The sequence below is a fragment of the Enterobacter sp. CPE_E890 genome (assembly GCF_046521475.1).
Taxonomy (GTDB): domain Bacteria; phylum Pseudomonadota; class Gammaproteobacteria; order Enterobacterales; family Enterobacteriaceae; genus Enterobacter; species Enterobacter adelaidei.
Window position 1 is genome coordinate 3,620,600 of record NZ_JBKFZW010000001.1, and the last position, 112,834, is coordinate 3,733,433.

General features: G+C 53.4%; 115 protein-coding genes and 1 pseudogene (2 of these 116 cut by a window edge). 38 read left to right on the forward strand and 78 right to left on the reverse strand.

Annotation, left to right across the window (positions count from 1 at the left end; genetic code table 11):
• The 4 genes from ACLHV9_RS17800 to ACLHV9_RS17815 form a co-directional block, all read right to left on the reverse strand.
• Positions 1-416, reverse strand: the beginning of a protein-coding gene (locus ACLHV9_RS17800) for a substrate-binding domain-containing protein (RefSeq protein WP_407220885.1). The gene continues 514 nt to the left of window position 1, outside the view; only the first 416 of its 930 coding nucleotides appear in the window; the start codon lies at positions 414-416; the stop codon falls past the left edge of the window.
• A gap of 31 nt (positions 417-447) precedes the next feature.
• On the reverse strand, positions 448-1,434 hold the full coding sequence (gene iolG, locus ACLHV9_RS17805) for an inositol 2-dehydrogenase (protein ID WP_108090888.1): 987 nt from the start codon (positions 1,432-1,434) through the stop codon (positions 448-450).
• Positions 1,435-1,723: 289 nt separating this feature from the next.
• Positions 1,724-3,649 carry a 3D-(3,5/4)-trihydroxycyclohexane-1,2-dione acylhydrolase (decyclizing) gene (gene iolD / locus ACLHV9_RS17810; protein WP_407220886.1) on the reverse strand — a complete coding sequence of 642 codons (1,926 nt, stop codon included), beginning with the start codon at positions 3,647-3,649 and terminating at the stop codon, positions 1,724-1,726.
• An 11-nt stretch (positions 3,650-3,660) separates the two neighbouring features.
• A complete protein-coding gene (locus ACLHV9_RS17815; protein WP_407220887.1) occupies positions 3,661-5,166 on the reverse strand; it encodes a CoA-acylating methylmalonate-semialdehyde dehydrogenase in 1,506 nt (501 codons plus the stop codon).
• Between the two features lie 292 nt (positions 5,167-5,458).
• Between ACLHV9_RS17815 and ACLHV9_RS17820 the strand changes: the two genes are divergently transcribed.
• On the forward strand, positions 5,459-6,292 hold the full coding sequence (locus ACLHV9_RS17820) for a MurR/RpiR family transcriptional regulator (RefSeq protein WP_028016107.1): 834 nt from the start codon (positions 5,459-5,461) through the stop codon (positions 6,290-6,292).
• Positions 6,293-6,347: 55 nt separating this feature from the next.
• Here the strand turns inward: ACLHV9_RS17820 and ACLHV9_RS17825 are convergent, their stop codons facing one another.
• From ACLHV9_RS17825 to ACLHV9_RS17835, 3 genes are all read right to left on the reverse strand, one after another.
• The gene (locus ACLHV9_RS17825) at positions 6,348-6,725 is read right to left on the reverse strand and encodes a DUF1641 domain-containing protein (protein WP_407220888.1); all 378 of its coding nucleotides are present in this window, start codon (positions 6,723-6,725) and stop codon (positions 6,348-6,350) included.
• Positions 6,725-7,921, reverse strand: coding sequence for an NAD(P)/FAD-dependent oxidoreductase (locus ACLHV9_RS17830; protein WP_114977523.1), 1,197 nt, complete (start codon positions 7,919-7,921; stop codon positions 6,725-6,727). The genes ACLHV9_RS17825 and ACLHV9_RS17830 overlap by 1 nt, the downstream gene beginning before the upstream one ends.
• Positions 7,922-8,139: 218 nt before the next feature.
• Complete coding sequence (locus ACLHV9_RS17835) at positions 8,140-8,502, reverse strand: YcgJ family protein (RefSeq protein ID WP_371128458.1); 363 nt, start codon at positions 8,500-8,502, stop codon at positions 8,140-8,142.
• A gap of 449 nt (positions 8,503-8,951) precedes the next feature.
• On the opposite strand from ACLHV9_RS17835, the gene ACLHV9_RS17840 reads away from it, so the two are divergent.
• From ACLHV9_RS17840 to ACLHV9_RS17855, 4 genes are all read left to right on the forward strand, one after another.
• Positions 8,952-9,500, forward strand: a complete 549-nt coding sequence (locus tag ACLHV9_RS17840) for a hypothetical protein (protein WP_108090894.1) — start codon at positions 8,952-8,954, stop codon at positions 9,498-9,500.
• A 460-nt stretch (positions 9,501-9,960) separates the two neighbouring features.
• Complete coding sequence (locus ACLHV9_RS17845) at positions 9,961-10,212, forward strand: hypothetical protein (protein WP_108090895.1); 252 nt, start codon at positions 9,961-9,963, stop codon at positions 10,210-10,212.
• Complete coding sequence (locus ACLHV9_RS17850; protein ID WP_108090896.1) at positions 10,184-10,531, forward strand: low molecular weight protein tyrosine phosphatase family protein; 348 nt, start codon at positions 10,184-10,186, stop codon at positions 10,529-10,531. Before ACLHV9_RS17845 ends, ACLHV9_RS17850 begins: the two co-directional genes overlap by 29 nt.
• 203 nt (positions 10,532-10,734) lie before the next feature.
• Positions 10,735-10,953 carry a hypothetical protein gene (locus ACLHV9_RS17855; protein ID WP_032648750.1) on the forward strand — a complete coding sequence of 73 codons (219 nt, stop codon included), beginning with the start codon at positions 10,735-10,737 and terminating at the stop codon, positions 10,951-10,953.
• A gap of 248 nt (positions 10,954-11,201) precedes the next feature.
• Here ACLHV9_RS17855 and ACLHV9_RS17860 read toward each other — a convergent pair whose 3' ends face one another.
• From ACLHV9_RS17860 to ACLHV9_RS17875, 4 genes are read right to left on the reverse strand one after another with little or no spacing between them, the layout of a single operon-like run.
• Complete coding sequence (locus ACLHV9_RS17860) at positions 11,202-11,690, reverse strand: DUF2514 family protein (RefSeq protein WP_407220889.1); 489 nt, start codon at positions 11,688-11,690, stop codon at positions 11,202-11,204.
• A complete protein-coding gene (locus tag ACLHV9_RS17865) occupies positions 11,687-12,316 on the reverse strand; it encodes a glycoside hydrolase family 19 protein (RefSeq protein WP_407220890.1) in 630 nt (209 codons plus the stop codon). The genes ACLHV9_RS17860 and ACLHV9_RS17865 overlap by 4 nt, the downstream gene beginning before the upstream one ends.
• Entirely contained in the window at positions 12,306-12,599 is a 294-nt protein-coding gene (locus ACLHV9_RS17870) for a phage holin family protein (protein ID WP_024203029.1), read from the reverse strand. The genes ACLHV9_RS17865 and ACLHV9_RS17870 overlap by 11 nt, the downstream gene beginning before the upstream one ends.
• On the reverse strand, positions 12,586-12,990 hold the full coding sequence (locus ACLHV9_RS17875; RefSeq protein WP_407220891.1) for a putative holin: 405 nt from the start codon (positions 12,988-12,990) through the stop codon (positions 12,586-12,588). The genes ACLHV9_RS17870 and ACLHV9_RS17875 overlap by 14 nt, the downstream gene beginning before the upstream one ends.
• Before the next feature lie 167 nt (positions 12,991-13,157).
• Here ACLHV9_RS17875 and ACLHV9_RS17880 point away from each other — a divergent pair, with 167 nt between their 5' ends.
• Positions 13,158-14,228, forward strand: a complete 1,071-nt coding sequence (locus ACLHV9_RS17880) for an acyltransferase family protein (RefSeq protein WP_407220892.1) — start codon at positions 13,158-13,160, stop codon at positions 14,226-14,228.
• A 29-nt stretch (positions 14,229-14,257) separates the two neighbouring features.
• On the opposite strand, the gene ACLHV9_RS17885 is transcribed toward ACLHV9_RS17880, so the two are convergent.
• Complete coding sequence (locus ACLHV9_RS17885; protein WP_407220893.1) at positions 14,258-16,975, reverse strand: tail fiber domain-containing protein; 2,718 nt, start codon at positions 16,973-16,975, stop codon at positions 14,258-14,260.
• 195 nt (positions 16,976-17,170) lie between these two features.
• On the opposite strand from ACLHV9_RS17885, the gene ACLHV9_RS17890 reads away from it, so the two are divergent.
• The 6 genes from ACLHV9_RS17890 to ACLHV9_RS17915 all read left to right on the forward strand — a co-directional run bounded on the left by ACLHV9_RS17890 (position 17,171) and on the right by ACLHV9_RS17915 (position 19,839).
• Positions 17,171-17,431, forward strand: coding sequence for a hypothetical protein (locus ACLHV9_RS17890; protein ID WP_063929279.1), 261 nt, complete (start codon positions 17,171-17,173; stop codon positions 17,429-17,431).
• Positions 17,432-17,614: 183 nt separating this feature from the next.
• Positions 17,615-17,725: an ash family protein gene (locus tag ACLHV9_RS17895; protein WP_248067198.1), complete on the forward strand. Its 111-nt coding sequence runs from the start codon at positions 17,615-17,617 to the stop codon at positions 17,723-17,725.
• A gap of 22 nt (positions 17,726-17,747) precedes the next feature.
• The gene (locus ACLHV9_RS17900) at positions 17,748-18,443 is read left to right on the forward strand and encodes a Bro-N domain-containing protein (protein ID WP_319853318.1); all 696 of its coding nucleotides are present in this window, start codon (positions 17,748-17,750) and stop codon (positions 18,441-18,443) included.
• 122 nt (positions 18,444-18,565) lie between these two features.
• Positions 18,566-18,823 carry a DUF1902 domain-containing protein gene (locus tag ACLHV9_RS17905; protein WP_274452793.1) on the forward strand — a complete coding sequence of 86 codons (258 nt, stop codon included), beginning with the start codon at positions 18,566-18,568 and terminating at the stop codon, positions 18,821-18,823.
• Between the two features lie 3 nt (positions 18,824-18,826).
• Positions 18,827-19,024, forward strand: a complete 198-nt coding sequence (locus ACLHV9_RS17910; RefSeq protein ID WP_274452792.1) for a type II toxin-antitoxin system HicA family toxin — start codon at positions 18,827-18,829, stop codon at positions 19,022-19,024.
• 116 nt (positions 19,025-19,140) lie between these two features.
• On the forward strand, positions 19,141-19,839 hold the full coding sequence (locus ACLHV9_RS17915; protein ID WP_407220894.1) for a hypothetical protein: 699 nt from the start codon (positions 19,141-19,143) through the stop codon (positions 19,837-19,839).
• Positions 19,840-19,869: 30 nt separating this feature from the next.
• Here ACLHV9_RS17915 and ACLHV9_RS17920 read toward each other — a convergent pair whose 3' ends face one another.
• The 14 genes from ACLHV9_RS17920 to ACLHV9_RS17985 are packed head-to-tail and all read right to left on the reverse strand — an operon-like array spanning position 19,870 to position 34,737.
• Positions 19,870-22,758, reverse strand: coding sequence for a hypothetical protein (locus ACLHV9_RS17920; protein WP_410376028.1), 2,889 nt, complete (start codon positions 22,756-22,758; stop codon positions 19,870-19,872).
• The gene (locus ACLHV9_RS17925; protein WP_407220896.1) at positions 22,758-25,451 is read right to left on the reverse strand and encodes a transglycosylase SLT domain-containing protein; all 2,694 of its coding nucleotides are present in this window, start codon (positions 25,449-25,451) and stop codon (positions 22,758-22,760) included. Before ACLHV9_RS17925 ends, ACLHV9_RS17920 begins: the two co-directional genes overlap by 1 nt.
• Positions 25,451-26,032: a hypothetical protein gene (locus tag ACLHV9_RS17930; protein ID WP_407220897.1), complete on the reverse strand. Its 582-nt coding sequence runs from the start codon at positions 26,030-26,032 to the stop codon at positions 25,451-25,453. The genes ACLHV9_RS17925 and ACLHV9_RS17930 overlap by 1 nt, the downstream gene beginning before the upstream one ends.
• The gene (locus tag ACLHV9_RS17935; RefSeq protein ID WP_407220898.1) at positions 26,032-26,496 is read right to left on the reverse strand and encodes a hypothetical protein; all 465 of its coding nucleotides are present in this window, start codon (positions 26,494-26,496) and stop codon (positions 26,032-26,034) included. The genes ACLHV9_RS17930 and ACLHV9_RS17935 overlap by 1 nt, the downstream gene beginning before the upstream one ends.
• Positions 26,496-28,967 carry a hypothetical protein gene (locus tag ACLHV9_RS17940; protein ID WP_407220899.1) on the reverse strand — a complete coding sequence of 824 codons (2,472 nt, stop codon included), beginning with the start codon at positions 28,965-28,967 and terminating at the stop codon, positions 26,496-26,498. Before ACLHV9_RS17940 ends, ACLHV9_RS17935 begins: the two co-directional genes overlap by 1 nt.
• On the reverse strand, positions 28,967-29,572 hold the full coding sequence (locus ACLHV9_RS17945; RefSeq protein WP_407220900.1) for a hypothetical protein: 606 nt from the start codon (positions 29,570-29,572) through the stop codon (positions 28,967-28,969). Before ACLHV9_RS17945 ends, ACLHV9_RS17940 begins: the two co-directional genes overlap by 1 nt.
• Positions 29,572-29,895, reverse strand: a complete 324-nt coding sequence (gene gp10, locus ACLHV9_RS17950; protein WP_407220901.1) for a capsid staple protein — start codon at positions 29,893-29,895, stop codon at positions 29,572-29,574. Before gp10 ends, ACLHV9_RS17945 begins: the two co-directional genes overlap by 1 nt.
• A gap of 51 nt (positions 29,896-29,946) precedes the next feature.
• Positions 29,947-30,327 (reverse strand): hypothetical protein, encoded by a 381-nt coding sequence (locus ACLHV9_RS17955; RefSeq protein WP_407220902.1) that lies wholly within the window; start codon positions 30,325-30,327, stop codon positions 29,947-29,949.
• Positions 30,328-30,337: 10 nt separating this feature from the next.
• Positions 30,338-30,778, reverse strand: a complete 441-nt coding sequence (locus tag ACLHV9_RS17960; RefSeq protein WP_407220903.1) for a Bbp16 family capsid cement protein — start codon at positions 30,776-30,778, stop codon at positions 30,338-30,340.
• 51 nt (positions 30,779-30,829) lie between these two features.
• Complete coding sequence (locus ACLHV9_RS17965; RefSeq protein ID WP_060572468.1) at positions 30,830-31,816, reverse strand: major capsid protein; 987 nt, start codon at positions 31,814-31,816, stop codon at positions 30,830-30,832.
• Between the two features lie 14 nt (positions 31,817-31,830).
• A complete protein-coding gene (locus ACLHV9_RS17970; RefSeq protein ID WP_407220904.1) occupies positions 31,831-32,550 on the reverse strand; it encodes a peptidase in 720 nt (239 codons plus the stop codon).
• A gap of 2 nt (positions 32,551-32,552) precedes the next feature.
• On the reverse strand, positions 32,553-32,849 hold the full coding sequence (locus ACLHV9_RS17975; RefSeq protein ID WP_407220905.1) for a hypothetical protein: 297 nt from the start codon (positions 32,847-32,849) through the stop codon (positions 32,553-32,555).
• Positions 32,846-34,516, reverse strand: coding sequence for a portal protein (locus ACLHV9_RS17980; RefSeq protein ID WP_407220906.1), 1,671 nt, complete (start codon positions 34,514-34,516; stop codon positions 32,846-32,848). The genes ACLHV9_RS17975 and ACLHV9_RS17980 overlap by 4 nt, the downstream gene beginning before the upstream one ends.
• 14 nt (positions 34,517-34,530) lie before the next feature.
• The gene (locus tag ACLHV9_RS17985) at positions 34,531-34,737 is read right to left on the reverse strand and encodes a hypothetical protein (RefSeq protein WP_032636549.1); all 207 of its coding nucleotides are present in this window, start codon (positions 34,735-34,737) and stop codon (positions 34,531-34,533) included.
• Between the two features lie 728 nt (positions 34,738-35,465).
• On the opposite strand from ACLHV9_RS17985, the gene ACLHV9_RS17990 reads away from it, so the two are divergent.
• On the forward strand, positions 35,466-35,723 hold the full coding sequence (locus tag ACLHV9_RS17990) for a hypothetical protein (RefSeq protein WP_407220907.1): 258 nt from the start codon (positions 35,466-35,468) through the stop codon (positions 35,721-35,723).
• Positions 35,724-35,766: 43 nt separating this feature from the next.
• Here the strand turns inward: ACLHV9_RS17990 and ACLHV9_RS17995 are convergent, their stop codons facing one another.
• The 15 genes and pseudogenes from ACLHV9_RS17995 to ACLHV9_RS18065 form a co-directional block, all read right to left on the reverse strand.
• Positions 35,767-37,242 carry a terminase gene (locus ACLHV9_RS17995; RefSeq protein WP_407220908.1) on the reverse strand — a complete coding sequence of 492 codons (1,476 nt, stop codon included), beginning with the start codon at positions 37,240-37,242 and terminating at the stop codon, positions 35,767-35,769.
• Positions 37,239-37,861 (reverse strand): annotated as a pseudogene (locus tag ACLHV9_RS18000) (terminase small subunit). The gene ACLHV9_RS17995 and the pseudogene ACLHV9_RS18000 overlap by 4 nt, the downstream one beginning before the upstream one ends.
• A 76-nt stretch (positions 37,862-37,937) precedes the next feature.
• Positions 37,938-38,276 carry a hypothetical protein gene (locus ACLHV9_RS18005; protein WP_407220909.1) on the reverse strand — a complete coding sequence of 113 codons (339 nt, stop codon included), beginning with the start codon at positions 38,274-38,276 and terminating at the stop codon, positions 37,938-37,940.
• Entirely contained in the window at positions 38,269-38,448 is a 180-nt protein-coding gene (locus tag ACLHV9_RS18010) for a hypothetical protein (RefSeq protein ID WP_407220910.1), read from the reverse strand. The genes ACLHV9_RS18005 and ACLHV9_RS18010 overlap by 8 nt, the downstream gene beginning before the upstream one ends.
• On the reverse strand, positions 38,448-38,654 hold the full coding sequence (locus ACLHV9_RS18015; RefSeq protein WP_407220911.1) for a hypothetical protein: 207 nt from the start codon (positions 38,652-38,654) through the stop codon (positions 38,448-38,450). Before ACLHV9_RS18015 ends, ACLHV9_RS18010 begins: the two co-directional genes overlap by 1 nt.
• Before the next feature lie 2 nt (positions 38,655-38,656).
• Positions 38,657-39,046 carry a chromosome partitioning protein ParB gene (locus ACLHV9_RS18020; protein ID WP_045399488.1) on the reverse strand — a complete coding sequence of 130 codons (390 nt, stop codon included), beginning with the start codon at positions 39,044-39,046 and terminating at the stop codon, positions 38,657-38,659.
• Positions 39,043-39,672 carry a DUF551 domain-containing protein gene (locus ACLHV9_RS18025; RefSeq protein ID WP_407220912.1) on the reverse strand — a complete coding sequence of 210 codons (630 nt, stop codon included), beginning with the start codon at positions 39,670-39,672 and terminating at the stop codon, positions 39,043-39,045. Before ACLHV9_RS18025 ends, ACLHV9_RS18020 begins: the two co-directional genes overlap by 4 nt.
• Positions 39,669-40,211, reverse strand: coding sequence for an ead/Ea22-like family protein (locus tag ACLHV9_RS18030; protein ID WP_407220913.1), 543 nt, complete (start codon positions 40,209-40,211; stop codon positions 39,669-39,671). Before ACLHV9_RS18030 ends, ACLHV9_RS18025 begins: the two co-directional genes overlap by 4 nt.
• Complete coding sequence (locus ACLHV9_RS18035) at positions 40,208-40,729, reverse strand: hypothetical protein (RefSeq protein WP_407220914.1); 522 nt, start codon at positions 40,727-40,729, stop codon at positions 40,208-40,210. Before ACLHV9_RS18035 ends, ACLHV9_RS18030 begins: the two co-directional genes overlap by 4 nt.
• Positions 40,726-41,124: a hypothetical protein gene (locus tag ACLHV9_RS18040; protein ID WP_407220915.1), complete on the reverse strand. Its 399-nt coding sequence runs from the start codon at positions 41,122-41,124 to the stop codon at positions 40,726-40,728. The genes ACLHV9_RS18035 and ACLHV9_RS18040 overlap by 4 nt, the downstream gene beginning before the upstream one ends.
• A gap of 61 nt (positions 41,125-41,185) precedes the next feature.
• Positions 41,186-41,527, reverse strand: coding sequence for a DUF1064 domain-containing protein (locus tag ACLHV9_RS18045; RefSeq protein ID WP_407220916.1), 342 nt, complete (start codon positions 41,525-41,527; stop codon positions 41,186-41,188).
• Between the two features lie 117 nt (positions 41,528-41,644).
• Positions 41,645-42,430 (reverse strand): replication protein P, encoded by a 786-nt coding sequence (locus ACLHV9_RS18050; RefSeq protein ID WP_407220917.1) that lies wholly within the window; start codon positions 42,428-42,430, stop codon positions 41,645-41,647.
• Positions 42,427-43,194: a DnaT-like ssDNA-binding domain-containing protein gene (locus tag ACLHV9_RS18055; protein ID WP_407220918.1), complete on the reverse strand. Its 768-nt coding sequence runs from the start codon at positions 43,192-43,194 to the stop codon at positions 42,427-42,429. The genes ACLHV9_RS18050 and ACLHV9_RS18055 overlap by 4 nt, the downstream gene beginning before the upstream one ends.
• Entirely contained in the window at positions 43,194-43,403 is a 210-nt protein-coding gene (locus ACLHV9_RS18060) for a hypothetical protein (protein ID WP_032634929.1), read from the reverse strand. Before ACLHV9_RS18060 ends, ACLHV9_RS18055 begins: the two co-directional genes overlap by 1 nt.
• Before the next feature lie 149 nt (positions 43,404-43,552).
• Positions 43,553-43,783, reverse strand: a complete 231-nt coding sequence (locus tag ACLHV9_RS18065) for a hypothetical protein (protein ID WP_032634928.1) — start codon at positions 43,781-43,783, stop codon at positions 43,553-43,555.
• A gap of 154 nt (positions 43,784-43,937) precedes the next feature.
• Here ACLHV9_RS18065 and ACLHV9_RS18070 point away from each other — a divergent pair, with 154 nt between their 5' ends.
• From ACLHV9_RS18070 to ACLHV9_RS18125, 12 genes are all read left to right on the forward strand, one after another.
• The gene (locus tag ACLHV9_RS18070; protein WP_407220919.1) at positions 43,938-44,528 is read left to right on the forward strand and encodes a helix-turn-helix domain-containing protein; all 591 of its coding nucleotides are present in this window, start codon (positions 43,938-43,940) and stop codon (positions 44,526-44,528) included.
• 151 nt (positions 44,529-44,679) lie between these two features.
• Complete coding sequence (locus ACLHV9_RS18075) at positions 44,680-44,829, forward strand: hypothetical protein (protein ID WP_172751432.1); 150 nt, start codon at positions 44,680-44,682, stop codon at positions 44,827-44,829.
• Positions 44,826-45,095 carry a hypothetical protein gene (locus ACLHV9_RS18080; protein ID WP_407220920.1) on the forward strand — a complete coding sequence of 90 codons (270 nt, stop codon included), beginning with the start codon at positions 44,826-44,828 and terminating at the stop codon, positions 45,093-45,095. The genes ACLHV9_RS18075 and ACLHV9_RS18080 overlap by 4 nt, the downstream gene beginning before the upstream one ends.
• Entirely contained in the window at positions 45,092-45,391 is a 300-nt protein-coding gene (locus ACLHV9_RS18085; protein ID WP_407220921.1) for a hypothetical protein, read from the forward strand. The genes ACLHV9_RS18080 and ACLHV9_RS18085 overlap by 4 nt, the downstream gene beginning before the upstream one ends.
• Entirely contained in the window at positions 45,388-46,287 is a 900-nt protein-coding gene (locus tag ACLHV9_RS18090; RefSeq protein ID WP_407220922.1) for a YqaJ viral recombinase family protein, read from the forward strand. Before ACLHV9_RS18085 ends, ACLHV9_RS18090 begins: the two co-directional genes overlap by 4 nt.
• A gap of 9 nt (positions 46,288-46,296) precedes the next feature.
• Positions 46,297-47,319, forward strand: coding sequence for a recombination protein RecT (gene recT, locus ACLHV9_RS18095; RefSeq protein ID WP_407220923.1), 1,023 nt, complete (start codon positions 46,297-46,299; stop codon positions 47,317-47,319).
• A 48-nt stretch (positions 47,320-47,367) separates the two neighbouring features.
• Entirely contained in the window at positions 47,368-47,616 is a 249-nt protein-coding gene (locus ACLHV9_RS18100) for a helix-turn-helix transcriptional regulator (RefSeq protein WP_032634922.1), read from the forward strand.
• Positions 47,617-47,725: 109 nt separating this feature from the next.
• A complete protein-coding gene (locus tag ACLHV9_RS18105) occupies positions 47,726-48,022 on the forward strand; it encodes a PerC family transcriptional regulator (protein WP_407220924.1) in 297 nt (98 codons plus the stop codon).
• On the forward strand, positions 48,015-48,173 hold the full coding sequence (locus tag ACLHV9_RS18110) for a DUF1317 family protein (protein ID WP_407220925.1): 159 nt from the start codon (positions 48,015-48,017) through the stop codon (positions 48,171-48,173). Before ACLHV9_RS18105 ends, ACLHV9_RS18110 begins: the two co-directional genes overlap by 8 nt.
• Positions 48,170-48,676, forward strand: a complete 507-nt coding sequence (locus ACLHV9_RS18115) for a hypothetical protein (protein ID WP_211447589.1) — start codon at positions 48,170-48,172, stop codon at positions 48,674-48,676. The genes ACLHV9_RS18110 and ACLHV9_RS18115 overlap by 4 nt, the downstream gene beginning before the upstream one ends.
• Positions 48,673-49,323, forward strand: a complete 651-nt coding sequence (locus ACLHV9_RS18120) for an MT-A70 family methyltransferase (RefSeq protein ID WP_407220926.1) — start codon at positions 48,673-48,675, stop codon at positions 49,321-49,323. The genes ACLHV9_RS18115 and ACLHV9_RS18120 overlap by 4 nt, the downstream gene beginning before the upstream one ends.
• Positions 49,320-49,916, forward strand: a complete 597-nt coding sequence (locus ACLHV9_RS18125) for a hypothetical protein (RefSeq protein WP_407220927.1) — start codon at positions 49,320-49,322, stop codon at positions 49,914-49,916. The genes ACLHV9_RS18120 and ACLHV9_RS18125 overlap by 4 nt, the downstream gene beginning before the upstream one ends.
• A gap of 4 nt (positions 49,917-49,920) precedes the next feature.
• Here ACLHV9_RS18125 and ACLHV9_RS18130 read toward each other — a convergent pair whose 3' ends face one another.
• The 3 genes from ACLHV9_RS18130 to guaB all read right to left on the reverse strand — a co-directional run bounded on the left by ACLHV9_RS18130 (position 49,921) and on the right by guaB (position 54,478).
• A complete protein-coding gene (locus ACLHV9_RS18130; RefSeq protein ID WP_407220928.1) occupies positions 49,921-51,174 on the reverse strand; it encodes a tyrosine-type recombinase/integrase in 1,254 nt (417 codons plus the stop codon).
• A 192-nt stretch (positions 51,175-51,366) separates the two neighbouring features.
• Entirely contained in the window at positions 51,367-52,944 is a 1,578-nt protein-coding gene (guaA, locus tag ACLHV9_RS18135) for a glutamine-hydrolyzing GMP synthase (protein WP_006811514.1), read from the reverse strand.
• 67 nt (positions 52,945-53,011) lie between these two features.
• A complete protein-coding gene (gene guaB, locus ACLHV9_RS18140; protein ID WP_028016101.1) occupies positions 53,012-54,478 on the reverse strand; it encodes an IMP dehydrogenase in 1,467 nt (488 codons plus the stop codon).
• Between the two features lie 159 nt (positions 54,479-54,637).
• On the opposite strand from guaB, the gene xseA reads away from it, so the two are divergent.
• From xseA to ACLHV9_RS18155, 3 genes are read left to right on the forward strand one after another with little or no spacing between them, the layout of a single operon-like run.
• Positions 54,638-56,011, forward strand: a complete 1,374-nt coding sequence (xseA, locus tag ACLHV9_RS18145) for an exodeoxyribonuclease VII large subunit (RefSeq protein ID WP_108090898.1) — start codon at positions 54,638-54,640, stop codon at positions 56,009-56,011.
• A 58-nt stretch (positions 56,012-56,069) separates the two neighbouring features.
• A complete protein-coding gene (locus ACLHV9_RS18150; protein WP_108090899.1) occupies positions 56,070-57,089 on the forward strand; it encodes a M4 family metallopeptidase in 1,020 nt (339 codons plus the stop codon).
• On the forward strand, positions 57,090-57,440 hold the full coding sequence (locus ACLHV9_RS18155) for a protealysin inhibitor emfourin (RefSeq protein ID WP_028016098.1): 351 nt from the start codon (positions 57,090-57,092) through the stop codon (positions 57,438-57,440).
• Here ACLHV9_RS18155 and ACLHV9_RS18160 read toward each other — a convergent pair.
• From ACLHV9_RS18160 to ACLHV9_RS18220, 13 genes are all read right to left on the reverse strand, one after another.
• Positions 57,437-57,658 carry a zinc ribbon domain-containing protein gene (locus ACLHV9_RS18160; protein WP_108090900.1) on the reverse strand — a complete coding sequence of 74 codons (222 nt, stop codon included), beginning with the start codon at positions 57,656-57,658 and terminating at the stop codon, positions 57,437-57,439. The two genes, ACLHV9_RS18155 and ACLHV9_RS18160, sit on opposite strands and share 4 nt — an antisense overlap.
• A gap of 50 nt (positions 57,659-57,708) precedes the next feature.
• The gene (locus ACLHV9_RS18165) at positions 57,709-58,743 is read right to left on the reverse strand and encodes a Gfo/Idh/MocA family oxidoreductase (protein WP_108090901.1); all 1,035 of its coding nucleotides are present in this window, start codon (positions 58,741-58,743) and stop codon (positions 57,709-57,711) included.
• Positions 58,744-58,804: 61 nt separating this feature from the next.
• The gene (locus tag ACLHV9_RS18170; RefSeq protein ID WP_028016095.1) at positions 58,805-60,346 is read right to left on the reverse strand and encodes a peptide MFS transporter; all 1,542 of its coding nucleotides are present in this window, start codon (positions 60,344-60,346) and stop codon (positions 58,805-58,807) included.
• A 302-nt stretch (positions 60,347-60,648) separates the two neighbouring features.
• Entirely contained in the window at positions 60,649-62,124 is a 1,476-nt protein-coding gene (gene der, locus ACLHV9_RS18175) for a ribosome biogenesis GTPase Der (protein WP_024908655.1), read from the reverse strand.
• Between the two features lie 112 nt (positions 62,125-62,236).
• A complete protein-coding gene (gene bamB, locus ACLHV9_RS18180) occupies positions 62,237-63,415 on the reverse strand; it encodes an outer membrane protein assembly factor BamB (protein ID WP_028016094.1) in 1,179 nt (392 codons plus the stop codon).
• A 10-nt stretch (positions 63,416-63,425) separates the two neighbouring features.
• Positions 63,426-64,046 (reverse strand): YfgM family protein, encoded by a 621-nt coding sequence (locus tag ACLHV9_RS18185; RefSeq protein WP_028016093.1) that lies wholly within the window; start codon positions 64,044-64,046, stop codon positions 63,426-63,428.
• Positions 64,047-64,059: 13 nt separating this feature from the next.
• On the reverse strand, positions 64,060-65,334 hold the full coding sequence (gene hisS / locus ACLHV9_RS18190; RefSeq protein WP_108090902.1) for a histidine--tRNA ligase: 1,275 nt from the start codon (positions 65,332-65,334) through the stop codon (positions 64,060-64,062).
• An 80-nt stretch (positions 65,335-65,414) separates the two neighbouring features.
• Positions 65,415-66,533, reverse strand: coding sequence for a flavodoxin-dependent (E)-4-hydroxy-3-methylbut-2-enyl-diphosphate synthase (ispG, locus tag ACLHV9_RS18195; protein WP_023308814.1), 1,119 nt, complete (start codon positions 66,531-66,533; stop codon positions 65,415-65,417).
• A 26-nt stretch (positions 66,534-66,559) separates the two neighbouring features.
• A complete protein-coding gene (gene rodZ / locus ACLHV9_RS18200) occupies positions 66,560-67,576 on the reverse strand; it encodes a cytoskeleton protein RodZ (RefSeq protein ID WP_028016091.1) in 1,017 nt (338 codons plus the stop codon).
• Positions 67,577-67,869: 293 nt separating this feature from the next.
• The gene (locus ACLHV9_RS18205; RefSeq protein ID WP_014832896.1) at positions 67,870-69,036 is read right to left on the reverse strand and encodes a bifunctional tRNA (adenosine(37)-C2)-methyltransferase TrmG/ribosomal RNA large subunit methyltransferase RlmN; all 1,167 of its coding nucleotides are present in this window, start codon (positions 69,034-69,036) and stop codon (positions 67,870-67,872) included.
• A 169-nt stretch (positions 69,037-69,205) separates the two neighbouring features.
• Positions 69,206-69,637: a nucleoside-diphosphate kinase gene (gene ndk, locus ACLHV9_RS18210; RefSeq protein ID WP_003860625.1), complete on the reverse strand. Its 432-nt coding sequence runs from the start codon at positions 69,635-69,637 to the stop codon at positions 69,206-69,208.
• A gap of 156 nt (positions 69,638-69,793) precedes the next feature.
• Positions 69,794-72,118 carry a peptidoglycan glycosyltransferase PbpC gene (gene pbpC, locus ACLHV9_RS18215; protein WP_407221190.1) on the reverse strand — a complete coding sequence of 775 codons (2,325 nt, stop codon included), beginning with the start codon at positions 72,116-72,118 and terminating at the stop codon, positions 69,794-69,796.
• Position 72,119: 1 nt separating this feature from the next.
• The gene (locus ACLHV9_RS18220; protein ID WP_407220929.1) at positions 72,120-77,072 is read right to left on the reverse strand and encodes an alpha-2-macroglobulin family protein; all 4,953 of its coding nucleotides are present in this window, start codon (positions 77,070-77,072) and stop codon (positions 72,120-72,122) included.
• Between the two features lie 193 nt (positions 77,073-77,265).
• Here ACLHV9_RS18220 and sseA point away from each other — a divergent pair, with 193 nt between their 5' ends.
• Positions 77,266-78,114, forward strand: a complete 849-nt coding sequence (sseA, locus tag ACLHV9_RS18225) for a 3-mercaptopyruvate sulfurtransferase (RefSeq protein ID WP_407220930.1) — start codon at positions 77,266-77,268, stop codon at positions 78,112-78,114.
• Between the two features lie 31 nt (positions 78,115-78,145).
• Here sseA and sseB read toward each other — a convergent pair whose 3' ends face one another.
• From sseB to trmJ, 11 genes are all read right to left on the reverse strand, one after another.
• A complete protein-coding gene (sseB, locus tag ACLHV9_RS18230; protein ID WP_407220931.1) occupies positions 78,146-78,922 on the reverse strand; it encodes an enhanced serine sensitivity protein SseB in 777 nt (258 codons plus the stop codon).
• A 5-nt stretch (positions 78,923-78,927) separates the two neighbouring features.
• Positions 78,928-80,214 carry an aminopeptidase PepB gene (gene pepB / locus ACLHV9_RS18235; protein WP_407220932.1) on the reverse strand — a complete coding sequence of 429 codons (1,287 nt, stop codon included), beginning with the start codon at positions 80,212-80,214 and terminating at the stop codon, positions 78,928-78,930.
• Between the two features lie 53 nt (positions 80,215-80,267).
• On the reverse strand, positions 80,268-80,468 hold the full coding sequence (gene iscX, locus ACLHV9_RS18240) for a Fe-S cluster assembly protein IscX (RefSeq protein WP_003860650.1): 201 nt from the start codon (positions 80,466-80,468) through the stop codon (positions 80,268-80,270).
• A 1-nt stretch (position 80,469) separates the two neighbouring features.
• Positions 80,470-80,805, reverse strand: coding sequence for an ISC system 2Fe-2S type ferredoxin (gene fdx, locus ACLHV9_RS18245; RefSeq protein ID WP_014071345.1), 336 nt, complete (start codon positions 80,803-80,805; stop codon positions 80,470-80,472).
• A 1-nt stretch (position 80,806) separates the two neighbouring features.
• Positions 80,807-82,657: a Fe-S protein assembly chaperone HscA gene (hscA, locus tag ACLHV9_RS18250; protein WP_407220933.1), complete on the reverse strand. Its 1,851-nt coding sequence runs from the start codon at positions 82,655-82,657 to the stop codon at positions 80,807-80,809.
• Positions 82,658-82,671: 14 nt separating this feature from the next.
• Complete coding sequence (gene hscB / locus ACLHV9_RS18255; protein WP_128348049.1) at positions 82,672-83,187, reverse strand: co-chaperone HscB; 516 nt, start codon at positions 83,185-83,187, stop codon at positions 82,672-82,674.
• Positions 83,188-83,267: 80 nt separating this feature from the next.
• Positions 83,268-83,591 (reverse strand): iron-sulfur cluster assembly protein IscA, encoded by a 324-nt coding sequence (iscA, locus tag ACLHV9_RS18260; RefSeq protein WP_003860659.1) that lies wholly within the window; start codon positions 83,589-83,591, stop codon positions 83,268-83,270.
• 13 nt (positions 83,592-83,604) lie between these two features.
• Positions 83,605-83,991 (reverse strand): Fe-S cluster assembly scaffold IscU, encoded by a 387-nt coding sequence (iscU, locus tag ACLHV9_RS18265; RefSeq protein ID WP_003860661.1) that lies wholly within the window; start codon positions 83,989-83,991, stop codon positions 83,605-83,607.
• Positions 83,992-84,015: 24 nt separating this feature from the next.
• Complete coding sequence (gene iscS / locus ACLHV9_RS18270; RefSeq protein ID WP_008502157.1) at positions 84,016-85,230, reverse strand: cysteine desulfurase; 1,215 nt, start codon at positions 85,228-85,230, stop codon at positions 84,016-84,018.
• A gap of 119 nt (positions 85,231-85,349) precedes the next feature.
• Positions 85,350-85,841, reverse strand: coding sequence for a Fe-S cluster assembly transcriptional regulator IscR (gene iscR, locus ACLHV9_RS18275; RefSeq protein WP_008502158.1), 492 nt, complete (start codon positions 85,839-85,841; stop codon positions 85,350-85,352).
• Positions 85,842-86,057: 216 nt separating this feature from the next.
• The gene (gene trmJ, locus ACLHV9_RS18280; RefSeq protein ID WP_028016083.1) at positions 86,058-86,786 is read right to left on the reverse strand and encodes a tRNA (cytosine(32)/uridine(32)-2'-O)-methyltransferase TrmJ; all 729 of its coding nucleotides are present in this window, start codon (positions 86,784-86,786) and stop codon (positions 86,058-86,060) included.
• Positions 86,787-86,917: 131 nt separating this feature from the next.
• Between trmJ and suhB the strand changes: the two genes are divergently transcribed.
• Positions 86,918-87,721, forward strand: coding sequence for an inositol-1-monophosphatase (suhB, locus tag ACLHV9_RS18285; protein WP_013098296.1), 804 nt, complete (start codon positions 86,918-86,920; stop codon positions 87,719-87,721).
• 40 nt (positions 87,722-87,761) lie between these two features.
• Here the strand turns inward: suhB and ACLHV9_RS18290 are convergent, their stop codons facing one another.
• Together ACLHV9_RS18290 and ACLHV9_RS18295 are read right to left on the reverse strand one after the other, a co-directional pair.
• Positions 87,762-88,742, reverse strand: coding sequence for a nickel/cobalt transporter (locus tag ACLHV9_RS18290; protein ID WP_108090913.1), 981 nt, complete (start codon positions 88,740-88,742; stop codon positions 87,762-87,764).
• Positions 88,733-89,371, reverse strand: coding sequence for a DUF1007 family protein (locus ACLHV9_RS18295; RefSeq protein WP_108090914.1), 639 nt, complete (start codon positions 89,369-89,371; stop codon positions 88,733-88,735). Before ACLHV9_RS18295 ends, ACLHV9_RS18290 begins: the two co-directional genes overlap by 10 nt.
• Positions 89,372-89,496: 125 nt before the next feature.
• Between ACLHV9_RS18295 and csiE the strand changes: the two genes are divergently transcribed.
• The gene (gene csiE / locus ACLHV9_RS18300) at positions 89,497-90,774 is read left to right on the forward strand and encodes a stationary phase inducible protein CsiE (RefSeq protein WP_108090915.1); all 1,278 of its coding nucleotides are present in this window, start codon (positions 89,497-89,499) and stop codon (positions 90,772-90,774) included.
• Here the strand turns inward: csiE and ACLHV9_RS18305 are convergent, their stop codons facing one another.
• A complete protein-coding gene (locus tag ACLHV9_RS18305) occupies positions 90,775-91,914 on the reverse strand; it encodes a 3-phenylpropionate MFS transporter (protein WP_108090916.1) in 1,140 nt (379 codons plus the stop codon).
• 172 nt (positions 91,915-92,086) lie between these two features.
• Between ACLHV9_RS18305 and ACLHV9_RS18310 the strand changes: the two genes are divergently transcribed.
• Positions 92,087-92,509: a DoxX family protein gene (locus ACLHV9_RS18310; protein WP_028016078.1), complete on the forward strand. Its 423-nt coding sequence runs from the start codon at positions 92,087-92,089 to the stop codon at positions 92,507-92,509.
• Between the two features lie 54 nt (positions 92,510-92,563).
• Here the strand turns inward: ACLHV9_RS18310 and glyA are convergent, their stop codons facing one another.
• The gene (gene glyA / locus ACLHV9_RS18315) at positions 92,564-93,817 is read right to left on the reverse strand and encodes a serine hydroxymethyltransferase (protein ID WP_028016077.1); all 1,254 of its coding nucleotides are present in this window, start codon (positions 93,815-93,817) and stop codon (positions 92,564-92,566) included.
• Positions 93,818-94,120: 303 nt separating this feature from the next.
• Here glyA and hmpA point away from each other — a divergent pair, with 303 nt between their 5' ends.
• The 5 genes from hmpA (at position 94,121) to ACLHV9_RS18340 (ending at position 102,414) form a co-directional block, all read left to right on the forward strand.
• Positions 94,121-95,311, forward strand: coding sequence for an NO-inducible flavohemoprotein (gene hmpA / locus ACLHV9_RS18320; protein WP_108090917.1), 1,191 nt, complete (start codon positions 94,121-94,123; stop codon positions 95,309-95,311).
• A gap of 147 nt (positions 95,312-95,458) precedes the next feature.
• Positions 95,459-97,000, forward strand: a complete 1,542-nt coding sequence (gene cadC, locus ACLHV9_RS18325) for a lysine decarboxylation/transport transcriptional activator CadC (protein WP_108090918.1) — start codon at positions 95,459-95,461, stop codon at positions 96,998-97,000.
• Between the two features lie 340 nt (positions 97,001-97,340).
• Positions 97,341-98,675, forward strand: a complete 1,335-nt coding sequence (gene cadB / locus ACLHV9_RS18330) for a cadaverine/lysine antiporter (RefSeq protein ID WP_028016074.1) — start codon at positions 97,341-97,343, stop codon at positions 98,673-98,675.
• Positions 98,676-98,751: 76 nt separating this feature from the next.
• Positions 98,752-100,893, forward strand: a complete 2,142-nt coding sequence (gene cadA / locus ACLHV9_RS18335) for a lysine decarboxylase CadA (protein ID WP_049005975.1) — start codon at positions 98,752-98,754, stop codon at positions 100,891-100,893.
• A 54-nt stretch (positions 100,894-100,947) separates the two neighbouring features.
• Positions 100,948-102,414 carry an oligopeptide:H+ symporter gene (locus tag ACLHV9_RS18340; RefSeq protein ID WP_407220934.1) on the forward strand — a complete coding sequence of 489 codons (1,467 nt, stop codon included), beginning with the start codon at positions 100,948-100,950 and terminating at the stop codon, positions 102,412-102,414.
• 41 nt (positions 102,415-102,455) lie between these two features.
• Here ACLHV9_RS18340 and glnB read toward each other — a convergent pair whose 3' ends face one another.
• The 5 genes from glnB to purL form a co-directional block, all read right to left on the reverse strand.
• On the reverse strand, positions 102,456-102,794 hold the full coding sequence (glnB, locus tag ACLHV9_RS18345) for a nitrogen regulatory protein P-II (RefSeq protein WP_003860685.1): 339 nt from the start codon (positions 102,792-102,794) through the stop codon (positions 102,456-102,458).
• A gap of 80 nt (positions 102,795-102,874) precedes the next feature.
• Positions 102,875-104,212 carry a two-component system response regulator GlrR gene (glrR, locus tag ACLHV9_RS18350; RefSeq protein ID WP_028016071.1) on the reverse strand — a complete coding sequence of 446 codons (1,338 nt, stop codon included), beginning with the start codon at positions 104,210-104,212 and terminating at the stop codon, positions 102,875-102,877.
• On the reverse strand, positions 104,209-104,937 hold the full coding sequence (gene qseG / locus ACLHV9_RS18355) for a two-component system QseEF-associated lipoprotein QseG (RefSeq protein WP_108090920.1): 729 nt from the start codon (positions 104,935-104,937) through the stop codon (positions 104,209-104,211). The genes glrR and qseG overlap by 4 nt, the downstream gene beginning before the upstream one ends.
• A 1-nt stretch (position 104,938) precedes the next feature.
• Entirely contained in the window at positions 104,939-106,366 is a 1,428-nt protein-coding gene (gene qseE / locus ACLHV9_RS18360; RefSeq protein ID WP_028016069.1) for a two component system sensor histidine kinase QseE/GlrK, read from the reverse strand.
• 528 nt (positions 106,367-106,894) lie between these two features.
• Complete coding sequence (gene purL, locus ACLHV9_RS18365; protein WP_108090921.1) at positions 106,895-110,782, reverse strand: phosphoribosylformylglycinamidine synthase; 3,888 nt, start codon at positions 110,780-110,782, stop codon at positions 106,895-106,897.
• A 267-nt stretch (positions 110,783-111,049) separates the two neighbouring features.
• Between purL and mltF the strand changes: the two genes are divergently transcribed.
• Entirely contained in the window at positions 111,050-112,600 is a 1,551-nt protein-coding gene (gene mltF / locus ACLHV9_RS18370; RefSeq protein ID WP_108090922.1) for a membrane-bound lytic murein transglycosylase MltF, read from the forward strand.
• Here the strand turns inward: mltF and tadA are convergent.
• Positions 112,488-112,834, reverse strand: the 3' portion of a protein-coding gene (gene tadA, locus ACLHV9_RS18375) for a tRNA adenosine(34) deaminase TadA (RefSeq protein ID WP_108090923.1). 193 nt of this gene lie beyond the right edge of the window; the window shows 347 of its 540 coding nt (coding positions 194-540); the start codon falls outside the window, past its right edge — the gene reads right to left on this strand; it ends in the stop codon at positions 112,488-112,490. The genes mltF and tadA overlap by 113 nt on opposite strands.

Below are 112,834 nucleotides of genomic sequence, written 5' to 3' on the forward strand. Positions count from 1 at the left end.
TTAGTTTTGACGAAGTCGCCAATCGCCTGGCCGCCCTTGTAGTTGTTGGCACCAAAGTGCGGCACTTTTTTCTGGCTATCGACGGAGCGATCAAGCGTCACAACCGGCAGCTTCGCATCCTGAATTTCATCTACCGCACTGGAGACCGCGTTCACATCGTTCGGGGAGACGATAAAGCCCTGCGCACCACGGGTGATGGCGTTTTCCAGGTCAGCCACCTGCTTTGGTGAGCTGCCCTGACCGTCCAGTACCTGAAGTTTCACGCCCATCTCTTTTGCGGCTTTCACCGCCGTGCGCTGCATGTGAACTTCAAACGGCATGGCCAGGTTTGGTGTACTGAAAACAAGTTGCTCGTTTTCGGCGAGGGCGGCCCCGGATGTCATGGCGATGAGGGCGGCTAAGATCAGTTTTTTCATTATTATGTCTCTCTGTGTAGGGTTGTTGTGTTTAGAGGACGATCTCGCGCTGGCAACGCAGTGATTCCAGCGCTTTATCCGCGAGGTACAGCGCACGTTCACCATCATCGCCGCTGCAGTCAGGTACCGCTTCGCCGCGCAGGACCGCAACAAAGTGTTCCCATTCCGCGGCGTAAGCGGATTTGTAGCGTTGCAGGAAGAAGTGTTCCGGCAGCGCGCTGGTGCAACCCTGTTTGCCGTAGTGCTGCACCTGGTTTTCAAGGATATTGCCCGCGCACAGCAGCCCTTCGGAGCCGTGCAGCTCCAGGCGCTGGTCGTAGCCGTATGAAGAGCGGCGACTGTTGACGATGGTCGCCATCGCGCCGGAGGCGTACTTCAGAACGATAAACGCGGTGTCGATATCTCCCGCTTCGCCAATCGCCGGATCCACCAGATTGCTGCCCTGGGCATACACCGACACCGGCTCTTCACCCATGATGAAGCGCGCCATGTCAAAGTCGTGAATGGTCATATCGCGGAACATGCCGCCGGAAACACGTACGTACTCCGCAGGCGGTGGAGACGGATCGCGGGAGATGATCAGCAGCGATTCCGGTTTGCCGATACGCCCGGCCTTAGCGTCGGTTTTCACGCGACGGAACTGTGGGTCAAAGCGGCGGTTAAAACCGATAAACAGCGGTACGTCATACTCCTTGACCACCTTCAGGCAGTCGCGTACGCGGGCAAGATCAAGGTGTACCGGTTTTTCACAGAAGATGGCTTTGCCGTGACGGGCGGCCATTTCAATCAGATCCGCGTGGGTGTCGGTCGCGGAGGCGATCAGTACGGCATGAACGTTCGGGTCGGTCATCGCCTCATCCAGGCTCTGCTGACGCGCCTGATATTGCGTGGCGAGACGCGTGGCGAATTCCTGATTCGGGTCAACCACGGACCAGAGCGTGGTCGCACTGTGGCTGGCGATGTTAGCTGCATGTACCTGGCCAATTCGGCCAGCGCCCAGTAAAGCAATGTTAAACATAACGGCTCCCGGTGTTGGTGAATGCTGTGAACTAACGACACTATAAATAAAACATTTATTTCATTTTTATAAATAGTGAAAATTATGTTTTTGAGTGCAGGTTAACACTTTTGAGATGTATGAGATAAATTTTGTTATCAATCTCACAACATGGAGGAAGGTATGCCGCTCCATTACAAAGGGGCGAGGGAGTAAAAGCCGCACCGTACCGTCCCCTCTCCCGTTGGGAGAGGGTCAGGGTGAGGGGAAAAAGAAAAATGAAATGAAAATTTCGTTACGGCAGGAAAATTCAATACTGACGGGCTTTTTTCACCTGAGCCTGTGTTTGCTCGGCGGCCTGGCGCACCGCTGGCGACTCAGCCACCTGCGCGTCGCCGGTTCGCCACCATGACGCGTAATCATGGGTCATTGTTTTCGGCAGCACTTTGATGTCGAGGAGCGTCGGCCCCGGGTGGGCGCGCGAGGCTTCCAGCGCCGTCAGCAGGCTTTGCTCGTCATGAACTCGCCATGCACGACAGCCGTAGCTTTCCGCGTTTTGCGCAAAATCGACCTTCACCAGTGGCCCGTCAAGCCGACCCGTTTTCGGGTTGCGGTAGCGGTTTTCCGTGCCAAAGCTGCCCATTCCGTGCCCCATCTGCAGGTTGTTAATGCAGCCGAAGCTCGCGTTATCAAACAGCAGAATGGTGACCTTAATGCCCTCCTGTACGGCGGTTTGCAGCTCTGAATGCAGCATCATGTACGAACCATCACCCACCATGGCGTACACCGGCTGCTGAGGTTTTGCCAGCTTCGCGCCGATGGCCGCTGCGACCTCGTACCCCATACAGGAGTAGCCGTACTCCAGGTGATAGCTGTCCGGCGTTTTGACCTGCCAGAGGCGCTGTAAATCTCCCGGCAGAGAACCGGCCGCGCCCACCACGATGGCGTTATCTTCAACATGCTGGTTGATCAGCCCAAGCACCTGAGTCTGGGTCAGGCGGGTATTGAGCGTTTCACCGTATTCCATGAGCTGCGCATCCAGGTGCCCTGCCACTTCAGGCGCGTCGTCCGGACGCCACTGGCGATCCCACAGGCGACGGCATTCGTCGCGCCAGGCGGACTTCGCCTCAGCGATCGCCTCTCCCCAGCCGCTGCGGTAATCTTTCAGCGCGTGGGTCAATGCCGTCAGCCCGGTTTGGGCATCGGCAATCAGCGCGGTGGCATCCAGCTTCAGGGCGTCAAACTCGGCCACGTTCAGCAGCAGGAACTCGACGTCCGGATGGGAAAAGAGCGCCTTGGAGCCGGTGGTAAAATCGGTCAGGCGCGTGCCGATACCAATCACCAGGTCAGCCTGCGGCGCAAGCTGGTTGGCGGCCATTCCGCCTGTCACGCCCACCCCGCCAAGGTTAAGTGGGTGATCGCTTACCAGCGCCCCCTTTCCGGCCTGGGTTTCGGCAAGCGGCAGTTGCAGTGTTTCAACAAATTCCCGTAACGCCTCATGCGCACCGGAGTAACGCACGCCGCCGCCGCATACCACCAGCGGACGGCGCTTGCGGGCAATCAATGCCTGAGCCTGCGCCAGCCGCTGAGGGTCAGGCGGACGGCGTTCAATATGATGCACACGACGCGCAAAGAAACTCAGGGGGTAATCCCAGGCTTCCCCCTGCACATCCTGAGGTAAGCAAATGGTCACCGCCCCTGTATTTGCGGGGTCAGTAAGCGTTCGCATCGCGCTTAACATCGCGCTCATGAGCTGTTCAGGACGGTTGATGCGGTCCCAGTAGCGGGAGACCGGGCGGAAGCAGTCGTTGGTACTGATGCTGAGATCGTGATACTGCTCGATCTGCTGCAACACGGGGTCAGGCTGGCGACTGGCGTAGATATCGCCCGGCAACAGCAGGAGCGGAATACGGTTCGCCGTGGCCGTCGCGGCCGCCGTCACCATATTGGCAGCACCAGGCCCAACGGATGAGGTGACGGCAAAAATACGCTGGCGGCGATGCTGTTTGGCGAATCCCGTCGCCATATGGGCAATCCCCTGCTCGTTACAGCCCTGCATCACCTGCAGATGGCCGGGATCCTGCTCCAGCGCCTGGCCGATACCGAGCACGTTACCGTGCCCAAAGATCGTTGCCACGCCCTCCACAAAGGGCGTTTCGTTACCATCAACGCTAACGTATTGTTGATTAAGGAATCTGACCAGCGCCTGGGCCATGGTCATACGTTCGGTTTGCATAAAACCCCCTGTCAGCCCAGCGTCGGCATGGAGAACGCAGCGCCTGTCTCCTGCTGCATTTCCGGCCAGCGTGCAGTGATGGTTTTCATTCGGGTGTAGAAGCGCACGCCATCGTTCCCGTGAACATTGAGCGCACCAAAGATGGAACGCTTCCAGCCGCCGAAACTGTGGAATGCCATTGGCACCGGGATCGGCACGTTGACCCCCACCATGCCCGCCTGCACCTCTTCACAGAAGCGGCGCGCGCAGCCACCGTCACGGGTGAAAATAGCCGAGCCATTACCATATTCGTGGCGGTTAATCAGATCCACCGCGCTGGCGTAATCTGCTACGCGCACCACAGAAAGCACCGGGCCGAAAATTTCTTCTTTATAGATGGTCATCTCCGGGGTGACGTTATCGAACAGCGTCGGCCCAACGAAATAGCCCTGTTCGTGACCTTTCACGCTGAAGCCACGCCCGTCCACGCGCAGGTTCGCCCCCTGCGCTTCGCCACTGTCGATGTAGCCCAGCACCTTGCTGCGGTGCGCGGCGGAGATCAGCGGTCCCATCTCGTTTTCTGGCTTCTGGTCCAGCCCCGGACCGACGCGCAGCGCGGCGATCTGTTTTTCCAGCCGGGCGCAGAGTTCATCGGCGGTTTTATCGCCAACGGCCAGCACCACGGAGAGCGCCATACAGCGCTCCCCCGCCGCCCCAAAAGCCGCGCCCATGATGGCGTTCGTCGCCATATCCATGTCGGCATCCGGCATTAAAATGCAGTGGTTTTTCGCGCCGCCGAGCGCCTGACAACGTTTACCGTGGGCGGATGCGGTCTGGTAAATGTATTCGGCAATCGGCGTTGAGCCGACAAAACTCACCGCCTGTACGCGCGGGTCGGTCAGGAGCACGTCAACGGACTCTTTATCGCCCTGCACCACGTTGAAGACGCCGTCCGGCAGGCCAGCCTCTTTCAGCAGTTTCGCCAGCGCGAGCGCCAGAGAGGGGTCTTTTTCTGATGGTTTCAGCACGAAGGTGTTGCCTGTCGCCAGCGCAATCGGGAACATCCACATGGGTACCATCGCCGGGAAGTTAAACGGCGTGATCCCGGCGCAGACCCCGAGCGGCTGCATCAGCGAGTGGCTGTCGACGCCGGTGCCGACGTTCGCAGAGTGTTCACCTTTTTGCAGATGCGGGATGCCGCAGGCGAATTCCACCACTTCCAGGCCACGGGTCAGTTCACCTACCGCGTCAGAGAAGACCTTACCGTGTTCTTCACTGATGATGCGGGCCAGACGCTCCATATTCTCTTCCAGCAACGCTTTGAAGCGGAACATTACACGCGCACGCTTGAGTGGAGCAAAACGCGCCCACGCGGGAAACGCTTGCTGTGCTGCGGCAATCGCCTGTTCAGTTTCCTGTGCCGTGCTCATCACCACCTGGCGGATTTGTTCACCAGTGGCCGGGTTGAAGATCGCCTGAACGCGCTGGCCTGAACCGGTGACACATTCGCCGTGAATAAAATTCGCTACCGTCTCCATCCTTAACCTCTCGCTGTTGATACGTGACTGTTACCTGAACGTTGTGTACTGAACACTATATATGAAACAAATATTCCATTTTAAGTTGAAATAAAATAAATGATGATTATTGTGATCAAGGATGGATTTTTATGTTAACAGCCAACATCACTGACTCAGCCTGAGCTATTAAGGGATTTCGGGCGAGGAAATGACTGAAGCTTCTGTTTCATTTTTGCTGCCAGATGGATGGCCGACATTTAAAAGACGCGGTTTTGCGTTTAGAATCATATGACTGTATTTGGGGGATAACATGACGACAGCAACCAGCCTGAACGAACTGCAGCAGCAAATCCGCGATCGCTACGATAGCCTGAGCAAGAGGCTGCAGCAGGTTTCCCGCTATGTGCTTGATAACACCAACAGCGTGGCCTTTGATACGGTTGCTGTCATTGCCGAGCGCGCCGACGTACCGCCGTCGACGCTCATCCGCTTCGCCAACGCCTTTGACTTCACCGGTTTCAACGAGATGAAACAGCTGTTTCGCATGAACCTGGTGGAGGAGACCGCCAGCTACAGCGACCGCGCCCGGCTATTCCGCGAAATGGAGAGCGAGGCCGTGCCGGAAACGCCGCTTGATATCCTGCAAGAATTCGCGCGTTCCAATGCGCAGGCGTTACAGCAGCTAGCCGCCCGCGCCGAACCCGAAATGCTGGAGCGCGCCGTGCAACTGCTGGCCGATGCCGACACCATCTACATCGCCGGATTACGCCGTTCCTTCAGCGTCGCGGCCTATCTGACCTATGCCCTGAGCCACCTGGAGTGCCGCCCTATTCTGCTCGACGGTATGGGGGGGATGCTGCGCGAGCAGATCAGCCGCATTAAGGCCCGAGACATTGTGGTGTCGATCAGCTTCTCGCCGTACGCGGAAGAGACGGTGATGGTCAGCGAAACCGCCGCCAGCGTCGGCGCGCGGCAGATTGTGATTACGGATAGCCAGATCAGCCCGCTGGCAACGTTCAGCGATCTCTGTTTTGTGGTGAAAGAGGCGCAGGTGGATGCGTTCCGCTCCCAGTCAGCAACGCTGTGCCTGGTGCAGTCGCTGGTGGTGGCGCTGGCGTACAGGTTGGGAAGTGGGGACAAATAGTCTGCATTGCCCTTTTGCCGGCCGGGAACGGCACAGCCGCCCCCCGGCATTTTGGTCAGTTCTTTATTTCAGTACACTCCGGATAGTCGACGGATGAGAGAACACTCAGGCGTTGCCCCGTAATCTGCAAAACGCGCAATAAAAGCATAATGCCGCGACGGGTATCTGGATCGTTCAGCATTGAGAACACCTGCCGAAGCGAAACATCCCCTTCCCGGTTAATTTGCTCTCCCCATGCCATGCGTAGCGCAGTTCCGCCTTCCCAGCCGACAGTCACAACATCTTCAAAAACGCCGGCCAGTTTTTCGACCATCGCGTTATCGGTCATTTCAAGCAGGTCCGCCACCAGGGCGAGCAAATCAACAAGATTATTCAGGCGATTGCCGGCCATAAGCGGAGCAAGATTTTTCAGCAATTGTTCCTGTTCGCTCATCAGAACATCCCCCTCACGACACCCCAATACAGTCCACGGTTAAAACCGTTTCGCAGCATGCCACCGAGTTTTGTCGCAGGCACCGGCGTCACATCATTGCGATAGTCATATACCAGCGGCATCCCCGCCCAGAGCCCCATCTGCGCGACGGCCTGAACCCGGCCATCGTAATGATTACCGCTTCCGGGTGGTCTGCCATACAGTTCCGCCACAATATTATCGACAATAATCGGGGCCTGGTTATGGCACGACCCGCCAGCTTTACTGATAGGGAGATCGACGGTATCGCCGATCACATAAACGCCTTCTAACCCGTAGACGCCCAGCGTTTGGTGATCCGTCGGCAACCAGCCTTCTCCATTCTGAATCTCACTGAGCCCCGTATTACGCACCGCTTCTACCGCCCTGATGGGAGGCGTGGCCATCAGGATGTCAAAGTTCTGCGAATCGCCCTCGGCGGAATACGCGATTTTGCTGTCAGGATCGACATGACTTAAGGTAAAACCGCGCTGGTGCTTTATACCTTTGGCAGCAAAAATATCCCCCAGCGCCTCCCCAACCGGACGTTGCAGGAACAGACAGTTTCGCAGTAATTGCGCTACGGTCGGATAGGTATAAACAATCTCAACCTGATTACGTACGCCACGCTGACGCAGATAGTCGTCAACCATCAGCGTGGTCTCGATGGGGGCGATCCCACACTGGTGGGGCACATTAGGGGTTTCCGGGAAAGAGACGGTGATAAAGATTCGTCCCTTTTTAATGGTGGCAAGTTTATGGGCTAATTGTCTGGCCGCCGCGTATTGGTAAAAATGATCGCCCACTTCAGCAAGGCCAGGGATTTTTTGAGGGAAAGGTGTGCAACCAGTAGCAATAACCAGCAGGTCCCAGTCGTAGTGTTTCTTACTGGCGCTGTATAAGCGGCGTTGTTTAAAATCGAAAGATTCTATTTTATCGGTAATAAATTGAATTTCCGGACTCAATAATTGCCGCTCAGGCCGGGCCAGCTCATGGTGATGAAAGAGGTTAAACGCGACGTACATAAACGCGGGTTTGTAGTAGTGCACCGGTGATTCGGATATCAGCATCAGTTCTACCTGACCGGCGGCAATTTCGCGTCGTAATTTCCTGGCCAGCAGGTTGGCGACAATCGTCCCTCCCGTGCCGCCACCGACAATCATTATGCGGTTTTTCATTCCGTTATTCGCTCATGGTAGTGAATGGGAATTCACGTAACCAGACCGCTTCACTGTTACGCTCAGCTAAAGCGTAGTAACAGAGCAATATTCCGCAATGCAATCCTTAATGAAATATTTAATTTCGGTAATCATGTCATCATTTAAAGTATACGCTGCAAAATATAATTTATATCCCTATAACGTAGCCTCTGACTGTGATCTCTTTTGCATCATTATTATTCACCAAAGAGCAGCTTTGTGTACTTTTTAGAGACCGCCCCGGAGCGCTGACCATTGGCGCCATAATAGCGATCTTCACGACACAGCCTTTCCTTCACATCGCAGAAAATGCCGTTAGCAAAGGTGAATTCGGTCAGATCGACATCGCTCGATGTGAACACCTCGTTTGCAGCAGCCTTCTTGCCGAGATACTTCTCGGTCAGCTCACGGGAAATTCCCTTGTCATTGGCGCATACATATCGGTCGCAGAGCACACCTGACACTGGCGAATGGAGTTTGGCCGGGGTCCTGGCCTGAGCGGACATGGCGGACACAGCCAGCAGCACGGCCATAGAGCATGAGAGTATTGTCTTGTTCAAGATGATAACCTCCGTTGGTTAATGAGTGTCGGATTTGTACTGGGCACGATGGAACCATCATGAGGGGCGAAAAAAACCTGGATGGTTCTGAGTTTCAACAGGAAATGCCCTGTTTAGCTTTTTGTTGACCTAACACTCGTCGAAAGTTCAGCCCGGAGGTAATTGTAAGGGCCCTATTCAGGTGAGTCATGCGATTTTAAAGAGCTGAACTACTATGCTGTAAACGGAGTGGGCTTGTGGGGCGGGGCCGCTCTGAGCGAAGAGCGGGCATTGCTAACAGCATTCTGAGCGAATCAACAGGGTGCAGGTCAATGCTTGTCTGTCTGAACCTGAACGAAGGGGCGCGCGTATAGATGACTGTCTATGACACTTCACCTAACTGCTGTTAAAATAACATTTCTACTCATTATGAGATGCTATGTGCCGCCTAACACTGATAAGGAGTTCAGATGTCTATCTGGCAGCCAAAGAGCCACGAAAATAGCCTTAAATTGCTACTGAGAGATATTCCTGATTGTAATTGGGTGCCTTGTATCAAGAGGGCTGTAGGTGGTTTAACCGAAGTCGCTTTTTCACGCAATTATAACCACTTGCTCCTTATCATTTCCTCTTCCGGAAGAGGGGTGCTTGATTGCCTGAGTGGAGAGATTATTGCCAGAGATTATGAAGAATATGGTAACTGGTACGACTCAATTGGCCTTGCATGTACAGGTATAGGACCGCTGAGCGGTGAGACTCTTTCCATCGCCGGTCTGTGTGGCGGTGGTTTACCAATGTATAACCGTTATGGAGAAGCACTCGAGCGAGTGTCGCCAGAGTGGCCTCTGGAAATGTTAATCTGGTGCCCGCCAGGTAAGAGTGCATTAATCGCCTCCCATAAAGAAGGGTGTCTCAGACTTGCAAATGATTACTTTCACTGTGTTGGTTTCTCATGGGATGGTGAGTTAATTATATCGGCAACAAGCAGTGACATTACTGTCTGGAAAAGACAGGACTGATTAATATGGCTGCTACGTGGTGTTAAAAATGAAGGAAATTGACGATGAGTTTTTAGAATATGATTTGGACTGGTTTTTATCCAGCCAGGAAGGGTACCTCGCACATTTTGCAACGCTTCTGGCCCATAATGCGGCTTTTGTTCCATGAAGGTATTGTCATGTTCAATCTCCATTGGGTTAGTAGATGTGATTATGGTTGTCCTATATGATCCAGGAGTGGAAGTGAGCTTTATGATTAACTCGACCATTTTCGGACAATTTTCTAAAAACGAATATTCTGTTTTGATGGGGTGTTTACCCTTCGTTTGAGCGGAGTATACCTATCGCCGAAGCCAGAAACTTGACTATGACTCACCATAAACGGGAGTATTAACTGTCCCCGTAAGATGCTAAGCTTCTACTGTTTGTTCTCACCGTATTATCGCGGCTGCTGACCCGATTAATCTGAGAGAGTCAAACAATGGAAACAAAACGTACTCGAGATTGGCGCAATGCACAGAAGCGACGTAATAAGTCTCGTGATGTCCGCAAGCCCTTATTAACCTTCCGTGGCGAAAAAAACTGGAAGATGCTTTACACGCGGTCAGATAAATTGTTGCGTGCCGCACAACTGGGGCTTGAGTATCCACGTATTACTAACCAACAGCTTGCCTTGAGGGGTCTGGAAGAGTACCACTATTCGGATGAACGTTCTTTTTATATGCAGTCGTAATCAATGGCGAAGCCCCACGGCGGAACAGGTGTTCCGCCGTCATCCCTCTCTTGCCGTACTTTCCGCTGGGACTAGCCGGAATGCAAAAAAAAGAGTCTCTGCCGAATTGCTTCAATGGGCTGATGTTGTCTTTGTGATGGAACAGAAGCACAAAAACCGCTTAGTGGCACAGTATGGTCGGATCATCGCATTCAAGCCCCTACATGTGCTCGATATCTCCGACGATTACCTTTTTATGAATCCTGAGTTGATAGCAATATTCAAAGATATCGTACCGGAAAAGCTGGGACTAACCGATCAAGAAACTGTGTGCCAATAAGCGTTTTATCTTCCAGCTATTTATTTCCGCACATCCTGCCTTGTTAACGTCTGCTCCTGGCACAGAGCAGATACAGAAGCATGATGTCCGCTGTGAGCGAGGTGCGAACGCTGACCTTTCATCTTTGTACGATTTACGCTCTGGCCTGATCTGACGTATATATCATAGATACAGGAACTCACTCGCATGATCGGAGATGGCATATGCTGATATATAACGTTTTTGGACGGCATATTGGCGTTCAACGTAAGCATGATCGGTGGCTGGTATTTCGTGCTGACCTGACGGAGAGAAAGTTTTCTCGACTCTATGACATCGCTATTCCTGACGATATGACTGAAGGTGAGATTGCCGGCTGGCTGGGTGACATTTTCCATGAAGCCGCAACCGATCGTCATCCAAATGTGGAACGCATCGAATAAGAATTTAATGGATAGCCTTACATTACGCCCGCTCCTGGCACTAACCTGGCATGATGTTGCCAGCCATGGCCCAAAAAAAAGCCCGCTATCCGCGGGCTTAGAGATATTTTATAGTCTGTTAGTGCCAGACGTTTAAGGTTGGAAAATCACTCCCACTCAATTGTTCACGGCATTCATAACCAATTGACTGGTAACAACTTTCCTTGAAATTATTTTCACCGTACCGTTTTATATACCGTCACCGGAAATCAGTGCCCCACATTCAGGGAGTCGTACTGTCGCTCGCATGTGAGTCCTGCAGACCGATATCGCTCAGCCTCTTCTGCTGCTGCGATATAAGATCGGTTGCTCTCTTCAAGCATGTCGGCGAGCACACCGATGACCTTGCTGGCTGGCGTGCCAGCGGGGAAAGATCCGGTATAGTGTTCGGCGAGTCGCTTGGTTTTGTCAAGCTCGGCGCGCAGGCCGTCAGCAGCGGTATTAGCATGCTCAGCATCAACACGCGCCACATCGATACGGGATTGTGCTTCACGTTCAATTTGTGTCTTCTCCTGATCACGTTGTGACCTGGCCTTATCATCAGCCTGTTTCTGGTCTGATTGTGCCTGCGCGTATCCTGCGACGTACTGCCGGTCACCGTGGACATTCCACGCAACCACTCCGCAGATGATCAGAGCAGCAAGCATCGCCACGATAAGCAACTGTTTCCAGTACGCTTTCACGAATGCCCAGATCATACCGCCAGCACCTTACTGGCTGTGATGTACCGCGCGCGCCGGTCGTCGATACCGTTCTGGCCTCCATTTATGATCTGCGTGACGCGCACCAGGTCGCCGGTGTACTTCATGCAGCCTTTGGTAGCAAAGAACCACGCCGCGCTGCGGGCCGCATATTCGTCCTGCGCCAGCAGCTCCGGCTGGCTAACCAGCTCAATTTTGAGCCCGTTGCCGCAGTCGCGATAGTTGTTCAGCCCGGTGATCTGGATAAGCCCGCGCCCGCGGTAGAACCAGCCGTCAGTCGGGCCGTTGTTCCCATTGCGTTTGCTGTACACCAGGTTGGCTATGGAACGCTGGCGCTCCAGCGGTAACGATGGTTCACCAGCACGGCGGCCCAGCGCGTTCGCCTGGCCCTGAGTTAGCCGACCAGCTCTGACGAATCCAGCCAGCCCTGCCACGCTGTAGTTGAAGTTCTCCTGCAGCCTGGTGAATCCAGTCGACTCATGCCCGACCTGCGCGATAAACATCGCCTGGTGCAGCGGTTGCTCGATGCCAAACTCTTTCATGGCTGCGGTGATATGCAGGTACCAGCGCGCGGCCAGCACCTCACTAATGCCGGCGGCGCGGCGGAATTGGTTAATGTCCATGCTGGGACCTCGTTATCTTGAAAATTTGTACCACGTTCCCTTTTGTCTTGATGAGCGCAGCCAGGAACACGGCTTTGATGATGACTTCTGACCAGTCGGCGCTGACGTAGTACCCGTAGAAAGTCCGGATAGGTACGCTGGCTGCCACGACGATCAGGAGATAGGCTAGCCATCCACCCCACCAGCGATGGCGTGACCCGTCACGACGGAACAGGAGGACTCGGATTGCAATGCCGCCGCAGATGGCGGCGTTAAGGATGAGAAGCAGCTCAGGACTGGTCATCGTCTTTTCTCCCCGGGATCAGGTCGCGCGGATTTTCAGAACGGTGATAAATATATTTGCCCAGCCCTACTGCAACGATAGCGGAAACGAACGCTCCGGCAGAATGAGCGATCCCTTTATCGAACATATCGGATGTTACTGATGGTAGAAGTGTTGCGAAGCCAATGAGGATGATTGCAGTGGGCTTATAGATTACCAGCCCGCAGAAGAAGCTGACAACTGCCAGTAACAACCGACGTTTTATTGGAAACTCTGTCGCGAAGGTAACAAAAATTACCGCTCCAGCCAGGCTTCCAATCACCACCTCAGGCGGAACCCCCACAAGCCAAGCGCTTATCGCACCTAGGCTAAGACCTTGATTGACATCTGACACCGTCATGGATGCAGACATAGTGACCACCGTTTAATGTGCATAAAGAACCCCCTTAGTTGGTGAGTTCATCATACACAATAAACCATATATGGATTAATTTTGATCGAATTCCTCTTAACAAAATTACCTTTTGGGTATATGCTTACAAAAAAAACTTGCCATCCAACAACAATAAGGATTATTTGATGATTTTCTTTGTGCATAATTTGCGAGGGATAGCTGCCTTAATCGTTGTTCTAACGCATTTACAAATCTGGATGGGTGATAATGAAAAAAATATTCAAATCAGCAAGTTACTATTTAGTAATGGATCTTTTGGTGTAGACCTTTTTTTTATAATAAGTGGGTTCATAATTTGCTCTGCGACTGAGCGACATGAAAATAATTTGTGTGCAAAATATATTGTAAGGAGAATTTTTAGAATTTATCCTGTTTACATAATAGCCCTAACATTCGTATATGTTGCTTATAGTTACCAAGAGCCTATACAAAACTACATTAATGCATTGTTAATGATGCAGCGCGATTATGGGCAATTAGCGCCTTTTTTTGGATATAATATGCTTTACCCTGCATGGACTCTTTCTTTCGAGTTAATGTTTTATACTATATTTTTGGTGTCAATGATAATTTCTCATTCGTACAGGTCATTGATATGCTCGCTATTTATTGTGTTTTCATTCTTCGTGCTCCAACTATCTCTGTCTGGCGGGGTTTCATTAAATGCAGAACTGACACCTGCATACAGCGGGGATTTTGCTATTCCTGTAATAAGAATGCTCAGCACTCCAATGCTTATAGAATTTGTAATTGGAATGGTTTTCTTTCATGTTTATAAGTGGATGCTAAATAACAGAGCTGATTTTTACAAGTACATAGCAGTTGCATGCATTGTTAGTTCATTGGTCTTGTATCTGTTTTATCGTACAAATAATCATGGGTTGTCACAAAGAGGCCTTATTGCAACGTTAATGTTTTTAGGCTTCCTCCTTGTTGATGTCAATGGTGTTAAGTTAAAGAGTAAGATACTTTCATTTTTTGGAGACATCTCATATTCATTGTATCTTTCTCATGTAATAACCATAAAGATAATAGTTGATTTATTAGATCGTCTATCTATGATTGAATTTAAGAGCGGCCCATTATATATGTTGTTTGTGTTAGTAATATGCATTCTTGTTGCTTATGTTTCCCATAGGTTGATAGAGATTCCTTTCATAAAAGTTGGGAAAAAATTAGTAAGCAAGCTAAATTAATAGAGACAGGCCGCGAAAGCGGCCTTATTTTAAATTGCACTTAAAATGAACACAACAAGTTCATCGTATCTTATTCCGTATCTACTCCCAGCTGGAACTAGTGGCGTTAGTAGGTTTCCTTCGCTGTCGTAACTTTCTTTTTGCTCTTCCCACTCATCATAGCAGACCAACCCATAGTTAAAAGCATCAAGGCCATTTGCGTTGAATGCCTCAATAACCTCTTGAGCGATAACACCAAAATGAATCCTTGCATCTGTACCCTTATTTTCAACTGCGTCGATAAACTTATATGCCTTAATCATATTCTTTAATGATTTTGCTGTGGCAATCTCCGCCTCACTTAAACTTCTTACATCGCATTTTAGTCTGCCATCCGACGTGACAATCGATCCATTTACGGCATAGACTGCTGTCCAGCGATTTGATGGAAGCCCAAGTCCGATGCTATTGTCAGCTGTTGGGTACAGACCCGATGTATTACCTAGTTCGATTTTGACTGCTTTTTCAGTAGCGAATAGCATTTTCTTGGTATTAAAGTCATATCTTATTCTTCCTGTTGGTGCTGTAGTTGCGGGGTCTTCGTTGCTTGGCTGAAAATCAAGGTTTGCTCCAGCAGCTACGTCACCACGTAACCTGGCTGAGCCCTCGTTAGATCTACCTAACAAATCAACACCGCCTCCAAGCTGTCTAACAATCAACTGCGCATCGTTTGTATTATTACGATTACCATAACCGAACATAACAGGGTATACATAAGATGGGATATTTTTAGAAACAAACATCCTTGATGTACCATGGTCACAATAGTTTCCAAAGTCATAACCTTCCTGCCCGCCATCAGGATCTACACCCAGGAACCCAGAATGAAGATAGTTATATTGTGATGGTGCATTAGGGTTAGAAATATTGTTGTTGCAACTAACACAGTTTTTACCTTGTACAACAATATCAAAAACCTGACTAAGTATAGTTAGATTTGTTGTCCCATTATTCCTTGCTGAGTTACCGACTGCTGTATTGTAATCACCAACAATACTGATTCCATGAGTACCATTCTCGTTTGCATGGTTACCATTGTATGTCATGTTAGAGGCATTTGTGACATAACCTGTATGGCGATTTCTCTGGCTGTTATTACCCTGAACTACGGTTCCGCCATATACATAGATAACGCTGGCAAGATTGAACAATGCAAGATCTATCCCATCGTAAAAGTTATCGCTAACTTTATTTGCGATTACTCGCCCTCGCGTGCTGAAAACATTTTGGTTCTCTGAAAGACCTGGAACACCATCGTACTGGTAGGTTTTAAGCCCACTTTCTCCATTAAATGATGATTCATTTCCAATCATTGAGTATTCATCATTTCCAAACCAGACAGCACCACATAACGTCGCATATTTTATCTTGTTGTTTATAATGCTGTTGTTTTTCCCTCGTGGAAGATTGTAACCTAAGTGAGATAAATCAAAATTACGCTCAACGGCGTTGACAAATACGATACCGCCGAAAGTTTTCTGGCCAGCCCCAAAGTCGCAGTCTCGCACTGTTGAGTCTGTATAACCCTGAATAACAATTGATACACATTTACCTGTAATGGAACTTACAACAACATCTTTTCCACCATTAGCATTACTAACATCAAAAACAAGGGCGAATTTAAACCTTGTATTATAGTCCTTGTATGGCTGAGGAATGCTAGCCCATATATCAGTATCCTGCACATTAGGAATATATCCTTCATATGACTGGACTACATCAGATGCCGTATTCACCCAAGTAGAAGAGTTCCTTTTAATGGTATAAGGCGTACCAATTGGCATGATGTTTAACGGCCCAACTCTTGACCCACTCCCATCGGTAATTGTAAGCAGACTATTTGACTTTAAAGTTGCTCCAGGCGTTCCCCAAAAGTTAACCTTTCCTGTGTGAGAAATGTCTCTTGATACAATCCATTCACCATCTGGGAAGAAGAAAGGCCAGTTTGATTGCAATGCTAATTCCAATGCATCAGAACAATCCTGACCTGACACTCCACCATACCAAGTAATTGGTTTGGCGATATCCGCGATGTAACCGGCACCGCCAGGTTGCCCGAGGGTTAGCAGAACATCGGCGGCTGAGCCTGATGTGGGAACGAGCATGATAGGGTTGCCGGAAGTGTCAAACCCGACAATTTTATTTTTCCGTTGTTCGATACCAGGAAGTTGCGGTATAGCCTCTGGTGTGCGTAATGTTCTGTTCAGATTTGTTGTTGAAACAATATCAACGTAGTTTTTGGTGGCAGCATCCTGCGGGTCGCGTGGATCCTTCACGTTTTGAATGTAATTGTTCAGCGCGTCATACCAGTTTGCGATACTTGACGGCTTACGTAGCGCCAGGCTGAATACACTGTACGCCTGCTGTATGAGCATTGTCAGTTTATCGAAAGCGTCTTCATGCACCTCCGCGAAAAACTTACCCTGATTGCGCAGGTCAGTTTCCTGCGTCGGCTCCAGTTCACGGGCAATTGAGATTTGCCAACCGTTCGCCAGAGGTGTGGTGAGCACCACGCTTCCGCCGTTATAGCCACCGGCGTTAGTAACGGTGTAATCGGTGTCAAGCACCAGCACCGTCAGGTTTCCGCTCAGATCCAGCACCGAAACAGCAAGATCAGCTTTCTTAAAAATTCGGAAGGTGTAAGGGAATGACGTTGTAACTCCGTTCCCGGTGTAATCGTTATGGTCAACTACGGTTGATACCGTCATGGCTTGTCTCCAGTAAAGCAGCGCCCGGCGCGCATGCATCATCTGGACAGTTTATTACCTGTCAAACCTTATATGAATTGAATGAATAACAAACATAAAAATTATTACCTTTAAGGTAAATAGCAAATCGTGCTGGATAGTCACCATGACTTTTGCTACTGTACATTCATACAGTAATTGCATGGAGAATATGAGATGCAACGTCAGTATCATCACCCGCTGGAAAAAGGATTTGCTGAACGCATACACACGCCGGGAGGCGTCCGCTCCCTTGTTGAAGAATCGCACCTGATGACGTTGCTGCGACAACTGAATGAGGACGGCTTTAATGTTGATGGCCCGATGGCAGAGCTTACTGCCCTGGTGAACTACGTCACCAGCTCGCAGATGTCCATGAAGGATCTGCAGATGCATCTCGATTACTGTGCTGAGCAACTGAAGAAACAAACCAGATAAGGTTTGTAATTACCTAAGTTTCATGCAATCATTACCTTTACGGTAAATTTACATTGCATAAATCTTGTGCCATAGTAATCAGGCACTGGCAAAATCCAGTGCCGGGATTGGTCTCCCGGAATTCACTATGACGCATACACCGCGTTAGCGGTTTTTTTATGCGCTAAATACACGCACATCTTTATGGTGGGGCGTGCAGGGGAGCCGCAAGGCTCACCGGGTTTCATAGTGACCGGCAAGACCAACCCTGTACGTCTCACCACCAAACTGATTGGTCTCAGTGGTGGTGATTAACCTAATAAAAAAGGTGATCACTATGTCAGCACAAACTGCACCAACCGTCTTTTCTTTCGAATCCACCGTCAGTATCCGTATGGTAATGATTGATCAGCGCCCTTATTTCGTTGCCCAAGATGTTTGTAATGCTCTTGGAATCCAGAGTGTAGATGTCGCTTTACGTAAAGTAGACAGCGATGAAAAGGGTACGTATTCAATACGGACCCGTGGAGGGTTCCAGTCGTTAAGCGTTGTGAACGAATCAGGACTCTATTGGCTTATGCTCCGATGCCGCAAGGCTGGGGTAGAAGGAACATCAGCTTACCGTTTCCGCAAATGGGTCACTGGCGAGGTGCTGCCTCAGATCCGTAAGACAGGCAGCTATATCAAAAATGCAATCCCTCAGGAAGACCGCATTAAGATGGTTGCTGATCAAGTGGCCACAGCTACTGCATCTGCTGTAATGCAGGCTATGCAGGTGGAGCAAAAGAGTTATGACGTACCACTGAAACCAGGCTACCGCGAGCACATCCATTCACCTGAAGGCGTTCTCGGCCTGGCGGAGCACTCACTGCTGATGAACCTGCTCAACCGTATGCAGGACGATGGCCACGATGTTTCAGGAGCGGCGGCGGAGTTCACTACCATGGTGAGCTACATCGTCGGCGTCAGCAAATGCCTGAACGACATCCGGACCCACGCGCAGTACATCACCAAAAACACAGCCGGGTTCTAATGCTCATGGCACAAGGATGTGCCTTTGTTTAAAGGGCAATGCGGCTATAAAATAATTCTGTACAGTTTGCAGGCAGGTCAGCAATAGCGTAATATTACCCCAAAGGTAAAGAGGAGGCTCTTATGAGAGAATCAACTGTAGTTATGTTTTCTCGGCCTTTCGACGTTAATGTATGCCATGACCATCAGGAAAATGTGTGGGTGGCTGAATGTGATGCTCTCGGTCTTGTTACTGAAGCAGCGACATACGAAGAACTGACCGAGCGAGTCTGGGAAGTAGCACCAGAGCTGTACGAATTGAACGGCTTCGGTGGCAATCCTTCGCGTATAAGTCTGTCTTTTAATCAGGAACAGTCCTACTCTGACAGGATCGCGCTCTGATAAATGGGAACAGGACTATATCCAAAGCTAACGGAATTGCTTATCGCAGCTGGTTGCTACTTTGACCGGCAGGGGAAAGGAAGCCATGAGATATGGTTCAGCCCCATAAGCCAAAAAAAGTTCAGCGTACCGTTTACCATCGTGTCTCCACATACTGCAAACGGGATCTTGAAACAGGCAGGATTGCCAAAGAACTTTTAACGAAGCCCGCAAAGCGGGCTTTTTTGTGGGCGCGGCGGCCTTTGTGACATGTCACAGCTTGACCTAACCTCAGTCAAACATTACCTTATGGGTAATGCGGAGAAGAGGTTTAAATAATGGAAGTCTTTTGGATTGTTGTTGGCGTGGTTGCCATTATTATTTTTATTATTAGCCAAAACAGGACAAAGACTTCTGACCGGATTGTCATTAGGCAAGAGAAGACGATCAAAACTGAAGATGGCGAAATAAAAATACAGCGTACTCAGGTTGTTGATAGCGCAACCACGCAATACCACCGAGCTGATAACGCCCCTCATATATCTGCCAATCCAAAGTACGAACAATCTGTAATTGAAGCCTACAACAGAAAACCGATTGAAGCGATAAAGCAAATCTCACCATCCCAGCCAAAACCTTTTACGGCTGAGCTTCCAACAGGTGTTTCACAGCGCCCTGCTTACCATGGTAATTTCCCAGGTGACGTCAAACCAGCACCAGCACCAGCACCAGCACCAGCACCAGCACCAGCACCAGCACCACAGAATGATTTAGCACCTAATGGCAAAAAACAATGCACAAGGTGTAGGGTAAATCTGACGTATGACAAGTTCAGGAAATCTTCGAAGCACCCTGATGGACTTACAATCTGGTGTGCGAGCTGTCTTGATGGCCCAAAGAATACCCGTCACACGAAATGGTGCCCGATCTGCAATGTCAGAAGAAAGAGAACTAGCTTTTACTCCAATGCTCAGAATGCTGATGGCTTAATGGCATGGTGCAAAACATGCTGGGATAAGCACAAAGGTAAAAGATAGGCCGCTTCAGCGGCCTTTAAACTTTTCAAATCAGCGCATACCGGGATCCACTTGGTTTATCAATGGCGCAATCCAGAAGAGATTATTACCCGGCAGCAGCGTACGCACGTTATGCAGAACCCGGTCACCGGCGTCACCATTCAATACCCCGGCAGTCACATCAGTAATGGTGTCCAGCAGACCGAACGTTGGCCCAAGGGCAGAGCCAATAAATCCACGGCTGGCATATCTCGACTGCGTGCCGGTGCCGAGTAGTGCCCCAAGGCCAACCATGCCCCCGGTAGCCTTCTCAGCCATATTATTGTATTCCATCAGAGGACCAAGGATACCGGATCGGTCAATCCCCTCAATAGCAAGTTTCTGCGGCGACCAGTCTACCTCTTTGCCATTTGCAGACTGTTTAAGCGCGTACGTCAGCGCACCGAGTCCAATCTGAAAAGCAGCACCGTAATAAAACTGTGCCGTACCTTCTGATAAACCACCAATGGTTGCCCGGTTGTATGAGGCAGTAGTGAAGGAACGGAACTGGAAAATCGACCGTCCAATTGGAGTGCTGGCCCACAATGGCGTATCGCCAACACCAGGCGTAATAATGATATTATTGGTATCTTTCAGGACAGCAGATTGAAAAATACCAGCGACATGCTGATCATCCCATTTTTCAAAATTACCGATATGCCAGCCATCGATAACTTCGCCGTGTTTTTCAAACTCACTTCGAATACGTGCTGCCATATTGTCGTTGATGCCGAGTTTAGTCAGACGGAGGCCTGGGAAAGCACCAGCCAATATGCCATCTGATGTAATCATCCCGTTAATCGCTTTGTTCACATCGTTAAACTGCCCCATCAGCGTGAGCTTTCCAAAAACATCAGTTACGCGATCAAGGCCAGCTTCAACAGCGTTTGTACGCGTCGAGCTGTCAACCAGATCAGCCTTCAGACGCGATCGGGTGTTAAGCACCGTCTCAAGCCCTACGGCCATTTTATCCATCTCGGCTTTGCTGGCGTTTAGCGCGGGAGAACGGCTAATAAGGGCACCATAGCCTTTCATCGTTCTACTGAACCCCTGAACCATCACCCCACGGGCAAGATCGGGAATAGCGGATACGGTCATACCGCCAAGCTTCGTTACAAAATTGACATTACGCAGTGCTCTGCCAGCTCGAACGAAGAAAGATCCTGGGTCATCTGGCATTTTGTACGTGCCAACAAGGCGATCACGCATTGCAGTGATATCCCGGATATCACTTTCTCTGGCCTTTGCCAGCTTCGCCTGGTCTGCCGGGGTTGCACGCATCAGTTCATCATATTCGTCCTGAATATTTTTTAACTGCTTTTCCATTGTTCTTTCACCGAACGTCCTGGTGAGTTCGATATCCGGGGCGCTCTCGCGGATATGCCGTTGAAGTACGTAATTAGAATCGCTCTCAAGATATTCACGCATCATACTATCGGGTAAATTCAGGGTTCTGGATTTTGAACTACCAGGCACTTTGACAGTAAAGACGTTAACAAAATCCTGAGGGATTCGTGCGCCAACAATTTTGTTAATTGTGGCATCAGCAGCTATCTCAGCATCCTCTTTAGACATTCCCTGTGCTCCGCGCGCCCACCAGCTAACTAGAATGTCTCGGAATTTATCTCGCTCGTTAACGATTTTTCCTACACGATATACCCGAGGAAAATAACTGGTTTGCCCCAACGCTTTCAGCTCGTCATCTGGCGGAAGAAGTCCTAACTTTTGCTGGGCTATCTTTACACGGTCAACAACCATTCTGAGTGCTTTTGCTGCGTCTTGCACAACCGGATTTGCATGAATATCACCGTTTCTCATAGCGTCGCCAACCTCTTCACGGAACGCCGTGTAGTTAAGGTCTCCGCCATCAGATTTATATTTCGTATACGCCTGTTTATTAGTTACGACAACCGCCGCCTCTTCCCGACGCCAGCTTCGAACTCTGGTTTCTGCTGCAACAGGTGTCGCATAACCCCGTTCATTACCCCGCAGTGTGAAATTATTTTCGGCCAATTCCAGAGCAGCAAGTCGTGTACTGCGTGATGGCGACGTCATTGCGCGAGTCAGTGGCGTCATGTAACCGCCAGCCTTAATGGCCGTATCAGCCACCAGGCCGCCTGCCAGCGTAAGATCGTCAAGGCTGGCATCATTAATGCGCATAGCGCCAACACTTCCGCCATCATGAGGTGCATCAATACCGCGAGCGATATCGTTATTAATACCAGCGTTATCCAGCGCATCAGCCACTTCGCGCGTGGCCGCAGTACGGACAGATGGTGATAACGCAGCACCGGCGGCGGCAAATACACCGCTCATCAACGCACCGGCTGCGACGTGGGAAGCACTTTCTCCCCAGGTGCGGGTGATCTGTTGGTTATTCAGCGCAACCTCGCTCGCTGCTGTTGCAACTGCACCGATGGCGGCCTGTGATGCAATGCGGGCCACTGCCCCACCCTGAGCCCCGGGGATAAACATTGAAGCTACGGTGACCGGGTCAACAACCCCGGCAGCAATACTGGCAAGAACCCCCTCCCCGCCCGCCTCGGAAAGAACCCGACGGTCCTCGTTTTCGTCGTCAATCTGCTGTTTCAGCCAGGCAGTTTCTTCCGGCGAACGGGAATCAGCAAAAGCAGATCCCCATTTTTCATATCCATGAATCTCGCTTTTGTCTGTGTAGGGGTTATATCCCTCGACTGGCTCAAACTGTTTCGCAGGACGGAACATCTCGGCCAGCAAGTTATTTTGTCGGAATGCCGCGCCCCATACCGATGGTTCTGGTTGCTGCGGCTCCGGGTTGGTTCCTTCAGGCAAAGGCACATCAAACCCTGTCGGCTCTGGCAGAACATTGCCAGCAGGAGTAAATCCGTTGCTCAGTTCTTCTGGCGAGGAATACACAGGCATTATTCATTACTCCATGAGAAATAGTTTTTGAAGCGATTAACACGATCATCGTGGAACCTGCGATACTGTTCATCAATTGCACGGTGTTTATCTTTAAAGCCGCGAATTTCCTGACCCTTGATGATTTCTTCCTGATCTTTTTGCTCTCTTTCCTGTATAGATTTTTTATATGGTTCCCATTCATCCAAAGAGGGTTTCCACCTCATAGGCCTGCCGTAAGAATCGTAGAATGGCTGTACCGCCTCAATACTATCCTTATCTTTGGTTCGCACCATAATGGCGTAATCGCCATTGCGGGCCGTCAGCACATCAGGGGTAATCTCCAGTTCGCCGCCAATTCGCGACTCCGGCGTTTTACTGGTAACAGGTGCTGAGTTGCCGGAGGTGATCCCGAGTTGTGTCGGGCTTGTAGTGATGTCTACCTTACGGTCGCCATACATCAGTTGCTCTTTATCTGCCTTCCACTGCTCTGCCTGCCATCCAGAAGGCCCATAGTTATAAAGCGCCTCTGGTGCATATTTCATCAACTTAGCGCTGCCATTAACTTCGCTGATGCTCCATGTTCGGGCGATCTGCTGGTTGGTCATTTTTTGGGCCGCATCCGCATTACCGCCGGTGGTGCGGTAATTGATGTCGTACAGCGCCTGATAATCATTTCTGAATCTTGCAGCATCTGGAGTGGAGTCATCTGCCGATGGTCCGCCAAAGCTATACCAGGGAGACATATTGCTTACGGCTGAATCCATTGCCTTAACCCGGTCTTTTTTATATTCCTTTGTGCTCTGGGTTGATGCCAGTTGCGCTTTGAGCGCATCGGTCTGGTTGTATGACAGGTTATGAGCCTGTTCTATAGCTGATTCAGGTGCCATGCCAGAATCAGTTAGCTGCTTAACGGTGAGATAAAATCCCTGCATATCCTTGGGCATATCGCCGACAGATGCTGGGTCTGCGTCATAGAGACGATTAAATAACTCAGCCCCCTGACGGACCGCCTCAGGACTGCGCGCGCGGGATATCGCCGATAACTGGGTGGTTACCTGCGAAGGAATGATCCCGGTCTGGGCCACCTGCTGCACAATCCCGTCATGGGTGGTGGCGTCGTTAATCCGGAAGTTTTGCGCCGTTGGCGTGGCGTCGGCGGCTTTTTGCATGGATTTATTGGTAGGGTCGAGTTTCTCGCCCATAGACAGCGCTTCGTTAAAACGACGGGCATCACGCTGCGCCTGTATCGCTTCATTACTTTTCTGCACCAGCGCGCCGAGCTTGCCATACGCATCGAGTTTGAGCGCATATTCAGGGTCATTTACCTCTGGTTTCTTTTTGAGTAATTCCTGCTGCTGCTGTTCTGGAGAAAGGTACTGAATTGCCTGGAAAGTTTTTGCATTGTCCATAGCGATATCGAGCTTCGATACCATTTTTTTCCCTTGCTCACCGTAGCCAAACATAATGGCCGGGATAGAAGGAACGGCATCAGGGACTTCGCCATTATTGAGTTGAGCCATTGTATTGTTGAGCAGAGGTTCAAGCTCATTAAGTACCAGTTTTCTCTGCTTCTCAATCTGAGCGTTTGCAAGATTATCAATCTGATTAACGGTAACGGGGTCCATACCGGTTTTATTTTTACGGTACCGTGAAATCCACCCCTGCGTTTCAGATGGTAGTTGTTTTATGAACTCGGCTTGAGATATCTCTCCTTTTCTTGGATCGCCAATCTTCTCAAGAAGCTTGTCAACATTGCCCTGTCCCCAGTTATATGCCGCTCCAGCGAGTAATTCAGAGCCATACTTGTTTGACAGTTCCTGCGCGTAATCCGATGCCAGCATGGTGTGCTGCTCTTCGTCTGCCGGGTTGTATTGAACCCCTCGCCGTGCGGCCAGTTCTCTCCCTGTTTCTGGCATCAACTGGAAGCGACCTTGAGCACCGGCAGAAGACGTGATAATTGACCCGTCTGAATTAAGATGCTTACCGCCTGACTCGACGATACCTACAGATCGCATATCCAGGCCGCCAGTATCATCTGCTGAAAACTCACCGTTCATCCACCCAAGCGGGTTATCAACTGCATAGTTTTTAGCTCTCATCTCAGTGGCGGCAAGGTTATCTTTTTCAATGGCAGCCAGAATCTGCTCCTGTGACCAACCTCTTGAGGCACCGAATCTCGCTGTTGCTACTGTGCGAATATTCTTTGCGAGAATAGCTTCCTGGGGATTATTCCACGAATCAGCCTCTTTCTGGATCTGCAACTGTCTGGTGGCATCGTATTGATTGCCTTCAAACTCGCTGACCTGCCCCTGCTCATAGCGGCCAACGTTTCCCTGAAACTGGATGCGCTGCTGCTGCGCCTGCTGCATGAACATCTGGCGCGATGCGTCATCAGGTAGCGACGAGGCCAGGGATTGGATCTGCTCATCATATTGCTGCGTGAACTCCTGCCCCTTACCGATGGCGTTCTGACCCTTCAGGCTGTAAAGCTGGGTCTTTAAATCCTCTTCGGCCTGACTGAGCTTTAAGCTGGCCTCCTGTGAAAGAGCGACGTTTGCCCGCTGTTTAGCCTCACCAAATACGCTGATGGCTTTGCTTCCGGCGTCAACGAGTGCATCACCAATATTGGGTTGTTCAAAGGCTTGAAATCCAGGAGAGGAAAATCCCTGAGACTGTACCTCTCTTCCTGTAACTGTAGGCACGACTGGCATCAGTAGCCCCCTAATTTAAATTGCGAGTTGCTATTAACGAAACCTTTATTGGAGAGCATTGGGGTACTTCCTCCCCCTGAGGAAACCGACGTTTTAAACGGAGACCATGTTCCGCCACCCATCTGATAAGCTCCGTATGCCTTTAATGGAGTTGTCAGCAGCGTCTGGGTCATTGCGGCACTATTTGCGCTGCGGGTTGCATCAGCCTGAGACTGGAAATTATTGCCCTGCACCTGATAGCCATATGCCTCGCGCTGGGCGTTGTTAACGGTAGTCAGAGCATCCAGCGCGCCGAATTGAGCTGTATCGCCGAAGATATCCAGAGCGTTACCCGTGGAGAGTTCTGCGCCTGTCGCGCCCATCGTAGCTGCCTGGGTACCTGCTGCCTGACGGTTACGGCGGCGAATCTCATCAGCCTGAGCGTTACCTCTGTTGATTGAGTCCTGCGCCTGAGCTTCAGCAATATCTGCGTTCTTCTCTGCTACAGCAGAAGTATATTTTGCCTGCTGGTTCTGGCTGTATGCGCTGGCGGCAGCTGATGCTACCGTCACAGCAACCAGTGCGATCGCTGGGCTACACATTATTTTCTCTCCATGTGGAAACGGTGGAACGGGAGATTGTTGATGCCATAAGGCTTAGGATCTTCGATGGTGAAACCAAGCCAGTGCAGCCATACGCGCGCGACGTGGTTGCGGGCATCAACGTAATTTTCAAGATACGGGTAAACGGACAGCATTGCATTGACCACTTTCCCGCACCGGCGCAGGAAGGTGCGCTGGTATTTCTCCAGCGCGTCAGTGCCGACAAGCCAGGGGATGCCGCTGCCGCCGATCATGGATGCCGGGGCTACGCCGAAGATGGTTACCACCTCACCGTTGACCAGACCGGCGCAGCAAAATGTTGACGTTCTCAGCCCGGTTTCAAGCACGCGTCGCGGGCTCCAGCCGTTTGTAGCCAGGAACTCTTCAACGTCTGCCTGCCTGACATGCGGCAGCATGGCTTTGATGTGATCTGCAGTGGCAGGTACGATCTGCGCGTTAAGCATCAGAATCCCCCTACGGTAAGACGCGGGATTACTGCCAGAACGGAAAGCGGCAGAGGGTCGGTCTGCCTGACCTTAACGCGCCCGTTTTTATCCCAGTCGCTGTCGAGCTTCACTTCCACTTTCCCGGTGGCATCATCAACCGGATCGTCGTAAAACTCGAACTCACGCTGTGGATATTCGTACCACGTTCCACCAGGCGTTGTTGCCCAGATACCGCGGCTGGAGTTGACCACCAGAGTGACAGACGGGATAAGCTGTTTTTTATCCAGAAGCGTTTCCTGTCCGTTGATATTGATGTCCAGAGTCTCGAATTCAGCAGTGATCGGCAGCCCGATATGCACCACTGCGCCCGGTGACTCCAGTGTGACAGCGCCACCAGTTACGATTTTCTGCGGCTCAACGTTGGCGTCTGAGAGGATGTTTACGGTCTGGCCTTCGAGGTGAGACAACCCAGAGAACTTCTGACGGGCCATTTGCCAGTTTGTCGTTGCCGAGTTCCGCAGAACAGCAGGTACATCACGGTTGAAACGCACAACCACCGCCGTGCTGCTGGTTACTGAGATGATGTCTCCCCGTAACTCTTTCGCTACCAGATTTCCGGTATCAGGATCCGCTTCTGAGTACGGGAACTGGATCTGTGCACCGACGTCAGTGTTTACGAAATAAGCCCCTCCAGTAATCGTTACCGGGTAGTCGACCTGATAACTCCAGTTTCCGGTTCCGCCACTAATGGTCATCGTGCGCGCTGAAGTGTTTCGCCCGTCATAGCTCAGGCCACAGTCGACAAAGAAAGCGTCTTCATCACTGGTAAACAGGCGGCTGGAAAGGCGCTCAATGTAACGCTTCGTCTGGCCGTTGATGGTGCGGTTCACCACGAAATACACAGCATCCTCGCTGCCTTCGCTTATTGAACAGGTGCTTTCGTATTTTCCGGAGCTGGACTGCGGAGCCCAGGCGAATACCTGCTGATCACGCAGATAGGTCAGCACCAACAGTTTTCCGTCATCGCGGATGCAGAACGCGCTGCTGTACGGCACGATACAGAATGACCAGTCGACAATACTGCGCTTCTGGAAAAGGTGGTTTGCCAGGATAGTCAGGTCAGTGCCCTGGTATCCGTCGACATCGAACGAGTAAGCCAGATCGCGCACCACGCTACCCTTCTCCTGGATGAACAGCGCGATGTTTGCCACAGCGATCGGAGGAACATTGCTGGAGCCGTTGTTGCCCTGAGAGCTGAATGCAAAAGCTGATGGCGTCAGAACCTTATTCTGGTCTCCGGATATCGCATATTCCCCGCCAGATGTCAGGGCGACCAGGGTTCCGACGTCGATAAGATGGCGAATCTCATTTACCTGCCGCCCGGCGTAGGTGTAGATGATGCGATCGTCATCCTGAATCGGGTTGTTCTTTCCGAAGTCTTTGTAGTCGCCGGTCCTGCTCGCCCAGATGGTTTGTGGGTACGCGGTAGATGCGGCGAAATACAGGCGCTGCTGATAATAGACGACAGTGCTCGGGTAGCCGTTAACGCTGTTCCAGGCGTAGCGCGCCCACTTATAGCTTCCATTAGCCGATCCAACGACCTGAGAAGGTATATAGCTGATCACCGTGGCTGTGGCGGTTGTTCCTGCCGCCGCGGTGATGCGCACAATGCCGAAGCCACTGTGCAGGTATTCCCACTGGATTCCGGTATCAGTTGACCCCGTTCCGCCCCAACCATCCCACGACATACCTTCAGTATGAGAAGGCCTGAGAGTGCCTGTCTTTCCTGCAGTATTTGCCCGGTAGTAGTTGCTTTCAGCACGGCGAATATCATTGATAACTGTCGTCTTGCCGGTTTCCCATACTGGAACAGAATCAACGGCAGGCTGCTCAAGATAAAAAAGCTTGCCAACTTGCTCAGCACCAAAGATAGAGGCGTTTGCCGTCAGCGTGACGGTACCTGTGCTGGCGCTGGCATACACTTTTATGGACTGATCAACGTTGATATCTTCGAACGGGCCGTTTTTGGTGGTGACATCTACGATTTGCCAGTTGTCGTGTGCGTAGCGGCGCAACTCTTTCGGTGGGTATGCCGGGTGTACCAGCGTAAGCACGTCGGCACTCTGCGTGAATTTGATGCGGAAAAGATCAGCTTCAGCATATGGCATTGCCAGTTCATAAATCACATTGCTGCTGTTGAGCACATAAGCGCCGTCTTTGATGACGCGCATATAGCCATGTCCGAACTCCAGCGCATAGGTCTGGACTGTAGAAAACTGGAAAGGTATAAGACGGCATTTGCGATCAGAATATTTTGCTTCGCCGACGAAGCGAGTTCCAGGGCGATTCTCCACCCCGCCATATTGCCGAACAATGAAGTTGTCGCACTTGCGCAGCGCAACCTGATACTTCGACATATCAATGCGCCCGTACAGCGATGGGCCAATCTCACCGCCGGCAAAGCTCGGCTGTATCCAGCTGATAGTCATTATGACAACCTCGCTGCAGTAAACTCATCCACAGGTGGCTGCGGCTCCTGCGATTCGTTCTGGCTGTGCGAGCCAGCACTCAGGATGACCTTTTGGTACATGTTCAGTGCGTTGTTGCCGAGATCAGCGCTGCCGGTAAGCGGCATGTTGATGGCGGCGGCAAGGCGCCAGGAAAGTGCCTCCATGAAGATTGGATCGAACATGTTAACGTCGGTAACGCGTGTGATGTACTTCAACCACGCCTGCGGCTGGTCTGTGTAGATCAGCTTTCCGGTGCCATCACCGTTTGATCCAACCTCATAGTTGACGCGCATTGCAGCCGTAGGATTACGAATTCCGGGAACCATAATTTCGGTGATGCGCAGGCAGTCAGTCGGGTACTGGTAAGCGTATTGCCAGTCCGGCGGCGGATTGTTGGTGTCAGCCAGAGCCAGGCGTTTGGTGGCAAAGTTCCAGTCGAAGTCCGCCAGCGCAGCATCGCGGCAAGCATCGAAATGCAGGGAGCACTGCCCGGCTTCTTTGCTGGCCTCGGTCAGGGTGTTAATGCTGCGGCTGTTGCCGATATTGCTCAGCGCACGGTTGCAGATCTCGATAACGGAGGCCATTAATCATCCTCCCCGCCATAGAGAGTTTGCGCAGCAGTTTTTGGCGGTTCGCTGGAATCAGGCACCATTGCCATATCGGTGATCTGCAGTTCTGCCCGGCGGCACACTCCGTCTTCATCCTGGCGCTCAGAGGTTGATTTAACGAGTGCTTTAGCGGTGATCATCACCATGCCACCAACTGGTGGAGTGGTAATTCCGAGTCTGTTCAACGTGTCATTGTCCAGGCTAATGCACAGGCCCCACGGATAATCATCACGAGTCTGGGTTTTCCCGTCCTCATCCTGATAGGTATCGGTGCCAGTTTTGAGGTTTACCAGTTCCATAACGGACTCCTGCAAGAAGGGGGCCGAAGCCCCCTGTTTTATTAGCGAGGCTTACACGCCCAGTTTCTGCCGTTCTTCAGCAATACGCTCTTTGATCGTTTCAACATTCATGTTGCCAGGCTTCTTGTTGAAAAGTTCTTCGTACTGCTGCCGGAGTGAGGCTTCATCTTCGCTGAAGGTATTGGCATCGTTACCGCCAGTCTCTTCCTTGTCCTCATCTTCAACTTGAGGTTCAGGCTGAGGTTCAGGCTGAGAATCAACAGTCAAGATGCCGCGCTTCTGGTCTGCCTTTTTCTTTGCTGCCTTCGCTGCTGCGTTGATCGGCTCCAGAGCCGATCCTGGCTCACCGTCATATTCAATCTCAGAGCCTTCAGGCCAGAGGTTGTTGTGAATATGGGATAAGCGCAGGACGCGGTATTTTGCTTTTTCCATCGCTGTCACCTTAGCCAGTCACTTTGGAGCGGATTGGGTAGTATGGAGTGTTGTTGTCAACATCCAGGTTAATACCCGAGGTGAACGCACCAGCAGTCAGTGGGCCGGTACCGACCACGTAGTTGACACGCAGATAGCGCTGAACACCAGCCGGAACCTTGGCAGAGAACAGGCGCTTACCAGCGGTCAGCGCTGCCAGTGCCAGCGTGCCGCTGTCGTACAGCGTGGTCCAGGTGGAGTTATCCGTGCTGGTCTGCAGCTGGACGTTAAGGGTAGCGGCACCAGCTGCTGTTGCAGTGGTATTCACGTTTGCCCAGAACTCCAGCGGGTAGCCAACACCGATATCGCGGCGCGTGCCGTCGATAGGGCCAAGGTCGATAACGTCAGTTGAAGCAGCAGAAGCCGTAACCGCCTGCGCTTCGGAGAACATCAACAGTTTGTCGAGGATCATTTTCTTTCTCCATTCATGGGCCGGTTAAGGCCCATCAGTTAATGACAGGCGTTAAACAACGCGCGCTTCTGTTTCCAGAATCGCATCTGTTTCACGGATTGGGATGCCACGGAACGCGGTCCACCATTCGCCTTCAGTTTCTTTAACGGTCAGAGCCAGAGAGGCTTTGTCCAGTGACTGAAGATCGAGAGCCTGGGCAACGGTGCGGTTCATGTAGAACACCGGCTTGCCCATGCCACGGTTTGGAATGCGGTGCAGCGCTTTTACCATCAGGCTTACGATGTTTGCTGCTGAGCCTGGCACTGACAGATCGCTCACATCGATGTTGGCGATGCGCACAACATAGCGCCAGTCACGCAGGGAAAGCCCGTTATCCCACTTGTAGTGGGTGCGGTAGCCTTCATAGCGCCCGCCATTGGCATCAAACAGCGTTTCCTGGCCTTTATCTTCCATCTGCAGGCCTGCCTTCTGGCCTTTAGGGAAGATGCCATGAACAGTATTTTCACCCCACACCACCAGCCAGATGGAGGTGTTGTCAGTACCGGTACCGCCAGCATCGATAATGTTCTGACCGTTACCAGCTGACTTGCTGGAGTAACGGGAGGACAGGCCCATGAACTGCTGCGGGTTCACGCTGGTATCGCCGTAGAACAGCGTCTGCGCCATCTGCTGGTTCATGCCTTCGATAAATGCACGGTCTTCAGAAAGACGGAATTCAGCAGTGTTGCCGTTCAGATCGGCCAGAGACTTATCGACTTCGGCATAGGTTTCCAGCATGCCGACTGAGTCGGTTACCTGGACTGTGGTTGATTTGCTTGGCTGGACACCGTAGTTCAGCAAACGCCAGGTAGCCTGCGGCAAACCTGAGCGAATGGTGGTGCGGTGACCGGTTGGCAGGTTGCCTTCAACAAAAGGCATATCCTGAAGGATCGGGTTAGTTTGCCCGAGAAGCTCGATAATTTTATCGACTTTCCCGTTTGGGTCGATGCGCTTACCCCAGTCTGCCAGCGTCAGCGCAGTTAAGCCTTTAACAGCCATGGTTATATCCTCTCTTATTTGCCATAAAGCACTTCGGCCGCACTACGCTGGCCTTGATTACTGCCATCGACCATGCCGTCTTCAGACATGGCTTTACCGATTTTCACGAACGTCTTAACCAGGTCAGGATGGTTACCCAGCCCGGTTGTGTTCAGGTATTCCTTAAGCTCTGGTGTGCCGAACAGGTCCAGAGCGCGCTGCGCAGCGCTGAGGTTTGCGGTCAGCTTGTCTCCGCCGATCTCTTTGTCAGCCTTAACATCAGCAGCCCATTGCTCTGTTTGCGCCTGCCAGGACTCAGCCTGACGCTGCTGCACACCGGCCAGAATTTTCGGATACGCGTCAACCAGCTTCTGTGCCTGCTCATTGGTCAGGTTCAGATCGCGGGCAACGGGCTCGAAGTCCTTAAGCGCTTCGGTGTCCAGCTCAACGCCTTCTCCAGCCTTGAATTCGTATTTCTCCGGCGCACCTTCTGGCTTCTTATTCTTTTCTGCTTCTTCGGCTTTAGCTTTTTCAGCAGCAAGTTCTTCCTCGGTTTTCTGAGTTTCTGAACCTTTGTCAGAATCAGTACCCGTCGCGTTATCCTGCGTCTGGGTTTGCTCCTGAGTTTGTTGCTGCGTTTCGTCAACGCCTTGAGTTGTTTCAGCGGCACCAGTTGAAGCTGTATCAGCCTGACCACCTTCAGTGGATTGCTCATTGCAAAGACGGCGATGCAGCAAACTTTCAAATAAATTCATGGTTACTCCTGTTCACTGGCCTCTGCGGCCATCTTCAGATACTGATCCGGGCAGTGCGCCATGACGCGCTGAAACAGAACCAGCGCCAGGTTGCGCTGCCCTTCGTTGAATGCTGTGATGTGCGGCTCTACGTTGAAGCAAGTGCCGAACACCTGACCTTTCTCCAGCAGTGACCAGACAACCCGGCGGCCCTGCTCGCTGCCCATAACAAACTGGATATCGTCGATATCGCGCTGAGCAAGGAGCTGCTGCTTGGCATCCAACTCTGCTTTGCGTTCTTCATCGTCGATATGCGTCATTGCTGCGCCGCCCCCACTGCGTTAGTGATTGCTGTCAGCGCGCTGGGGTCAGTGGTCTGCGTCTCGCTGAGCGTCTTGGCTCCCTGCGTAACTGCCTGTCCCATTGCCAGTGCCTGGGCTGCCTGCTGCTGTTTGGCGCGGTCTTCGCGAATCTGCTGCACCTGCTCCTGCGGAATGATGACGGTTGGGGATACGCCGGACATTTCAGAGAACGCGTCGATAGCCTGATCCACGTCGAGCTTGTCGAGTGCTTCAGGTTTGAACTGTGCGAGTTGCCCGATAAAGCCAACGGTCTGCGACAGGCTGGTGAGACCGATAGATTTCTGCGCCTGCGCCATAACGGAGATGTACTCGATGCGCAGCGGCATGCCCTGCATAACTTCCGGCGGAGGCGGAAGCATGTTCTTGCGCGCCATGATGGAGAACACGCGATCGATAAGCGGGTTAAGCGCTTCGTCGTTCAGACGCTCCAGCACCGGTCCGAGCATCAGCAACTTCTCTTCCTTCATCTCGATCACTGCTTCCACCGGCATGGAGCGGGTGTTGATGTTCTGCAGCATCATGAATAGGTCGACAAAGTAGGCGCTGTTGATGGTCTGGCGGGTGTCCTGAATGTCAGCCAGCAGGTCGGCTGTATTTGGGTTGACAAGGTAAGCAGGCTTGAAGCCGTCCTGCCCGCTAAGCACGTCGAGATAGGTCACGTCACCAGGCAGCAGGGAAACGCGCTGATTTTTCAGCGACGTAGGCGCAACCATCGGAGGGTTAGTGGCTTTGTCGATCAGCTGAGCTTTACGTTTCTGCTCAACCTGAAGGGCTTTAACCTGGCCCAGCGCCAGCATGCCAGGGCAGGAGGACGCATAAACGTCTTCGCCGTTAACTTCCCAGCGCGGAGCCAGGATCGGGAATTCGTCGAAACCAGATTCACGCAGCAGCTTGTCTGCGTCTCCGCCAGTCTCGAAATAAACAGAGCGGAACGGTTTGTTCTTGCTGTCCATCTTGCCGCTGTCGCGGTTGATGTTTGGCGTGATGCAGTGGTTTACCTCAATCCACGTCTCATACGTGCCGTTATCCCACATGCCCTTAACTGACGAACTGACGTTGTCCAGACCAAACTCCTGCACCAACTGGCGCACGGTCATCGAGAACTGGCGGAATGAGGTGTCAACGCTGCCGCGCGGGCTGTTAGCCAGGTAGTAGCTGCCAATCGGGAAAGGCATTGTGCGGATCACGTCCTGGTCATCTTCGAGCACAGCCATGGCAGCGGTGCCGAAAGTACCCAGGCTGGCGTACATGACAGGCAGTGACTGGTACAGATTCGACTTGTTGAACACTTCGTTCATGCGGCGCTGCACGACTTCAAGCCAGACTTTCACCGGTCCGTAATCCATCATGTCAGGGTCAGGCGTTGCCAACTTGAACCACGGACGGGCCGGGCTGGTTATGCCTGACATCATGCCACTGGAAAGGATGCGCTGAGCCATTGATCCGGTCGGGTCAACAATTCTGGTGTTGCGGCGATCGTCACGGTTAACGTCAGACGTCAGGAAGCGGGAACCACGCGGATTGATAAAGTCGCTCAGGTCGCGCCAGTGCGGCTCGAACGATGTGCGCTCATTCTTCAGCTGTGCGAGCTGCTTCAACAGCCGCTCTTTTTCGGTTTCCGCCATCTCTGAGCGCTCCGTTACTGACCGAGCAGCGTTTTACCGCTGGTGTTGGCTGCGGATGTGTCACCCTGGGCACCGGTCAGCATTGTCGAGTTACGACCAGCTGCTGCACGGCGGCGGCGCTCTTCGTCATCGCGGGCACTGACCACAGCGGCGTCCTGCTCCTGAGGTGCGGCCTGAACTTCTGGAGCTGCTGGCACTGATGGCTTGCTGCCGATACACATAGCGATAACCTCACACACGATTAAATTATTACCAATTTAACCATATACGGATTATTTTACGTAGTGTATTGACAGAATGGCGTGTAATTATTACCCTTCAGGTAACACAACATGAAAGCGCGCTTCAATATCGGTTCTGTGAGGTCTTGTCGCTAAATCAAAACTGGTGAGTGCGCTTCCAGGTGTGAGCAGTACGGTATATGGCACATGTGCCGCAGCGGTCCGATGGCTCCCTTGCTGTTTACGGCCAAGCGGGTAGACGGAATGTGCAAGTCAGTGTTTTCGGTATGCACGACATGACGACTCACCATCGTGGCGATACGGTGTGACACCTCGGAAGAGACGAGGATGCAACGATGAGAGCATTGGGGTGACCGGTTAAACCCGTGACGCTAACCGATACAGGCGCAGTGCTCTCAATGTTGTGGTGAATAAGGCATTAAACCGGCTACCACCGGCGATTGTTAGAAGCATCTGCGCAGAGTTGCTATGCCGAATAGACTGGTACCACAACCCCATCACGCCTTAGGACCGTGATACACGTAGTGCCAGTACCATTGCTGTGTAGTCTTGGCGGTACCAGAATCATCCCATGAAGTCGCTGGTACCGCCCTTTTTACAGCAGAACGCCATTCCGATGACGTTGCGCTGTAAACCCGTAACTGCCAAGGAAGGCACTCCGTTGATCATTCGCCCGGTTCGTCCGGGCATTTTTTTAAGGTGATAATATGAGCGATTGTTTACTAGAAATGCCAAAGTACCAGTGCCACAAAAAAGTGTGGGCCCTGAAAATTCAGCAAGTCTACTCCGTGGGAAGTAAAAACTTCATCGTTCCAGCTGATGACGGATATGATGATTTCCCTGTATCACAGGAATACATTGATAAGCACCATCCGCAGGAAGGTGGCTATTACGTTCAATACGAAGGTGGCTATGAATCTTATAGCCCTGCAGAAGCGTTTGAATCTGGCTATACGCGTATTTAACGCCGTGACATGTCACAACCAGCCCGCCGATGCGCGGGCTTTGTTATTTCCACGGGTCGTAATCTGTAACCGCTTTCCCCTGCTGGCTCTCCTGCCCAGGAATACGAATCCGTTTCGTGACCGGGAAAGCAAACGTCAGCAGTAGCGCGTCACCCTTGCCCGGCGAGCGGCCTAACCGCTCTTTGATATCTTCCTTCGGCTCAATGACGATCTTGCCATCTACCCTGACTTTGTACTCTGCCGCCGACAGGTCATCAGCCGTCTCCTGATCGTCCAGCGCGCCGCCCAGCTTAAGCCACGTCTTGCAGCTGTTGAACATCTCGCCGCGCTTGTTGAGCATCTGTGGGTCAGTAGAGCCGCCGCCGAACGGGATTAACTGCCACGTCCTGCCCCAGCCGTCACCGATGGACTTAAGCCCGGTGCCGTAGCCAAAGTCGATAAACACCGCGTCAGCCTGGTACTGATCCTCAAAGTCAGCGATGCGCTTCGCCATAATCAGATCGTCGGTGGTCTTGTTGCCGGTCCATAGCACCTTGCTGTGCAGACCCTGCCGCAGGTATATCACCGCGTCATCCACGCCGGAATACGCCGGGTCGACGCCGATAATCACCGGTGCGTGCGCCACCTGCGCAGCTGTCACTACGCGCTTCATAGCCTCGTCGGTAAGGCCGGTCGGGATAAACTGCAGTTCTGACGCGTCAGGGAAAATCCCCCGCACGCGGACCTTCACGAAGTCGCTGTCCTCTCCGTAGTCATCCACCCATTTCTGGAGCTGCTGCTTGTTGGTGCCTTCCACGGTGCGGCTGTCAATCTGCGCACACTTCCAGCGGTGCTTGTACTTGCGGAAGCATTCGCGGAAGCGCCCGGTGTTACGCGTCGGGTTCCCGAACGCCACCCAGATGATTTCGGTGTCTTCGTCCGTCAGCGCACCCTCGGCAACCTCCCACACCAGATCGGCAATGTTGGATGCTTCGTCGAATACCACGATGATGCGCTTACGCTCGTTGTGCAGCCCGGCGAACGCCTCTGTGTTGTGCTCAGACCATGGGATAGCATCAGCGCGCCAGCGCTTATCGTGGCCTGTGTCGTTGCTGTACATCGCGGTAGCAGTGCAGGTGAACCACTCTTTCGTGATAGCCAGGTTCGACCATTTGATGATTTCAGGCCAGGTCTTGGTGCGCAGCTGGTTGTCGGTGTTGGCGGTCACCACCACCTTGCAGTCCTCGCAGGTGGACATGCCCCAGTTAATCAGCATCGAGATGAATGCGGACTTGCCGATGCCGTGCCCGGATGCGCGGGCCAGCATCAGCGGCTGGTGACGCGTCGCGGGATTCTGAAGGTGATCGCGTATCTCGAGGAATGCGTCAGCCTGCCACTTTCTGGGACCGCTGGCGTGCGCCAGCTCTGTGCCTTCCTCGCCCCACGGGAACGCATACAGCGCATAGCCCAGCGGGTCATACGTGAACGAGGCGATATCCTCGACGAGCTGTTCTTCCGGCGACATGGCTGCTGCTGTCATTCTTCACCACCAGCCTGCTTCTTAACACGAGCACGAGCCTTGGCCATCTTGTCTGCTATGGTCATTCTTACGTCGATTTCCAGGCGCTCTTTGAACGCGTTGACGTCGACATGCTTACCAATCAACTCGAGGTTCTTCACCTTGTCAGGCCATTTTATTTTTTTGAGGATGGTCTCTATCGAATCCTCGTTCATGTTCATGATGGTTGAGGACAGGTCAAACCCGCTGAGTGTGGTGCGCCATATTTTAGGCCACTCGCGGATAGGTTTCAGGCTTCCGTCGTCGTTCAGAATATCCAGCACATCCATCTGGTCGATCTCCACCAGGCGCATGAGGACGTAATCAGCGCTGACGCGGTTTCGCTTGTTGCGTCCCTCCATCAGCTCGGCGATTCGTTTCTGGACGCGATCATCGCGCATATTCTGGCTGGCGAACTTAGCCGCAGTATTGGGAGAGTACCCGGCATTAATCGCCGCCTGAGTCTGATTCTCCGGGCATTTGATGTATTCCTGGCAATAGGCTTCCTTCAGAACGCTGAGAGGCTCAAATTGCGTCGATTTGCGCTTATGCGGCTTTGGTGTCGCGGGCATCATTACCACCTGAGTAATTTTATTACCATGCAGGTAATAGTACCACGCAAAACAAAGCCGCCATAGTCGGCGGCTATTGCAACTACGTAGCGATATCGTGACGTGTCACACCACAATCTTCGTTTCGTGCCACCCCTGCGTTACCCAGCACGCCGAATCACCGGCACACGGACAGGACTTCACCGGCAGCGCGTCGCCACACTTTCCGCACCGGTTGGCGCTGATAGCTTTGATGCGGCCACGCACCCGCGCATCATCCTGGCGGATCAGCAGAGCTATGTACTCGCTCAGTTCGTATGGCTCACGGCCCGGGCGTCGCCAGGCGCAGTTCCGCGCCAGCATTTCCATTTCCTGCTCGTCGAGCACCAACTCCAGCTTACGTTCACCAGCTTCCGCCTGGCGGGCACGCTGCGCTGCTTTGCGTTCTGCTGCGGTCTTAGCCATTGCCATTCTCCCTGTTCGCGTCAGCATGGCCTGCCAGATACTTGAGGAGCATGCGGTACGCTGCAAGCTGATATTCCTCGTTAATGGTTAACCCTAATGCGCATTCAGCATTTTCTCGCGATTCAAGACGCTTAATCTTTTCGGCCAGCGATTCCTTGGTTACGTCAACCATCACCCCACCTCTCTCAGTTTCAATTCATCGGCCACGGACTCTGGAACCACCACCGGCATCGGCACACGGATAACGAGCTTCTTGAGCCTGTCTACTTCCCCGGCCAGATCCAGCATGCGTGAGCGGCAATACTCTGCCTCCTCGCGCCACCAGTCGACATCCGCTTTAAGGCGGCGCATGCGCCGCTGTTTTAGTTTGCTCACCATGTTTATTTACCGAATATCCATTGATTGCCAGCATGTGCTTGAAACTTAACTGAGGTATCTGGCAGCAGCAGTTCCTGCACTACCTCGCCGGTTTCGACATAGTAATAATTGCTGTCAGTGACATTGTTAATAAATAAACCCTGTCGTTCCGCCTCACTGAGGCCGCCAATTATCTTCATGACTTTTTTACCAATAGGCCTATAGTCAGGCTCTACCCCGGCCAACTTTGCAGCTGCATAGTTATGGTGGCCATCCATTAAAATGGTGTATTGCTGACCACGCAGAACTATTGGGTACACAGAAACGATGAAGCGTTTAAATCTCAATGCACGATCAGCAACTTTTGCATTATCAAGGTATCGCTGGCTGCTAATAAGCTTTCCTTTGATCACGACTTCACCTCCTGCTGCGGTGCTGCTGGCAGTGGTTGCCAGTGGGTGACTTTAGCTCGGCTAAACCCATACTTGTCGAAAGTGGTGATGGCATAGTCGGTGGCTGAGTGCTGAGGTTTATCCATGAACACCATTATTGTGCTACCAACTTCCGGCATCCGCTCACTGCAAGCCACCCACCCATCGTGAACCACCGGAGAGTTGAGAGCATCTCGCTCTGCAAGGATTTTCTCGGCGTCGATTGCTATGTCAGAGTTGCGAATTACTTCCACCGCATCGCGCAACTTGTAAGCCGTACTTACAGGTTCGGTACCCTGAAGCATGGCTGCGCGATAGGCGTTCCAGCCGACAGCTTTTCCGTGTTCAAACGAGCTGTCAAAGTCATCATCCATTTCCATCGCAGCGGGCACAGATATCGGCGCTGGCGGGGCGGTGTAGAGCGGCACGGCATCTTCATGAAAAGATGGGGAGTACCCACACGGCCCATTCCGGAACGTACCAACAGGCTCCGCTTCGAGCGATGCCAGCGCGATACGCGCCAGCTCTGCAATTTCTTCGCCGAGAATAGCCCCGACATTTTCACGTCTGGATAATTCCGTCAGTCTCTCTTTGGTAATTGTGCTCATGATGCCTCTCCTTTACCGGCTGCGGCGGCGCGTTCCGCGTCCCACTTCTGCATGTATTCTTCGATATCACTCCATTCCTCACCTGAACTAGCCAACGCATCAATTACTGACTGGCGGTCACTGTGCTGTTCTTTACGCTCCAGCTCAGCAATCCGTTTGCATGCCGCTGTGAGTTCTGCCATGTGCTCACGGAGGCTGTCAGTTGCTGCTTCCAGCTTGTCCCAATCAGGATTGAAGTTTGCCAGCTGCGCTAGCTGGTCTTTCAAAAAGCTGATGCTCTTGTCTTTGGCTTCCAGCTCATCCAGCAGCGCCAGCACGGTGGCGGGGTCACACAACCTGAAGAACAACTCATCAGCTTCACTGTTTCCACCAATGAAACCGTACTCCATATTTTTATGGTCGGTTTGCAGAACCAAAGAGCCGTCGTTACCGAAGCACTGATATTTGATACTGCCACTGCCATCAATTCTGTCTCCGATGCGTCCAGGCGTAGCCTTCTCAGCCGCTTCACGTAATGCGCGTTTATCGATGTTGCTCATTGGGCGGCCTCCCGAGCCAACTTCTTCACTTCGCGTACAAGAGATCTCACACGCTTTTGTTCGTGAAAAAGTCTGCGGTAAAGGTCTTTGCGCATATCGTCGTACTTGATCAGCTTTTCGTAATCCCAGTACGGGTAAACGCATCCAGTGTAGGAATCACGCAAGATCTGATAATCTTCAGGAGTGATAGCCATGCCTCCGAAAAATACGTAACAGCGCTTCAGTGACTCCAAATCGCAGGAGGTTACGTCTTGATGCCCAGGCAGGAAACCAGACCACCAGTGGTCTTTAACTTTCCGCTGGCTTCCATCCCGCATATTTAGCGTCATCTCACTCCCGGCAAAAGCTTTGAAGGCTGCACTTGCTGGCGAATACAGAAGCGGGCGTTTAAATGGACCGTCACTGCCGATTAAATCTCTTCCAATCTCGTCATAGACAAAATTTAGCGGACGATTCAACACCAGCGCCTCTCTGTTATTAATCTGAACCACTGCGATAACTTTCAATTCTTCGCTCATGACTGCACTCCTTTTCGAAGCTGGGCGGCGAACTGTGCTGCAACCGCTCCAGCATCCATGAAGAAGTCATAGGATTTTTCCAGCGCTTTCTGCTCGCAGTGCTTAACTAGCATCTCCACACCCTGCGCCCGCACTTCAGCCATGAAAGCTTCGGTGGCTGGGGTTTCAATTATTCTCCTAACCACAGCAGACAATTCGACTCTGTCGCTCCAGTAATCAAATTTTGATGACATAATCACTTTTTCAGCTTTTACCGCATTTTGCTTCAGCCCCGCATTCTCCGCAGCCAGCTTCTCAGCCTGCATCTGCAGATTCTCGATAGTCGCATCAGCAGCACGGAACTCGCGCTGAGACTCTGCAAGCTTTTGCTCTAACTCTTCATAACTCGGTTTCATCTTTACCCCCGCTTACCCGTATAAGTTATTGATTACGTTGATATCAAAAAGGATCGTCGATTCAAAACGTTTCGCAGTTCCAGCCACCACCTTTGCTTTTTGGTATTGGCTTAAGCGCTCTGAACGTGAACGGGTACATGTCGGCGGCGACCTTGATTTTCACCCTGGCGTCGTCGGTCCAGAACCCTTTCACTTCATGTAACTCCATCTCACCGGTGGTGAGCATCACTGCAAAGTCCGGCGTGTAGAACGTGTTGTCAGCCAGCCGCAGCTTGATTCCTTCGAACTTGTACCAGGCGATGACAGTGCCGGTGATACGCTTCAGGTGCTCGGCATAAGCCTCTTCCGTCTTGTTCATCTGGCCTGTCTTGAGTCGACCAAGAGCCTGTAACTGCTTTTTCATGCCTTACCTCTCAGGTAATTTAAATCCACATTAGAGTTAAAATCAATAGCTATGCGCATATTTTGTTACCTGCAAGGTAACTGTACAGGCGTAAAAAAATGCGCTGCCGCGCTGGTGCTACCTGATGAGTCCTGCCGCCTTCCCTCGCCGGTATTCCTCCATTAGCCACTGGGCCGGTGTCATTCCTCCCAGGGTTGCGGCATTCGGCATGCATCCGAAGCTTTTTCCAGGAGGGTGGTAAGCACTCCCCCCTGTATCATCCGGTGTTTGTATCGGCTCTGGCTTCGCCTGGATGCTGAGAACCGGATCCGGAATCTGGTGACCGGCCGCCACTTTCGCAGCCCATTCTTCAAGCAGTTTGCGCGCATGCTTCTCAACTTCCACCTCACTCAGCTGGCGCTGGTACATTGCACGGCGGGTGTCGCACACAATCCAGTACATGACCGGGTGGCGCCACGGGAACCGCTCGGGGCCGCCGGGCTGGAGGCTTTTCTCTTTGGCGTAACGGTGAAACTCCCCCATCACGTCCTCGATGCTCACGCCAAGCACCATTTTGCTGTCCTTGCACCACTTGATGAACTGCCCGGGCGAAGGCCAGAACGGTGATTCACTGGCGCGGGCATGACGCATACCTGCCGATACCTGCTCGCGGGTACGGATCCCACCTTCTGCAAATGCGGCGATCCACTGACGCTTCGCGTCTGTTTCCTGCTGCACGGTCTTCAGGTTGGTCTGCTCAGCCGCCGGGAAGAGTTGCTTAAGCTGTTTGAACAGAGCATCGACGATACGCTCCGCGCTCATGTTTACAACGTTGTCCTGCTGGTCATGGTAATTATCCGGGCCCATCATGCGAGCCATGGCTCCAGCATCACGATTCTGAATTGCTGCGAAAACGTTATTCATAAGAAATCCTTCCAGCCCTCAGGGCTGTTCCAGTGTGGTACGTCATCTTCAGAGCTGTCACCTCGCTTTCCTGCCGCTCTTTTTTTCCTGTTCATCAGCAGCCGGGCAAACTTCTGCTCCCACTGCACGTGTTGCATCACATTGCCTTCCGCCATCCAGTAGGTAATGAATTCAAGCAGGTCTGATTTTTTGTACCCGTCAGCAGGTAGTGCATGACCCCACATCCTGGCGCGCATGACAAAGTCATCTGACGGCTGCCAGTTTTCATGCATGGTGAATTTGCCGATCGGTTCTCCGATACCCGGAACGACAACGGGAGAGATTTGAATTTCTTCGCGCGCAGAGAGAGGGGTTTTACTTTCCCTGATCCCTGTTCCCTGATCCATTCCTAATGGTACTTGTCCGGTATCAGTACCGTACTCATACGGTATTAGAGGTAAGCATCTGATTTTGCTTTCTTTTGGCTTGTTTACGACCTGATGTTTGAGGAAGTTTGTAATTGCCCCAAATTGCTTGCCATCTGAGGTGGAAAACATGGACAAATAACCACAGTTGGAAAGCTCCTGTATCAGTACCGGAATAGGAACGGACGGTTCACGGATTGGAAACACAGCCGCTTTTATCAGTTTAGGGTTGGCGTTGAAGTACCCTTCATCGTCGGCATAATTCAGCAAGCCAATCGCTAAAAGGCATGCCGGTTCTGAAAGCTCAGCCATATCTTCGTCTGTCCAGAACTCAGGCTTAATTGTGCGAATGCGCGCCATCAGATCACCTCCGGCACGTTGCCTTTCGCAGCTTCATCCATAATCCGTTTAATCTCTGCCTGCCGCCTGCGGTTTGACTCCATGGTGCATTCCACACAATGACCGTTGTAAACCCAGCGCTCGCTGTCATGGCCTCGCTTACACTGCTTCCCGGTGTAATAACGCTTCAGTCCAGCCTTTGCAGCTGACATACGAGTGATAATCTCCACACTTCACCTCAGATTCTGGTTATGGTTACGATGATTTTGTGCGATGGACGAAAAAAGATCAACCATATTCGGATCATTATTACCTGAGAGGACTGAATAGATATGAAAAGACCGCCAGAAGGCGGCCTGATGGGGGGTTGAATGAGGTTTTATTCGTAAAAGAAGATAGCCAGTTCCGGCTTTGTTCTGACCCATCCGCGTTGTTTGCATGCCTTAAACAGCCCATTCATCAATGTCTTACCGGGCATTTTCCGGCGGCCTGTCAGATGCGTCTGGATGTAATGGCTGGTCGTCCCGGCCTCGTCAGCAAAGGCATTTCGCTCATCAGGAGTGAGTTGCAACCAGTGTTTTTTGAAGTCGAATTTTTCGTTCTCGCTCATAGCTATTGCCTGATATTAATTTCAGATAACAAATACTCACCCAGAAGGTAATAAAAATCAAGGTTTGTTACCTGTGAGGTGCATTTACCTGTGGGGTAAATTCGCTTTTAATTGAACCACTAACTAATTCATATATGAGGCGAATCACCAGAGCATGAAAAGTATTCAGGATATCCGCAGGCAGAATATTAACGATATCATCGACCGTGACTTTAACGGGGTGCAGACTCGTCTGGCGGAAAGACTGGGAACTCAGGCAAACCTGGTGAACCGCTGGGCCCGCGGGCAGAAGGTTGTCGGCGACACAGTAGCGCGCAAGATTGAGAAGGCAGCAAACAAGCCGTCGAACTGGCTGGACGTCGACCACTCTATATCTGCTGTTGCCATCCCCCAGGAGGAGATCACCGCTTCCGATATCGGCCAGCTGGCGGCGCATAATCTCGAAGCGTGGATGCAGAACAACCGCGATCTGTCATCTCAGGGCAAGCTGTCGAAAGCGTCCGGCGTTGCCCAGGCGACAATCAACCGCATGCTCAACAATGAGGTTAGCGTTTCCATTTCCACCCTGGAGGCGATCGCCAGCGCGTTCGGGCGTCGCGGCTATGAGCTTCTCATCCATCCCCGCGACCCGGCTACCATCCATTACGACCGGGCCCGCTACGCATTGTTACCTGAGAGCGAGAAAAGCAAGATCGAGAGCTACGTCGATTTCGTGATTGTTCAGAACGGTAAAACTCAAGAGTAAACCAATACATTTCAGATACTAAGCCGCAATTGAGCGGCTTTTTTATTGCCCATAGCATTACCCCATGGGTAATTTTTTATAATCATACCTATTGACTTCAAACCACATAAGGATAATTATTACCTCAACGGTAACACTGAGGTAACGAATTATGCAGTGGAAAATCATCAACGGTTGGTACTGCGTTACGGCGTGCGGGCTGATGAGCACCAAGTGCCGCACTCTGCATGAAGCCATCAACTGGGCTTTTGTCACCAAGATGGCAGTCAAAACTGAAATGGATATGGGGATGAGCAAGTGAATATAGATATCGAAATTACTGCTTCTGGCATTGAAGTTGAGGCTGGCAAATATCGCGATGAAGTTAGTGTTTCTCTTTCAAATGTTGACGTTGGTTCATTGCTTGAGGAAGTCGGGCAAGAAAACGTATTTGAACACGTCGAGCTTAGTGATTACGTCGACTGGGCCGAAGCAAAAGATAAGGTTTCTGAAATTCTTGAACGCCTTTCACCTGATGAAGTTATCAGCTGGCTGCGCGACAACGGGCATATGGAAGACGAAGCATGAACATCCAGCAGATTAACAACCTGAAAAAAATCATGACCAGCATCGACAGCGACTACCAGCTGAGCCAGATGCACTACGAACGCCAGGTAGAGCTGATCGACGCAATTAAGCATCACCAGCTGCAGAGACCTTTCTACGAGCTTGAGCGCAAAGGCGTTCGCACGGAGATTCTGGAAGAGCTGATGATGAGCCCGGAGTTTGAAGAAGCTCTCGCAGCGTACCAGGCCGCGCTGACCAGCATCATCGCGAAATGGGATCTGGCTGACAAGTTGGACACAGCGAGGAACGCGGCATGATGCATAACGTCGGCAGCATGGACAGGACCAAATACCTCGGCGGCAGTGATGTCGCCGGTATTCTCGGGATTAGCCCTTGGCGTACTCCGCTTGAGGTGTATCTGGATAAGGTTCAGCCACGCATCAAGCCAGTAGATCCTTCAAAGCAGAAAGTTTTCACGCGTGGGCAGCGCATGGAGCCATACGTAATTGACCTGCTTTCTGAAGAGACAGGCCTGGAAATTATTCATCGCGGCAACCGGTATATCCACCGAGATTACGGCTTTATCGCAGCTGAGATCGATGCAGAAGCGGCTACCGGCGAGAACATCGAGATCAAAACAGTTAGCCCGTTCAAGGCCAGGGAATGGGGAGAGGTTCAGACCGATGCGATCCCTGTTCATTACACGGCGCAGGCCATGCATGGACTGATGGTTACAGGAAAGCAGGTATGCGTATTCGGCGTCCTGATCGGCGGGGACGATTTCCGTATTTATCGCGTTGATCGCGATGAGGAAACAATTCAGGCGATCCTGGAGAAAGAGGTCGCCTTCTGGGACAGGGTGATAAACCTGAACCCACCGGAGGCCACAACCGTCAGCGATATTTCTCTGATGTTTGAGAAGGATGCTGGTTCAAGCATCGAGGCAGACGGTAAGGCCCTGGCACTTTTCAACGACCTGCGCGACATGAAATCACGCTGCAAGTCGCTGGAAGCAGAAATCGCCGTATCGGAAGAGAAGCTGAAGCTGTACATGCAGGAGCATTCAATACTGACGCTCGACGGGAAACCGATTTGCACATGGAAATCTCAGGTAAGCAACCGTTTCGATCAGAAATTATTCCAGGTTGAGCACCCTGACCTGTACGAAAAATTCAAAACAGCAACGACATCACGCGTTTTCAGAATGAAGTAAGGAGAAAAAATGTCTACCACCGCACTTAAGGCAGCAGCGACCGGCAACCAGGTTGCGCAGCATAACGAGAAACCTACCACCCTGGCCGGGCTTCTCGCTGATCCAAAAATTAAGGCTCAGATGGCTCTGGCTCTTCCAAAGCACATGACAGCTGACCGACTGGCACGCATCGCCACTACTGAGATCCGCAAGGTTCCAAAACTGGCCGCATGCGACCAGGCCAGTTTCCTAGGGGCAATTATGCAATGCGCTCAACTCGGGCTGGAACCGGGCGGAGCACTGGGACACGCGTACCTGATTCCGTTCGATAAGCGCCAGAAAGTTAATGGTCGCTGGGAAACGGTATCGACAGAAGCTCAGCTGATCATTGGCTATCGCGGGATGATTGACCTTGCGCGCCGCTCCGGGCAGATCCTGAGCATCTCAGCGCGCACAGTCCATGTAAACGACAAATTCAGCTACTCATACGGTCTGGAAGAAACGCTCGAGCACTCACCTTGCGAAACCGGTGATCGCGGCGAACTGACCCATGTATACGCAGTGGCCCGCCTGAAAGATGGCGGCGTCCAGTTCGAAGTTATGAGCCGGGCAGACGTTGAAAAAGTACGGGCCCTGAGCAAAGCCGGCAGCAGTGGCCCATGGGTTGACCACTTCGATGAAATGGCGAAAAAGACGGTGATCCGCCGCCTGTTCAAATACCTGCCTGTTTCTATCGAACTGCAAAAAGCTGTTGTGATGGATGAACGCGCGGAAGCTGGCTTGAGCCAGGATAACGCGGCAGTTATCACCGGAGAGTATTCCGTTGTTGATGATGAGCAGCATAGCCTGACGGTGGTTTCTGACTCTGACCGTGAAGAAGCGCGGGAATACGTCAGCGCAATTCTGAACAGCCTCGATTCATCCGCAGCAGATGCCAAGGCGATGTTTAAGCGTGCCGAAGATGAGATCAACGCCATGGCTGAAAAGCTCGGTGAAGAATACCACCAGGGATTTATGACGACGCTAAACGATATGCGTCCTGAATTCGAATAACACCACCGTGGCGCCACGGCGCCACACCTGCAACCAAGAGAGGTATTTATGAAAGGTGCATTTGGTAAGAAGGAACTCCTGGCGGTGGTGCCACTGTCATGGAGCACGATTGACCGCCTGGAACAGGCTGGCGAATTCCCGTCTCGTTTCTGGATCACAGATCGCCGCTGCGCGTGGGACCAGAGCGAAGTTGAAGCCTGGCTGGATAAACGTAAGGCGGCAAGCCCGGCGACGTTCACCGGAAAAAAGCCGCCAGTTGACCGCCGCGTGTATCGCCCGGTGAGTGCGGCAGCATGACGGCGCTGAAGAAGCATATCGGCAGATGGTCAGATGTGTACCTGTATCTGGCCGTGGTCGCCTACCTGATGTGGCTGGCGGCGGTAATCAGTTGAGAGGTCTGGATCAGATGAAAAAGACGAAACTTGAGCGCTATCACGAAGACTACGTATCGCAGCGCCGTGTTGAAAGGGTGGTGGCAGTAACGCCGGAAGCGATGGAGATCGAAAGCCGGGCTATTGACCGTGAGCGCCGCGGGCATTATCGCATCGCTGCCCGTCTCTGGCTCCAGTGCCTGGATGCAGCCGTCGGTGAAGTGGAACGCGCCCGCATCGCGGTGCGCCGCCAGCAGTGCATCACCAAAGGTAACCGCAAGCTGCACCTGGACTACAGCGGTATAGGATGTCGCGGGGTGGTGTATGACTAACCCTCACGACGGGATCACCGTGGGCAGTATCACGCTGGTTTATTCGACTCTGCGCCGCGGGTGGTTGGCACCAGGCGGCCAGGTTATCAGAAACCCATTGAAGGATCAGCGCCTGGCTGAGCTGATGAACAGCAAGAAGGTGGCAGCATGACTGACGGATATATCAATGAACTCGAAATGGGGAAATGCGGTGAATATTACGCAATTTTCTCGTTAACCAAACAAGGGTTTATTTGTTTCCCGTCAGACCAGGGATTGCCATATGACATCGTTGTCCAGAGCGGAGGAAGGTTATTGCGTGGGCAGGTCAGATCGACACTACGCATGAGAGATTACGGCAAATCAAAAAATGTTTACAGATTTAGCACAAGAACCGGGAAAGGGAGCATTAGAGCTACTCAATGTGGATCTTGTGATTTTTATGCATTTGTTGTTATCGAAGATGAAAAAATAGGTTTCATGGCAGCAAAGGAGCTTATCAGCTGCAAAAACATTGGCTCAATAAAACAAACTTTGGAATTTCGCACTGAAGATAAAGTTTACCCAGGGCGAATTTACCCTACCGGTAAGCAAAGAATGCTTGATTACTCAAGAAATATCGAATCGCTTTCATCGTTTCGTCGCGTAACTGAACTGTTGAGGAAAAAATCATGACAACTAAAAAATACACCTTAATTTATAGCGATCCGCCTTGGGTTTACCGTGACAAAGCAGCCGACGGTGAGCGCGGCGCGGGGTTCAAGTATCCGGTTATGAACGTGCTGGATATCTGCCGCCTGCCAGTGTGGGATCTGGCTGCCGAAGATTGCCTGCTCGCGATGTGGTGGGTTCCGACTCAGCCGGTTGAAGCTCTGAAGGTTGTCGAAGCGTGGGGTTTCAAACTGATGACGATGAAGGGATTCACCTGGCACAAAACGAATAAGCACAAAGGCAACAGCGCGATCGGCATGGGCCATATGACCAGGGCGAACAGCGAAGACTGCCTGTTTGCGGTACGCGGAAAGCTGCCGGCGCGCATGGACGCTTCGATCTGCCAGCATGTCACGGCGCCGCGCCTGGAGAACTCGCGCAAGCCGGATGTAATCAGGGAGAAACTTGTGCAGTTGCTGGGTGATGTGCCGCGCATTGAGCTATTCGCACGTCAGTCGTCACATGGCTTTGACGTATGGGGAAACCAGTGCGAAGGTCAGGCGGTTAAGTTGCATCCCGGCTATGCGCTGGACATTTCAGGCATTTCACAGGCATTAAAAAACGCCAAGTTGTCACCAACAGACAACCAGGGCCGGGAGCGTGCAGCATGAAGCTGATTGATATTTTGGTGCGGGAATTACCGAAGCATGGCGGCTGGCCTGAAGGTGCGGTTGAGTGCTGCCGTCACAAGTTAGGAAATAGCATAGACTTCTATGACGAAACTGGTAATTGGGATGATGATTGCTACCTAAAGTACGGGAAAGACTTCGCCAAAGATTGCATATACGAGCCGAAGGCTGAGACGGATTCTCTTCAGTTAATATCTCGCTCGGAATACGAAGCCGCACTTGCAGCCAGCAAGCCAGAATGGGATGGCGAGGGATTGCCTCCGGTGGGTGTTAACGCAGAGGTGCTCTTTGCCGCCGACACAGAGCCAAAATGGTTTTCTTTCTTAGCGAAGTTTATTGGCGAAAATCATGTTATTGCTCTGGTTGACCTGGAAGAAATTAGCTACAAGAAAGACGAACTTTTAACATCGGATGTTAAGTTTGCACCACTTCGCTCAGAGGAGGACAGGAAGCGCGATGCAGCGATAAGCGCCATCGATGCAGCTTGCTTATTGGTAAGGGATGCCAGCAAGACAGCTGCAGCAATTTACGATGCTATAGCCGCAGGTGACATCCCGGGCGTTAAGATTGAATAACGGCTTAATCCTTTCCTTCCATCCACCTCTCAAACTTCGACGGGGAGAACGGCACCAGATCGGTGTGCTCCCCGTTAATCCAGGCATCAACCATATCCGCCCACTGCTGCAACATATAGGCGCGCTGCCGGGCATACTCCGCTTTATTGTAAACCGCTCTCGTCCCTTTCTGCTTTCTGGCCTGGCCTTTCTCTATCCAGTCTGATGGATAATCAGCTTCATGAAGGTTAGTACTGGCGGTACGTCGAAGATCATGCACAGTAAAGCGTTCAAAGTGATAACCCGATTCGTTTATGCGCGCCACTACGCGGTCGATCAGGGAATTAAGCGAGGCGTTAGAGATAGGTTTGTTGAAGTCGTATCTGCCAGGCACAAGATAAATACTGCCGCCTGCACACATCTGAAGGGTCACCATTAAATCAAGAGCCTGCCGGGAAAGGTAAATTGAATGAGGTTTCCCGCTCTTCATTCTTTCGCCCGGAATGGTCCATACCCCTTTGGTGAAGCTTATCTCTTTAAGCTCGGCGTTGGTGAACTCTCCTTTCCTGACCATCGTCAGCAGAACGAGCTTGATTGCCATCTTCAGCGTTCCCATTGCACTGAAACTATCCAGCGCACGGAAAAAAACACCAATTTCTTCTGGACTAAGGTATCGCTCCCGGTCCACAAATGTGGCAATGGATGACGGTTTTATATCAGCAGCTGGGTTATAGAACCCGTGCCCTCTGTCATTAGCATGACGGTACACACTGCTGATTATCTCCCGGGCTCTTACTGCTGTTGCATTACCACCGCGCTGGACGATTTTATCGCACAAATCACGAACCGACGCTGTGGTGATCTCAGTCATTAGTTTGTTGCCGAGTGACGGTATCAGGTCACGATCAATGATCGCCAGCTTAAGCTCCCGCGTACTGTCGGCCAGCGTGGCATTCTTCATATAACTGTCGGTATGTACCGCGAACGTCTCAGCCCCACGGATTTTTTTAATACCGTCTCGTTTCGCCGCAGCAGGCGACTGGCCTGCCTTCACGAGCTTTTTAGCGTTAATCAATTCTTCTCTCGCTTCCGCCAGGCTGATACCGTCACGCCCATACTGGCCGATCACCAGCGTTTCCCGGCGGCCGTTGATTCGGTAGTCGTAGCGGAAAGAGACAGAGCCTGACGTGAGCACGGCGACATACAGCCCGTCACGGTCGGAAACCTTATAAAGTTTCTCTTGCGGCTTCAGGTTTTTCAGTTTGGTATCGGTAAGCATAATTCACCCGTAATGCATCCATGTTTTTGTCGGTACGAGAGTATACCTTTCGGGTAATACCGTCACCTGTACCGACGAAAAATGTGGTGTAGAGTGAATAGATATGAGTAGATATAAACAAAAACCCTCTGTAATTACAGAGGGTTAGATATTAAAATGAATAGATATGATGAGCTATGAGATAGCTATACATCATTCCCACTCAATCGTAGCCGGTGGCTTACCGCTGATGTCATATACGACCCGCGATATGCCATTGACTTCATTGATTATTCTGTTAGACACGCGGCCCAGGAAGTCATACGGCAGGTGCGCCCAGTGCGCGGTCATGAAGTCGATGGTTTCTACCGCACGCAGGGAGACAACCCAGTCGTACTTACGGCCATCGCCCATTACGCCTACAGAGCGAACCGGCAGGAACACGGTGAACGCCTGGCTTACCTTGTTGTACAGGTCAGCTTTGTGCAGCTCTTCGATGAAGATCGCGTCCGCGCGACGCAGCAGGTCGCAGTACTCTTTCTTCACTTCGCCCAGCACACGCACGCCCAGACCCGGGCCCGGGAACGGGTGACGGTAGAGCATATCGTACGGTAGACCCAGTTCCAGACCGATCTTACGCACTTCGTCTTTGAACAGCTCGCGCAGCGGTTCGACCAGCCCCATCTTCATCTCTTTCGGCAGGCCGCCCACGTTGTGGTGAGATTTGATGACGTGCGCTTTACCGGTGGCGGAGGCCGCGGATTCGATAACGTCAGGGTAGATAGTGCCTTGCGCCAGCCATTTCACGTCTTCCAGCTTCAGCGCTTCTTCATCGAACACTTCAACGAACACGCGGCCGATGATTTTACGTTTCGCTTCCGGATCGTTCTCGCCTTTCAGCGCGTCCAGGAAGCGCTGCTCGCCTTCCACGTGAACGATGTTCAGACCGAAGTGGTCACCAAACATGTCCATAACCTGCTGGGCTTCGTTCAGACGCAGCAGACCATTGTCGACGAAGACACAGGTCAGGTTTTTGCCGATCGCGCGGTGCAGCAGCATCGCGGTCACGGAGGAGTCAACGCCGCCGGAGAGGCCGAGGATCACTTTGTCATCGCCAACCTGTTGGCGGATACGCTCAACGGCGTCGTCGATGATTTTTGCCGGGGTCCACAGGGCTTCACACTGGCAGATGTCACGCACGAAGCGCTCCAGCATGCGCATACCCTGACGGGTGTGGGTCACTTCCGGGTGGAACTGCACGCCGTAGAAGCGTTTTTCTTCGTTTGCCATGATAGCGAACGGGCAGCTCTCGGTGCTGGCAACGGTCACGAAGTCAGACGGGATGGCGGTGACTTTGTCGCCGTGGCTCATCCACACGTCCAGCAGCGGTTTGCCGTCTGCGGTCAGGGAGTCTTCGATACCGCGCACCAGCGCGCTGTCGGTGACAACTTCTACCTGCGCGTAGCCAAACTCACGCTCGTTAGAACCTTCGACGTGGCCGCCAAGCTGCATTGCCATGGTCTGCATGCCGTAGCAAACGCCGAATACCGGCACGCCAGCTTCGAACACGTACTGCGGTGCGCGTGGGCTGTTCTCTTCGGTAGTACTTTCCGGGCCGCCAGAAAGGATGATGCCGCTTGGATTGAATTCGCGAATCTGTGCTTCCGTGACATCCCACGCCCACAGTTCACAGTAAACGCCCAGTTCACGTACGCGACGCGCCACCAGCTGAGTGTACTGAGAACCAAAGTCCAGGATGAGAATGCGATGTTTATGAATGTTTTCCGTCATTGACGCTAATTCCGAGGCAAGTGAAACAAAAACAGAGCGCCCGGCAGGAGCCGGGCGCGGAAACTTATCAGGAGCCCAGACGGTAGTTCGGGGACTCTTTGGTGATCGTCACGTCGTGAACGTGGCTCTCCTGGATACCCGCACCGCTGATGCGTACGAATTCCGCTTTAGTACGCAGCAGGTCAATGGTACCACAGCCGGTCAGACCCATACAGGAGCGCAGGCCGCCCATCTGTTGGTGAATGATCTCTTTCAGACGGCCTTTATAGGCAACGCGACCTTCGATACCTTCCGGTACCAGTTTGTCAGCGGCGTTATCGGTCTGGAAGTAACGGTCAGAGGAACCTTTGGACATCGCGCCCAGAGAGCCCATACCGCGGTAAGATTTGTAAGAACGGCCCTGGTAGAGTTCGATTTCACCCGGGGATTCTTCGGTACCAGCCAGCATAGAGCCTACCATCACCGCAGCAGCACCTGCGGCGATCGCTTTAGCGATGTCACCAGAGAAGCGGATACCGCCGTCAGCGATAACCGGAATACCGGTGCCTTCCAGCGCTTCAACCGCGTCAGACACTGCAGTGATCTGTGGAACGCCCACGCCGGTCACGATACGGGTAGTACAGATGGAGCCAGGACCGATACCCACTTTCACCGCGCTGCAACCAGCGTCAGCCAGTGCGCGAGCACCTGCGCCCGTTGCCACGTTACCGCCGATGATCTGCAGGTCAGGGTATTTAGCACGGGTATCACGAATACGTTGCAGAACGCCTTCGGAGTGGCCGTGAGAAGAGTCAATCAGCAGCACGTCAACGCCCGCAGCAACCAGCGCATCAACACGCTCTTCGTTACCGGCACCCGCGCCAACTGCAGCACCTACGCGCAGACGGCCATGCTCGTCTTTACAGGCGTTAGGTTTACGTTCTGCTTTCTGGAAATCTTTAACGGTGATCATGCCGCGCAGGTGGAAGTTTGCATCCACAACCAGCGCTTTCTCAACGCGTTTTTCGTGCATTTTAGCGAACACGACGTCACGGGCTTCGCCTTCACGAACGGTTACCAGACGCTCTTTCGGTGTCATATAAACACTGACAGGCTGGTTCAGGTCGGTCACGAAACGCACGTCACGACCGGTAATGATACCGACCAGTTCGTTGGCTTCAGTCACAACCGGGTAACCGGCAAAGCCGTTACGTTCGGTCAGGGCTTTCACTTCGTGCAGGGTGGTGGTTGGCAGAACGGTCTGTGGGTCAGACACGATACCGGATTCATGTTTCTTCACGCGGCGAACTTCTTCAGCCTGACGCTCGATAGACATGTTTTTGTGAATAAAGCCGATGCCACCTTCCTGTGCCAGGGCGATAGCCAGGCGCGCTTCAGTCACGGTGTCCATTGCCGCAGAGAGCATAGGAATGTTCAGGCGAATGGTTTTCGTCAACTGCGTGCTGAGATCGGCAGTATTCGGCAGAACAGTGGAGTGAGCGGGAACAAGGAGGACGTCGTCAAACGTCAGTGCTTCTTTAGCGATACGTAGCATGGGCAATATCTCTGACCTGGGTGGTTAAATATTGCCGTGGCATTATACAGAGCGTAACCGATTGCATCCACACTTTTTTATAAAAAAACCTTGCACTCCCCTCTCAGCAGGTTACTATCGACTGAATAACTTGCTGATTTAGAATTTGATCCCGCTCACATGTTATCCTCTCAACCCCCTTCAATTTTTACCGTTAGCCGCCTTAATCAAACGGTTCGTTTACTGCTTGAGCAGGAAATGGGGCAAGTGTGGATCAGCGGTGAGATCTCAAACTTCACGCAGCCGTCATCCGGTCACTGGTACTTTACGCTAAAAGACGATACCGCCCAGGTGCGTTGCGCGATGTTCCGCAACAGCAACCGTCGCGTGACGTTCCGTCCTCAGCACGGCCAGCAGGTTCTGGTTCGCGCCAATATCACGTTGTATGAACCGCGCGGCGACTATCAGATTATCGTCGAGAGCATGCAGCCTGCGGGCGAAGGCTTGCTACAGCAGAAGTATGAACAGCTAAAAGCAAAACTCTCGGAAGAGGGGTTGTTCGACCAGCAGTTCAAAAAGCCGCTCCCCTCTCCTGCCCACTGCGTTGGGGTTATTACTTCAAAAACCGGTGCGGCCCTGCACGATATTTTGCACGTGCTCAAGCGTCGTGACCCTTCCCTACCCGTGATCATCTACCCAACCGCCGTACAGGGTGACGATGCACCGGGCCACATTGTCCGCGCCATTGAACTGGCGAATGCGCGTCAGGAGTGCGACGTGCTGATAGTCGGACGTGGCGGCGGCTCGCTGGAAGACCTGTGGAGCTTTAACGACGAACGTGTGGCACGAGCGATTTTCGCAAGCCATATCCCTGTCGTGAGCGCCGTCGGGCACGAAACGGACGTCACCATCGCGGATTTTGTTGCGGATTTACGCGCCCCTACGCCGTCCGCAGCAGCGGAAGTGGTGAGCCGCAACCAGCTGGAGCTGCTGCGTCAGCTTCAGAACGGCCAGCAGCGTCTTGAAATGGCGATGGACTACTTCCTCGCAAACCGTACCCGTCGTTTTACCCAGCTTCATCATCGACTGCAGCAGCAGCACCCACAACTGCGACTGGCGCGTCAGCAGACCGTCCTGGAGCGCCTGCGTCAGCGTATGAATTTCGCGCTGGATAACCAGCTCAAGCGCGCGGTGTCGCGTCAGCAGCGCGTCACGCAGCGCCTGAACCAGGGGAACCCGCAGCCGAAAATTTATCGCGCGCAAACGCGGATCCAGCAGCTCGAATATCGTCTGGCAGAGAATATCCGTACGCGGCTGAGCTCAACCCGCGAACGCTTTGGCAATGCGGTGACCCATCTTGAAGCGGTTAGCCCTCTCTCCACGCTGGCGCGCGGCTATAGCGTGACGACGGCGACAGACGGCAAAGTGCTGAAGCAAACTAAACAGGTGAATACCGGTGATGTGCTGACGACACGTCTTTCAGACGGTTGGGTAGAAAGCGAAGTGAAATCAATTAAACCGGTGAAAAAAACGCGCCAGCGTAAAACCGGATAATTCTTCGCCGGTTACTTACTATACTGCTGCTATTCCCTTTTTTAATAAGGAGAGCAGCATGTCCCATCGTCATAGCGTTATTCCCCCTTATATTCTTCGTCGTATTATCGAAAGCGGTTCAGAGCAGCAACAGCGCTGCGCACGCCAGACCTTAACCCATGTCCAGACGCTGATGGCCCACATGCCGGGAAAACCTGCCGCGCCGCACGTGAATAAAGCCGGACAGCTGGAGCGCGATATTTACGACGCGAAGCAGACCCAGGAACTGCCGGGTTCGCAGGTGCGTTACGAAGGCCAGCCTTCGAACGGTGATGTGGCGGTGGATGAAGCGTACGATTATTTGGGTATTACCCATGATTTCTTCTGGAAAGAATATCAGCGTGACTCACTCGATAATAAAGGGCTTATTTTGACCGGTACCGTGCATTACGGTCGGGAATATCAGAACGCCTTCTGGAACGGTCAGCAGATGGTATTCGGCGACGGTGACGGGGAAATCTTTAACCGCTTTACCATCGCCATCGACGTGGTGGCACACGAGCTGAGCCACGGTGTGACTGAAACCGAAGCCGGGCTTATCTATTTTGAACAGTCTGGCGCGCTGAACGAGTCGCTATCAGACGTGTTTGGATCCCTGGTCAAACAGTATCATCTGAAGCAAACCGCCGATAAAGCAGACTGGCTCATTGGTGAAGGGTTGCTTGCAAAAGGAATCAACGGTAAAGGGCTGCGTTCGATGTCTGAACCCGGCACTGCCTACGACGATCCGCTGCTCGGCAACGATCCGCAGCCCGCGCACATGAAAAATTTCATTAAAACGCGCGAGGATAACGGCGGCGTACACCTGAACTCCGGCATCCCCAACCGGGCCTTTTATCTGGCCGCGACCGCGATCGGCGGCTACACCTGGGAAAAAGCGGGTTATGCCTGGTACGACACAGTTTGCGATCGCAATCTGGCGCAGGATGCGGATTTTGAGGCCTTCGCAAAACTGACGATAGCACACGGAGAGAAACGCTCCGGTGGCGACGTTGGAGCGGCCATTAAGCAAGCCTGGGAACAGGTGGGAGTGCTGTAAATGCAGGTTCCGGAACTGACGGATGACGCCGTGGTTGAGCTGGCCCGTGAAGGCGGCGTCGCTTTTATTCCTAAGCTGAGCGGCCAGCGTACCATCGCGCTTTCTTCGCTCAATGAGGCTCAGCGCCAGCGCGTGGTGAGCATCCTGGAGCAGGCCTTTCCGCGCGGTCAGCCGCCGGGACAAGCCTCGTCACCCGGCAGCGGCGACCAGCGCTATTTCCGCATCCAGATTATCTGGACCGGGCAAAATCAGGCGCACTACGCCGATATCATCGTGCTGGTACCGGAGCAGGAGGCGCCCGAGTCGCTGATCGAGCTGTGGCAGAAAGGCGAAGGCTGCGTGTGCGATTAGCCTTCGGCCTGAACGAACTCCACGCGTTTTTTAGAGATAAGACCGTGGCCGTTCTGGCAGAAATAGTCCACCGCGCCGCAGGCTTTTAATACCTGGAGTGGCTGATGGCATTCCGGGCAACGGGCTTCAAGCACAATGTCTTTATTACAGCTGTCGCAATGTGCCACCCCGTTCAGGGGCTCAAGCGGTGTCTGGCAATCCGGGCAGGTAATCGTCATGGTGACTCCTTTAGCGCATTCATGTCTGTGATAATTTTACCACGTTGCGTTCAGTGCGGGCCACGCAACTGTTGCTGCAAGGTCAGCAGCAGCGTCACTTCCTCGATCCTGCGGCGCGTGGTGCGACTCACCTCTTGCGGAGCCCGTTCATACAGACTCCTGGCGCCCAGAATATGCTCTGCAAGACAGTGTTCGTAGATTGTGCCGGGAATTTTCCAGCATTGACGGGTCTCGCCATTTATCAGCTCCAGCACATCTTCTGTGCCGTGCCGGTCGTAGCTGATAGTGCCCCCGTCCCTTAAGCAGAGCCGTAAACCTTTTTGCCCGCCCGCGGGTCCCGCGTATTTGTTAAGCCAGATATCCACCGGCACGCCGCTGATGCAGCCCTGAAGATGCGCCTCGCCTTCCGCAGTGGTCAGGTCGCCTTTTGCGATTTCGCGACCCAGCCGGTCTTTAGCCGTGACGACCTGCAACGTCATCTCATCACTCCCTCCCAGATAACGCACCGTTTCACGCAGCATCGCCAGCACGTGCGTACCGATATCCAGAATCACGCCATCAGGATGGCGAAGCGTACGGGTATCCGGCTCGCCCGTGGCAAAGTTAAGCGCAATGGGTTCTCCAGCTACGTTATAGCCACTCGGCTCCTGCAAAAAACCGTCGATTTTGACGATGTCAGAGACATTACCCACCAGCGACCGCTTCACCGTTTCAAGACGCACCATCCAGTGGTCGAGCGCCAGCACGCGAGATGCCACACCGGGTTTTGTCAGCAGCGTATTGAGCTTTTCTATTTGGGGAAGCGTGGCGACTACCGGTTTTTCAACCACAATGCGTGGAACGGGCGAGGCAATCGCCTGCTCCAGCACCTCAAGATGATGCAGCGATGCAGTGGTGATAAACAGGGTATCCAGCGGTATAGCAAGAAGCTCCGCAAGGGAAGTGCAGCGCGTAACGCCTTCAGGGTGCTTTGCGGGAAGAACATCAAACCCAAAACAACGAACCGAGTGACCAAAAAGATGTCGCAACGCAGGCATATACGCGGTTTCCACTACCGCGCCAAGACCAACAAATCCTAACTGCATAATTTCACCTCAGGGAATACAGTGCCGGGGCGTAACGTCTGCCCCGGCACACTGAGGTTTATCAGGCGTTAGCAGCCGGTTTAGTCTGCGCATTTTCCAGCATACGACGCACTGGAACAATGAGGACGATCAGTACCGCGGCACAAATCAGCAGCGCGACGGAACAGCGAGCAAAGAGATCCGGCAGCATATCCAGCTGGTCGGCCTTCACGTGACCGCCAATCAGGCCCGCAGCCAGGTTCCCCAGGGCACTGGCGCAGAACCACAAGCCCATCATCTGACCACGCATTCTCTCTGGCGCCAGCAATGTCATGGTCGCCAGGCCTATCGGGCTCAGGCACAGTTCGCCGAGCGTCAGCATCAGGATACTGCCCACCAGCCAGAACGGCGACACGCCCGCGCCACCATTACTCAGCACGTTTTCTGCCGCCAGCATCATCAGGCCAAAACCTGCCGCAGCACACAGAATACCGATAACAAACTTGGTGATACTGCTCGGACGAATGTTCATGCTCGCAAGCTTCGGCCATGCCCAGCTAAATACCGGTGCCAGCAGGATGATGAACAGGGCGTTAATTGACTGGAACCACACCGCCGGGATTTCGAAATCACCGATCATGCGGTTAGTGTAGTCGTTGGCGAACAGGTTGAACGAGGTTGGCTTCTGCTCAAACGCAGACCAGAAGAAGGCCGCAGAGATCAGCAGAATAAAACAGACCAGCAGTCTGGCACGCTCTTTACGGTTCAGGCCTGCAAAAACAAACAGATAAATAAAGTAGAGGGCCACGGACGCCGCAATCACGTAAACCAGCACGCTGGCTACCGCGACCGGGTTAATCACAATCACGCCTTGTGCGATCAGCGTGACGATCGTCGCCACACCTGCGGCCAGCGCCAGGAGCCACACGCCCACGCCGTTACGCTTCACAACCGGGCTGTTCCAGGTGGAGTCCAGACCGACTTCGCTGTCATAGCGTTTCATCGCCGGAACGGCAAACACGCGGAAGATAATCAGCGCGACCAGCATCCCGATACCGCCAATACCAAAGCCCCAGTGCCAGCCGTGGGTTTTGATCAGCCAGCCGGAAATCAGTGGCGCGATGAACGAGCCCATGTTGATGCCCATGTAGAACAGCGAGAATCCGCCGTCACGACGCGCGTCACCTTTTTTGTACAGAGTACCGACCATCACCGAGATACAGGTTTTGAACAGACCAGAGCCGAGCACGATGAACATCAGGCCGATAAAGAACAGGTTATCGCCCATGATGGCCGACAGCGCGATCGACAGGTGACCGAGCGCAATCAGAATCGAACCGTACCAGACGGCTCTCTGCTGGCCGAGCCAGTTATCGGCCAGCCAGCCACCCGGCAGTGCGGCCAGATACATGGTCCCGGCAAAGATACCGACAATCGCCGAGGCGTTTTCGCGCGCCAGCCCCATCCCGCCGTCATAGACGGTGGCGGCCATAAACAGGATCAGTAACGGGCGAATGCCGTAAAACGAGAAACGCTCCCACATCTCGGTGAAGAACAGAGAACCGAGCGGATACGGATGGCCGAAGAACGTTCGGCTTTCTTTTTGATTAACAGAGGATTGCATAATTCTCCCGAAAGGTATGTCGTCGTGCTTGTAAACACCAGCAAGTACGCCGGTCAGTTACGTATCTGACCGATTTTTTACATGTGGCGAAAAGTTAGTTAACCATTTGATAACCAGGCGCTAGTTTTGTCTAGTACCGGACCCCGGACTTTAAGATGAAAATTCGACTATTGTCTACTTTCTTAGATTTAAACTTGGTTAAAAGTGAATAGTGATTGACTTCACACAGAGAAAACCGACGGTATGATTGAGCGAAAAAAAAAGCCCGCGATAAACGCGGGCTTTGGTGAGATCGGCAATGATTATTTGCTTTTCTTAATGTGTTTAATCAAACGCTTACGCTTACGCATCTGGTTTGGCGTCAGAGTGTTGCGCTTGTTGGCGAACGGGTTTTCCCCTTCCTTAAACTGGATACGGATAGGCGTACCCATCACGTCAAGCGATTTACGGAAGTAGTTCATCAGATAGCGCTTGTAGGAGTCCGGTAGGTCTTTCACCTGGTTGCCGTGAATCACCACGATTGGCGGGTTATAACCACCGGCGTGGGCATATTTCAGCTTCACGCGACGACCGCGCACCAGCGGCGGCTGATGGTCTTCTGCAGCCATGTTCATGATGCGAGTCAGCATGGCGGTACTCTGACGACGGGTGGAGCTGTCATACGCTTCACGCACCGATTCGAACAGGTTGCCCACGCCGCTGCCGTGCAGCGCGGAGATGAAGTGCACGCGAGCAAAGTCGATGAAGCCCAGACGGAAGTCGAGGGTCTCTTTCACCTGCTCTCTCACTTCATTGCTCAGGCCATCCCATTTGTTGACCACGATAACCAGTGAGCGCCCACTATTGAGGATGAAGCCGAGCAGAGAGAGATCCTGATCGGAGATACCTTCGCGAGCATCAATAACCAGCAGCACAACGTTGGCATCTTCAATCGCCTGCAGGGTTTTGATAACGGAGAATTTTTCCACCACATCGGTGATTTTTCCACGCTTACGTACGCCTGCGGTGTCGATGAGGACATACTCACGCTCATCGCGCTGCATAGGGATGTAGATACTGTCACGGGTGGTGCCCGGCATGTCGTAAACGACCACGCGTTCTTCACCCAGGATACGGTTAGTAAGCGTAGACTTACCTACGTTTGGACGACCCACGATAGCAAGCTTGATCGGCAGATCCTGCGGGTTGAAGTCGTCTTCAGGCTCTTCTTCTTCGCCCTCTTCTCCGTCTTCAAACTGCGCCCAGTATTCGGCGTCTTCGTCCACCTCTTCTGGCGGGTTAACTTCGTCGACCCACGGCAGCAGAACGGTTTCCAGCAGGCTGGTTACGCCACGGCCATGCGATGCCGCGATAGGGTAGATTTCACCCAGGCCCAGAGACCAGAAATCCGCGATTGCCTGATCGGCATCGATGCCGTCAGTTTTGTTCGCCACCAGGAAGGTCGGCTTTTCGCGTGAACGCAGGTGTTTGGCGATAGCGGAGTCCGCTGGCATCAGGCCAGCACGGGCATCCACCATGAACAGCACCACATCGGCCTCTTCAATTGCCAGCAGCGACTGCTCTGCCATGCGGGTTTCAACACCATCTTCAGTGCCGTCAATACCACCGGTATCAATACAGATGAACTCGCGTCCTTCTACTTCTGCACGACCGTACTTACGGTCACGCGTCAGCCCCGGGAAATCCGCAACCAGCGCATCACGGGTGCGTGTTAAACGGTTAAAAAGAGTGGATTTTCCAACGTTAGGGCGCCCGACAAGCGCGACCACAGGTACCATGTTTGAAGCCTCATAAAATTCAAAATAACGTCGCTTTCGCGGCGTTTTTAAAAATGTCAAAACGGCTCCTGAATGAACAGGAGCCGTTTAGTATACTACAACCGCCGGGTAATTAACGCGTGATCGCGTACAGCGTGCCGTCTTTTGCCTGAATCAGCAGTTTACCATCGGCCACAACCGGATCGGTCAGGAAACCAGAGCTGTCGACTTTTTGCTGTGCAACAAAGCGACCATTTTCTGGATCAATCCAGTGCATATACCCTTCGCTGTCACCAACCACCAGGCTACCGTTGTAAAGCGCTGGCGCGGTCAGCAGACGGTGCAGCAGATCGCTTTGCGTCCACAGCGTCACGCCACCTTCGGTGCTCAGAGCCAGCAGACGGTCGTTCTGGTCAACCATATAGATGCGGTTACCCTCAACGATGAAATCATTCACCGAGCCCAGCTCACGTTTCCACATGATCTGGCCGCTGCGCAGATCCAGCGCAGTCAGGTTACCGTTATAGGCCAGCGCGTAAACCACACCGTTAACGATAACCGGCGTTGTGTCGACGTCGCTCAGACGGTCAATTTCCGTTGAGCCCGTAGCCTGAGAGATACGCTGCTGCCAGATCATCTGGCCTTGCTGCATCAGCACTGCGCTCACGCGACCGTTGTCACCGCCGACAATGGCAGCACCAAACGCGGTAGCCGGTGCGGATTCGCCGCGCAGAGAAAGCGCTGGCATATCCAGGTTAACGGTCCATTTCACCAGTCCGTCCGCTTCGTTCAGCGCCTGCAGCTGACCGTTGCTGGTATGAATCAGCACCAGGCCGTCACTCACCACCGGACGAGACAGGGATTCACCCGCCACGGTCGTTTGCCAGGCAATGGAGCCGTCGCTGCTGTTCAGGGCATAAACCTGTGCTTTTTCGCTGCCCACGTAGACATGACCACCGGCAACCGTCAGGCCACCAGACAGCAGTGCAGGTTTACGGGAGAACCAGCCGTCTTTTTCCGCCAGGTTAATCGACCACACTTCTTTTCCGTCATCAGCGTTCACCGCTTTCACGGTACCTTTGCGGTCAGCCGCATAGATGACGCTGTCGGCAAAGGCCGGATGAAGGTTGGAATAGAAATCACCAATCCCATCACCCACGGAGGTGCTCCACGCAGTGGATGGGGTAAACTGGTTTTCAACCGTCGGCAGTGGGGACATTTTCACAACGTCTTCTTCGCCACTGAACAGTGAACAACCACTCAATAACGTAACAGAAAGCAGTCCTGGCAGAAGTAATTTACGCAATTGCATCGGGTCCCTCTCAGACGGACAAATTATTTATTTTCATCTGCATCATTTCGCTCAGCGCAGGTGATGCCTGACTATCCACGCCAGCTTGCCACGCTTTACGCGCGCCCGCTTTGTCACCTTTGCTCAGCAGTGCTTCACCGCGCAGATCGGCAACGATGGCAGCAAAGCCCTCACCTTTGATGGTATCGAGCGTTTTCAGCGCGTCGTCAGCTTTTTTCTGCTGAACCTGGATACGTGCCAGACGAAGGTTGATAACCGCTTTCAGGTTTTCATCGCTGGCGGCCGCAAGGCCCTGAGACAGCTGAGCAGCCGCTTTATCCAGTTCGTTCTTATCAACGTACTGCTGTGCTACTTCCAGTGCAGCCAGTGCACCGTAGGTGTTTTTGTTATCAGCCGCAAACTTTTCGGCTGCCGTCAGCGTTTGTGGCTGATCGGCTCGAATTGCGCTCACGGTATTTTCATAGGACAGGGACGCGCCACGCGCGGAATCCGCCTGATGATTGTTCCAGTAACGCCAGCCTATCAGCGCACCGACACCTAAAATTACCCCAACAACCAGCGCTTTGCCGTTTTCAGCGAAGAAGCGTTTAATCGCGTCGACCTGATCGTGTTCGTTCTCGTAAATTTCCACGCAGTCCTTCTCCTTAGCCTAATAGAGTGCGCAAGTGCGCCGCAACGCCGTCCTGCGTTACCGTTGTCTGCTCACCAGAGCGCAGGTCTTTCACTACTACTTCGCCGTTAGCCACTTCGGACTCGCCCAGCACCAGTGCAATACTTGCGCCCCACTTATCGGCACGAGCAAACTGTTTTTTAAAGTTGCCGCCGCCGTGGTTGGTCATCAGCTTAACCTCCGGCAGTGCATCGCGCACGCGTTCAGCAAGCTGCATCGCCGCAGACTGCGTATCCGCACCTGAGGCCACCAGGTATATATCGACAACGGAATCTGCTTTAAATTCCGGATTAACTGCCTGAACCAGCAAAACAAGTCGTTCAAGACCCATCGCGAAGCCAACCGCAGGGGCTGCACGGCCACCTAACTGCTCTACCAGACCGTCATAACGACCGCCCGCACACACGGTGCCCTGCGAACCGAGGCTTGAGGTAACCCACTCGAATACAGTGCGGTTGTAGTAGTCTAGACCGCGCACCAGGCGCTGGTTAACGGTGTAAGCGATACCTGCCGCTTCAAGCAGCTTGCACAGGCCCGCGAAGTGTTCGCGAGACTCTTCATCCAGGTAGTCACCCAGCGCAGGCGCATCGTTCAGCAGCGCCTGTACATCTGCGTTTTTGGAATCCAGAACGCGCAGCGGGTTGCTGTACATACGACGTTTGCAGTCTTCATCCAGCTTCTCTTTATGCTGTTCCAGGAACGCCACCAGCGCGTCACGGTAGTTTGCGCGCGCTTCCAGAGAGCCGATTGAGTTCAGCTCCAGCGAAACGTGCTCAGAAATCCCCAGCGCGCGCCACCAGCGAGCGGTCAGCATAATCAGCTCAGCGTCGATATCCGGACCCTGCAGGCCAAAGACTTCCACACCCAGCTGGTTGAACTGGCGATAACGCCCTTTCTGAGGACGTTCGTGGCGGAACATCGGGCCGATATACCACAGGCGTTGCTCCTGATTGTACAGAAGACCATGTTCGATGCCGGCGCGTACGCAGCCCGCCGTCCCTTCCGGACGCAAGGTCAGGCTGTCGCCGTTACGGTCCTCAAAGGTGTACATCTCTTTTTCAACCACGTCGGTGACTTCGCCGATCGCGCGTTTGAATAACGGGGTCTGCTCTACAATCGGCAAACGGATTTCGCTGTAACCGTAGCTGCCGAGCACCTGCTTCAGTGTGCCTTCAATGCGCTGCCAGATGGCGGTTTCGCCAGGCAGATAATCGTTCATGCCGCGGATGGCTTGAATGTTTTTTGCCACGTTTATTCTCTTTCTATATACAAAAAAAACCCAAAGAATGGGTTCAATCATACATGGGAAGCTCGCGGCTTCCCATCACGTTATTTTTCAACCTGCTGAACGCTGATACGCTGTGTCTCGTCCATCATGGCCGCTTTGGCACGGATGCGGGCTTCAAGCTGGTCGATCATGTCGCTATTATCCAGACGATCTTTACGAACGCCATCTTCATAGAGACCACTTTTCTTGTTACCGCCGGTCACGCCCAGGGTTGACACCAGCGCTTCACCCGGACCGTTCACCACACAGCCGATGATGGAGACGTCCATCGGTGTGATGATGTCTTCCAGACGCTGCTCCAGAGCATTCACCGTTCCGATCACATCAAACTCCTGACGTGAACAGGTTGGGCAGGCAATGAAGTTGATCCCACGTGCGCGAATACGCAGCGACTTCAGGATATCGAAACCGACCTTGATCTCTTCGACCGGATCGGCCGCCAGAGAGACGCGCAAGGTGTCACCGATCCCTTCGGAGAGCAGCAGCCCCAGACCGATCGCGGATTTTACCGAACCGCTACGCAGACCACCTGCTTCGGTGATCCCGAGGTGCAGAGGCTGGTCGATCTGTTTTGCCAGCAGGCGGTAAGATTCTACGGCAAGGAATACGTCAGACGCTTTTACGCTGACTTTGAACTGATCGAAGTTAAGACGATCGAGATGATCAACATGACGCATCGCGGATTCGAGCAACGCCTGTGGCGTAGGCTCACCGTACTTTTCCTGCAGATCTTTTTCCAGGGAACCGGCATTGACGCCGATACGGATAGGAATATTTTTATCGCGGGCGCAGTCCACTACCATGCGGATACGCTCTTCGTTACCGATATTGCCCGGGTTAATACGCAGGCAATCGACGCCGTATTCGGCCACTTTCAGGGCAATGCGGTAGTCGAAGTGGATATCAGCCACCAGCGGAACGCTGACCTGCTGTTTGATCAGTTTGAACGCCTCAGCGGCATCCATGGTCGGGACGGAGACACGAACAATGTCCGCGCCCACACGTTCTAATGCTTTGATTTGATTGACCGTCGCTTCCACATCGGTGGTGCGCGTGTTGGTCATCGACTGAACGGCGATTGGTGCCCCATCGCCGATTGGCACATTCCCAACGTAAATCCGTTTCGATTTTCTACGTTGAATCGGAGCCTGGTTATGCATGAAAAATCTCCCGCGTTGCCCGTCTGTTACTGTGCTGCTGATTGTTCGGCATTAACGGTAAGACGTGCAACCTGGTTAGTTCTGATAAAGCGGCTCAGGTCGACAGGTTTTCCTTGATACTGGATCTGTACCGCTGCCGGAGCGCCGATTTTAAGTTTATAAGGAGCCTGGCCGGTTAGGTTTAACGTGCCATCTTTACGCTGCAGGCCGCTGAACAGTTTTTTACCTGTTGCGTCAGTCACTTCCAGCCAGCAGTCGGCGTTAAAGTTCATCACCAGCGCATTCGGATCAGCGGCTGCCGTGGCAGTGCCTGCCGGGTTGGTTGGCAGAGAGGCTGCGGTATTGTCCGTAGGCTGACTGGCCGCTGGCGCGTTCGCCGCCGTATCAACATTAGCCTGAGAAGGGGAAACCACCGCGTTTTGATCCTGAGCCAGAGGTGCAGTGGTGTTCGCCGTTGCTACCGGGGTCTGCGCTGCACCGGTCGCCGACGCGTCTGGCGCTGCGGTCTGTGGCTCGCTGGAGGAAGCTGCGCCGTCGGTATTCAGCGGCACGCTCTGGCCGTTCTCACTTCCGGCCTGGTTGAGTTCGGCGGAGGATTGATCGGCCATGGTGGTGATCTCTTCCTGCTGCGCCTTGTGGTTTTGCCACCACCATGCGCCGGTCAGACCGATCACCACAAACAGGACCAGCCAGGTAAAGCTCATCAGCCAGCCATCACGTTTTTTACGACGTTTCCCCAGGGAGAAAGTCTGCATCGGCGCAACTTTCGCTGCACGTACCGGTGCCTGCTTCTCCATCATCGGCAGTAATTCGTTTTCGGGGATGTGCACCAGTTTTGCGTAAGAGCGGATATAACCGCGCAAGAACGTTGAAGCCAGATCGGCAGGTGCCTTATCTTCTTCAATATCGCGAACCGTGGAAACCTTCAGGCACAAGCGTTCTGCAACGGCTTGCTGGCTGAGTCCGAGTTGTTCACGGGCGTTGCGAAGACGAACGCCAGTGGAGAGTGCTTCATGTTGGTCGTGAGTGGCTTCAGTATTCATTCGCTACAACTACTGGTACGTGAAAAATAAGGGTTCAGGCGCCGGTGAGTCACAATGCCACCCGCACCGCGAAACTTCTGGTCAGTTAACCGTGAACAGACAGTATAAGACTGTCTGCCCGGAGATGACAGTACAGCCCTGCCCGTACGGCTAAACTGTTGTTACGTCGTTACATACTGCCCGAAAGTCGAATGAAACGCACCGTAATTATTACTCAGTCATCACGAATCTGACTGATTATTCAGTAAGATTATGCTTCACGGCGCAGATAATGCGCCGTGAGTGCATAATAATCAAACAGCTTTGACCGCAATTGTCTCACCCTGCATGCGTTTACGCAGGGTGCGTTTGGTACGGTCAATGACATCACCTGCCAGCTGTCCGCATGCGGCATCAATGTCATCACCACGGGTTTTACGCACGATGGTGGTGAAACCATACTCCATCAGCACTTTGGAGAAGCGATCGATACGGCTGTTCGAGCTACGTCCATAAGGTGCGCCCGGGAACGGGTTCCATGGAATCAGGTTGATTTTGCATGGCGTATCTTTCAGCAGTTCAGCCAGCTGATGCGCATGTTCGGTACCGTCGTTAACATGGTCAAGCATCACGTACTCGATAGTGACACGGCCCTGGTTCGCGTTAGATTTCTCCAGGTAACGACGCACGGCAGCGAGGAAGGTTTCGATATTGTACTTTTTGTTGATCGGCACAATTTCGTCACGGATTTCATCGTTTGGTGCGTGCAGGGAGATTGCCAGCGCAACGTCAATCATGTCACCGAGCTTGTCCAGCGCAGGCACAACACCGGAGGTCGACAACGTCACGCGACGTTTAGACAGACCGAAACCGAAGTCATCCAGCATGATTTCCATCGCCGGAACGACGTTGGTCAGGTTCAGCAGTGGCTCACCCATGCCCATCATCACCACGTTGGTAATGGGACGCGTACCTGTCACTTTTGCTGCGCCCACAATTTTTGCGGCACGCCAGACCTGGCCGATAATTTCAGAGACACGCAGGTTACGGTTAAAACCTTGCTGCGCGGTAGAGCAGAATTTGCACTCCAGCGCACAGCCTACCTGAGAGGAGACACACAGCGTGGCGCGGTCTTCTTCCGGGATGTAGACGGTTTCAACGCGTTGATCGCCTACGGCAATCGCCCATTTGATGGTGCCGTCAGAAGAACGCTGCTCTTCCACCACTTCTGGCGCACGGATCTCTGCAACTTCTTTGAGCTTATTACGCAGGACCTTGTTGATGTCAGTCATGTCATCAAAATTGTCGCTGCAGTAATGGTACATCCATTTCATCACCTGATCGGCACGAAACGGCTTCTCACCCATCTCTTTAAAGAACTCGCGCATCTGCTGACGGTTCAGATCCAGCAGGTTGATTTTTCCATTTTTATTTGGAACCGCAGGCGTGGCGACTTCGGAGGTATTCACTAATTCAGACATAATATTTTCCGGCCTCGTTGTTACACGTTATGGCCCATGGAGGGTTGAATAGAAACGCCCCGGAAAGCAGCCTGCTCGTCCGGGGCGTTGCATTGTACAAACTCTGACGCAGGGATGCCACGTCTGGACGCGGCATTTACGAAAATAATGTGTAAACGAAACCGTTAAATTAACGGGTACGTGGACACACTTCGCCTTCTGCGAAGAAGAAAGCGATTTCGCGGGCAGCAGATTCAACAGAGTCAGAACCGTGAGTACCGTTCTCGGTGAAGCTGTCAGCGTAGTCAGCGCGCAGGGTACCTGCCAGCGCGTTATCCGGGTTGGTTGCACCCAGCAGGTCACGGTGACGCTGTACTGCGTTTTCGCCTTCCAGTACGGATACAACGATCGGACCAGAGGTCATGAACTCAACCAGGCCGTCAAAGAATGGGCGACCTTCGTGCTCGGCGTAGAAACCACGAGCCTGCTCAACGGTCAGGTGCAGCATTTTAGTGCCAACAATCTTAAAACCTGCTGATTCAAAGCGAGCGAAGATGCTGCCAATAACGTTTTTTGCCACCGCGTTTGGTTTGATGATGGAAAAAGTACGTTCAATAGCCATGATAACCTCTGTCAATGTTCTGTTGTTTTGCATACCTGAGTATGGTGTGGCGCGGATTATAATGAGCAATAGCGCCATTGCCTATGGATTCAGGTAACATTTTTTTAAAATAAGACGAGTTTTAGCAACAGCTCACATCTGAAAGCTGTTTTCTGATCACTGAAGCGTAAAATTCACCGTCGCGACCTGCCCGCTCTCATCCATAACGAGTAACTGATAATCGCCCGATTTATCAAGCTGTAATGTGTAAACTCTTCCTTTAACACTCAGCGGTTCGCCGTTCAAAAACCACCAGCGCTCGCCGCTATTGCCGGTCACCTGAAGGGGAAGCGAAACGCGGGGCTCACCAGGTAGACGTTTGATAACGGCCCCCTCGCGCACGCCGGTCAACATGAGCGGAGCAGGTGCATCCTGTGACAACGGCGGACACGTTGCCGAAGATGGAGGAACCCGGACCGCGCGACGTTCGGTTGCAGGCAGCCACGGCTCCAGTGGCAGAGGCCAGACATCAAGGACTTTTTCAGTTGCGTCAGGGCAGTCTGCCGCAACGCGTTTGCCGGTTTTATCCAGCCATACCGGGAAACGAATGCCGCGTATGCCTTCCTGTTCCGGTAAAAGCAGCGTGGGTGGTTCACTCCCCTCAAGTAACCACGTCGCAAGACGACGTCGGCAGTTTTCACTGCCTTCCGGCAGCGACTGGCCGCCCGGCCAGCAGATCACGCCCCGCCCTACGCTTTCCGGACGCGGATCGCGCGGCAGACGGGCTTCGTCTACCGTTGAGCGCGACTGAATCAGGTTATTCACCTGATTTAACAGCGGCACGGCGCTGGCAAAACCAAACTGCCCCGCCACCGGCGTGCCGTCTGGTCGTCCGGTCCAGATGCCAATCACGTAACGGGCATTCAGGCCAATGGCCCAGGCATCGCGGTAGCCGTAGCTGGTCCCTGTTTTCCACGCCAGCGGCGCGATTTGCGGTAGCGCGTTATCCGGTAGCGGCTGCGCCTCATTCGCCAGAATACGACGAATAATCCACGCCGAGCCTTGTGACAATAACGGACGTTCAACCAGCGGATCGCCTGGCTGTAAACGCAATCGTCCCGCTTTACCGTGTCGGGCAAAGGCGCTGTAGGCTGCCGTGATGTCCGCCAGTCGTGCGCCTGCACCTCCCAGTATCAGAGAAAGGTTTGGCTGAGCGCCCGCAGGCAGTATAAGCGGCAAGCCTGCATTGCTCAGCATCCCGGCAAACCGTTTTGGCCCATACGCTTCAAGCACCTGTACCGCAGGCAGGTTGAGGGAGCGCACCAGCGCTTCACTCATGCTGACCGGTCCGTGGAACCCACTGTCAAAATTCCCCGGGCGATAATCACCGGTTTTTCTTGGAACGTCCTGAAGCAACGACGCGGGATGGATCAGGCCATCGTCCAGCGCCATACCGTAGATAAAGGGCTTCAATACCGATCCCGGGGATCGGATCGCATTGACCATATCCACATGGCTGAAACGACTGTCATCGTTGATATCCACCGACCCCACCCAGCCGCGCACTTTCATATCGGTATGATCGACCACGATCATCGCCAGCGAGCTGCGTGCAGGCAGGCGGGATTTCCAGTTCACCGCCAGCTCTTCCAGCTGCCGTTGCAGTCCGGCATCCAGCGTGGTGACAATTTTCGTGTCACGACTTTTACCGAGCATCATCCGTGCAAAGAGCGGCGCCAGCTGCGGCATCTGTCGTGGTGCCAGCCATACCGCTTCTTCACGGGATTCTTTGACCTGTTTTGCAGACCAGACGCCTTGCGTCGCCATCCGATCGAGCACTTTATTGCGCGCCGCTTCGGCCCGTACAGGCCAGCGGTCCGGGCGTAAACGACTCGGAGCCTGAGGAAGCACCGCCAGCAGCGCCGCATCGGAATAGCTGAGCTGCGACGGTGGTTTGCCGAGATAGGTCCAGCTTGCGGCTCCCACCCCCTGCAACGTGCCGCCAAACGGGGCGCGGTTGAGATAGAGCGTGAGGATCTCGCGTTTGGAAAGATGCCATTCCAGCTGCATCGCCCGCCAGAGTTGACGAATTTTGCCGCCAAAGGTACGCGGATGTGGATCCAGCAGGCGCGCCACCTGCATGGTGAGCGTGCTGCCGCCAGAGACAACCTTTCCGGAAGAGAGATCCTGCCAGGCCGCACGAAGAACAGAGAAAGGGTTCACGCCAGGATGATCCCAGAACCAGCGATCCTCATACTGGATAAGGGCCTCAAGATAGCGGGGAGAGACCTCTTCAATCGTAACCGGATAACGCCAGATCCCGTCGTTATCGGCAAAACGCCAGAGCGGCGTCCCCTTTTCATCCACCACGACCCGCGCAGGGTTGACCTCTTTCAGAGGCAACGGCCACAGGCGGTCAGCAACGAAGATGAGCCCCCATAAAACGAGAAGCGCTCCCGCCAGCCAAAGCCAGCGGGAGCGTATCAAACGTGCCATCAGCATATTACGGAACAACAATCAGCGGGCCACTGGCCGCACCCGTTGCCCGCCACTGCGGAACATACATGGATTCAACCATCGGAACCGGCACCTGGTAGGTTCCCGGCGTGACCGCACGGGCCAGGTAGACCAGCGTCACCGGCTGTCCTTCATTGACAGGAACTGCCGCCACGAAACGATCGTCACGGAACTCCATATGCTGAATATCGGCCTGCTGCATCTGACTGAGCAAGTTCTGCACTTCGCTACCGCTATCCTGCAGGCTGGCGCTACTGCTCGCCAGGTTCTGGTTTTCCAGTTCCAGCCCAGCCGGGAGCAGATCGACAACCAGCGCGTCAGGCACGTTCTGACTGGCCTTGACTTCGAGCCACACCAGCACCAGCTCCCCGCTCCTCAGCTCAGAAAGAGACTTCGTGCTGCCGTCGGTTGCCAGAATATGGCGTTCAACCTGCAATACGTTAGAGGCTGGCTGAGGCGCGTATTCCGGATAACCCGTACTGTCCAGGCGCAGCCACAGCGGTGTCGTACCGGTATTGGTCACCTGCAGTGCGCCAAGCTGATCGCCATTCACATTTTGGATCAGCGATTTATCCCCACCTGAAGCGGTATCAGACAACGATGTTTTCGCCTGCCATGCCCCTGACAAGGTTTGCAGCGAACGACCGGCCAGGAACAGCGCATTACTCTCCTGAGTGGACAACCAGCGCTGGCTGAAGGCTTGTTCAGACAAGGCATTCAACAGCGTATTTTGCGAATCCGGCAGCAGCTTGTACTCCTCCAGGAGGGAGAGCATCAGTGCGTTATCACGCAGGACGCTACCGTAATCGGCCATCCAGGTCTTGCTGTCGTTACGCGGTGTTTTGAGTGCCAGCTCCAGCGCCTGCTGGCTGCGCGGAGCATCACCCATCAGTTTAAGTGCCATACCCAGTTGCATCAGCGGTAGTCCGGAGGCCGCTTGCCCGTGGCGCTCCCAGATCTCACGCAGCGCACCCAGTGGCGCTTTTTGCTGACGCGCCAGCACCAGTGCAGCGTAAGCCTGTACGGCGAACTTGCTGGCCTGAGTATCGTCGCTATAGCGAATGGACATCATGCCTGGATCCTGCAGATAACGCAGCAGGCGGCTATTGGCGTTATTCACCGCATCGACAGGTACGCTGTAACCCTGCTCGCCCGCGCGCACCAGGAAGTCAGTAACGTAGGCGGTCAGCCAGTACTCTTCCGGGCCATTTTTATCCCAAAGAGCGAAACCGCCGTCCTCACGCTGCATCTGCAGCAGACGAGAGATGCCGATATCAATGGCCGCACGGCGTTTGTCGTCCGTATCACCTTTGATGCCAAGTGCGGTGAGTTGCGCCGCATTGGTGTAGAGCGATGGGAACAGACCGCTGGCAGTTTGTTCCAGACAGCCATACGGATAAGCCTGCAGTTCGCGAATATAACGCGCCAGATTGAGCGGCGGTTTGCCGCTCAGTAACAGTTGCCCCTGCAGGGTCGCAGGAGAGAAACCATTGATATGCTGCGCAGGTGCCGTCCAGGACTCACCAGGGTTCAGCATAGCCCCCGTATTCACCGTCTGGGCCGGGAACGCCGGACGCACGCCGATTTTCCAGCTCTTCTGCTGCGGTGTGAAGGTCTCGCCTGGAAGCTGCAGGCCGATCACCTGCGCGGTCAGTTCACCGTCTCCGTAGCCGTCCAGCGCGCGCACAGGAATAAACAGGGTGGTTCGTGCACCCGGCGGCAGTTGCACCGGCTGCGGCTGTGCGCCTTCAAGCGACAGTTTACCGGTCGCGGTCAGGGCGATGTTCAGCGTCTGCGGCATGTCAGTCAGGTTGGTGAGATCCAGCGTCAGCCGCGAGGTGTCTCCACTTGCCAGGAAGCGTGGGGTATTCAGCTCGGTAATGACCGGCGAGGCGACAATGACTTTGCTTTCGCTACTGCCGAAATCATCTTCCGTCCAGGCCTGCGCCATCAGGCGCAGCTCACCGTTGAAATCGCCAATCGGCAGCGTAATGGTACCTTCCCCGTTGGCATCAAGCGTAACCGGCTGGGCCTGCTGGGCGATAATGGTGACGTGGTTCACCGGCGGTTTGCCACCACGCTTGAGTTCATCTCCGTCGCCACCAAAACGCAGCGCGGCCATACGGCCCTGACCTTCAATGACCTGGCCGTAGATATCGTAGATATCTGCGCCATAACGCTTCTGACCGAAGAAGGCTTGCCACGGATCCGGCGTGACGTAATCGGTAATGTTCAGCACCCCGCTGTCCACCGCCGAAAGCAACACGTTCACTTTCTGCGGAGCCGCACCCTCTTTCACGCTGGCTTTCACCTTCACAGAGAGCGTCTGGTTCGGACGCATCTTCTGCGGGTTGTCCAGGGCAATGTTCAGACGGCGATTTTCGTCGCCCATCGGCAGGTGCAGCAGACCCACCGCACGTTTTGGCGTAGCGGATTTGGATTTGTCCCCGGGGCGTACCACCAGTGTGCTGAGATAGAGATCGTGGCGTTTCCAGGCCTTATCCACCGGAATAGAGAGATCAAGCCCGTTTGCCGGTACGTCGATCTCTTTCCACCACAGCGGACCTTCGCTGGATTCGATCATCGCATAGCCTTTGCCTGCCGCCGGCGCAGCAATATGCAGTTGAATCGTATCCCCTGGCTGATAAGACGGTTTATCCAGTTTCAACGTCACGCGGTCAGGACGCGCAGCCCCTGTGCCGTCGCTGTTATCCTGCCAGCTATACCCTGCCCAGAAGCGCACGCTGCTAACCATCTCGTCAGGTGCTTTAACTTCAAGACGATAAGAGCCCCACTCCACCGGGAAGGTAACTTTGCCGGTTTCATCCGCCTTGAGGCTAAGCTCCTGCTCGCCTTCGATCAGATCTTTTTGATCAAACTGTGACTGCCAGCCTTCGCTTTCTGACCAGTTCCAGTAGTAGTCCCGGCGCTCGCGGATCAGGCGAACCTGTAACCCGGAAACAGCCTTTTTCGCCCCGCTGGCATCGGCATAGACAATGTCAAAGCTGGCGTTGCCATTTTCATCAACAATTGGCTGGTTGACTGTCGTATCGGTACGGTAGTCATAAACGGCTTTGCTGGCGAACTGAGGGCGGATACCCGGCAGCTCAGCCGCCGGCCAGATGGCCTGCTCAGCACGACGCGTTACCGGACGACCACCCGACTCCAGCAGGCTGGCCTGCAGAATCAATTGCAGAGGAGAGTGCACCTCTTTCCACTGGCTTTCGGTGGAAACCTGCCCACGCCCCTTATCATCGAGAGTCAACTGAACTTCATCCAGACTGCGGCTCAGGTTCTCCTCGGCGATATCACCAAACTGGAAGCCCGGCAGCGCAGCCACTGCCTCACGCAGAGGACGCAGGAAAAGCTGGCCCTGCAGGGAATTACCGTTGGCCGGCGCACCGTACAGGTAATATCCCACCACGTTAAAGTCGACGTTGTCCTGCGGTGAAACCGGCGTTTTTTGTCCAGTCAGATTCAGCGCCATACGCTCTGGCATAAAATCTTCGACGTGGAAATCCCACAAACGCTGCAGGTTATCCCCCGTGTTGGCGCGGATATGCCACATGCCGGTCTGCGCCCCGCTGTCCAGCGGATAGTTAAAGCGATAGAGGCCGTTCTCTGGCTGGACGACAATCGTGCGCGCCACCTGCCCATCCGGGCGCAGCACGTCAAGTTTCACGGGCTGATCGGGAAGTGGTTTACCGTCACTGTCACGGAGCAAACCGTTAAGGATCACCATTTCGCCCGGGCGGTAGATATCGCGCGGGCCAAACATAAAGAACTGCTTGCTGTAGCCCGGCGCACCTGCAATATCAAACTCCGCCAGATCGAGGGCCGGTAACTTAAGGTCAAGCAACGTCGTTTGCCCGTCTTTACTGGCAAGGATCAGCGCGGCCTCTTTGTCGGTCTCAAGCTTTGCATGACCATCGCCATCGCTGTTCGCTTCGGCAAGCGTCTGCCCTTTATCGTTCAACAGGGTGACGGTCACACCGGACTGCGCCGCACCGTTTTCCAGACTCTGGGTAAAGATATCCAGGCGGTTATGATAACGGTGAGCGGACAGCCCAATGTCGCTTAAGGTAAAGAGAGTCGCAGCGTTGCTGTAGTTATAGTGCCCCGCCTGGTTCATCACCGCGATATAAACCCCAGACTGCTGAAGCGGCTTAATATCCTTCAGGGGCAACAGCAATTTTTCACGCGTGTTGCGCGCCGGGTTGAGGTCAAAACGTCCGGTGTAAACCAGATCCGCCATCTTCAGCAGATTGTCGGATTCCCAGTTTGTCAGCGAATTACGGTATTCCCACTGACTGACAAACGAGGCCAACGATTCCGGCTTCACGCGGTAGAAATTAACGTCCACATTGTTGACGTTGAGCGCCATCACCGGCAGACCTTCCACCACCTTGCCCGGCAGCAGTGAGCCCCGGCTGGCGAAACCGACCGTCGGTTCAACATCCCGGGTGGTCAACGCTTTTTCATAATCAATTCCGAATGTCGCTTTGTTCAGCGCCTGCAGGCCACGTTCAACGGTAACGACCAGATTGCGATTGGGCTCCAGATGGCGCAGACGCAGCTCTTTCAGGTTCGGCGCAAGTTCCCACGCCCCGTCAACCTTGCCACTTTTCTTATCCACAACATGCACTGTTTTCGCGAAATCCTGATCGGGATTCAGTGGAACAGAGAAGGTCAGCACCAGTGTTGATGCGCCATCTAGCTGCACTTCAGAAGCATCCAGCAGGGTTAGCGCTTTACCCTGACTCTGTGCCGCAAGTTTGGCCAGCTTTTCAGCATCGGGTTTTTCCACTGCTTTCGATTCCGATGAGGTGGATGCTGCGGGAGCCGCAGCCTGAGATTTATCGTCGCTGTTATCACAGCCGACAAGCGTAAACGTGGTGAGCAGCGCGAGAGAGAGCGCGGCTAAGCGAAACGGTTTCATCCTTTGTCCCTGGCCCATGGAGCCTGTTGGTCGTCGTCCGGATAAGTATTATCCGCAAGTTTCACTAATTCAAAAAGTCCAATTTGAGAATCCGTAAAATTAAGGGGTGGCTCGCGACTTGAACGCAGTTTGCTTGTCGACGTCAGAAAAAACACCGACAATTCTTTTTTACGGAAAAGAATGGAGGCACCCCATGACTACCTCATATTTTGTCGCCGCCGACTGGCTCATTGAGCACAGCGATGACCCGGAAGTCCAGATTATCGATGCGCGAATGGCCCCAGCCGGGCAGGAACATCTCCGCGATATGGTCGCGGAATACCGCGCAGGCCACCTGCCTGGTGCGGTATATTTTGATATTGAAACCCTCTCCGATCACACCACTCCCCTGCCACACATGCTGCCACGTGCGGAAGCCTTTTCTGTGGCGATGCGCGAGCTGGGCATCAACCAGGACAAGCATCTGGTTGTCTACGATGAGGGCAACCTCTTCTCCGCGCCGCGCGCGTGGTGGATGCTGAAAAACTTCGGCGTCGAAAAGGTCTCGATTCTGGCAGGTGGTCTGGCTGGCTGGAAGCGCGATGAACTGCCGCTGCAACAGGGCGAAGTCACGCTGGCGGAAGGCGATTTCGATGCGACGTTTGACCCACACGTGGTGAAACGCCTGACCGACGTACTGGTGGTTAGCCATGAAAAAACGGCACAAATCGTCGATGCCCGCCCAGCTCCGCGTTTCAATGCCGAAGCGGATGAGCCGCGTCCAGGACTGAAGCGCGGTCACATCCCGGGCGCGCTGAATGTACCGTGGGGCGATCTGGTATTTGAAGGCGAACTGAAAACCACTGATGAACTTCGCGCTATTTTTGAGAGTCAGGGTGTGGATTTACACCGTCCGATTATTGCCAGCTGTGGCTCCGGCGTAACGGCTTGCGTGGTGATCCTGGCGCTCGCTACGCTCGGTGTAAACGACGTGACGCTCTATGACGGCGCCTGGAGCGAATGGGGAGCCCGAGACGATCTGCCGGTTGAACCCACCAGATAAACTCACGGGGTGAATATTCACCCCGAAAAGTTTATATGATCCGCGTGGTTTTGAGATCGCGCAGGAAACCGCCCCAGCGACGCTCATAGAACGGGGTGATATGCTCAGTAATAAAGTGGCTGATGCCCTTCTCTCCGTTCTTCACCTGGCAAATATCAATCGGCTCATCACCCGGCAGCGTATCGGTGGCCACGCTGCCCGCCGCCTGAATGATCTCGTCGATATCACCATCAGCTTCAATACCGATCAGCAACACCGGCTGTTCGTCTGCATGCTCTTTAATTGAACAGAGGAACGCGCGTCTTACCGGTTTCAGGGTTTTGAACAACGTGGTCAGCGAATCGATCATCTGCGCAGGCGGTTCCGCCACTTCAGACAACAGCAGCGTTTCGCCCCCTTCCAGCACCTCTTGCGTGCTGAGCGGGTTACCCTCTTCGCCAATCAGATGACTGACTTCACGCGGGGTGAACTCTTTTCCGGTCGGGAGCTTCGCGTTGAGGAACAGCGTCTGGCCGAGCGTCATTTCAAACAGGGTACGTACCGGCATCACCACGAACGCCTGTTCGTCTTCAACCGCTTCCTGCAACGCTTCCAGCGAGGTGAAAAACGGGATCACCGAAGTGCCGTCGTCTTTCTCCCAGTGCAGCAGATCCAGCGCACTGTCTTCTACGACCTGCTCACCTTCCGCGGCAGTACCCGGCACCCAGACGGTGGATTCCAGCAGCGTGCGGAAAAATGCCGGACGATGGGCAGGCTCGGTTGCCGCCTGCTCCAGCAGGGTTTCTAATACGTTTTTGGTTTCGGACATAACAATTACTCAGCCGTCAGCAGGTTCGCCACGGTACGCACACCCAGACCCGTTGCGCCCGCAGACCACTGCTCAACCGCCGCTTTACGGTACGTTGCAGAGCAGTCGATGTGCAGCCAACCTTCCTGGTAGTTCTCAACAAAGTGAGACAGGAAACCGGCTGCGGTGCTCGCACCCGCCGGGTACGCCGCGCTTGCGGTGTTGTTCAGCTCGGCAAAGTTGGACGGCAACTGGTTACGGTGGAACTCGGCAAGTGGCAAACGCCAGAACGGCTCGTTCTCAGCGGCAGCACTTGCCAGCAGGCGCGCGGCCAGTTTGTCGTCGAAGCTGAACAGTGCATGGTAGTCGTTACCCAGCGCGGTTTTTGCCGCGCCGGTCAGGGTTGCCATGTCGATGATCAGTTCTGGTTTTTGGGCAGAGGCGTCGATCAGGCCATCGGCCAGCACCAGACGGCCTTCGGCGTCGGTGTTCATCACTTCAACGTTTTTGCCGTTGCGGTAGCGAATAATATCGCCCAGCTTGAAGGCATTGCCGCTCACCATGTTGTCAGCACAGCACAGGTAGAGCTTCACACGCTTGTTCAGACCACGGGTGATAGCAAACGCCAGCGCGCCGGTAATAGTGGCCGCGCCGCCCATGTCGGACTTCATGGAATCCATGAACGCGCTCTGTTTCAGGCTGTAGCCACCGCTATCGAAAGTGATGCCTTTCCCGACCAGGCAAGCAAAGACCGGCGCTTCTTTATCGCCAGTTGGGTTGTAATCCAGAGCCAGCAGCACAGGAGGACGCTCAGAACCACGTCCTACAGTATGGATGCCCATGTAGTTCTGCTCGCGCAGATCTTCACCTTTGGTGATGCGGTAAGACATTTTGTCGCCCGCCACACCACACAGCAGGTCAACAGCACGTTGTGCCAGCTGTTCCGGGCCCAGCTCTTCTGCCGGGGCATTGATGGTGTCGCGCACCCAGTCGATAATGGTCAGACGGCTTTCCAGCTCTTTCTGCCCCGTGGCATCAAGGTTCGCCCACTCAATTTTGCGGGTGCCTTTCGGCCCTTTGTAGCCCGCCCAGAACGCCCAGCTGCGGTCGGTGTCCCAGCCTTCGCCGTCGAGGGTGACATGCTTAATGCCCAGACCATCCACTTTGCGCGCCGCGCGCTGGATCAGGCCCAAATCATCTTTGCCCGTCAGGTGCAGGGTAATACCGTCGTTGTTGATGCTATACGTGGCTTTTTCTCCCCAGCGTGCGTCTGCAGGCTGTGTAGAGAGCGTAATCTTCATCGCTTCGGTCATTTTATTTATCCTTATTAGCAAACGGGCCGCCTGAAGGCAGCCCGTAAGGTGATTTATTCTGCTTCATCTAACCAGACTAACAGAATCGCCTCCAGAATTTTTTCATTGGATGCGTTTGGATCGTCGTCAAAATCCTCTAAATCGCAGATCCACTGGTGCATGTCGGTGAATCGTACGGTCTTCGGATCGAGATCCGGGTTCGCGTCGTAGAGCGCTTCGCCGATTTCACGGCTGTCTGTCCACTTCAGTCCCATATTAATGCTCGCGTGCGTGGTTGATGGTGTAGCGTGGGAATTCCACGACCAGATCTTCATCGGTCACCAGCGCCTGGCAGCTTAAGCGGCTGTCTGGCTCCAGACCCCATGCTTTATCCAGCATGTCGTCTTCGTCTTCGGTGCTCTCGGCGAGAGAGTCGAAACCTTCACGCACGACGCAGTGGCAGGTAGTGCAGGCACAGGATTTTTCACAGGCGTGTTCCACTTCGATACCGTTACGCAGGGCAACATCGAGAATGGTTTCACCGGTCTTCGCTTCCAGAACAGCACCATCCGGACAGAGGTCCGCATGAGGCAAAATAACAATCTTTGGCATATTAAACCTCGTCCACGGACTGGCCTTTCAGCGCGACGCGGACAGATTTGTCCATGCGGCGAGCAGCAAAGTCCTGTGTTTGTTTATCAACGTTTTTAATGGCTTCTTCTATTGCATCAGCGTCATCGCCTTGCGCTACGGCACTTAAGTGTGCGGCAGCGTCGTCAATGACCTGGCGCTCAGCGGCGCTTAACAGCGCGGCATCGGCAGCGAGCGCGCCGTTCAGGCTTTCCAGCACGCGTGCGGCTTCAACTTTTTGTTCAGCCAGCATACGCGCCTTCACATCCTGCTCAGCGTAACTCATTGAATCCTGAATCATGGAGGCGATTTCGCCATCGGTCAGACCATAGGATGGTTTCACCTGAATAGATGATTCAACACCGGTGGATTTTTCCATCGCCGTGACGCTCAGCAGGCCGTCCGCATCCACCTGGAAGGTGACGCGAATATGCGCCCCGCCCGCAGGCAGCGCCGGGATACCACGCAGCGCAAAGCGTGCCAGAGAACGACAGTCCTGCACCAGCTCGCGTTCGCCCTGCATCACGTGGATGGACATCGCGGTCTGGCCGTCCTTGAAGGTGGTGAACTCCTGCGCGCGCGCCACCGGAATGGTGGTGTTACGCGGGATCACTTTCTCCACCAGGCCGCCCATGGTTTCTAAACCCAGCGACAGAGGGATGACGTCCAGCAGCAGCATTTCGCTGTCCGGCTTGTTGCCAACCAGAATATCGGCCTGGATAGCGGCGCCCACGGCAACTACCTTGTCCGGATCGATAGAGGTCAGAGGCGTGCGGCCAAAGAACTCGCCCACGCGCTCGCGCACCAGCGGCACACGGGTTGAACCTCCCACCATGACCACTTCCAGCACCTCTTCAGCCTCAACACCGGCATCTTTCAGTGCACGGCGACAGGCCAGCAGGGTACGTTTCACCAGCGGGGCAATCAGATCGCTGAACTGGTCGCGGGAGATGTCACCCTGCCAGCCTGCGACATTCACGGTGACTGACTGTGCATCACTCAGCGCAATTTTTGCCTCGATGGCCGCATCCAGCAGTTCACGCTGTACGCGAGCATCGCTGCGATCGCTGATGCCTGCCTGCTCGCGAATAAAATCGACCAGCAGATGGTCGAAGTCATCGCCGCCCAGTGCGGAATCCCCGCCGGTTGCCAGCACTTCGAACACGCCACGGCTTAAGCGCAGGATCGAGATATCAAAGGTACCGCCACCGAGATCGTAAACCGCAATCACCCCTTCCTGACCGGAGTCGAGGCCGTAGGCAATTGCCGCTGCCGTCGGTTCGTTCAGCAGGCGCAGCACATGCAGGCCCGCCAGACGCGCGGCGTCTTTGGTGCCCTGACGCTGAGCATCGTCAAAGTAGGCCGGTACGGTGATCACTACGCCGTCTAAATCGCCGCCGAGCGTCGCCGTCGCGCGCGCCGCCAGCGCTTTCAGGATATCAGCAGAAACACGGATCGGGTTCAGCAGACCGGCCGCGGTCGCGATCATCGGCAGGCCATTTTCACTGGCCTGGAGCTGATACGGCAGATGCGGGTAACGGGTCTGAATATCGGCCAGCGAGCGGCCCATCATGCGCTTTACAGAGCTGATAGTATTGGCCGGATCGCGCGCGGCATTGGCGCGGGCGTCATAGCCAACCACGTGACCCTGCTGCTGGTAGTGGACCACGGAAGGCAGCAGATGGCGGCCCTGCTCGTCAGCCAGCGTTTCCGCCTGGCCGCTACGCACGGTCGCCACGAGAGAATTGGTGGTGCCCAGATCAATACCCACCGCCAGACGACGCTGGTGCGGTGCGGCACTTAAGCCAGGCTCACTAATTTGTAATAAGGCCATAATTGCTTCCGAAATTAAAAATCGAGCAGCTTTTCTTCGAGTTGTTCAGCACTGCTTCGCAGTTTATCGAGAAAACGGAGTTTGCGCACAGTATCTGCCGCCACGTCCCAGGTCTCGTTGTTCAGTTGCTCCACCATCTGCTGATGGCGGGTATCGAACATGCCCTTCACGCGCTTAATGAAGCTTTCCAGACGCGCTTCATCTTTGGCCTGTTCAATCTCATCCAGCTCTTCACGCAGCTCCAGCTGCTCCATCAAAAACGCCGTGTCGCGCACGGTATGCTGTTCGCTCGCCAGATCGAAACCGTGGAGCGAGAGTAGATACTCTGCACGCGTTAGCGGATGGCGCAGCGTCTGCCAGGCCTGGTTGATGGTCGCAGAGTGCGATACCGCAGCCAGCTGTTCTGCCTGAGTACCACTGGCGAATTTGTCCGGATGGTACTGCCGCTGCAAATCCTGAAAACGGATCGTCAACGCCTGGAGATCAATCGGATATTGAGCGGGTAGTCCGAAGAGAGTGAAGTAATCCATAACAATCTCAGGGGTAGCCTGTTAGAACAAACCCCACGCGTAGCGAGTAACGCCACGGTGGGGTTTCGGATGACGCGCGGTTAAACGTGGAAGCTTTCGCCGCAACCACACTCGTCTTTGACGTTCGGGTTCGTGAATTTGAACCCTTCGTTCAGGCCTTCTTTTACAAAGTCCAGCTGAGTGCCGTTGAGGAATTGCAGGCTTTTGCCATCGACCACCACCTTCACGCCCTTGTCTTCAAACACGGTGTCATCGGACGCCGGTTCATCAACAAACTCCAGTACGTAAGCCATACCAGAACAGCCGGAGGTACGTACGCCCAGTCGCAGGCCAAAGCCTTTACCACGGTTCGCCAGAAAAGAGCTTACTCGCGCGGCAGCGCTGTCGCTAAGGGTAATCGACATACTCAAACCTCAATTATTTTGCTTCACGTTTGCTTTTGTAATCCGCAATGGCGGCTTTGATCGCGTCTTCTGCCAGGATTGAACAGTGAATTTTCACTGGTGGCAGTTCGAGTTCTTCAGCAATATCCGTGTTCTTGATTGCCTGTGCTTCGTCCAGAGACTTACCCTTCACCCATTCGGTGACCAGGGAGCTGGAGGCAATAGCAGAACCGCAGCCGTAGGTCTTGAAGCGCGCGTCTTCAATGATACCTTCATTGTTGACTTTAATCTGCAACTTCATCACGTCGCCACATGCTGGCGCGCCAACCATACCGCTACCAACGCTTTCGTCGCTGTTGTCAAAAGAGCCAACGTTGCGCGGGTTCTCGTAATGATCAATAACTTTTTCGCTGTATGCCATGATTGAATTCTCCTTATGTACCGATTAGTGATGTGACCATTCAATGCTGTTCAGATCCACGCCCTGCTTGAACATTTCCCACAGTGGAGAAAGGTCGCGCAGACGGCCGATGGAGTTGCGAACCAGCTTGATGGTGTAGTCAATCTCTTCTTCGGTAGTGAAACGACCTAAAGAGAAACGGATAGAGCTGTGTGCCAGCTCGTCAGTCATACCCAGCGCGCGCAGCACGTAGGATGGCTCCAGGCTTGCAGACGTACAGGCAGAGCCGGAAGAAACGGCCAGGTCTTTCAGCGCCATGATCAGCGATTCGCCTTCAACATAGTTGAAGCTGACGTTGAGAATGTTAGGTGCGCCCTGCTCGAGATCGCCGTTCAGATACACTTCTTCCATATCTTTCACGCCGTCCCACAGACGGTTACGCAGCGTGCGCAGGCGCGCCATCTCGGTTTCCATCTCTTCTTTTGCAATGCGGTATGCTTCGCCCATGCCCACGATCTGGTGAACAGGCAGCGTACCAGAACGCATGCCGCGCTCGTGACCACCACCGTGCATTTGTGCTTCGATGCGGATACGTGGCTTACGACGAACGTACAGTGCGCCGATACCTTTCGGGCCATAGATTTTGTGGCCGGAGAAGGACATCAGGTCAACTTTCAGCTGGCTCAGGTCGATAGGCAGTTTACCCACGCTCTGGGTCGCATCAACGTGATAGATGATACCGCGCGCACGGCACATTTCGCCGATGGTCGCGATATCTTGCACTACGCCGATTTCGTTGTTTACGTGCATGATGGAGACCAGAATGGTGTCATCACGCATGGCCGCTTCGAGCTCTTTCAGGTCGATGATACCGTTGCTCTGTGGTGCCAGGTAGGTGACTTCGTACCCTTCACGCTCCAGCTGGCGGCAGGTATCCAGCACGGCTTTGTGTTCGGTTTTGCTGGTGATGATGTGCTTGCCTTTTTTCTGATAAAAGTTGGCTGCACCTTTGATCGCCAGGTTGTCGGATTCGGTCGCACCGGAGGTGAAAACAATCTCACGCGGGTCGGCACCCACCAGGTCAGCAATCTGATTACGGGCGATATCCACCGCCTCTTCAGCATGCCAGCCAAAACGGTGTGAACGGGAAGCTGGGTTACCAAAGTTTCCGTCCAGGGTCAGACACTGCATCATTTTCTCGGCAACACGCGGGTCCACCGGCGTGGTTGCGGAGTAATCGAGATAAATCGGTAATTTCATTGCTCTTTAAACTCCGTACATCGCTTCAATGCAAGGAATCAGGCAACCGGCTGGATGTACGACCGAGTACACGGGGCGAGTCCTCGCCCCGGCCTGATTCTGAAATACTTATCTTTTTATTACGCGCGTAACTTAACGTCGATAGCGTCCTGCGCGCGGGTGCTGCGTTGTGAATCATGGCTGTGCTGACGACCAGAGACATCCAGAACTTCCTGGTTATTCACCAGCTCACCGAGGGTGATGTTGTTCAGGAAGCCGGTCAGACGATCGCTCAGATCGCGCCACAGCGCGTGGGTCAGGCACTTATCGCCGCCCTGGCAGCCGCCTTTACCCTGGCAACGGGTCGCGTCAACGGATTCGTCAACTGCGCTAATCACTTCACCAACTGCAATACTGCCCGCGTCTTTACCCAGCAGATAACCGCCGCCTGGGCCACGAACGCTGGAAACCAAGCCGTTTTTACGCAGTCTGGAGAACAACTGTTCCAGATAAGAGAGGGAGATCCCTTGTCGTTCAGAAATATCAGCCAACGGAACCGGGCCCGCTTCGGAGTTGAGCGCAACGTCCAGCATCGCGGTCACGGCATAACGCCCTTTAGATGTCAGTCTCATGTCTTACTTAACCTCAAACTCGCCCCTGCCCGGGGTTTTTTATAGTAAAATGGGGTATTGCATAGCAGGGCCAAGTCTGACATTCCTGACTAAAATGGTCAACTATTTACTTGACTGTTTTAGTCAGGTATTTAACCTTCTGTGCCGTTTTTTGTGGGGTGCGGTCTGATGCCCGCACCCCAGCCCTCTCCCACGGGGAGAGGGGGGAAACCGACACTACGCTTTATTCTTTTGCTCAATCGACGCCAGAATTCCGCGCAGGATGTTCAACTCCTGGCTTTCCGGACGCGCGCGGGTGAACAGACGGCGCAGCTTGTTCATCACCTGGCCTGGATGGCCCTCGCGGATAAAGCCGGTTGAGAGCAGCGTCTGCTCCAGATGACCGTAGAAGCGCTCAAGATCGTCCACCAGCGGATAGGCGGTCTCTTCCTGAGGCTCAGTACGCTCATTTTCCTGCGTTGCCAGCCAGGCCATACGCACTTCGTAGGCGATAACCTGTACCGCCATTGCCAGGTTCAGCGAGCTGTACTCCGGGTTCGCAGCAATCGCGACATGGTAATGGCATTTTTGCAGTTCGTCGTTGGTCAGGCCAACGCGCTCGCGACCAAAGACCAGCGCAACGGGCGCCTGTTCAGCTTCTGCCACACTTTTCAGACCGCATTCGCGCGGATCGAGCATTGGCCACGGCAGCGTACGCGAACGCGCGCTGGTACCGACAACGAGGCTGCAGCCGGCCAGCGCTTCGTCAAGGGTATCGACGATCTGGGCATTGCCGATGACGTCGCTGGCACCGGCCGCCAGGGCAATAGCCTGCGAGTCAGGTTTCACCAGCGGGTTGACCAGCCAGAGATTCGTTAAGCCCATGGTTTTCATAGCGCGGGCAACCGAGCCCATGTTGCCGGTATGCGATGTTTCAACCAGCACGATTCGAATGTTTTGCAGCATAGTTTTTAATGTCTGAATTCAGCGTCTGAAGAATATTCCGGCATATTATCATAAACGGGAGACATAATCCGATCCCGCTGCTATACTCTGCGCCGATTTTCCTGTTCTTTAACATCCAGTGAGAGAGACCGATGCATCCGATGCTGACCATCGCCGTGCGCGCAGCGCGCAAGGCGGGTAATGTAATTGCCAAACACTACGAAACGCCAGACTCCGTAGAAACCAGCCAGAAAGGCAGCAATGATTTCGTGACTAACGTCGATAAAGCCGCAGAAGCGATTATTATCGAAACGATCCGCAAATCTTACCCGCAGCACACCATCATCACCGAAGAAAGCGGTGAACATGAAGGTACCGATCAGGATGTTCAATGGGTTATCGATCCACTGGATGGCACCACCAACTTCGTCAAACGCCTGCCACACTTCTCTGTGTCTATCGCAGTACGCATTAAAGGCCGTACTGAAGTCGCCGTTGTGTACGATCCAATGCGTAACGAACTGTTCACCGCGACCCGCGGTCAGGGCGCACAGCTGAACGGCTATCGTCTGCGCTGCAGCAATGCACGCGATCTGGACGGCACCATTCTGGCGACCGGCTTCCCGTTCAAAGCCAAACAGCACGCAACCACCTATATGAACATCCTGGGCAAACTGTTCACCGAATGCGCGGACTTCCGTCGCACCGGTTCTGCTGCGCTGGATCTGGCTTATGTTGCGACAGGCCGTGTTGACGGTTACTTCGAACTGGCACTGAAGCCGTGGGACTTTGCTGCGGGCGAGCTGATCGCGCGTGAAGCAGGCGCTCTGGTGTGTGATTTCACCGGCGGCCATAACTACATGTCTACCGGCAACATCGTTGCGGGTAACCCACGCGTTGTTAAAGCCATGCTGGCAAACATGCGTGATGAACTGAGTGACGCGCTGAAGCGTTAACGCCGAAAATTCCCTCTCCCACGGGGAGAGGGAATAACAACTAAAAAGGCCGCAATCCCCTTCCTACCGGCACCGCACTCACCCACATCGTCACCGCAGCCACCAGCAAAATCACCCCACCTGCCAGCGCGAGCGTTGTCCAGCCGACTTGTCGCCATAGCACCGGCGCATTATTACCACTGAGTTTTACCGCCAGTTGACGGAAACTGTGAACCAGCAGAGCCAGCGACGAAATGGTCAAAGAGGTTCCCGCTGCCATCGCCAGCGCGGACAGCATGCCCCAGCCAAACACGCCAATCACTTTACTGAACAGCAGCACCATGATCGCCCCCGAACACGGACGCATGCCCATAGAGAGGACGATCATCAGACGCGCTCGCCAGTCATCCCCACTCTGCAACTGCGCCTGTGTCGGCAGGTGTTGATGCCCACAGCCGCAGTGAGCATCGTGAATATGATGGGGAGTAAAGGCTTTGAATTTTGGCTTTTGCAGTAACTCACTCAAATTTTTCAGCGCACGCCAGCAAAGAATCAGCCCCAGCACGCCCACCAGCGCGTAGCTGCCCTTCTCCAGCCAGAAGCTGCTCATGTGCAGCTGGCGCGCCGGAAGCTGTAACAGCGAAAGTACCACCACGACCAGCACAATCGCCACGCCGCCCTGAAGCAGCGAGGAGGCCAGCGTCAGGCCGATGCTCGATTTCAGCTTTGACGGATGAGTGGCGAGCCAGGTGGTGATGACGATTTTGCCATGCCCTGGCCCCAGCGCATGTAATACGCCATAGACAAAACTGAACGCCAGCAGGGAGCCGCCCGCTTTGGTCGGATTCTCCGCCACCGCCTTCAGCAGTCCGCTCATCTGCTGGTTGACTTCACGCTGCCAGATAATGCTTTTCATCATGACCTGTGGCCAGGCCTGCCATAGCCACAGCGCGCCGCAAACCGCTAACAGCAAAAAGAGCGCCAGCGGCCAGAGATGCAGCCAGCGGCGCGGCTTCCGAACCTGTGAAGAGATCACTGACATTGCAATGTCACCTCCTGCGCGAACTGTTTACCCAACTCCATGTCTTCAGGCGGGGCATCTTCCTTATCGAGAGAAACCGCAAAGTTAAGCGTTTCTTCGCTGGGCTTTGGGGTATGAACGGAAATCTTGCAGGTTTTTTGTAATGATGCCGGAAGCTGCACATCGCTATCCCCGGCATAACTCATGTCGACATAGTAGGTCGGGTCAAAGGTCGAAAACGTGTATTTTTGCCCTGCCAGCGGCTGCGGATGTGCCAGCGGAAGCACAAACGTCAGCACCGCCTGATGCCCCTCGCGCGTCATACCGTACTCCGTAGGACGGTTCAGAAATTTAACCTTTTGCCCGTTGTGCCAGAATTCGGTGAAATAGTGCTGACCCAGCACGTTGGCCATCACTTCCGCCGCCAGCTTTTTCCAGATCTCATCGCCGGGTTTGGCATTTCCTGCATCATACAGCAGGTCAGCGGAGGTGATTTCATCCATCGTCCAGCGCATTTTCAGTCCACTTAGCTGAGCGCCATCGGTGACCAGTTCGGTTTTCAGGTCGATAAAGCTGTGAGGGTGTGCGCTGGCGGTGAAGGTGATAACCGCAAAAAATAGCGCCATCGCGCATTGTTTAACTGTTTGCATCAATTCCTCACGTCAAAAATTCTGTGATGTTCTCCAGCAATCCTGAATGAAAGGGCTGCCGGCGCGCTTTTCAGCGTCCATCATTTAGCTATTCTTATCAAACATTCACACTGGATACCCGACAGATGATGACGACGCTTGAAATTCCATCTGTGCTTTCCAGTTCGCAGCGCCGCTGCCAGGTGCTTTTGATGCTTTACCTGCCCGATGCTGTCGTCACCGCACAGAGCATAATCGCTGCTAATGGCGTGGACGACGCTATGGCACGGCAAGATATAGCCGAGACGCGCGATGAAATCCAGCGCTATCACCGGCTTGATATCGTCACGCACCATGACGGCAGCTACCGGATTGAAGGTACAGCCCTGAATAAGCGTTTATGCCTGCTGCACTGGCTGCGCAGGGCTCTGCGGCTGTGTCCACAGTTTGTTTCGCACCAGTTTACCCCTGCATTAAAAACCGCACTTAAACAGCATGGCATTGCCCGCCCGCTTTATGACGATGCTAACCTGCGGGCGCTGATCAACTTCTGCTCGCGGAAGCTACAGCGCCAGTTTGAATGCCGCGATGTCCAGTTTTTACAACTCTATTTGCAATATTGCCTAATCCAGCACCAGTTGGGGAACACGCCGCAGTTTTCCCACGTTCAGCGCAGCTGGACCCAGTCGAGAGGGGAGTATTTTACGGCGCAGGAGATCGTGCGTCACTGGAAACGAAGGGTCCCACAAGGCGCTCACGGGGATGAACAACTGTTTCTGGCACTGTTGTTTATGATGCTCCGCACGCCCGATCCCGTACTTGATAAACACCAGCAGGATCAGCGTTTACGTCGTGCCATTGTGCGTATGATTGCCCGTTTTCGTTCTCAAACCGGGATGAATTTCAGCGATGAGCAAGGTCTGACCGATCAGCTGTATATCCATCTTGCTCAGGCGCTGGACCGCTCGCTGTTTGAGATCGGCATCGACAACAGCCTGCCAGAGGAGATCCATCGTCTCTATCCCCGACTTTTACGCACCACCAAAGAGGCGCTGTTTGAGCTGGAGGCAGAATTTGGACTACGTTTTTCCGATGAGGAGATGAGCCTGGTCGCGGTGATTTTCGGCGCCTGGCTGATGCAGGAGACCGATCTACACGAAAAACAGGTCATTCTGCTGACGGGGGAAGATAAAGCCTGTGAAGATCTGATTGAGGAGCAACTTCGTGAGTTGACGCTGCTGCCGCTCAATATTCGCTATCTGGCGTTGCAGACTTTCCAGAAAGAGGGGGCACCGCGCGAAGCCGCGCTGGTTATCACCCCCTATCCTACTGCTCTACCGTTGTTCTCGCCGCCGTTGATCCATGCTGTTGAAGCACTGAACACACAGCAGCAAGAACATATTCGCGCCATGCTGGAATCATAGTCAGGCGCGAGCGGTCACTTTAGGACGAACGATTATCGCGGGTAAAGCAACCAGCGCCATCACCCAGAAGACGCCATGCCCCAGATGCTGGTAGAGGAAACCGGCGAAGACCGTCATGATCGCAATACTGCCGCCCATCGCAACCGCAGAATAAACCGCCTGCAGACGAATCACGTCCCCTCCCTCACGCGCCGAGATATAGCGCATCGCCGCCAGATGGCACACGGTGAAGGTACCGCAGTGGAGAATTTGCGCCACAATCAGCCACGGCAGTTCCGTCGTCCAGCCCATAATGCCCCACCGCAGCACACCGCACAGGGCGGAAAGCAGCAGCAGGTCGCGCGCGCCAAAACGACGGAATAGCTTTTTGCTCAGGGCGAAAATAACGACTTCGGCCACTACCCCCAGCGACCATAGATAGCCAACGGCTGATGCAGAATATCCCGCCCCCTGCCAGTAGATGGCACTGAAACCATAGTACGCCGCATGCGCACCCTGGAGCAGACACACGCACGCCAGAAAACGCCAGCTTTGTGCAACCAGGCTCCGCCAGGCAGGCCAGACTGCGCTCTCCTGATGACGGCTCTCCCCTTGCGGCATCACCGACGGTCGCAGCAGCATGCCCAGCAACATCGAGGCAATTCCGATACTCAACAGAGCCAGGATCGCGCGGTAATCATAGAGACTGACTAGTTTTCCCACCAGCGCAGAACCAATCACAAAGGCGATAGAGCCCCACAGCCGCACGCGGCCATAGTCCATGGTGATCTGCTTTTGCCAGGTGTTCGCCAGGGCATCCGTCAGCGGTACCAGCGGTGAAAAGAACAGGTTGAAGCCGACCATCACTACCATCAGCCAGGCAAACTGGTGGCTGACCCAGAAGCAGGCGACAAAGACCAGCGTCAACAGAGCAAGAATGCGCAGCGCCTTGATCAGTAAGGAGGGATCGCTAACGCGCGGGGCAATCAGCAGGCTGCCGAGGAAACGCGCCACCAGCCCGGCACCTAGCAGGACACCAATGGTCTCGGGGGTCAGGCCAATGCCCTTAAGCCAGACGCTCCAGAAAGGCAGAAAAATGCCGTAGCTAAAGAAATAGGTGAAATAACTGAGCGCCAGCCAGCGCGTGGAATGCAAGACCATGAATCCCTCCCGAAATCGAGGCCATAGTCTGGCGAGAATATAAAAATTAAGCAAGTCGATAGCCTGCTATAAATTAACGAAAAATTAACATAATGTGCAATCATCTGGTTTATGGCAGGGAATGAAAATGTGTATTACGTTTAAATTACTCCACTTGCAGAGGTTTTCTGCCATGAACTCACTTCGTTATTTCGATTTCGGTCAGTCGCGTCACCTGTTGCTGTTGATTGGCCGCATCGCACTTGTTGTACTGTTTATTATTTTTGGCTATCCGAAACTCACAGGGTTTAGCGGCACCGTGCAATATATGACCTCGCTGGGTACACCGATGCCCATGCTGGCGGCCATTATTGCAGTGGTAATGGAAGTGCCCGCCGCTATTCTGATCGTACTGGGTTTTTTCACCCGTCCTCTCGCCGTCCTGTTTGTGTTTTACACTCTGGGAACCGCGGTAATAGGCCATCACTACTGGGATATGACCGGTGATGCGGTCGTACCGAATATGATTAACTTCTACAAGAATGTCAGTATTGCTGGTGCCTTTATTCTGCTGGCGATAGTCGGGCCTGGCGCGATTTCCCTTGACCGGCGTTGAGCCATAAAAAAAGGCCGCAAGCGCGGCCTTTTTTATTTCTGCAAAGCAGAGGAATTATGCGTATACCGGGAAGCGTGCGCAGATATCCAGAACTTTACCTTTAACGCGCTCGATAACCGCTTCGTCATTGATATTGTCCAGAACGTCACACATCCAGCCAGCCAGTTCTTTCACTTCCGCTTCTTTAAAGCCACGGCGAGTCACTGCTGGTGAACCAATACGGATACCGGAGGTCACAAACGGGCTCTTCGGATCGTTTGGTACGCTGTTTTTGTTCACGGTGATGTTTGCGCGGCCCAGGGCAGCGTCAGCTTCTTTACCGGTCAGGTTTTTATCAACCAGATCCAGCAGGAACAGGTGGTTTTCAGTACCACCGGAGACCACTTTGTAGCCACGGTTCAGGAACACTTCCACCATCGCTTTGGCGTTTTTGGCAACCTGCTGCTGGTAAACCTTGAACTCTGGCTCCATCGCTTCTTTCAGCGCCACCGCTTTTGCCGCGATAACATGCATCAGAGGGCCGCCCTGCGCGCTTGGGAACACAGCAGAGTTCAGTTTTTTGTACAGCTCTTCATCACCGCCTTTCGCCAGGATCAGGCCACCGCGAGGACCCGCCAGGGTTTTGTGGGTGGTGGTGGTCACAACGTGAGCGTGTGGTACCGGGTTCGGGTAAACGCCTGCGGCAATCAGACCCGCAACGTGCGCCATGTCTACGAACAGGTAAGCACCGATGCTGTCTGCGATTTCACGCATTTTTGCCCAGTCAACGATACCGGAGTAAGCAGAGAAACCGCCGATGATCATTTTCGGTTTATGGGTCTGCGCCTGCTTCGCCATGTCTTCGTAGTCAATCTTACCGGACTCATCAATACCGTAAGGAATGATGTTATACAGTTTGCCGGAGAAGTTAACCGGGGAGCCGTGAGTCAGGTGGCCGCCCTGCGCCAGGTTCATACCCAGAACGGTATCACCCGGTTGCAGCAGCGCGGTGTAGACCGCGAAGTTAGCCTGAGAGCCAGAGTGCGGCTGCACGTTAGCGTAGTCAGCACCAAAAAGCTCTTTCGCACGGTCGATAGCCAGTTGCTCAACGATATCAACGTACTCACAACCGCCGTAGTAACGCTTACCCGGATAACCTTCAGCATATTTGTTGGTCAGCTGAGAGCCCTGCGCCTGCATTACGCGCGGGCTGGTGTAGTTTTCGGAGGCGATCAGTTCGATGTGCTCTTCCTGACGTACTTTTTCCTGCTCCATAGCCTGCCACAGTTCGGCATCATAATCGGCAATGTTCATTTCACGCTTTAACATCCGCATCTCCTGACTCAGCTAACAAGTAAATTTTGCCTGAAAAGGCAGTCCTGTTGGACGACGGGCAACAGTATAACTGAATAGTTCTGTGATAACAGGTCTTGACAAACGATTTTACGCAAACGTTTTCCTTCACGCCACGCAAGGGTTTGAGGAATAAAGCTCTCGACATTTTCAACCGATTTCTTTTCAGGTTTGTGATGCATATTTTTCATGTTGCAAAGAACCATTTACAACGAAGGGGTATTTTTTATAAGATGCATTTAAAATACATCATTAAAATGACATCAGAAGGACGCGCTCATGCTCGACGCTCAAACCATCGCTACTGTAAAAGCCACTATTCCCCTGCTGGTAGAAACCGGCCCTAAACTCACTGCCCATTTCTACGATCGTATGTTCACGCACAACCCGGAGCTCAAAGAGATTTTCAACATGAGCAACCAGCGTAATGGCGATCAGCGCGAAGCCCTGTTCAATGCTATCGCGGCCTACGCCAGTAATATTGAAAACCTGGCAGCGCTGCTGCCTGCGGTGGAAAAAATCGCGCAGAAACATACCAGCTTCCAGATCAAACCGGAGCAGTACAACATCGTTGGCGGCCATCTGTTAGCGACCCTGGACGAAATGTTCAGTCCGGGTCAGGAGGTACTGGACGCGTGGGGTAAAGCCTACGGCGTGCTGGCAAACGTATTCATCAATCGTGAAGCGCAAATCTACAGCGAAAACGCCAGTAAGAACGGTGGCTGGGAAGGTACGCGTGCGTTTCGTATCGTTGAGAAAACGCCGCGCAGCCAGCTTATTACCAGCTTTGAATTTGAACCGGTTGACGGTCAGCCGGTAGCTGATTATCAGCCAGGACAGTATCTGGGCGTCTGGCTGAAGCCTGAAGGTTTCCCGCATCAGGAGATCCGCCAGTACTCCCTGACCCGCAAACCTGACGGTAAACGTTACCGTATCGCAGTGAAGCGTGAAGAAGGCGGTCAGGTTTCAAACTGGTTGCACAACGAAGCCAGCGTGGGTGACGTGGTACATCTGGCCGCACCTGCTGGTGATTTCTTTATGGCCGTTGAAACGCATACCCCTGTTACGCTGATCTCTGCGGGTGTCGGCCAAACGCCAATGCTGGCGATGCTCGATACGCTGGCGAAAGCAACCCACACCGCACAGGTAAACTGGTTCCACGCCGCCGAGAACGGTGATGTGCATGCCTTTTCGGATGAAGTAAAAACGCTGGGGGCGACCCTGCCACGCTTTACCGCGCATACCTGGTATCGCCAGCCTAATGAAGATGACCGTCAGAATGCACGATTCGACAGCGAGGGCTTGATGGATTTGAGTAAACACGAGAGCCTGTTCAGCAATCCAGAGATGCAATTCTGGCTCTGCGGCCCAGTCGCTTTTATGCAGTTTGCCGCCAGACAGTTAGTTACGCTGGGGATCAAATCTGAAAACATTCATTACGAGTGTTTCGGGCCTCATAAAGTGCTGTAAACCGACCAATTCCTCTCAGGATGCTGTATTTAGCGGCATCCTTTTTTTCTTTCATCTTCAACATTGAGTCTTGTGGCTTATCAATAATGAGTTTGTCATTCATGTTATGATTTTTCTTTTCCCTTTTCCGCCTGGGGATGCTTTTTTATGCAACAACCTGTTGTACGCGTTGGCGAGTGGCGAGTTACGCCGTCCATAAATCAAATTAGTCGACAAGGTCGCCAACTGACGCTTGAACCACGCTTAATTGATCTTTTGGTGTATTTCGCCAGTCATCCTGATGAAGTCCTGAGCCGGGATGAGATCATTGATAACATCTGGATGCGCAATATTGTCACCAGTCATGTGGTTACCCAGAGCATTTCAGAACTCCGCAAATGGCTGAAAGACGGTGATGAGCAGAGTCCAGAATACATCACCACAGTGCCAAAGAGGGGCTACAAGCTCACCGCGCCGGTGGTCTGGATGACTGAAGAAAGCGCCGACAGTGGGCCATCCACGCTTATAGCCTCACCAGAAACGACACCTGCCGGACAGATCAATACGCTTCCTGAACCGGAAACAGCGTCCGCTCCCTCATTCAGACAGGCACGGAAAAAAGTCGATCGACGAAATCGTGTCGCCTCCTTCTGGACCTGGCTACTGTTTCTGTTGTCACTTGGTGCGTTGATTGCGCTGGTTATCATGTCGCTTATCAATTCTCACCCACCGGTGACCAAAACGCGCCTGCTACTCAATCCACGCGATATAGATGTACGTTTTGAGCGCGGTATCTCTTGCAATAAGTGGTCTTCTCAACAGTCCTACGCTATCGGCCTGGGAAACCTGATTACCTCGTCACTGAACACATATTCCACCTTTATGGTGCATGACAAAACCAACTACAACGTGACAGAACCCAGTAGCTCCGGGAAAACACTCACCATCAAATTCGTTAATCAACGCCATTACCGGGCACAGCAATGTTTTATGTCTGTATTGCTGGTCGATAATGCAGACAGCTCTGTCATGCTGGACAAGCGCTACTTTATTACCGACAACACGCTGTTATCGGTACAGGAAGATCTCCTCCACAGTCTCTCCGCCGTGTTGACGCAGCCCTGGCCACCTCGTATGCAGGCACAACTTGCCCAGTTCCGCAATTCGCAAAGCCTGTCGTTGGCGCAGTTCTACCAGGCTGACCAGTTGATTATGGAAGGTGATGTCGTGTCATTAAATAAAGCCAGCGAGTTACTCAGCGTCGTCGCAAAAGACGCACCTGACTTTATCAATGCGCTGCTGGAAAAAGTACTGGTGGATGTACTACGACATTCACAGCAACAGTTCAATGAACCTCAACTTACCGCGCTGAATAATGAGCTGAGTAAAATCGCGCAACTTCCCGGCATTGAGGAATCAGCAACGTGGTATCAAATACAGACTATCAATGGATTAAGCAAAGGTGATATTGACAATGCATACAGGAACATTAACAAAAGTATTGAACTCGAAATGTCCTGGCTAAATTATGTGTTACTGGGAAAGATCTATGAGATGAAGGGTGATAATCGTCTGGCGGCTGATGCTTATATTACAGCATTTAACTTAAGGCCGGGTGAAAACACTCTCTACTGGATTGAGAATGGCGTTTTCCAGACTTCCATTAAAAAAGCAGCCCCTTATTTAAAAACGTTTCTTGCACAAGAGTAGAAAGCGCCCTCTGAATGCGTTAATGAATTTATTCAGTAAGTAGTAAAAATGTTGCCAGGAGGTGTTAATTGTTACCTCCAGGCAACAATCCCTGCCGTAATAAAAATATCATCAATCCCCTGTTAGATATCATTATTTATCTTTTCCTGATATAAAATTTTTATCCTGATATGTTAACGAAAAAATCTCAGGGTATCATTTTTTTGAAGTTGTCTTTTATTTCACTTTATCTTTAGGACTTCTCCTGTTCGCATCCGTAACCTTGCGGTCAGTCGGTCGGATCATTTTGAGCCTTAAACAACGGTCCGCACCTCCAAAATAAAATTCAGGAGAAACGAACATGAGTTCAGCCAAAAAGATAGGCCTATTTGCCTGCACCGGTGTCGTCGCCGGTAATATGATGGGAAGCGGTATTGCTTTATTACCCGCAAACCTTGCCAGCATCGGTGGCATTGCAATTTGGGGATGGGTGATTTCCATTATTGGGGCAATGTCTCTGGCATATGTCTACGCCCGCCTGGCCACCAAAAACCCTCAACAAGGTGGCCCAATTGCTTATGCCGGGGAATTATCTCCCGCTTTCGGTTTCCAGACCGGTGTGCTTTATTACCACGCAAACTGGATTGGTAATCTGGCAATTGGTATTACCGCTGTCTCTTATCTTTCCACCTTCTTCCCGGCATTAAATAATCCTGTTCCGGCAGGTATTGCCTGTATTGCAATTGTCTGGCTATTTACCTTTGTGAATATGCTTGGTGGGACCTGGGTGAGTCGCCTGACGACTATCGGTCTGGTACTGGTGCTGATCCCGGTCGTAGTGACTGCGATTGCGGGATGGCACTGGTTTGATGCTGCCATCTATCAGGCAAACTGGAACACCTCTACCACTACCGACCCTCATGCGGTGATCAAAAGTATCCTGCTCTGCCTGTGGGCATTCGTTGGGGTTGAATCCGCTGCGGTAAGCACCGGGATGGTGAAAAACCCTAAACGCACAGTGCCTCTGGCAACCATGCTGGGTACCGCTCTGGCCGGTATTGTCTATATCGCGGCAACACAGGTAATTTCTGGTATGTATCCGGCCTCTGAAATGGCCGCTTCTGGCGCACCATTCGCTATCAGTGCCTCAACCATCATGGGTAACTGGGCTGCACCGATAGTATCTGCCTTCACCGCCTTCGCCTGCCTGACCTCACTGGGCTCCTGGATGATGCTGGTAGGCCAGGCCGGGGTTCGCGCCGCTAACGATGGTAACTTCCCGAAAATTTACGGCGAAGTTGATAGCAATGGCATCCCGAAAAAAGGCCTGCTGCTGGCAGCGCTGAAAATGACCGTACTGATGGTTCTCATCACCGTGATGAACTCAAGCGGCGGTAAAGCCTCAGACCTGTTCGGCGAACTGACGGGTATCGCCGTACTGCTGACCATGCTGCCGTATTTCTACTCCTGCGTTGACCTGATTCGCTTCGAAGGCGTTAACGTTCGCAACCTGGCAAGCCTTGTCTGCTCCATTCTGGGCTGCGCGTTCTGCTTCATCGCACTGATGGGGGCCAACTCCTTCGAACTGTCTGGCACCTTTATCGTCAGCCTCGTCATTCTGATGTTCTATGGCCGCAAGATGTACCAGCGCCAGCATAACAACGACGCCGAAAGCACCACCGCCGACGCACTTTAATCCCCCTTTCTTATAGCCCTTCCTGACACCTGTCACACCGTGACGGGAGGGGTTTTCTACACCTGGAGATAAGACTATGAATGTTATCGCTATCATGAATCACATGGGCGTTTACTTTAAAGAAGAACCTATCCGTGAGCTCCACCGCGCACTTGAGCGTCTGGATTTCCGTATTGTTTACCCTAATGACCGCGAAGACTTACTAAAACTCATTGAGAACAATGCGCGTCTGTGCGGCGTTATTTTCGACTGGGATAAATACAATCTCGAGCTGTGTGAAGATATCAGCAAAATGAACGAATACATGCCGCTGTATGCATTCGCTAATTCATACTCCACGCTCGACGTCAGCCTCAACGATCTGCGTATGAAAGTACGTTTCTTTGAGTATGCTCTCGGTGCCGCTGACGATATCGCCGCCAAAATCAAACAGAACACAGATGAATATATCGACACGATTTTGCCCCCGCTGACCAAAGCGCTGTTCAAATATGTTCGCGAAGGTAAATATACGTTCTGTACACCTGGCCATATGGGCGGCACCGCGTTCCAGAAAAGCCCGGTAGGGAGTCTTTTCTACGACTTCTTCGGCCCTAATACCATGAAATCTGACATCTCGATTTCCGTATCCGAACTCGGTTCACTGCTTGACCATAGCGGCCCTCACAAAGAGGCAGAAGAGTATATCGCTCGGGTATTCAATGCTGAGCGCAGCTACATGGTGACCAACGGTACATCCACAGCGAACAAAATTGTCGGCATGTACTCAGCACCTGCAGGCAGCACTGTACTGATCGATCGAAACTGTCATAAATCGCTGACGCATCTGATGATGATGAGCGATATTACACCGATCTATTTCCGACCAACCCGTAACGCATACGGTATTCTCGGCGGGATCCCGCAGAGCGAACTTCAGCATGCAACCATTGCCAAACGCGTAAAAGAGACGCCAAACGCGACCTGGCCAGTGCACGCCGTTATAACCAATTCCACCTACGATGGTCTGCTCTACAACACCGACTACATCAAGAAAACGCTGGATGTAAAATCCATCCACTTTGACTCGGCCTGGGTACCTTATACCAATTTCTCCCCTATTTACGCGGGTAAAAGTGGGATGAGCGGCGGTCGTGTGGAAGGTAAAGTGATTTATGAAACTCAGTCCACGCACAAACTGCTGGCGGCGTTTTCTCAGGCTTCGATGATTCATGTAAAAGGCGACGTAAACGAAGAGACCTTCAACGAAGCTTACATGATGCACACGACAACCTCTCCGCACTATGGGATTGTGGCATCCACTGAAACCGCTGCGGCGATGATGAAAGGTAATGCCGGTAAGCGTCTGATCGACGGTTCTATTCAGCGCGCAGTGAAATTCCGCAAAGAGATTAAACGTCTGAAAGGCGAATCTGAAGGCTGGTTCTTCGATGTGTGGCAGCCGGAACACATTGATGAGCCTGAATGCTGGCCTCTGCGTTCCGATAGTGCATGGCACGGTTTCAAGAACATTGATAACGAGCATATGTATCTCGACCCGATTAAAGTCACCATTTTGACACCGGGGATGAAGAAAGATGGCACCATGGACGACTTCGGTATTCCTGCCAGTATCATCGCGAAATACCTTGATGAACAAGGCATCGTGGTTGAGAAAACGGGTCCGTATAACCTGCTGTTCCTGTTCAGCATCGGTATTGATAAAACGAAAGCCCTGAGTCTGCTCCGCGCACTCACCGATTTCAAACGCGCTTTCGATCTCAATCTGCGCGTGAAAAACATGCTGCCATCGCTCTATCGTGAGAATCCTGAGTTCTACGAAAGCATGCGCATTCAGGAGCTTGCACAGAACATTCATAAACTCGTTGAGCATCATAATCTGCCGGATCTGATGTTCCGTGCATTTGAAGTGCTGCCAAAAATGGTGATAACGCCGTATGCCGCGTTCCAGAAAGAGCTGCATGGTGAGACGGAAGAGGTCTATCTCAGTGAGATGGTGGGCCGCGTCAACGCCAATATGATCCTGCCATATCCTCCAGGAGTACCGCTGGTTATGCCTGGTGAGATGATCACTGAAGAGAGCCGTCCAGTGCTGGAATTCCTGCAAATGCTGTGCGAAATAGGTGCTCACTATCCAGGCTTTGAAACCGACATCCATGGTGCATATCGCCAGGCGGATGGTCGTTATACCGTTAAGGTACTGAAAAACGATAAATAAAGACTAAAGGGAAGTGGCTTGCCACTTCCCTTTTTCACGCCGCAAGGAGATAACATGAAAACACCCTCACAACCGCGCGCGATTTATTACATCGTGGCGATTCAAATCTGGGAATATTTCAGCTTTTACGGCATGCGTGCTCTGCTTATCCTCTACCTTACCCATCAGCTTGGTTTCGACGATAGCCACGCCATCACACTCTTTAGCGCTTACGCATCTTTGGTCTACGTCACCCCTATTCTCGGCGGCTGGCTGGCTGACCGCCTGCTTGGCAACCGCACGGCCATTATTACCGGTGCATTGCTGATGACGTTCGGCCATGTGGTGTTAGGTATCGAATCTGACTCAACCCGCACTCTGTACGTTGCACTGGCGATAATCATATGTGGTTACGGTCTGTTTAAATCCAATATCAGTTGTCTGTTGGGAGAACTTTATGCCCACGACGATCCACGTCGTGATGGCGGATTTTCGCTGTTATATGCCGCAGGGAACATTGGCTCCATTGCTGCGCCGATTGCCTGTGGACTGGCGGCGCAATGGTACGGCTGGCATATTGGCTTTGCACTGGCCGGGATCGGCATGTTTGCAGGTTTGCTGATTTTCCTCAGCGGGCATCACCACTTCCACCATACGCGCGGCGTCAATAAACAGGCATTACGCAGCAAAAAGTATCTCCTTCCGGTCTGGGGCTGGCTGCTGATAATGCTGTGCATCGCGCCCCTCTTTTTTACCCTGTTACTGGAGAATAATGGCTCTGGTTATCTACTGGTCGCCGTGTGCGCGTTTGCTGTGATAATGGTGGCGCGCATTATGATGAGATTTCCTGAGCATCGCCGCGCACTGTGGCAAATCGCGATACTGATGATGACAGGGACGCTGTTCTGGGTGCTGGCACAGCAGGGTGGCAGTACTATCAGCCTGTTTATCGACCGCTTTGTTAACCGACAGTTGCTTAATATTGAGGTGCCAACTGCACTGTTTCAGTCAGTTAATGCCATTGCAGTAATGGCAGCAGGTATTGCCCTTTCCTGGCTAGCGCGTCCGGAAGGGAAAATACGCTCAGCGCTACGCGTATGGCTGAAGTTCGCATTAGGTCTGTTGTTAATGAGCGTTGGTTTTATGTTACTGGCGCTGAATGCACGTCATGGCGGGTTAAACGGACAGGTCTCAATGGGGATGATGATCGCCGGCCTGGCGCTAATGGGTTTCGCCGAACTGTTTATCGACCCGGTAGCGATGGCGCAAATCACCCGTCTGAATCTACCGGGCATCACAGGTCTGTTAACGGGGATTTATATGCTGGCAACAGGCGCAGTAGCCAACTGGCTGGCAGGACGCGTGGCGCAACAAACCACAGAGCCACAGATTAACGATACGGCGGTTGCTGCCTATGCCCACTTTTTCTCTCAGATGAGCGGGTGGACGCTAGGCTGCGTGGTACTGATCGTTACATTCGTTGGTTTGAGAAGATGTTTTACCCCTTCTCCACTCACGTTGCCGGAAACAGAGCACGATTAAAAGCCCCTTCGCCGCCAGGGAATGGCAGCGAAGGAATACCATCAAATCGCCGCGTCGTCTTCTTCGCCGGTACGGATACGGATCACGCGCGCCACGTCAAAGACGAAGATTTTGCCGTCGCCGATTTTGCCCGTCTGCGCCGTGCGAATGATGGTATCCACACAGGTATCCACGATGTCGTCGCTCACCACGATTTCAATTTTCACTTTCGGCAGAAAGTCCACCATGTACTCTGCGCCACGGTAAAGCTCGGTGTGGCCCTTTTGACGACCAAAACCTTTCACTTCCGTCACGGTCATCCCGGTGATGCCAACTTCCGCCAGCGCTTCACGTACATCATCCAGTTTGAAAGGTTTAATAATCGCATCGATCTTTTTCATGGTGGGTCCTTAAACTCTTGCCTGTAAGCTGCTTCGTAATCGGTTGCTCACAGTATCATATTCAAGCGAATTTTGCGGTACTACTCTTTAAAATCGTTCGCTTCCAGCTCGTGCCGAGACAGTAACTTGTAGAATTCGGTGCGGTTACGCCCCGCCATTCGCGCCGCGTGGGTCACGTTGCCTTTGGTAATTTGCAGCAGCTTACGCAAATAGTTCAGCTCGAACTGATTCCGCGCTTCGGCAAACGTCGGCAATGCCGTGTTTTCCCCTTCCAGTGCCTGCTCCACCAGCGCGTCGCTGATAACCGGTGATGAGGTCAGCGCGACGCACTGCTCAATTACGTTCACCAGTTGACGCACGTTGCCCGGCCAGCTTGCGGCCATCAACCTTTTCATCGCATCGGTGGAAAACGCACGAACGAACGGTTTATGGCGATCGGCCGCCTGGCGTAAAAGATGGTTCGCCAGCAGGGGAATGTCTTCCGCACGTTCGGCCAGCGCTGGGATCTTCAGGTTCACCACGTTCAAACGGTAGTAGAGATCTTCGCGAAACTCGTTGCGGGCCATCACCTTCGGTAAATCACGGTGTGTCGCCGAAATAATACGCACATTAATATCAATATCGCGGTTGCTGCCCAGCGGGCGAACTTTTCGTTCCTGCAACACACGCAGTAATTTAACCTGCAGCGGCGCAGGCATGTCGCCAATCTCATCCAGGAAAAGCGTGCCGCCTTCCGCTGCCTGGAATAACCCTTCCCGGCTGCTTACCGCGCCAGTGAAAGCGCCGCGGGCATGCCCAAACAGTTCAGATTCGAGCAGCTGTTCCGGGAGTGCGCCGCAGTTAATCGCAATAAAAGCGTTTTTGCTGCGCGGGCTGGCATTATGAATCGCCTGCGCGAGGATCTCTTTCCCGGTACCGCTCTGGCCGTTAATGAGCACGCTGACGTCAGATTGCGCCACCATACGGGCCTGTTCGAGCAGACGCAGCATAATAGGGCTGCGGGTGACGATAGACTCCCGCCACGCTTCATCATTCGACGGGGCGGCATGTTCCAGCGCGCTGTCGATAGCCTTGTAAAGCGCATCTTTGTCCACCGGCTTGGTCAGGAAGCTGAACACCCCCTGCTGGGTCGCGGCAACCGCATCCGGAATCGACCCGTGCGCCGTGAGAATAATGACAGGCATGCCCGGCTGCTGCTTCTGGATCTCCGCGAACAGCTGCAGGCCGTCCATTTCGTCCATCCGCAGGTCGCTTATCACCAGATCAATCTTCTCGCGGCTGAGAATTCTCAGCCCCTCCTGCCCGCTCTCAGCGGTTACCACGCTGTAGCCTTCACTCACCAGACGCATGCCCAGCAGCTTTAACAGCCCGGGATCGTCATCCACCAGTAAGAGATGGGCAGGTTTACGGCTGGTCATGGCTTCACATCCTCTTGTTTCGGCGTATCGCTGTCCGGTGCAGCAGATGAACTCCCCGGCTGATATTTACGCGACGAAAGCTGTCTTTCGATATCGGTCAGGTTTTCCAGCTTACGCGTCGTGGTATCCAGTTGCGTACGCAAATGTTGCTGCTGTTGACGCAGCGTATCAAGTTCGCTGTCGGTGGACTGTTGCAATTTGCTGTAGCGGGAGCGCTCTTCAGACAGTTGAAGTTGTAATGTCTGCCCATCACGCCAGAGCTGATATACCGGGCGAATCTGGACCGGAAGGTTGACCACAAACATGTCCAGCCGGGTCACGTTGGCACGGCGTTCAACGGGTGTGATTTTCGCATCTGCCAGTAAAATCCCGCGCTTGAAAGCGTCCTGCCAGGTGTCGTCATCCAGCATCGCTGCTTTAGAACGAGCGTCTACCGGTGCCAGACGCTGGGCGCAATCTATTCCGCGTAGCCAGAACAGTGGGTTGCTTTCAACGTCATGACCTGACAGGTTCCAGATGTCCTCACAGCGGGTTGAAAGAAAGTCTGCCAGTTGGTTATCTGGCCATTTATCTTCTTGTTTATCGCTAATTGCACTTTGCGGCGCATGGGAAACACATCCTGCCAGAAATAAACAAGGCAAGCTCAGGCGAAGCGTGTTGCGGGAAAACACCGCGCGTACGGCGCGGAAAAAGACGTGTGACATACTCACCAGACATAGATTCATGTTATTGATTTTTCCGGCTCAGGGGCAATTCGATACGGAAGCAAACATCCGAACGTTCGTCCGTGACAATGTTTAGCTCACCCTGCATGCGTCGTATGCAGTCTCGGGCGATGCTCAAGCCCAGACCACTTCCTTTAACCGCACCTTTACGCTGATGACTCCCCTGGAAAAAGGGCTCAAATATCATGGCTTTTTCGTCATCGGGGATCGGGGTGCCGGTGTTAGCGACGTCAATAAACACCCGTGAACCATTCGTATAACTTCGGATATAAATGTTACCGGATTCAGTACCATAGTGCACCGCATTGGAGTAAAGATTATCCAGAACGCTCATTAACAGCATGGGTTCAGCCAGACACGCTGGCGCATTCAGTTCTACACCGGTATGCATCATTTTAGCTCTTGCTGGCAAGCTATGAGCGGAGATCACCATATCCACCAGCGGCTCAATCTCGACGTTTTCCAGTACAACCGCGCCATCAGCCAGCTTGCGGTTGTAATCCAGCAGTTGCTCAATCAGCTTTTGCAGATTGCGGCTGCTGGCATCAAGGATCTCGACAATCTCTTTCTGTTCGGTGGTCAGCGGCCCAGCCACTTCGTCCGCCAGCAGTTCCGTGCCCTCACGCATGCTGGCCAGCGGCGTTTTAAGCTCATGGGAAATATGGCGCAGAAACTGATGACGCTGAGATTCGAGCCATGCCAGACGTTCAGACAGCCACATAATACGCTGGCCAACGGACCGCAACTCACGCGGACCTTTAAAGGCAACCGTATCACCGAGCGATTTTCCCTCTCCCAGACGGTTAATCATACGCTGAATGCCCTTCACCGGGCCGATGATCATGCGGGTAAAGAGCAGAACCAGCCCGAGACTCACCAGGAACAGCACCAGCGCCTGCCAGCCGAAGAACTGTCCACGTTCGGCAATCTCCTGCTGAAGCTGCTGGCCGCGCGAGAAAATCACGGTACGCGTTGACTGAACCATCTCGGTGTTGGCGCTGGCAAAGGCCTCCAGGCGCGCGGCGGCAGTCGTATCCGGACCGCTATTTTTACACTGTAGCTGAGCAAGGTCGTTCAGATCCTGACGTAACGCTTTATACAGGTTGTCATCCGGCAACACTCCTGCGTGGGCATCCAGCATCTCGCTATAGCGTTTACGCTGATTCTGATACACCTTTTCCAGCGTGCGATCGTCAAGCACACAGTACTGGCGATAGCTACGCTCCATCTCCAGCGCAGCATTGGTCATCGCTTCACTGCGCCTGGCGTCGATGAGCGTCGTGCGGTTAGTCAACGCCGCCTGAGCACTCAAGGCATTGAGACTTTGCCACGCCTGCCAGGCAAGGATCAGTAATGGCAGCAGGATCAGCAGGAAGGCCATCATGACAAGCTGTCGCAGGGAGCGGGGAAAAACGGGCCAGCGTTTCAACGCATTACTCTCTTAGTGGGGGTTTACGCAGAGCGTAACTGAGTCTGCCCTTCAGATACAACAAAGCCGGGTAAAAACCCGGCTTTGTTATGGAATGAGGCGGTGCCTAACTCGACGTTTCGCCCTGGCCTGATAAAGCATCGCTATGATCAGTAGTTGGACGGCAGGCACCTTTTTGTGCGTCATTCGAAGTTTATGTAGCACGTCCCGAAGGGGCTGACATAAGAGGGTGAATGAGCCACTGGTTAGTATTATGCAACAGCCGTGCCAGAATGCAAAACCAAAAATTAACACATTGATATATATAGTTTTTATTCATTTAACCTGTTAATTATCGGTTGAATGATTTCCAGGCTAAGTGTCGCTATTAAGCAACACCTTAACGGGAAACTGTCGTGTCATATAAAAATCAATAAGTTAAATGTCTCCATTTGGAGACACTCTTTTACTGCGTTGTCGCGGTTTTGCGACAGGTATAAAAAAGCCCGGTGGCGTTTCCGCTCACCGGGCCTGCATTCATTTTATTGCTTAACCCAACTGTTTACGCGCGTTGCGGAAAATACGCATCCACGGGCTGTCCTCGCCCCAGTTTTCCGGGTGCCAGGAGTTGCTCACGGTACGGAATACACGCTCCGGGTGCGGCATCATGATGGTTGCGCGACCGCTTTCGCTGGTAACAGCAGTAATCCCGTTTGCCGAACCGTTCGGGTTGGCCGGGTAGGTTTGAGTGACCTTACCGAAGTTATCGACAAAGCGCAGCGCCACCAGGCCTTTGCTCTCCAGCTGAGCCAGATGCGCGGCGTCACGCACTTCAACCTGACCTTCGCCGTGAGACACCGCGATTGGCATCTGCGAACCCACCATGCCCTGCAGCAGCAGAGAAGGACTCTGAGTCACTTCCACCAGGCTAAAACGCGCTTCGAAGCGGTCAGACTGGTTGCGCACAAAGCGCGGCCAGGCTTCGCTGCCCGGGATCAGTTCACGCAGGTTGGACATCATCTGGCAGCCGTTACACACGCCCAGCGCCAGGGTTTGCGGACGATGGAAGAAGGTTTCGAACTCGTCACGCACGCGATTGTTGAACAGAATGGACTTCGCCCAACCTTCACCCGCGCCCAGCACGTCACCGTAGGAGAAGCCACCGCACGCCACCAGCGCCTGGAAATCTTCCAGACCGGTGCGGCCTGCCAGCAGGTCGCTCATGTGAACGTCGATTGCATCAAAGCCCGCGCGGTGGAAGGCTGCGGCCATCTCAACGTGGGAGTTAACGCCCTGCTCGCGCAGCACGGCCACTTTCGGACGCGCGCCCTTCGCAATGTACGGCGCAGCAATATCTTCGTTGATGTCGAAGGAGAGTTTCACGTTCAGGCCTGGATCGTTGTCATTTGCCTTCGCGTTATGCTCCTGATCGGCACATTCCGGGTTGTCGCGCAGACGCTGCATCTGCCAGGTGGTTTCTGCCCACCACATACGCAGCGTGGAGCGGCTTTCGCTGAACACGGCATGACCGTCAGCTTCAATGACGAAGCGGTCGCCCTGAACGGCTTTACCCAGATAGTGCACACAATCTGCCAGACCGTGCTTCGCAAGGATGGCTTCAACCGCGTCGCGATCTGCCGCACGAACCTGAATCACGGCGCCCAGCTCTTCGTTAAACAGCGCCGCCAGACGGTCTTCGCCCAGAGAGGCAATATTCGCTTCCACGCCACAGTGGCCGGTGAAGGCCATTTCTGCCAGCGTCACCAGCAGGCCGCCGTCAGAACGGTCGTGGTAGGCCAGCAGCTTACGCTGCGCAACCAGCGCCTGGATGGCATCGTAGAAGCCTTTTAACTGCGCCACATCGCGCACGTCAGCTGGCTTATCACCCAACTGACGGTAAACCTGCGCCAGCGCGGTCGCACCCAGCGCGTTGTTGCCTTTACCCAGGTCAATCAGCAGCAGGGCGTTGTCTTCGGTCACGAGCTGCGGCGTAACGGTATGACGAACGTCTTCCACGCGAGCAAAGGCGGAGATAATCAGCGACAGCGGAGAGGTGATCTCGCGCTGCTCGTTGCCTTCCTGCCAGCGGGTCTTCATCGACATGGAGTCTTTACCCACCGGAATGGTCAGGCCCAGCGCAGGGCACAGCTCTTCACCCACCGCTTTTACCGCTTCATACAAGCCTGCGTCTTCACCCGGGTGACCAGCAGCGGCCATCCAGTTCGCAGAAAGTTTGATACGTTTGATATCGCCAATCTGGGTTGCAGCGATGTTAGTCAGCGCTTCACCAACGGCCAGACGAGCAGAGGCCGCGAAGTCCAGCAGCGCCACCGGGGTACGTTCACCCAGCGCCATTGCTTCGCCGTAGTAGCTGTCGAGGCTCGCGGTGGTCACGGCGCAGTTAGCGACCGGGATCTGCCACGGACCGACCATCTGATCGCGCGATACCATACCGGTCACGGTACGGTCGCCGATGGTCACGAGGAAGGTTTTCTCTGCCACGGCCGGCAGGTGCAGCACGCGGTTGACCGCTTCCGCAACGGTAATGCCCTTAAGATCCAGCGCTTTTCCTGCCGCTTTACGGGTTTCAACGTCGCGGGTCATCTTCGGCGTTTTACCGAGCAGAACGTCCAGCGGCAGATCGATCGGCTGGTTGTCAAAGTGGGTGTCGCTTAAGGAGAGATGCTTCTCTTCGGTCGCTTCACCAATAACGGCATACGGCGCACGCTCGCGGCGGCACAGCTCGTCAAACAGCGGTAATTGATCCGCTGCAACGGCCAGAACATAACGTTCCTGAGATTCGTTACACCAGATTTCCAGCGGGCTCATACCCGGCTCATCGCTCAGGATGTCGCGCAGGTTGAAACGGCCACCGCGACCGCCGTCGCTCACCAACTCCGGCATGGCGTTAGACAAACCGCCCGCGCCCACATCGTGAATAAACAGAATTGGGTTAGCTTCACCCAGCTGCCAGCAGCGGTCGATCACTTCCTGGCAACGACGCTCCATTTCCGGGTTGTCGCGCTGCACGGAAGCAAAGTCGAGATCCGCATCAGACTGACCAGAGGTCATAGAAGAAGCCGCCCCACCGCCCAGGCCGATGTTCATTGCCGGGCCACCGAGGACGATCAGCTTCGCGCCCACGACGATCTCGCCTTTCTGCACGTGATCGGCGCGAATGTTGCCGATCCCCCCCGCCAGCATGATCGGTTTGTGGTAGCCGCGCAGCTCTTCGCCGTTGTGGCTGTCCACTTTCTCTTCATAGGTACGGAAGTAACCGTTCAGCGCCGGACGACCAAATTCGTTGTTAAACGCCGCGCCGCCCAGTGGGCCTTCGGTCATGATATCCAGCGCGGTTACAATGCGCTCTGGCTTGCCGAAATCTTCTTCCCACGGCTGTTCAAAACCCGGGATGCGCAGGTTGGAAACGGAGAAACCGACCAGACCAGCTTTTGGTTTAGCCCCGCGACCGGTCGCACCTTCATCACGGATTTCACCGCCGGAACCGGTCGCCGCCCCCGGCCACGGGGAGATCGCCGTCGGGTGGTTATGGGTTTCGACCTTCATCAGGATATGCGCGGGCTCCTGATGGAAGTCATAGCGCCCTGCTTCGCGATCGGCGAAGAAGCGGCCCACCTCGGAACCTTCCATCACCGCAGCGTTGTCTTTGTAGGCAGACAGCACGTGGTCAGGGGTTTTTTCCATGGTGTTTTTAATCATTTTGAACAGCGACTTCGGCTGCTGTTCGCCGTCGATAACCCAGTCGGCGTTGAAAATCTTGTGACGACAGTGTTCAGAGTTGGCCTGCGCGAACATATAGAGTTCGATGTCATTCGGATTGCGGTTCAGCTTAACAAACGCATCCTGCAGATAATCAATTTCGTCTTCTGCCAGTGCCAGGCCAAGACGCAGGTTCGCGTCAATCAGTGCCTGGCGCCCCTGCCCCAGCAAATCCACGCTCTGTACCGGCGCAGGCTGATGGTGGGAGAATAGCTTCTGCGCGTCATCGAGAGAGGCAAAAACACTCTCCATCATGCGGTCATGAAGCTCAGCTGCAACCGCCTGCCACTGTTCTTCGCTCAGAGTGGAAGCTTCCACATAGTACGCCACACCGCGTTCCAGACGGTTAATCTGGCTCAGGCCACAGTTGTGGGCGATGTCGGTGGCTTTGGAAGACCAGGGGGAGATGGTGCCCGGACGCGGTGTCGCAAGGATCAGTTTGCCGGTTGGCGTATGGCTGCTCAGACTTGGGCCATACTTGAGCAGGCGTTCCAGCTGTACGCGCTCCTCTGCATTCAGGGGGGCATTCAGGTCAGCAAAATGGACATACTCAGCGTAAATATTGCTTACCGGAAGGTCGGCCGCCTGAAAACGTGCCAGCAGTTTGTTAATACGGAAGGCAGACAGTGCAGGCGAACCACGCAGAATTTCCATCATAAGTCTCTCGTCTTCGAAGCGCCGGGGCGCTTACAGTGTGCGCAAGGGGGGAAAACGGGCGTCATTATAGAGAATCCTGAGCGCCGACGAAACCGTTTGCGTCGAAATAAAATCTACGCAGATGTTTAACAATAGATGTGACCTGTCTCTCTAATGGGTTGCCAAGTGGCGCAAGTTTACGCAAAATGCCGCTCATTCAATGGCAAACCTTATTATTAACATGGCTACAGCAGACTGAGGCAACCGGCGTCGCAGAGAATTAACTAATTGAAAAAATTAAAGATTAATTATCTGCTCATCGGCATTGTGACGTTGCTGCTGGCAGTGGCCCTCTGGCCTTCTATCCCCTGGTTCGGCAAAGCCGAAAACCGTATCGCCGCCATAAAGGAGCGGGGGGAATTGCGCGTCAGTACCCTAAACTCTCCGCTGATCTACAGCGACATCAACGGCAAAGTTATTGGTCTGGATTACGAACTGGCCCAACAGTTCGCCGATTATCTTGGCGTAAAGCTTAAAATTACCGTCCGCCAGAATATCAACCAGTTGTTTGATGACCTCGATAACGACGATGCCGATATGCTCGCGGCCGGGCTGGTGTATAACAGCGAGCGCAGCAAGAACTATCAGCCAGGCCCGACCTACTACTCCGTTTCGCAGCAACTGGTCTACCGTGTCGGAAGCGTTCGCCCGCGCACGCTTGCTACCATTAACGATCAACAACTGACGATTGCCCCCGGCCATGTGGTGATTGACGATCTGCGTGAGCTCAAGGAGAAGAAATACCCGGACCTGAGCTGGACAGTCGATCCCAAACTCGGCACTACGGAACTGCTGGAACAGGTTAAAAATCAGAAACTGCCCTATACCATCGCTGATTCGGTTGCGATCAGTCTTTTCCAGCGCGTTCACCCTGAGATCGCCGTAGCGCTGGACGTGACAGATGAACAACCCGTTACCTGGTTTACCCAGCTCGACGACGATCAGACCGTCTCTGCGGCGATGCTCGATTTCTTCAATACCATCAATGAAGACGGTACCCTGGCGCGTCTTGAGGAGAAGTATCTCGGTCACGGTGACGACTTTGACTATGTTGACACCCGCAGCTTCCTGCGCGCGATAGACGGTGTCTTGCCGGATCTGCAGCCGTTGTTTGAAAAATACGCCCAGGAAATTGACTGGAAACTGCTGGCGGCTATCTCCTATCAGGAATCTCACTGGGATACCCAGGCCACGTCGCCCACGGGCGTACGCGGTTTAATGATGCTAACCAAAAATACCGCCCTGAGCCTGGGTGTGAATGACCGTACCGATGCCGAACAGAGCATCAGCGGTGGTGCGCGCTACCTGCAGGATATGATGGCCAAGGTACCGGAAACAGTGCCGGAAGAAGAGCGGATCTGGTTCGCGCTGGCCGCCTACAACATGGGTTATGCGCATATGCTTGATGCGCGAGCGTTGACGGCGAAAACGAAAGGTAACCCGGACAGCTGGTCAGACGTTAAACAGCGGTTGCCACTGCTGAGCCAGAAACCCTGGTACAACAAGCTGACATATGGCTACGCACGCGGACATGAGGCTTACGCCTATGTGGAAAATATCCGTAAATATCAGATAAGCCTGGTAGGATACCTGCTGGAAAAAGAGAAAGAAGCGGCAGAGGCAAAACAACTGGCTCAAAGTTACCCGGTTGTGGCACCGGATGAACTTAATCGTCCGACAACTTCAATTCTGCCTTTTGTTGCTTTTTCTGCTGCCGGCGCATTCGAAAGAAATCACTTAGTAGCCCCGAACACTCTGGTGCAAGCACCCCGCCGATAGTCTTGACCTGATGGTTCATCCCCGGGTGTCCCAGAACATCCATCAGTGAGCCGGCAGCGCCGGTTTTTTCATCCCGCGCACCGAAGACAAGCGTGCCAATACGGCTGTGTACCATCGCACCAGAACACATCACACAGGGTTCAAGCGTCACGTACAGCGTGGTGTCGAGCAGGCGATAGTTTTGCAACACCAGCCCACCTTGTCGAAGCGCCATGATTTCGGCGTGAGCAGTGG

Excerpts from the sequence above, each read along its gene's own strand:
- iolG (WP_108090888.1), bottom strand. The coding sequence starts at position 1,434 with ATGTTTAACATTGCTTTACTGGGCGCTGGCCGAATTGGCCAGGTACAT.
- iolD (WP_407220886.1), bottom strand. The coding sequence starts at position 3,649 with ATGCAAACCGAACGTATGACCATGGCCCAGGCGCTGGTCAGATTCCTT.
- ACLHV9_RS17815 (WP_407220887.1), bottom strand. The coding sequence starts at position 5,166 with ATGGAGACGGTAGCGAATTTTATTCACGGCGAATGTGTCACCGGTTCA.
- ACLHV9_RS17820 (WP_028016107.1), top strand. The coding sequence starts at position 5,459 with ATGACGACAGCAACCAGCCTGAACGAACTGCAGCAGCAAATCCGCGAT.
- ACLHV9_RS17825 (WP_407220888.1), bottom strand. The coding sequence starts at position 6,725 with ATGAGCGAACAGGAACAATTGCTGAAAAATCTTGCTCCGCTTATGGCC.
- ACLHV9_RS17830 (WP_114977523.1), bottom strand. The coding sequence starts at position 7,921 with ATGAAAAACCGCATAATGATTGTCGGTGGCGGCACGGGAGGGACGATT.
- ACLHV9_RS17840 (WP_108090894.1), top strand. The coding sequence starts at position 8,952 with ATGTCTATCTGGCAGCCAAAGAGCCACGAAAATAGCCTTAAATTGCTA.
- ACLHV9_RS17845 (WP_108090895.1), top strand. The coding sequence starts at position 9,961 with ATGGAAACAAAACGTACTCGAGATTGGCGCAATGCACAGAAGCGACGT.
- ACLHV9_RS17850 (WP_108090896.1), top strand. The coding sequence starts at position 10,184 with ATGAACGTTCTTTTTATATGCAGTCGTAATCAATGGCGAAGCCCCACG.
- ACLHV9_RS17855 (WP_032648750.1), top strand. The coding sequence starts at position 10,735 with ATGCTGATATATAACGTTTTTGGACGGCATATTGGCGTTCAACGTAAG.
- ACLHV9_RS17860 (WP_407220889.1), bottom strand. The coding sequence starts at position 11,690 with ATGATCTGGGCATTCGTGAAAGCGTACTGGAAACAGTTGCTTATCGTG.
- ACLHV9_RS17865 (WP_407220890.1), bottom strand. The coding sequence starts at position 12,316 with ATGGACATTAACCAATTCCGCCGCGCCGCCGGCATTAGTGAGGTGCTG.
- ACLHV9_RS17870 (WP_024203029.1), bottom strand. The coding sequence starts at position 12,599 with ATGACCAGTCCTGAGCTGCTTCTCATCCTTAACGCCGCCATCTGCGGC.
- ACLHV9_RS17875 (WP_407220891.1), bottom strand. The coding sequence starts at position 12,990 with ATGTCTGCATCCATGACGGTGTCAGATGTCAATCAAGGTCTTAGCCTA.
- ACLHV9_RS17880 (WP_407220892.1), top strand. The coding sequence starts at position 13,158 with ATGATTTTCTTTGTGCATAATTTGCGAGGGATAGCTGCCTTAATCGTT.
- ACLHV9_RS17885 (WP_407220893.1), bottom strand. The coding sequence starts at position 16,975 with ATGACGGTATCAACCGTAGTTGACCATAACGATTACACCGGGAACGGA.
- ACLHV9_RS17890 (WP_063929279.1), top strand. The coding sequence starts at position 17,171 with ATGCAACGTCAGTATCATCACCCGCTGGAAAAAGGATTTGCTGAACGC.
- ACLHV9_RS17895 (WP_248067198.1), top strand. The coding sequence starts at position 17,615 with ATGGTGGGGCGTGCAGGGGAGCCGCAAGGCTCACCGGGTTTCATAGTG.
- ACLHV9_RS17900 (WP_319853318.1), top strand. The coding sequence starts at position 17,748 with ATGTCAGCACAAACTGCACCAACCGTCTTTTCTTTCGAATCCACCGTC.
- ACLHV9_RS17905 (WP_274452793.1), top strand. The coding sequence starts at position 18,566 with ATGAGAGAATCAACTGTAGTTATGTTTTCTCGGCCTTTCGACGTTAAT.
- ACLHV9_RS17910 (WP_274452792.1), top strand. The coding sequence starts at position 18,827 with ATGGGAACAGGACTATATCCAAAGCTAACGGAATTGCTTATCGCAGCT.
- ACLHV9_RS17915 (WP_407220894.1), top strand. The coding sequence starts at position 19,141 with ATGGAAGTCTTTTGGATTGTTGTTGGCGTGGTTGCCATTATTATTTTT.
- ACLHV9_RS17920 (WP_410376028.1), bottom strand. The coding sequence starts at position 22,758 with ATGCCTGTGTATTCCTCGCCAGAAGAACTGAGCAACGGATTTACTCCT.
- ACLHV9_RS17925 (WP_407220896.1), bottom strand. The coding sequence starts at position 25,451 with ATGCCAGTCGTGCCTACAGTTACAGGAAGAGAGGTACAGTCTCAGGGA.
- ACLHV9_RS17930 (WP_407220897.1), bottom strand. The coding sequence starts at position 26,032 with ATGTGTAGCCCAGCGATCGCACTGGTTGCTGTGACGGTAGCATCAGCT.
- ACLHV9_RS17935 (WP_407220898.1), bottom strand. The coding sequence starts at position 26,496 with ATGCTTAACGCGCAGATCGTACCTGCCACTGCAGATCACATCAAAGCC.
- ACLHV9_RS17940 (WP_407220899.1), bottom strand. The coding sequence starts at position 28,967 with ATGACTATCAGCTGGATACAGCCGAGCTTTGCCGGCGGTGAGATTGGC.
- ACLHV9_RS17945 (WP_407220900.1), bottom strand. The coding sequence starts at position 29,572 with ATGGCCTCCGTTATCGAGATCTGCAACCGTGCGCTGAGCAATATCGGC.
- gp10 (WP_407220901.1), bottom strand. The coding sequence starts at position 29,895 with ATGGAACTGGTAAACCTCAAAACTGGCACCGATACCTATCAGGATGAG.
- ACLHV9_RS17955 (WP_407220902.1), bottom strand. The coding sequence starts at position 30,327 with ATGGAAAAAGCAAAATACCGCGTCCTGCGCTTATCCCATATTCACAAC.
- ACLHV9_RS17960 (WP_407220903.1), bottom strand. The coding sequence starts at position 30,778 with ATGATCCTCGACAAACTGTTGATGTTCTCCGAAGCGCAGGCGGTTACG.
- ACLHV9_RS17965 (WP_060572468.1), bottom strand. The coding sequence starts at position 31,816 with ATGGCTGTTAAAGGCTTAACTGCGCTGACGCTGGCAGACTGGGGTAAG.
- ACLHV9_RS17970 (WP_407220904.1), bottom strand. The coding sequence starts at position 32,550 with ATGAATTTATTTGAAAGTTTGCTGCATCGCCGTCTTTGCAATGAGCAA.
- ACLHV9_RS17975 (WP_407220905.1), bottom strand. The coding sequence starts at position 32,849 with ATGACGCATATCGACGATGAAGAACGCAAAGCAGAGTTGGATGCCAAG.
- ACLHV9_RS17980 (WP_407220906.1), bottom strand. The coding sequence starts at position 34,516 with ATGGCGGAAACCGAAAAAGAGCGGCTGTTGAAGCAGCTCGCACAGCTG.
- ACLHV9_RS17985 (WP_032636549.1), bottom strand. The coding sequence starts at position 34,737 with ATGTGTATCGGCAGCAAGCCATCAGTGCCAGCAGCTCCAGAAGTTCAG.
- ACLHV9_RS17990 (WP_407220907.1), top strand. The coding sequence starts at position 35,466 with ATGAGCGATTGTTTACTAGAAATGCCAAAGTACCAGTGCCACAAAAAA.
- ACLHV9_RS17995 (WP_407220908.1), bottom strand. The coding sequence starts at position 37,242 with ATGACAGCAGCAGCCATGTCGCCGGAAGAACAGCTCGTCGAGGATATC.
- ACLHV9_RS18005 (WP_407220909.1), bottom strand. The coding sequence starts at position 38,276 with ATGGCTAAGACCGCAGCAGAACGCAAAGCAGCGCAGCGTGCCCGCCAG.
- ACLHV9_RS18010 (WP_407220910.1), bottom strand. The coding sequence starts at position 38,448 with ATGGTTGACGTAACCAAGGAATCGCTGGCCGAAAAGATTAAGCGTCTT.
- ACLHV9_RS18015 (WP_407220911.1), bottom strand. The coding sequence starts at position 38,654 with ATGGTGAGCAAACTAAAACAGCGGCGCATGCGCCGCCTTAAAGCGGAT.
- ACLHV9_RS18025 (WP_407220912.1), bottom strand. The coding sequence starts at position 39,672 with ATGAGCACAATTACCAAAGAGAGACTGACGGAATTATCCAGACGTGAA.
- ACLHV9_RS18030 (WP_407220913.1), bottom strand. The coding sequence starts at position 40,211 with ATGAGCAACATCGATAAACGCGCATTACGTGAAGCGGCTGAGAAGGCT.
- ACLHV9_RS18035 (WP_407220914.1), bottom strand. The coding sequence starts at position 40,729 with ATGAGCGAAGAATTGAAAGTTATCGCAGTGGTTCAGATTAATAACAGA.
- ACLHV9_RS18040 (WP_407220915.1), bottom strand. The coding sequence starts at position 41,124 with ATGAAACCGAGTTATGAAGAGTTAGAGCAAAAGCTTGCAGAGTCTCAG.
- ACLHV9_RS18045 (WP_407220916.1), bottom strand. The coding sequence starts at position 41,527 with ATGAAAAAGCAGTTACAGGCTCTTGGTCGACTCAAGACAGGCCAGATG.
- ACLHV9_RS18050 (WP_407220917.1), bottom strand. The coding sequence starts at position 42,430 with ATGAATAACGTTTTCGCAGCAATTCAGAATCGTGATGCTGGAGCCATG.
- ACLHV9_RS18055 (WP_407220918.1), bottom strand. The coding sequence starts at position 43,194 with ATGGCGCGCATTCGCACAATTAAGCCTGAGTTCTGGACAGACGAAGAT.
- ACLHV9_RS18065 (WP_032634928.1), bottom strand. The coding sequence starts at position 43,783 with ATGAGCGAGAACGAAAAATTCGACTTCAAAAAACACTGGTTGCAACTC.
- ACLHV9_RS18070 (WP_407220919.1), top strand. The coding sequence starts at position 43,938 with ATGAAAAGTATTCAGGATATCCGCAGGCAGAATATTAACGATATCATC.
- ACLHV9_RS18075 (WP_172751432.1), top strand. The coding sequence starts at position 44,680 with ATGCAGTGGAAAATCATCAACGGTTGGTACTGCGTTACGGCGTGCGGG.
- ACLHV9_RS18085 (WP_407220921.1), top strand. The coding sequence starts at position 45,092 with ATGAACATCCAGCAGATTAACAACCTGAAAAAAATCATGACCAGCATC.
- ACLHV9_RS18090 (WP_407220922.1), top strand. The coding sequence starts at position 45,388 with ATGATGCATAACGTCGGCAGCATGGACAGGACCAAATACCTCGGCGGC.
- recT (WP_407220923.1), top strand. The coding sequence starts at position 46,297 with ATGTCTACCACCGCACTTAAGGCAGCAGCGACCGGCAACCAGGTTGCG.
- ACLHV9_RS18100 (WP_032634922.1), top strand. The coding sequence starts at position 47,368 with ATGAAAGGTGCATTTGGTAAGAAGGAACTCCTGGCGGTGGTGCCACTG.
- ACLHV9_RS18105 (WP_407220924.1), top strand. The coding sequence starts at position 47,726 with ATGAAAAAGACGAAACTTGAGCGCTATCACGAAGACTACGTATCGCAG.
- ACLHV9_RS18110 (WP_407220925.1), top strand. The coding sequence starts at position 48,015 with ATGACTAACCCTCACGACGGGATCACCGTGGGCAGTATCACGCTGGTT.
- ACLHV9_RS18115 (WP_211447589.1), top strand. The coding sequence starts at position 48,170 with ATGACTGACGGATATATCAATGAACTCGAAATGGGGAAATGCGGTGAA.
- ACLHV9_RS18120 (WP_407220926.1), top strand. The coding sequence starts at position 48,673 with ATGACAACTAAAAAATACACCTTAATTTATAGCGATCCGCCTTGGGTT.
- ACLHV9_RS18125 (WP_407220927.1), top strand. The coding sequence starts at position 49,320 with ATGAAGCTGATTGATATTTTGGTGCGGGAATTACCGAAGCATGGCGGC.
- ACLHV9_RS18130 (WP_407220928.1), bottom strand. The coding sequence starts at position 51,174 with ATGCTTACCGATACCAAACTGAAAAACCTGAAGCCGCAAGAGAAACTT.
- guaA (WP_006811514.1), bottom strand. The coding sequence starts at position 52,944 with ATGACGGAAAACATTCATAAACATCGCATTCTCATCCTGGACTTTGGT.
- guaB (WP_028016101.1), bottom strand. The coding sequence starts at position 54,478 with ATGCTACGTATCGCTAAAGAAGCACTGACGTTTGACGACGTCCTCCTT.
- xseA (WP_108090898.1), top strand. The coding sequence starts at position 54,638 with ATGTTATCCTCTCAACCCCCTTCAATTTTTACCGTTAGCCGCCTTAAT.
- ACLHV9_RS18150 (WP_108090899.1), top strand. The coding sequence starts at position 56,070 with ATGTCCCATCGTCATAGCGTTATTCCCCCTTATATTCTTCGTCGTATT.
- ACLHV9_RS18155 (WP_028016098.1), top strand. The coding sequence starts at position 57,090 with ATGCAGGTTCCGGAACTGACGGATGACGCCGTGGTTGAGCTGGCCCGT.
- ACLHV9_RS18160 (WP_108090900.1), bottom strand. The coding sequence starts at position 57,658 with ATGACGATTACCTGCCCGGATTGCCAGACACCGCTTGAGCCCCTGAAC.
- ACLHV9_RS18165 (WP_108090901.1), bottom strand. The coding sequence starts at position 58,743 with ATGCAGTTAGGATTTGTTGGTCTTGGCGCGGTAGTGGAAACCGCGTAT.
- ACLHV9_RS18170 (WP_028016095.1), bottom strand. The coding sequence starts at position 60,346 with ATGCAATCCTCTGTTAATCAAAAAGAAAGCCGAACGTTCTTCGGCCAT.
- der (WP_024908655.1), bottom strand. The coding sequence starts at position 62,124 with ATGGTACCTGTGGTCGCGCTTGTCGGGCGCCCTAACGTTGGAAAATCC.
- bamB (WP_028016094.1), bottom strand. The coding sequence starts at position 63,415 with ATGCAATTGCGTAAATTACTTCTGCCAGGACTGCTTTCTGTTACGTTA.
- ispG (WP_023308814.1), bottom strand. The coding sequence starts at position 66,533 with ATGCATAACCAGGCTCCGATTCAACGTAGAAAATCGAAACGGATTTAC.
- rodZ (WP_028016091.1), bottom strand. The coding sequence starts at position 67,576 with ATGAATACTGAAGCCACTCACGACCAACATGAAGCACTCTCCACTGGC.
- ACLHV9_RS18205 (WP_014832896.1), bottom strand. The coding sequence starts at position 69,036 with ATGTCTGAATTAGTGAATACCTCCGAAGTCGCCACGCCTGCGGTTCCA.
- ndk (WP_003860625.1), bottom strand. The coding sequence starts at position 69,637 with ATGGCTATTGAACGTACTTTTTCCATCATCAAACCAAACGCGGTGGCA.
- pbpC (WP_407221190.1), bottom strand. The coding sequence starts at position 72,118 with ATGCTGATGGCACGTTTGATACGCTCCCGCTGGCTTTGGCTGGCGGGA.
- ACLHV9_RS18220 (WP_407220929.1), bottom strand. The coding sequence starts at position 77,072 with ATGAAACCGTTTCGCTTAGCCGCGCTCTCTCTCGCGCTGCTCACCACG.
- sseA (WP_407220930.1), top strand. The coding sequence starts at position 77,266 with ATGACTACCTCATATTTTGTCGCCGCCGACTGGCTCATTGAGCACAGC.
- sseB (WP_407220931.1), bottom strand. The coding sequence starts at position 78,922 with ATGTCCGAAACCAAAAACGTATTAGAAACCCTGCTGGAGCAGGCGGCA.
- pepB (WP_407220932.1), bottom strand. The coding sequence starts at position 80,214 with ATGACCGAAGCGATGAAGATTACGCTCTCTACACAGCCTGCAGACGCA.
- iscX (WP_003860650.1), bottom strand. The coding sequence starts at position 80,468 with ATGGGACTGAAGTGGACAGACAGCCGTGAAATCGGCGAAGCGCTCTAC.
- fdx (WP_014071345.1), bottom strand. The coding sequence starts at position 80,805 with ATGCCAAAGATTGTTATTTTGCCTCATGCGGACCTCTGTCCGGATGGT.
- hscA (WP_407220933.1), bottom strand. The coding sequence starts at position 82,657 with ATGGCCTTATTACAAATTAGTGAGCCTGGCTTAAGTGCCGCACCGCAC.
- hscB (WP_128348049.1), bottom strand. The coding sequence starts at position 83,187 with ATGGATTACTTCACTCTCTTCGGACTACCCGCTCAATATCCGATTGAT.
- iscA (WP_003860659.1), bottom strand. The coding sequence starts at position 83,591 with ATGTCGATTACCCTTAGCGACAGCGCTGCCGCGCGAGTAAGCTCTTTT.
- iscU (WP_003860661.1), bottom strand. The coding sequence starts at position 83,991 with ATGGCATACAGCGAAAAAGTTATTGATCATTACGAGAACCCGCGCAAC.
- iscS (WP_008502157.1), bottom strand. The coding sequence starts at position 85,230 with ATGAAATTACCGATTTATCTCGATTACTCCGCAACCACGCCGGTGGAC.
- iscR (WP_008502158.1), bottom strand. The coding sequence starts at position 85,841 with ATGAGACTGACATCTAAAGGGCGTTATGCCGTGACCGCGATGCTGGAC.
- trmJ (WP_028016083.1), bottom strand. The coding sequence starts at position 86,786 with ATGCTGCAAAACATTCGAATCGTGCTGGTTGAAACATCGCATACCGGC.
- suhB (WP_013098296.1), top strand. The coding sequence starts at position 86,918 with ATGCATCCGATGCTGACCATCGCCGTGCGCGCAGCGCGCAAGGCGGGT.
- ACLHV9_RS18290 (WP_108090913.1), bottom strand. The coding sequence starts at position 88,742 with ATGTCAGTGATCTCTTCACAGGTTCGGAAGCCGCGCCGCTGGCTGCAT.
- ACLHV9_RS18295 (WP_108090914.1), bottom strand. The coding sequence starts at position 89,371 with ATGCAAACAGTTAAACAATGCGCGATGGCGCTATTTTTTGCGGTTATC.
- csiE (WP_108090915.1), top strand. The coding sequence starts at position 89,497 with ATGATGACGACGCTTGAAATTCCATCTGTGCTTTCCAGTTCGCAGCGC.
- ACLHV9_RS18305 (WP_108090916.1), bottom strand. The coding sequence starts at position 91,914 with ATGGTCTTGCATTCCACGCGCTGGCTGGCGCTCAGTTATTTCACCTAT.
- ACLHV9_RS18310 (WP_028016078.1), top strand. The coding sequence starts at position 92,087 with ATGAACTCACTTCGTTATTTCGATTTCGGTCAGTCGCGTCACCTGTTG.
- glyA (WP_028016077.1), bottom strand. The coding sequence starts at position 93,817 with ATGTTAAAGCGTGAAATGAACATTGCCGATTATGATGCCGAACTGTGG.
- hmpA (WP_108090917.1), top strand. The coding sequence starts at position 94,121 with ATGCTCGACGCTCAAACCATCGCTACTGTAAAAGCCACTATTCCCCTG.
- cadC (WP_108090918.1), top strand. The coding sequence starts at position 95,459 with ATGCAACAACCTGTTGTACGCGTTGGCGAGTGGCGAGTTACGCCGTCC.
- cadB (WP_028016074.1), top strand. The coding sequence starts at position 97,341 with ATGAGTTCAGCCAAAAAGATAGGCCTATTTGCCTGCACCGGTGTCGTC.
- cadA (WP_049005975.1), top strand. The coding sequence starts at position 98,752 with ATGAATGTTATCGCTATCATGAATCACATGGGCGTTTACTTTAAAGAA.
- ACLHV9_RS18340 (WP_407220934.1), top strand. The coding sequence starts at position 100,948 with ATGAAAACACCCTCACAACCGCGCGCGATTTATTACATCGTGGCGATT.
- glnB (WP_003860685.1), bottom strand. The coding sequence starts at position 102,794 with ATGAAAAAGATCGATGCGATTATTAAACCTTTCAAACTGGATGATGTA.
- glrR (WP_028016071.1), bottom strand. The coding sequence starts at position 104,212 with ATGACCAGCCGTAAACCTGCCCATCTCTTACTGGTGGATGACGATCCC.
- qseG (WP_108090920.1), bottom strand. The coding sequence starts at position 104,937 with ATGAATCTATGTCTGGTGAGTATGTCACACGTCTTTTTCCGCGCCGTA.
- purL (WP_108090921.1), bottom strand. The coding sequence starts at position 110,782 with ATGATGGAAATTCTGCGTGGTTCGCCTGCACTGTCTGCCTTCCGTATT.